Annotated in this window: 112 protein-coding genes (2 of these 112 running past the window's edge); 44 read left to right on the forward strand and 68 right to left on the reverse strand. The window is 72.8% G+C overall.

Going from position 1 to position 112006, the window contains the following annotated elements:
* Positions 1-531, reverse strand: the 5' portion of a protein-coding gene (locus IRY44_RS10935; RefSeq protein WP_194800303.1) for a deoxyribonuclease IV. Its footprint begins 252 nt before the window's first position; 531 of the gene's 783 nt are visible here — the first part of the coding sequence; its start codon is at positions 529-531; its stop codon lies beyond the left edge, outside the window.
* A 631-nt stretch (positions 532-1162) separates the two neighbouring features.
* Between IRY44_RS10935 and rpsF the strand changes: the two genes are divergently transcribed.
* The 4 genes from rpsF to rplI all read left to right on the forward strand — a co-directional run bounded on the left by rpsF (position 1163) and on the right by rplI (position 2805).
* A complete protein-coding gene (rpsF, locus tag IRY44_RS10940) occupies positions 1163-1453 on the forward strand; it encodes a 30S ribosomal protein S6 (protein ID WP_013289357.1) in 291 nt (96 codons plus the stop codon).
* An 82-nt stretch (positions 1454-1535) separates the two neighbouring features.
* A complete protein-coding gene (locus IRY44_RS10945) occupies positions 1536-2063 on the forward strand; it encodes a single-stranded DNA-binding protein (RefSeq protein ID WP_018788497.1) in 528 nt (175 codons plus the stop codon).
* Positions 2064-2104: 41 nt separating this feature from the next.
* The gene (gene rpsR, locus IRY44_RS10950; RefSeq protein WP_013289355.1) at positions 2105-2344 is read left to right on the forward strand and encodes a 30S ribosomal protein S18; all 240 of its coding nucleotides are present in this window, start codon (positions 2105-2107) and stop codon (positions 2342-2344) included.
* Positions 2345-2358: 14 nt separating this feature from the next.
* On the forward strand, positions 2359-2805 hold the full coding sequence (gene rplI / locus IRY44_RS10955) for a 50S ribosomal protein L9 (RefSeq protein WP_135242573.1): 447 nt from the start codon (positions 2359-2361) through the stop codon (positions 2803-2805).
* 66 nt (positions 2806-2871) lie between these two features.
* On the opposite strand, the gene IRY44_RS10960 is transcribed toward rplI, so the two are convergent.
* The gene (locus IRY44_RS10960) at positions 2872-4548 is read right to left on the reverse strand and encodes a hypothetical protein (protein WP_194800304.1); all 1677 of its coding nucleotides are present in this window, start codon (positions 4546-4548) and stop codon (positions 2872-2874) included.
* 397 nt (positions 4549-4945) lie between these two features.
* On the opposite strand from IRY44_RS10960, the gene dnaB reads away from it, so the two are divergent.
* On the forward strand, positions 4946-6349 hold the full coding sequence (gene dnaB, locus IRY44_RS10965; protein WP_194800305.1) for a replicative DNA helicase: 1404 nt from the start codon (positions 4946-4948) through the stop codon (positions 6347-6349).
* A gap of 6 nt (positions 6350-6355) precedes the next feature.
* Here dnaB and IRY44_RS10970 read toward each other — a convergent pair whose 3' ends face one another.
* The 5 genes from IRY44_RS10970 to IRY44_RS10990 all read right to left on the reverse strand — a co-directional run bounded on the left by IRY44_RS10970 (position 6356) and on the right by IRY44_RS10990 (position 12091).
* The gene (locus IRY44_RS10970; RefSeq protein WP_194800306.1) at positions 6356-7036 is read right to left on the reverse strand and encodes a maleylpyruvate isomerase N-terminal domain-containing protein; all 681 of its coding nucleotides are present in this window, start codon (positions 7034-7036) and stop codon (positions 6356-6358) included.
* Positions 7037-7130: 94 nt separating this feature from the next.
* Positions 7131-7526, reverse strand: coding sequence for a zf-TFIIB domain-containing protein (locus IRY44_RS10975; protein ID WP_030499471.1), 396 nt, complete (start codon positions 7524-7526; stop codon positions 7131-7133).
* 23 nt (positions 7527-7549) lie between these two features.
* Positions 7550-8182, reverse strand: a complete 633-nt coding sequence (locus IRY44_RS10980; protein WP_194800307.1) for a phosphoribosyltransferase — start codon at positions 8180-8182, stop codon at positions 7550-7552.
* Complete coding sequence (locus IRY44_RS10985) at positions 8179-9522, reverse strand: glycosyltransferase 87 family protein (RefSeq protein WP_194800308.1); 1344 nt, start codon at positions 9520-9522, stop codon at positions 8179-8181. Before IRY44_RS10985 ends, IRY44_RS10980 begins: the two co-directional genes overlap by 4 nt.
* Positions 9523-9562: 40 nt before the next feature.
* Positions 9563-12091 carry a putative bifunctional diguanylate cyclase/phosphodiesterase gene (locus IRY44_RS10990; protein WP_370584913.1) on the reverse strand — a complete coding sequence of 843 codons (2529 nt, stop codon included), beginning with the start codon at positions 12089-12091 and terminating at the stop codon, positions 9563-9565.
* Between the two features lie 596 nt (positions 12092-12687).
* Between IRY44_RS10990 and IRY44_RS10995 the strand changes: the two genes are divergently transcribed.
* The 5 genes from IRY44_RS10995 to IRY44_RS11015 all read left to right on the forward strand — a co-directional run bounded on the left by IRY44_RS10995 (position 12688) and on the right by IRY44_RS11015 (position 18646).
* Positions 12688-15693: a tetratricopeptide repeat protein gene (locus IRY44_RS10995; RefSeq protein WP_194800309.1), complete on the forward strand. Its 3006-nt coding sequence runs from the start codon at positions 12688-12690 to the stop codon at positions 15691-15693.
* Positions 15694-15929: 236 nt separating this feature from the next.
* Positions 15930-16421 (forward strand): cyclic pyranopterin monophosphate synthase MoaC, encoded by a 492-nt coding sequence (gene moaC / locus IRY44_RS11000; protein ID WP_013289345.1) that lies wholly within the window; start codon positions 15930-15932, stop codon positions 16419-16421.
* On the forward strand, positions 16418-16888 hold the full coding sequence (locus tag IRY44_RS11005) for a molybdenum cofactor biosynthesis protein B (RefSeq protein ID WP_194800310.1): 471 nt from the start codon (positions 16418-16420) through the stop codon (positions 16886-16888). Before moaC ends, IRY44_RS11005 begins: the two co-directional genes overlap by 4 nt.
* A 37-nt stretch (positions 16889-16925) precedes the next feature.
* Positions 16926-18185 (forward strand): molybdopterin molybdotransferase MoeA, encoded by a 1260-nt coding sequence (locus tag IRY44_RS11010; protein ID WP_194800311.1) that lies wholly within the window; start codon positions 16926-16928, stop codon positions 18183-18185.
* A 35-nt stretch (positions 18186-18220) separates the two neighbouring features.
* A complete protein-coding gene (locus tag IRY44_RS11015; RefSeq protein ID WP_194800431.1) occupies positions 18221-18646 on the forward strand; it encodes a molybdenum cofactor biosynthesis protein MoaE in 426 nt (141 codons plus the stop codon).
* A 10-nt stretch (positions 18647-18656) separates the two neighbouring features.
* Here the strand turns inward: IRY44_RS11015 and IRY44_RS11020 are convergent, their stop codons facing one another.
* Both IRY44_RS11020 and IRY44_RS11025 read right to left on the reverse strand, forming a co-directional pair.
* The gene (locus IRY44_RS11020) at positions 18657-20081 is read right to left on the reverse strand and encodes a glycosyltransferase 87 family protein (RefSeq protein WP_194800312.1); all 1425 of its coding nucleotides are present in this window, start codon (positions 20079-20081) and stop codon (positions 18657-18659) included.
* Positions 20082-20288: 207 nt separating this feature from the next.
* On the reverse strand, positions 20289-20834 hold the full coding sequence (locus IRY44_RS11025; RefSeq protein WP_194800313.1) for a DoxX family protein: 546 nt from the start codon (positions 20832-20834) through the stop codon (positions 20289-20291).
* Between the two features lie 135 nt (positions 20835-20969).
* On the opposite strand from IRY44_RS11025, the gene IRY44_RS11030 reads away from it, so the two are divergent.
* A complete protein-coding gene (locus tag IRY44_RS11030) occupies positions 20970-21518 on the forward strand; it encodes a GNAT family N-acetyltransferase (protein WP_194800314.1) in 549 nt (182 codons plus the stop codon).
* 20 nt (positions 21519-21538) lie between these two features.
* Here IRY44_RS11030 and IRY44_RS11035 read toward each other — a convergent pair whose 3' ends face one another.
* Both IRY44_RS11035 and IRY44_RS30675 read right to left on the reverse strand, forming a co-directional pair.
* Entirely contained in the window at positions 21539-22774 is a 1236-nt protein-coding gene (locus IRY44_RS11035; RefSeq protein ID WP_194800315.1) for an ATP-binding protein, read from the reverse strand.
* A gap of 143 nt (positions 22775-22917) precedes the next feature.
* Positions 22918-23769, reverse strand: coding sequence for a flagellar basal body protein FliL (locus IRY44_RS30675; protein ID WP_228531853.1), 852 nt, complete (start codon positions 23767-23769; stop codon positions 22918-22920).
* An 85-nt stretch (positions 23770-23854) separates the two neighbouring features.
* Here IRY44_RS30675 and IRY44_RS11045 point away from each other — a divergent pair, with 85 nt between their 5' ends.
* Together IRY44_RS11045 and IRY44_RS11050 are read left to right on the forward strand one after the other, a co-directional pair.
* Positions 23855-24862: an EamA family transporter gene (locus IRY44_RS11045; protein WP_228531854.1), complete on the forward strand. Its 1008-nt coding sequence runs from the start codon at positions 23855-23857 to the stop codon at positions 24860-24862.
* Positions 24863-24873: 11 nt separating this feature from the next.
* Complete coding sequence (locus IRY44_RS11050; RefSeq protein WP_194800316.1) at positions 24874-25503, forward strand: A24 family peptidase; 630 nt, start codon at positions 24874-24876, stop codon at positions 25501-25503.
* A gap of 30 nt (positions 25504-25533) precedes the next feature.
* Here the strand turns inward: IRY44_RS11050 and IRY44_RS11055 are convergent, their stop codons facing one another.
* From IRY44_RS11055 to IRY44_RS11075, 5 genes are all read right to left on the reverse strand, one after another.
* On the reverse strand, positions 25534-28719 hold the full coding sequence (locus IRY44_RS11055; RefSeq protein WP_194800317.1) for a UvrD-helicase domain-containing protein: 3186 nt from the start codon (positions 28717-28719) through the stop codon (positions 25534-25536).
* A gap of 94 nt (positions 28720-28813) precedes the next feature.
* Positions 28814-30085, reverse strand: a complete 1272-nt coding sequence (locus tag IRY44_RS11060) for a metallophosphoesterase (protein WP_370584914.1) — start codon at positions 30083-30085, stop codon at positions 28814-28816.
* An 11-nt stretch (positions 30086-30096) separates the two neighbouring features.
* Positions 30097-30342 carry a MoaD/ThiS family protein gene (locus IRY44_RS11065; RefSeq protein ID WP_194800319.1) on the reverse strand — a complete coding sequence of 82 codons (246 nt, stop codon included), beginning with the start codon at positions 30340-30342 and terminating at the stop codon, positions 30097-30099.
* A 2-nt stretch (positions 30343-30344) separates the two neighbouring features.
* Positions 30345-31361 carry a GTP 3',8-cyclase MoaA gene (gene moaA, locus IRY44_RS11070; protein WP_194800320.1) on the reverse strand — a complete coding sequence of 339 codons (1017 nt, stop codon included), beginning with the start codon at positions 31359-31361 and terminating at the stop codon, positions 30345-30347.
* A complete protein-coding gene (locus IRY44_RS11075) occupies positions 31358-32272 on the reverse strand; it encodes a fructosamine kinase family protein (protein ID WP_194800321.1) in 915 nt (304 codons plus the stop codon). Before IRY44_RS11075 ends, moaA begins: the two co-directional genes overlap by 4 nt.
* 152 nt (positions 32273-32424) lie before the next feature.
* On the opposite strand from IRY44_RS11075, the gene IRY44_RS11080 reads away from it, so the two are divergent.
* Positions 32425-33588: a DUF4192 domain-containing protein gene (locus IRY44_RS11080; RefSeq protein WP_194800322.1), complete on the forward strand. Its 1164-nt coding sequence runs from the start codon at positions 32425-32427 to the stop codon at positions 33586-33588.
* A 39-nt stretch (positions 33589-33627) separates the two neighbouring features.
* On the opposite strand, the gene fdhD is transcribed toward IRY44_RS11080, so the two are convergent.
* Complete coding sequence (fdhD, locus tag IRY44_RS11085; RefSeq protein ID WP_194800323.1) at positions 33628-34482, reverse strand: formate dehydrogenase accessory sulfurtransferase FdhD; 855 nt, start codon at positions 34480-34482, stop codon at positions 33628-33630.
* Between the two features lie 259 nt (positions 34483-34741).
* On the opposite strand from fdhD, the gene IRY44_RS11090 reads away from it, so the two are divergent.
* The 3 genes from IRY44_RS11090 to IRY44_RS11100 all read left to right on the forward strand — a co-directional run bounded on the left by IRY44_RS11090 (position 34742) and on the right by IRY44_RS11100 (position 36974).
* The gene (locus tag IRY44_RS11090) at positions 34742-35500 is read left to right on the forward strand and encodes a molybdenum cofactor guanylyltransferase (protein WP_194800324.1); all 759 of its coding nucleotides are present in this window, start codon (positions 34742-34744) and stop codon (positions 35498-35500) included.
* Complete coding sequence (locus IRY44_RS11095; protein ID WP_194800325.1) at positions 35497-35754, forward strand: DUF6457 domain-containing protein; 258 nt, start codon at positions 35497-35499, stop codon at positions 35752-35754. Before IRY44_RS11090 ends, IRY44_RS11095 begins: the two co-directional genes overlap by 4 nt.
* 65 nt (positions 35755-35819) lie before the next feature.
* Positions 35820-36974, forward strand: coding sequence for a hypothetical protein (locus IRY44_RS11100; RefSeq protein WP_194800326.1), 1155 nt, complete (start codon positions 35820-35822; stop codon positions 36972-36974).
* Between the two features lie 7 nt (positions 36975-36981).
* On the opposite strand, the gene IRY44_RS11105 is transcribed toward IRY44_RS11100, so the two are convergent.
* Entirely contained in the window at positions 36982-37938 is a 957-nt protein-coding gene (locus IRY44_RS11105; RefSeq protein WP_194800327.1) for a zinc-binding dehydrogenase, read from the reverse strand.
* Positions 37939-37999: 61 nt separating this feature from the next.
* Positions 38000-38458 (reverse strand): Lrp/AsnC family transcriptional regulator, encoded by a 459-nt coding sequence (locus tag IRY44_RS11110; RefSeq protein ID WP_013289323.1) that lies wholly within the window; start codon positions 38456-38458, stop codon positions 38000-38002.
* A gap of 59 nt (positions 38459-38517) precedes the next feature.
* Between IRY44_RS11110 and ddaH the strand changes: the two genes are divergently transcribed.
* Complete coding sequence (gene ddaH / locus IRY44_RS11115) at positions 38518-39351, forward strand: dimethylargininase (protein WP_194800328.1); 834 nt, start codon at positions 38518-38520, stop codon at positions 39349-39351.
* Positions 39352-39429: 78 nt separating this feature from the next.
* Here the strand turns inward: ddaH and IRY44_RS11120 are convergent, their stop codons facing one another.
* Positions 39430-40653: an ABC transporter substrate-binding protein gene (locus IRY44_RS11120; RefSeq protein ID WP_194800329.1), complete on the reverse strand. Its 1224-nt coding sequence runs from the start codon at positions 40651-40653 to the stop codon at positions 39430-39432.
* Positions 40654-40702: 49 nt separating this feature from the next.
* Entirely contained in the window at positions 40703-41530 is an 828-nt protein-coding gene (locus IRY44_RS11125; RefSeq protein ID WP_194800330.1) for a S9 family peptidase, read from the reverse strand.
* A gap of 57 nt (positions 41531-41587) precedes the next feature.
* Between IRY44_RS11125 and IRY44_RS11130 the strand changes: the two genes are divergently transcribed.
* Entirely contained in the window at positions 41588-42178 is a 591-nt protein-coding gene (locus IRY44_RS11130; RefSeq protein WP_135242545.1) for a bacterial proteasome activator family protein, read from the forward strand.
* 36 nt (positions 42179-42214) lie between these two features.
* Here the strand turns inward: IRY44_RS11130 and IRY44_RS11135 are convergent, their stop codons facing one another.
* The 3 genes from IRY44_RS11135 to IRY44_RS11145 form a co-directional block, all read right to left on the reverse strand.
* Positions 42215-43027 carry an HAD family hydrolase gene (locus IRY44_RS11135; protein ID WP_194800331.1) on the reverse strand — a complete coding sequence of 271 codons (813 nt, stop codon included), beginning with the start codon at positions 43025-43027 and terminating at the stop codon, positions 42215-42217.
* Positions 43027-43848 carry an HAD family hydrolase gene (locus IRY44_RS11140; protein WP_194800332.1) on the reverse strand — a complete coding sequence of 274 codons (822 nt, stop codon included), beginning with the start codon at positions 43846-43848 and terminating at the stop codon, positions 43027-43029. Before IRY44_RS11140 ends, IRY44_RS11135 begins: the two co-directional genes overlap by 1 nt.
* Before the next feature lie 167 nt (positions 43849-44015).
* Entirely contained in the window at positions 44016-44705 is a 690-nt protein-coding gene (locus IRY44_RS11145; protein ID WP_228531856.1) for a hypothetical protein, read from the reverse strand.
* A 163-nt stretch (positions 44706-44868) separates the two neighbouring features.
* Between IRY44_RS11145 and IRY44_RS11150 the strand changes: the two genes are divergently transcribed.
* The 3 genes from IRY44_RS11150 to IRY44_RS11160 all read left to right on the forward strand — a co-directional run bounded on the left by IRY44_RS11150 (position 44869) and on the right by IRY44_RS11160 (position 46546).
* Positions 44869-45297: an OsmC family protein gene (locus IRY44_RS11150; protein WP_013289315.1), complete on the forward strand. Its 429-nt coding sequence runs from the start codon at positions 44869-44871 to the stop codon at positions 45295-45297.
* An 89-nt stretch (positions 45298-45386) separates the two neighbouring features.
* Complete coding sequence (locus tag IRY44_RS11155) at positions 45387-45731, forward strand: metallopeptidase family protein (protein ID WP_194800433.1); 345 nt, start codon at positions 45387-45389, stop codon at positions 45729-45731.
* A 95-nt stretch (positions 45732-45826) separates the two neighbouring features.
* On the forward strand, positions 45827-46546 hold the full coding sequence (locus tag IRY44_RS11160) for an AIM24 family protein (RefSeq protein WP_064448083.1): 720 nt from the start codon (positions 45827-45829) through the stop codon (positions 46544-46546).
* Between the two features lie 43 nt (positions 46547-46589).
* Here the strand turns inward: IRY44_RS11160 and pheA are convergent, their stop codons facing one another.
* The 4 genes from pheA to IRY44_RS11180 form a co-directional block, all read right to left on the reverse strand.
* Entirely contained in the window at positions 46590-47546 is a 957-nt protein-coding gene (gene pheA, locus IRY44_RS11165; protein ID WP_194800334.1) for a prephenate dehydratase, read from the reverse strand.
* Positions 47547-47556: 10 nt separating this feature from the next.
* On the reverse strand, positions 47557-48132 hold the full coding sequence (locus tag IRY44_RS11170) for a hypothetical protein (protein ID WP_194800335.1): 576 nt from the start codon (positions 48130-48132) through the stop codon (positions 47557-47559).
* Between the two features lie 49 nt (positions 48133-48181).
* Positions 48182-48631 carry a hypothetical protein gene (locus IRY44_RS11175; RefSeq protein ID WP_194800336.1) on the reverse strand — a complete coding sequence of 150 codons (450 nt, stop codon included), beginning with the start codon at positions 48629-48631 and terminating at the stop codon, positions 48182-48184.
* A 144-nt stretch (positions 48632-48775) separates the two neighbouring features.
* The gene (locus tag IRY44_RS11180; RefSeq protein ID WP_194800337.1) at positions 48776-49513 is read right to left on the reverse strand and encodes a hypothetical protein; all 738 of its coding nucleotides are present in this window, start codon (positions 49511-49513) and stop codon (positions 48776-48778) included.
* 162 nt (positions 49514-49675) lie between these two features.
* Here IRY44_RS11180 and IRY44_RS11185 point away from each other — a divergent pair, with 162 nt between their 5' ends.
* Positions 49676-50890 carry an arginine deiminase gene (locus tag IRY44_RS11185; RefSeq protein ID WP_194800338.1) on the forward strand — a complete coding sequence of 405 codons (1215 nt, stop codon included), beginning with the start codon at positions 49676-49678 and terminating at the stop codon, positions 50888-50890.
* 10 nt (positions 50891-50900) lie between these two features.
* Here IRY44_RS11185 and IRY44_RS11190 read toward each other — a convergent pair whose 3' ends face one another.
* From IRY44_RS11190 to IRY44_RS11245, 12 genes are all read right to left on the reverse strand, one after another.
* On the reverse strand, positions 50901-51785 hold the full coding sequence (locus tag IRY44_RS11190; protein ID WP_194800339.1) for a DUF5926 family protein: 885 nt from the start codon (positions 51783-51785) through the stop codon (positions 50901-50903).
* An 86-nt stretch (positions 51786-51871) separates the two neighbouring features.
* Positions 51872-52288 carry an ATP-binding protein gene (locus tag IRY44_RS11195; protein WP_370584918.1) on the reverse strand — a complete coding sequence of 139 codons (417 nt, stop codon included), beginning with the start codon at positions 52286-52288 and terminating at the stop codon, positions 51872-51874.
* Between the two features lie 64 nt (positions 52289-52352).
* Positions 52353-53807 carry an ATP-binding protein gene (locus IRY44_RS11200; RefSeq protein WP_194800341.1) on the reverse strand — a complete coding sequence of 485 codons (1455 nt, stop codon included), beginning with the start codon at positions 53805-53807 and terminating at the stop codon, positions 52353-52355.
* Between the two features lie 76 nt (positions 53808-53883).
* The gene (locus IRY44_RS11205) at positions 53884-54675 is read right to left on the reverse strand and encodes a glycerophosphodiester phosphodiesterase family protein (RefSeq protein WP_194800342.1); all 792 of its coding nucleotides are present in this window, start codon (positions 54673-54675) and stop codon (positions 53884-53886) included.
* Between the two features lie 15 nt (positions 54676-54690).
* Positions 54691-55026, reverse strand: coding sequence for a rhodanese-like domain-containing protein (locus IRY44_RS11210; RefSeq protein ID WP_013289303.1), 336 nt, complete (start codon positions 55024-55026; stop codon positions 54691-54693).
* A gap of 28 nt (positions 55027-55054) precedes the next feature.
* Complete coding sequence (locus IRY44_RS11215) at positions 55055-55990, reverse strand: LCP family protein (protein WP_194800434.1); 936 nt, start codon at positions 55988-55990, stop codon at positions 55055-55057.
* Between the two features lie 179 nt (positions 55991-56169).
* Positions 56170-57384, reverse strand: coding sequence for an LCP family protein (locus IRY44_RS11220; protein ID WP_194800343.1), 1215 nt, complete (start codon positions 57382-57384; stop codon positions 56170-56172).
* Positions 57385-57587: 203 nt separating this feature from the next.
* On the reverse strand, positions 57588-58835 hold the full coding sequence (locus tag IRY44_RS11225) for an LCP family protein (RefSeq protein ID WP_194800344.1): 1248 nt from the start codon (positions 58833-58835) through the stop codon (positions 57588-57590).
* Positions 58836-58909: 74 nt separating this feature from the next.
* Complete coding sequence (locus tag IRY44_RS11230) at positions 58910-59887, reverse strand: NAD-dependent epimerase/dehydratase family protein (RefSeq protein WP_194800345.1); 978 nt, start codon at positions 59885-59887, stop codon at positions 58910-58912.
* A 67-nt stretch (positions 59888-59954) separates the two neighbouring features.
* Positions 59955-61628 (reverse strand): cation acetate symporter, encoded by a 1674-nt coding sequence (locus tag IRY44_RS11235; protein ID WP_120572582.1) that lies wholly within the window; start codon positions 61626-61628, stop codon positions 59955-59957.
* On the reverse strand, positions 61606-61974 hold the full coding sequence (locus IRY44_RS11240; RefSeq protein WP_194800346.1) for a DUF485 domain-containing protein: 369 nt from the start codon (positions 61972-61974) through the stop codon (positions 61606-61608). The genes IRY44_RS11235 and IRY44_RS11240 overlap by 23 nt, the downstream gene beginning before the upstream one ends.
* A 240-nt stretch (positions 61975-62214) precedes the next feature.
* Positions 62215-62811, reverse strand: coding sequence for a flavin reductase family protein (locus IRY44_RS11245; protein WP_370584915.1), 597 nt, complete (start codon positions 62809-62811; stop codon positions 62215-62217).
* Between IRY44_RS11245 and IRY44_RS11250 the strand changes: the two genes are divergently transcribed.
* On the forward strand, positions 62801-63058 hold the full coding sequence (locus tag IRY44_RS11250) for a hypothetical protein (RefSeq protein ID WP_194800348.1): 258 nt from the start codon (positions 62801-62803) through the stop codon (positions 63056-63058). The two genes, IRY44_RS11245 and IRY44_RS11250, sit on opposite strands and share 11 nt — an antisense overlap.
* A gap of 21 nt (positions 63059-63079) precedes the next feature.
* On the opposite strand, the gene IRY44_RS11255 is transcribed toward IRY44_RS11250, so the two are convergent.
* The 3 genes from IRY44_RS11255 to IRY44_RS11265 are packed head-to-tail and all read right to left on the reverse strand — an operon-like array spanning position 63080 to position 66014.
* Positions 63080-63571 carry an SRPBCC family protein gene (locus IRY44_RS11255; RefSeq protein ID WP_194800349.1) on the reverse strand — a complete coding sequence of 164 codons (492 nt, stop codon included), beginning with the start codon at positions 63569-63571 and terminating at the stop codon, positions 63080-63082.
* Positions 63571-65265, reverse strand: coding sequence for an ABC transporter permease (locus tag IRY44_RS11260; protein WP_194800350.1), 1695 nt, complete (start codon positions 65263-65265; stop codon positions 63571-63573). Before IRY44_RS11260 ends, IRY44_RS11255 begins: the two co-directional genes overlap by 1 nt.
* Entirely contained in the window at positions 65250-66014 is a 765-nt protein-coding gene (locus IRY44_RS11265) for an ABC transporter ATP-binding protein (protein WP_135242523.1), read from the reverse strand. The genes IRY44_RS11260 and IRY44_RS11265 overlap by 16 nt, the downstream gene beginning before the upstream one ends.
* Positions 66015-66165: 151 nt before the next feature.
* On the opposite strand from IRY44_RS11265, the gene IRY44_RS11270 reads away from it, so the two are divergent.
* Both IRY44_RS11270 and IRY44_RS30680 read left to right on the forward strand, forming a co-directional pair.
* Positions 66166-66666, forward strand: a complete 501-nt coding sequence (locus tag IRY44_RS11270) for a SigE family RNA polymerase sigma factor (RefSeq protein WP_194800351.1) — start codon at positions 66166-66168, stop codon at positions 66664-66666.
* Positions 66659-67516, forward strand: coding sequence for a hypothetical protein (locus IRY44_RS30680; protein WP_228531858.1), 858 nt, complete (start codon positions 66659-66661; stop codon positions 67514-67516). Before IRY44_RS11270 ends, IRY44_RS30680 begins: the two co-directional genes overlap by 8 nt.
* Positions 67517-67560: 44 nt before the next feature.
* Here the strand turns inward: IRY44_RS30680 and IRY44_RS11280 are convergent, their stop codons facing one another.
* From IRY44_RS11280 to IRY44_RS11310, 7 genes are all read right to left on the reverse strand, one after another.
* A complete protein-coding gene (locus IRY44_RS11280; protein WP_194800352.1) occupies positions 67561-69201 on the reverse strand; it encodes a cation acetate symporter in 1641 nt (546 codons plus the stop codon).
* On the reverse strand, positions 69201-69551 hold the full coding sequence (locus IRY44_RS11285; RefSeq protein WP_194800436.1) for a DUF485 domain-containing protein: 351 nt from the start codon (positions 69549-69551) through the stop codon (positions 69201-69203). The genes IRY44_RS11280 and IRY44_RS11285 overlap by 1 nt, the downstream gene beginning before the upstream one ends.
* A 262-nt stretch (positions 69552-69813) precedes the next feature.
* Positions 69814-70476 (reverse strand): DUF5701 family protein, encoded by a 663-nt coding sequence (locus IRY44_RS11290; RefSeq protein ID WP_228531859.1) that lies wholly within the window; start codon positions 70474-70476, stop codon positions 69814-69816.
* Between the two features lie 95 nt (positions 70477-70571).
* Positions 70572-71339 (reverse strand): LytTR family DNA-binding domain-containing protein, encoded by a 768-nt coding sequence (locus IRY44_RS11295; RefSeq protein WP_013289288.1) that lies wholly within the window; start codon positions 71337-71339, stop codon positions 70572-70574.
* Positions 71336-72559: a sensor histidine kinase gene (locus tag IRY44_RS11300; protein WP_194800354.1), complete on the reverse strand. Its 1224-nt coding sequence runs from the start codon at positions 72557-72559 to the stop codon at positions 71336-71338. The genes IRY44_RS11295 and IRY44_RS11300 overlap by 4 nt, the downstream gene beginning before the upstream one ends.
* Before the next feature lie 33 nt (positions 72560-72592).
* Complete coding sequence (locus IRY44_RS11305) at positions 72593-74101, reverse strand: sugar transferase (protein ID WP_194800355.1); 1509 nt, start codon at positions 74099-74101, stop codon at positions 72593-72595.
* Positions 74102-74425: 324 nt separating this feature from the next.
* Positions 74426-75286 carry an Fpg/Nei family DNA glycosylase gene (locus IRY44_RS11310; RefSeq protein WP_194800356.1) on the reverse strand — a complete coding sequence of 287 codons (861 nt, stop codon included), beginning with the start codon at positions 75284-75286 and terminating at the stop codon, positions 74426-74428.
* Positions 75287-75366: 80 nt separating this feature from the next.
* Here IRY44_RS11310 and IRY44_RS11315 point away from each other — a divergent pair, with 80 nt between their 5' ends.
* The 3 genes from IRY44_RS11315 to IRY44_RS11325 all read left to right on the forward strand — a co-directional run bounded on the left by IRY44_RS11315 (position 75367) and on the right by IRY44_RS11325 (position 77356).
* The gene (locus IRY44_RS11315; RefSeq protein WP_194800357.1) at positions 75367-76617 is read left to right on the forward strand and encodes a glycosyltransferase family 4 protein; all 1251 of its coding nucleotides are present in this window, start codon (positions 75367-75369) and stop codon (positions 76615-76617) included.
* A gap of 65 nt (positions 76618-76682) precedes the next feature.
* Complete coding sequence (locus IRY44_RS11320) at positions 76683-76967, forward strand: type II toxin-antitoxin system Phd/YefM family antitoxin (protein ID WP_194800358.1); 285 nt, start codon at positions 76683-76685, stop codon at positions 76965-76967.
* Complete coding sequence (locus IRY44_RS11325; RefSeq protein WP_194800359.1) at positions 76964-77356, forward strand: type II toxin-antitoxin system VapC family toxin; 393 nt, start codon at positions 76964-76966, stop codon at positions 77354-77356. Before IRY44_RS11320 ends, IRY44_RS11325 begins: the two co-directional genes overlap by 4 nt.
* Before the next feature lie 12 nt (positions 77357-77368).
* Here IRY44_RS11325 and IRY44_RS11330 read toward each other — a convergent pair whose 3' ends face one another.
* The 4 genes from IRY44_RS11330 to IRY44_RS11345 form a co-directional block, all read right to left on the reverse strand.
* Entirely contained in the window at positions 77369-78091 is a 723-nt protein-coding gene (locus IRY44_RS11330; protein WP_194800360.1) for a CDP-alcohol phosphatidyltransferase family protein, read from the reverse strand.
* Positions 78066-79133 carry an iron-containing alcohol dehydrogenase family protein gene (locus IRY44_RS11335; RefSeq protein WP_194800361.1) on the reverse strand — a complete coding sequence of 356 codons (1068 nt, stop codon included), beginning with the start codon at positions 79131-79133 and terminating at the stop codon, positions 78066-78068. Before IRY44_RS11335 ends, IRY44_RS11330 begins: the two co-directional genes overlap by 26 nt.
* Positions 79121-79852 carry a sugar phosphate nucleotidyltransferase gene (locus IRY44_RS11340; protein ID WP_194800437.1) on the reverse strand — a complete coding sequence of 244 codons (732 nt, stop codon included), beginning with the start codon at positions 79850-79852 and terminating at the stop codon, positions 79121-79123. Before IRY44_RS11340 ends, IRY44_RS11335 begins: the two co-directional genes overlap by 13 nt.
* A 70-nt stretch (positions 79853-79922) precedes the next feature.
* Entirely contained in the window at positions 79923-80378 is a 456-nt protein-coding gene (locus IRY44_RS11345; RefSeq protein WP_281600240.1) for an NUDIX domain-containing protein, read from the reverse strand.
* A gap of 112 nt (positions 80379-80490) precedes the next feature.
* Here IRY44_RS11345 and IRY44_RS11350 point away from each other — a divergent pair, with 112 nt between their 5' ends.
* Positions 80491-80883: a cyclic nucleotide-binding/CBS domain-containing protein gene (locus IRY44_RS11350; RefSeq protein WP_135242510.1), complete on the forward strand. Its 393-nt coding sequence runs from the start codon at positions 80491-80493 to the stop codon at positions 80881-80883.
* A gap of 97 nt (positions 80884-80980) precedes the next feature.
* Here IRY44_RS11350 and IRY44_RS11355 read toward each other — a convergent pair whose 3' ends face one another.
* From IRY44_RS11355 to IRY44_RS11395, 9 genes are all read right to left on the reverse strand, one after another.
* On the reverse strand, positions 80981-84067 hold the full coding sequence (locus tag IRY44_RS11355; protein WP_194800363.1) for a malectin domain-containing carbohydrate-binding protein: 3087 nt from the start codon (positions 84065-84067) through the stop codon (positions 80981-80983).
* A 188-nt stretch (positions 84068-84255) separates the two neighbouring features.
* Positions 84256-85299, reverse strand: a complete 1044-nt coding sequence (locus IRY44_RS11360; RefSeq protein ID WP_194800364.1) for a glycoside hydrolase family 26 protein — start codon at positions 85297-85299, stop codon at positions 84256-84258.
* A 144-nt stretch (positions 85300-85443) separates the two neighbouring features.
* The gene (locus IRY44_RS11365; RefSeq protein WP_194800365.1) at positions 85444-86373 is read right to left on the reverse strand and encodes a sulfotransferase; all 930 of its coding nucleotides are present in this window, start codon (positions 86371-86373) and stop codon (positions 85444-85446) included.
* A gap of 28 nt (positions 86374-86401) precedes the next feature.
* Positions 86402-88015, reverse strand: a complete 1614-nt coding sequence (locus IRY44_RS11370) for an oligosaccharide flippase family protein (protein ID WP_194800366.1) — start codon at positions 88013-88015, stop codon at positions 86402-86404.
* On the reverse strand, positions 87982-88845 hold the full coding sequence (locus IRY44_RS11375; RefSeq protein WP_194800367.1) for a sulfotransferase: 864 nt from the start codon (positions 88843-88845) through the stop codon (positions 87982-87984). The genes IRY44_RS11370 and IRY44_RS11375 overlap by 34 nt, the downstream gene beginning before the upstream one ends.
* A 16-nt stretch (positions 88846-88861) precedes the next feature.
* Complete coding sequence (locus IRY44_RS11380) at positions 88862-90067, reverse strand: hypothetical protein (RefSeq protein WP_194800368.1); 1206 nt, start codon at positions 90065-90067, stop codon at positions 88862-88864.
* On the reverse strand, positions 90067-91551 hold the full coding sequence (locus IRY44_RS11385) for an O-antigen ligase (protein WP_194800369.1): 1485 nt from the start codon (positions 91549-91551) through the stop codon (positions 90067-90069). The genes IRY44_RS11380 and IRY44_RS11385 overlap by 1 nt, the downstream gene beginning before the upstream one ends.
* Entirely contained in the window at positions 91548-92555 is a 1008-nt protein-coding gene (locus tag IRY44_RS11390) for a DUF3048 domain-containing protein (protein ID WP_194800370.1), read from the reverse strand. The genes IRY44_RS11385 and IRY44_RS11390 overlap by 4 nt, the downstream gene beginning before the upstream one ends.
* Entirely contained in the window at positions 92552-94375 is a 1824-nt protein-coding gene (locus IRY44_RS11395; RefSeq protein ID WP_194800371.1) for a Wzz/FepE/Etk N-terminal domain-containing protein, read from the reverse strand. The genes IRY44_RS11390 and IRY44_RS11395 overlap by 4 nt, the downstream gene beginning before the upstream one ends.
* A gap of 499 nt (positions 94376-94874) precedes the next feature.
* On the opposite strand from IRY44_RS11395, the gene IRY44_RS11400 reads away from it, so the two are divergent.
* Genes IRY44_RS11400 through IRY44_RS11415 form a run of 4 tightly spaced genes read left to right on the forward strand, consistent with a single transcriptional unit; the run spans position 94875 to position 97832 of the window.
* Entirely contained in the window at positions 94875-95351 is a 477-nt protein-coding gene (locus tag IRY44_RS11400; protein ID WP_013289269.1) for a polysaccharide biosynthesis protein, read from the forward strand.
* Complete coding sequence (locus tag IRY44_RS11405; RefSeq protein ID WP_194800372.1) at positions 95348-95923, forward strand: glycosyltransferase; 576 nt, start codon at positions 95348-95350, stop codon at positions 95921-95923. The genes IRY44_RS11400 and IRY44_RS11405 overlap by 4 nt, the downstream gene beginning before the upstream one ends.
* Positions 95920-96921 carry a sulfotransferase gene (locus IRY44_RS11410; protein ID WP_194800373.1) on the forward strand — a complete coding sequence of 334 codons (1002 nt, stop codon included), beginning with the start codon at positions 95920-95922 and terminating at the stop codon, positions 96919-96921. Before IRY44_RS11405 ends, IRY44_RS11410 begins: the two co-directional genes overlap by 4 nt.
* A complete protein-coding gene (locus IRY44_RS11415) occupies positions 96918-97832 on the forward strand; it encodes a glycosyltransferase family 2 protein (protein WP_013289266.1) in 915 nt (304 codons plus the stop codon). Before IRY44_RS11410 ends, IRY44_RS11415 begins: the two co-directional genes overlap by 4 nt.
* Positions 97833-97890: 58 nt before the next feature.
* Here the strand turns inward: IRY44_RS11415 and IRY44_RS11420 are convergent, their stop codons facing one another.
* Complete coding sequence (locus IRY44_RS11420) at positions 97891-99447, reverse strand: hypothetical protein (protein WP_194800374.1); 1557 nt, start codon at positions 99445-99447, stop codon at positions 97891-97893.
* Between the two features lie 101 nt (positions 99448-99548).
* Positions 99549-100427 (reverse strand): 3'(2'),5'-bisphosphate nucleotidase CysQ, encoded by an 879-nt coding sequence (locus IRY44_RS11425; protein ID WP_194800375.1) that lies wholly within the window; start codon positions 100425-100427, stop codon positions 99549-99551.
* Positions 100428-100625: 198 nt separating this feature from the next.
* Between IRY44_RS11425 and IRY44_RS11430 the strand changes: the two genes are divergently transcribed.
* Positions 100626-101720: a PLP-dependent aminotransferase family protein gene (locus IRY44_RS11430; protein WP_194800376.1), complete on the forward strand. Its 1095-nt coding sequence runs from the start codon at positions 100626-100628 to the stop codon at positions 101718-101720.
* 344 nt (positions 101721-102064) lie between these two features.
* Complete coding sequence (gene corA, locus IRY44_RS11435; protein ID WP_194800377.1) at positions 102065-103213, forward strand: magnesium/cobalt transporter CorA; 1149 nt, start codon at positions 102065-102067, stop codon at positions 103211-103213.
* Between the two features lie 97 nt (positions 103214-103310).
* On the opposite strand, the gene IRY44_RS11440 is transcribed toward corA, so the two are convergent.
* Positions 103311-104132, reverse strand: a complete 822-nt coding sequence (locus IRY44_RS11440) for a hypothetical protein (RefSeq protein WP_194800378.1) — start codon at positions 104130-104132, stop codon at positions 103311-103313.
* A gap of 84 nt (positions 104133-104216) precedes the next feature.
* Between IRY44_RS11440 and IRY44_RS11445 the strand changes: the two genes are divergently transcribed.
* A complete protein-coding gene (locus IRY44_RS11445; protein ID WP_194800379.1) occupies positions 104217-104747 on the forward strand; it encodes a peptidylprolyl isomerase in 531 nt (176 codons plus the stop codon).
* A 25-nt stretch (positions 104748-104772) separates the two neighbouring features.
* Positions 104773-105714 carry a rhomboid family intramembrane serine protease gene (locus IRY44_RS11450; RefSeq protein ID WP_181726503.1) on the forward strand — a complete coding sequence of 314 codons (942 nt, stop codon included), beginning with the start codon at positions 104773-104775 and terminating at the stop codon, positions 105712-105714.
* A gap of 3 nt (positions 105715-105717) precedes the next feature.
* On the opposite strand, the gene IRY44_RS11455 is transcribed toward IRY44_RS11450, so the two are convergent.
* Positions 105718-106149 (reverse strand): PH domain-containing protein, encoded by a 432-nt coding sequence (locus IRY44_RS11455; RefSeq protein ID WP_194800380.1) that lies wholly within the window; start codon positions 106147-106149, stop codon positions 105718-105720.
* A 99-nt stretch (positions 106150-106248) separates the two neighbouring features.
* On the opposite strand from IRY44_RS11455, the gene IRY44_RS11460 reads away from it, so the two are divergent.
* From IRY44_RS11460 to IRY44_RS11485, 6 genes are all read left to right on the forward strand, one after another.
* The gene (locus tag IRY44_RS11460; RefSeq protein ID WP_194800381.1) at positions 106249-107421 is read left to right on the forward strand and encodes an acetyl-CoA C-acyltransferase; all 1173 of its coding nucleotides are present in this window, start codon (positions 106249-106251) and stop codon (positions 107419-107421) included.
* A gap of 108 nt (positions 107422-107529) precedes the next feature.
* Positions 107530-108042: a hypothetical protein gene (locus tag IRY44_RS11465; RefSeq protein WP_194800382.1), complete on the forward strand. Its 513-nt coding sequence runs from the start codon at positions 107530-107532 to the stop codon at positions 108040-108042.
* 68 nt (positions 108043-108110) lie between these two features.
* Positions 108111-108794: a response regulator transcription factor gene (locus IRY44_RS11470; protein WP_194800383.1), complete on the forward strand. Its 684-nt coding sequence runs from the start codon at positions 108111-108113 to the stop codon at positions 108792-108794.
* Positions 108787-110193, forward strand: coding sequence for a sensor histidine kinase KdpD (locus tag IRY44_RS11475; RefSeq protein ID WP_194800384.1), 1407 nt, complete (start codon positions 108787-108789; stop codon positions 110191-110193). The genes IRY44_RS11470 and IRY44_RS11475 overlap by 8 nt, the downstream gene beginning before the upstream one ends.
* A gap of 57 nt (positions 110194-110250) precedes the next feature.
* Entirely contained in the window at positions 110251-110838 is a 588-nt protein-coding gene (locus tag IRY44_RS11480) for a hypothetical protein (RefSeq protein WP_194800385.1), read from the forward strand.
* 79 nt (positions 110839-110917) lie between these two features.
* Positions 110918-111628, forward strand: a complete 711-nt coding sequence (locus IRY44_RS11485) for a glycosyltransferase family 2 protein (protein WP_135242490.1) — start codon at positions 110918-110920, stop codon at positions 111626-111628.
* Positions 111629-111695: 67 nt separating this feature from the next.
* On the opposite strand, the gene IRY44_RS11490 is transcribed toward IRY44_RS11485, so the two are convergent.
* Positions 111696-112006, reverse strand: the final stretch of a protein-coding gene (locus IRY44_RS11490) for a transketolase family protein (RefSeq protein ID WP_194800438.1). Its footprint extends 565 nt past the window's final position; 311 of the gene's 876 nt are visible here — the last part of the coding sequence; the start codon falls outside the window, past its right edge; it ends in the stop codon at positions 111696-111698.

Below are 112006 nucleotides of genomic sequence, written 5' to 3' on the forward strand. Positions count from 1 at the left end.
CAGTTCCTCGCCGCCCGCGTACGCGTGGCAGGTGTCCAGGCAGAAGCCGACCTCGTGGTCGCCGAGCGCGTCCCAGAGCCGGGCCAGCGAGTCGAGGTGCCGGGCACAGGCGTTGTCACCGCCGGCGGTGTTCTCGATCAGCACCGGCAGCGGGAAGCCGCCCGAGTCCGCCGCGTACGCGAAGGTCTTGCGCCAGTTGTCGAAGCCGACGGCGACGTCGTGGCCCGCGTTGACGTGGCCGCCGTGCACGATCAGGCCCTTGGCCCCGACGTCCGCCGCGGCGGTGGCGTGGGCGAGCAGCAGCTTGCGGCTGGGGATGCGGATCCGGTTGTTGAGCGTGGCCACGTTGATCACGTACGGCGCGTGCACGTAGAGGTCGATGTCGGCGGAGCGCAGGCGTTCGGCGTCCTCGCGCGGCTTCGGGGCCTTCCAGCCCTGCGGGTCGGCCAGGAAGAACTGGACCGCCTCGGCCTGCCGGGCGGCCGCCTCGGCCAGCGGGTCGGTCGGGTCGACGTGGGCTCCGATTCGCATGCAGGGCAGCCTACGTCGCGCCTGCGACGGCCGGCGCGCTCGCGGGAGGCACCCGGCGGGTCGGACGCGTCACCACCCGGCCCGGCGGTCGTTGTGCGAGGTGGGATCGATGGTCGACGCTCCGCCCGCACGTGGTCCACAGCACGGACGGGCGAGGGTGGACCCCCGGCAACGGGACGCCCCGCCGTGCGGCCCGGCACGACGGGGCGGGATCCGCTCGTCATCCAGGCACGGGAACCGGCAGTCGGACCAATTCCTCCATTTACCCCAAGCGGTGACGATAGCCATTGTATGGTCAGACCAGGTGACAACACGATAAAGCTCCGCGGGGCGTCTTCGATCCAACCTCATCGGTGTGGTCGTTCCTCCCCAGGTCCCACCCAAGGAATGCGGACGGGACGCCCCGCGGTCCCGTGGACAGGGGTCCACCCGCCGGTTCGCCCGGGGGTGGGCCCCTGTCGCCGCACCGGCACCGGGACCACCGGCCCGTCCATGATCGTCCGGACCGGCTATCCTGGTCCGGTTGTCCGTGTGTCCGGCCGGGTTCCCCCGGTATCGGCGCGGGCAACGACGCACGACCTCCTGCCACGGAAGGACCGTGGCCGCTTAGCCCACAGGAGGTGAGCACGTCTTGCGTCATTACGAAGTCATGGTGATCCTCGACCCCAGCCTCGAGGAGCGCACCGTCGCCCCGTCGCTCGACACGTACCTGAACGTGATCCGGACCGCGGGTGGCTCGGTGGAGAAGACCGACGTGTGGGGCCGCCGGCGCCTCGCGTACGAGATCAACAAGAAGGCCGAGGGCATCTACGCCGTCATCGACCTCCAGGCGACGCCGGAGGCCGTTGGCGAGCTGGACCGTCAGCTCCGACTCAACGAGTCGGTGCTGCGCACCAAGGTCATCCGCCCGGAGATGCGCTGAGCATCTAGACCCGGCACGTCCGGATCACAAGCCTCATCCACGCTGTCGTACGGCTCTGAGAGCCTGTACGACACAAAGATGAGTGCGCGAGGAGATGGTCATGGCAGGAGACACCACCATCACGGTCATCGGCAACCTGACCGATGACCCCGAGTTGCGATTCACCCCCTCCGGCGCGGCGGTCGCCAAGTTCCGGGTCGCTTCGACGCCCCGTTTCATGGACAAGGCCTCCGGCGAGTGGAAGGACGGCGAGCCGCTGTTCCTCTCGTGCACGGTCTGGCGCCAGGCCGCCGAGAACGTCGCCGAGTCGCTGCAGCGCGGCGCTCGCGTGATCGTGTCCGGCCGACTGCGCCAGCGGTCGTACGAGACCCGCGAGGGTGAGAAGCGCACCGTCATCGAGCTGGAGGTCGACGAGATCGGCCCGTCGCTGCGCTACGCCACGGCGAAGGTGCAGAAGATGTCCCGCTCCGGTGGCGGTGGCGGCGGCTTCGGTGGTGGTGGCGGCCAGGGCGGCGGCGGAGGCAACTTCGACGACCCCTGGGCCTCTGCTGCCCCCGCCCCCTCCCGCGGTGGTTCGGGCGGCAACTTCGACGAGGAGCCTCCGTTCTAATGGCGCCGAGCGCCCGCGATCGCAAACCAGGAGCACGAGCAATGGCTAAGGCTGCGGCCCTTCGCAAGCCGAAGAAGAAGGTGAACCCGCTCGACAAGGACGGGATCACCTACATCGATTACAAGGACACCGCGCTGCTGCGCAAGTTCATCTCCGACCGCGGCAAGATCCGCGCTCGGCGGGTGACCGGCGTCACCTCGCAGCAGCAGCGGCAGATCGCCCGCGCGGTCAAGAACGCCCGCGAGATGGCGCTCCTGCCGTACACGGCCACGACCCGCTGAGAGGAGGCACGGACATGAAGATCATCCTGACTCAGGAGGTGTCCGGCCTCGGCTCTCCGGGCGACATCGTCGAGGTCAAGGACGGCTACGGCCGTAACTACCTGCTGCCGCAGGGCTTCGCGATCGCCTGGACCAAGGGCGCGGAGAAGCAGGTCACGGTCATCAAGCGGGCCCGCTCGGCCCGCGAGATCCGCGACCTCGGCCACGCCACCGAGGTCAAGACCCAGGTCGAGGGTCTCAAGGTCAACCTGAAGGCCCGCGCCGGCGACGGCGGGCGGCTCTTCGGCTCGGTCACCCCGGCCGAGATCGTCGACGCCGTCAAGGCCGCCGGCGGCCCGACCCTGGACCGCCGCCGGCTGGAGCTGCCCGGCCACATCAAGGCGCTCGGCTCCTACCCGGTCAGCATCCGGCTGCACCCCGAGGTGACCGCCAAGTTCGACCTGAACGTGGTCAAGGGCTGACACCCGACGCACGACGCGAAAGGCCCGCACCGGCTGCCGGTGCGGGCCTTTCCGCATCCCCGCCGGTCAGCCGAGCGGATTGCCCGTCACCGCGCTGATCACCACCGTGGACAGGCCACCACCCACCACAGCGGCCGCCAGCGCCACAGTCGCCGACCGCCACGTCGTACCGACCTGCCGCAGCAGCACCGCCACCACCAGACTGCTCACCATCGCCAACCCGAACCGCGGCGCCGCCGACACCAACGACTCCAGGGCGTGCGCACGCGGCGAGTCACAACCCCCACCGGTGATGTCCGTGACGCACCCCGCCGGGGGCTGACCACTGAGGAACAGCAGACCGAGCACGAGCAGCACCGCCGGCACCAGATAACAGGCCACCGTGTAGACCAGCGGCCGCAACGGACCACCCGGATCCGGGTCCAGCAGGTCGTCCTCCAGCCGACGACCCCACGAACCGCCACCGATCGAGTCCACCCCACGCCGCAACGTCGACGGCGCCGGCTCCACCGGGCGACGGCGAGGCACGACACGCGGACGCGGCGCCGAGTACGCCACCGCCGGCGAACGCGGAGCCGTCGACGGCGTCTCCATCCACCGCGGATCGTCACCCGAGAGCCGGGTACCCGACCAGAACGCCTCGGCCCGCGCCGGCGACGCCCAGCCCTCCCGCACCGGCGGCGCAGAACGATCCCACGGATCCGCCCCCGTATACCGGTCGTCCGTGTCCCGCACCGGCTCCAGGAAACCGGTGTCGGTGAACCGGTCCCACTCACCCGTGTGCTCCGTACGGTCCCACCCGCTCTCCGCCCGCTCCCAGCGGCTCGCGGGTACCGGCCGGTCCCAGGCGTGCACCCCCGACGCGTCCCACGGGTCGACAGCGGGCGGATCCACCGGCTCACGCTCAGCACCCCGCCGACGCTGCCACGGATCCGCCGCCGGTTGCGGCCGCGCCGACTCCGGCGCCGCCCGTGACCAGGTCGGCTCCGAATCGGTCGCCCGCCCCCAGGCAGGCTCCGAATCGGTGACGCTCGACGGCGACCGGCCCGCGTCCGACGCCGCCGGCCACTCGGCCTCCGTCGCCGAGCGCGACCACGCGCCGTCCGAGGCCGCCGGACGCGACCAGGTGGAGTCCGACGCCGCCGGCGGCGGCCAGGAGGAACCCGGCGCCGACCGACGCCGCCGACCCGCCGGCCGTCCACCGTCCGGCCCGGCCGGCTCCTCGCCCGAACCCGCCGACTCCGGCAGCCCTGACCAGATCACCTGCGGCCGGCGCGTCGCCGCCCGGCGCGGACGGCTTCGAGGCGCCGCACCCGACACCGGCTCGTCGTCCTCGTCCGCCCGCCGGTTACCCACGTACCCCCGCTCCTGCGGGGCGTCCATCGTCCACTCGGCGGTGTGGTCCGACAACGGACCCGCGCCGATCGCGCGCAGATCCCGCCGGCCGGCCTCCGCCCGCCGACCACCACCGGAGGACGGCGTCTCCACCTCCTCGTCGTCGGGCGCGGCATGCCGGCCACCGCCGTCCGCCCGGCTCACCCCGGACTCCAGCGCCCACCGCGGAAGGTACGTCTCCACCGGCTCGTCCTGGCCGCGCTCGATCGCCCGCCGCCGGCTTGCCGTGCGGTGGCCCTCCGGCGCGTACGAGTCGACCCGGCGCGACCCGGCGGGCTCATCCCAGGAACCGCTCGGTCGTCGCTCGCGCGGGCTGTCCTCCCCGCTTCCCCAGTCCCGGTGTCTCACGGCCGGAGCGTGACCTCTCTCAACCCGAAAGTAAACCCGCTGTCCCAGGTGTCGCCGTTCGCAGCGATAGTACGGGACGAACGACGACAAAGCTTGGCCGGAAATCTTCCGTCCACAGGGTGGGGATAGGAAAAGCCCAGGTCAGAGGCGATAAGCCCGGAATTCCCCATCACTTTTCCACACCCCTGTGCACACCCTGCGCACATGCCTGTCCCCAGGCGTCCACAGGTTGTCCCGAGGCTCATCCACCGGCCTTGTTGAGCGGCTGACCTCGGGTTCCGTATCGTGGTCCACCGACCGCCGGGCGATGACCCCCGATCGACCGGAGGGTCGGCGGAGAGTTGTCATACCCCGGCGATAGAGCTGGACTCGATCCGACGCAGCGAGGGGGGAACCCGTGTCGGTCACCGACGAGACGCGTGCGGAACGGACCGGGGGACAATCGCCCGAGCCGCCGCCACGCGAATCTGCGTTCGAGAAGACACCACCCCAGGACGTCGCCGCCGAGCAGTGCGTACTCGGCGGCATGCTGCTGTCCAAGGACGCCATCGCGGACGTCGTGGAGATCCTGAAGACGAACGACTTCTACCGCCCGGTCCACGCCACCATCTTCGACGCGATCCTGGACATCTACGGTCGCGGCGAACCCGCCGACCCGATCACCGTGGCGGCCGCGCTCGCCGACTCCGGCGACCTCGCCCGGATCGGCGGCGCCCCCTACCTGCACACGCTGATCGCCAGCGTGCCCACCGCCGCGAACGCCGCCTACTACGCCCGCATCGTCGGCGAACGAGCAGTGCTCCGCCGGCTGGTCGAGGCCGGCACCCGGATCGTGCAGCTCGGCTACGGCACCGGCCCGAGCGGCAGCCGCGACGTCGACGACATCGTCGACCTCGCCCAGCAGGCCGTCTACGAGATCACCGAGAAGCGCGTCAGCGAAGACTTCGCCGTCCTGGCCGACATGCTCCAGCCGACGCTCGACGAGATCGAGGCGGTCGGCGCCCAGGGCGGGGTGATGACGGGTGTGCCGACCGGGTTCACCGACCTCGACCGCCTGCTCAACGGCCTGCACGCCGGCCAACTCATCATCGTGGCCGGCAGGCCTGGCTTGGGCAAATCGACCGCATCTATGGACTTTGCCCGAAATGCGGCGATTCGAGCCAATCAAGCGTCGGCGATCTTCTCGCTGGAAATGAGCAAGGTCGAGATCGTCATGCGACTCCTCTCGGCCGAGGCGCGTGTTCCGCTGCACGTCCTGCGGAGCGGGCAGCTCTCCGACGACGACTGGACCAAGCTGGCCCGCTGCATGGGTGAGATCAGCGAGGCGCCGCTCTTCGTCGACGACACGCCGAGCATGAACCTGATGGAGATCCGGGCGAAGGCGCGGCGGCTCAAGCAGAAGCACGACCTGAAGCTGATCGTCGTCGACTACCTCCAGCTGATGACCTCGCCGAAGCGCACCGAGAGCCGGCAGCAGGAGGTCGCGGACCTGTCGCGTGGCCTGAAGCTGCTGGCCAAGGAGGTCGAGTGCCCGGTGATCGCGGTGAGCCAGCTGAACCGTGGCCCCGAGCAGCGCACCGACAAACGACCGCAATTGTCCGACTTGCGTGAATCTGGCTCGATTGAGCAGGATGCAGACGTTGTCATCCTTTTGCACCGCGATGACTACTACGACAAGGAGTCGCCGCGAGCGGGCGAAGCGGACTTTATTGTTGCAAAGCACAGAAATGGTCCTACCGACACGGTCACGGTAGCGGCCCAGCTGCACCTGTCGCGCTTCGTGGACATGGCGATCGTCTGAGCGGCGTCAGCCGAGCAGCGGGAACCAGCCGGCGGCCTCGCCCAGCTCCAGCCGGTCCCGGTCGGTGAGCGGCACCCGCCCGGCGGCCTTCAACAGGTAGTCGTGGTCGTCCCAGCCGACCGGCCGTACCGCGTCGTCGCTGAGCAGGCCGTCCATCGTGGTCACCGCGACCCGCGTCGGGTCCGTCGCCGGCCGCGGCGCGTCCGGCAGGTCCACCACCAGGTCCAGGTGATGGATGACCGCCTCGGTGGTCAGGGTGGCGAGCAGATGGGGTACGCGCAGCACGTGACCCTGCGTGGTCACGTGCCCGTCGGGGTCGGCTGCGGTGGCCGCGCGGACGGCGGCGGGCGCGGTGTCGGCCCAGAGGCGGACCACGCCGGTGGGCCGGTCGAAGGCGGCGGCGGAGCGGCGTGCCCACCAGGCATGCCCGCCGGCCGCGTCGTCGTCGCCGGGAGTGAACGCGCGCCAGTAGCTGACGTCGTCCACGTCGGCCGGTCCGGGTGCGGGGCTGGCCAGGGCGACGAGTGCGCGCTGGGCGTCGCAGAGGACGTGGAAGAGCAGGTCGGCGACGAGCCAGCCGCGGCAGCGGGTGGGCCGTTGCAGGCCGGCGTCGTCGAGCGGGGTGACCACTGCGGTGATGCCGTCGTACGCCTGGGCCAGCGCCTCGTGCTGCCGGATCGGGCTCATGCCGAGCAGCCTGCCACGGTGTGGCGGGCACGGCACGCCGACGAGCGCGCCGGGTCGATGCGGTGCACCGGCCCGGCGTGCGCGTGATCGGCGGTCAGTCGAACAGTTCGCCGAGGAAGCCGTGCTTCTTCTTGCGCCGGTAGTGGCCGTGGTAGCCGTAGTGCTGCTGCTGACCGTGGCCGTACGCGGGCTGCGCGTAGCCGTGGCCGGGCGGCGGCGGAGGAGGGGGCGGGGGGACGGCGCCGTAGCCGGGCTGGTGCGGCGCGGCGGCGGGCGGGGGCGGCGGGGGCGGTGGGTAGCCGGCTCCGGAGGGCGCGGCCTGCCGGGCGCCGCCGTGCTGCTGGTTCCAGTTGGCCTCGGCATCGAACAGCTTTTCCAGCTCGCCGCGGTCGAGGAAGATGCCCCGGCATTCGCCGCACTGGTCGATGACTACTCCGCTGCGCTCGTACTGGCGCATTTCTCCGCGGCACTTGGGACAGGTCATCTGCATGACAACGACGGTACCGGGTGTTTTCACGCAGTGGCGGTCAGCGCCTGCGTGACCTCGTCGTCGGAGACCTCGTGGAAGTCCTCGTAGTACGCGCCGACGGCGGCGAAGTCGTGTGGGAGTTGGCAGCTCACGACCGTGTCGGCCTCGGCGGCGAGCATGTCGTACGCCTGCTCGGAGCCGACCGGGACGGCGACGAGGACGCGGGCGGCGCCGAGGTGGCGGGCGACCTGGGCGGCGGCGCGGGCGGTGGCGCCGGTGGCGAGCCCGTCGTCGACGATGACGGCGGTGCGGCCGGTGAGGTCGAGCGGTGGGCGGCCGCCGCGGTAGCGCTGTTCGCGGCGTTCCAGTTCGGCCTGTTCGCGGCGGCGGACCTGGGCCCTGTCGTTCTCGCTGATCCGGCCGGCGACCATCTCGTTGAGGACCTGGACGCCGCCGGGGCCGAGTGCGCCGTACGCGACCTCGGGTGCCCAGGGCACGCCGAGCTTGCGGACGACGAGAACGTCCAGTGGTGCGCCGAGCCGGTCGGCGACCACCCGGGCGACGGGTACGCCGCCACGGACCAGGCCGAGGACGATGACGTCGGGGCGGCCGGCGAGGTCGGTGAGTCGCTCGGCGAGTTCACGTCCCGCTTCGGCCCGGTCGCGGTAGGTGGTCATTCCTCAGGTGTACGCCTTCCGGCCGGGTCGCGCGGGGCGGTTGCCGGGAATGTCGCCCTGTCGTCCGGTCGGGTGAGTGCCAGTGCGGGGGCGAGGACGAGCAGGGCGGCCGGGTAGAGCAGGTACCCGAAGCGGGTGGAGGGCATCAGCAGGATCGCGGCGAGCAGCCCGTACCCGCAGATGAGGGCCGTGGCGGCGGCGGTGCGGGGCGGGCGGCGCAGCAGCCGGACGGCGATGGCCAGTCCGGCGGCGACGAGCAGCGCGGCGGCGACGGCGCGGCCGGCCGGGAGTGCCTCGGCGATGAGGTGCCCCGGGAACGGTGACTGGGCGGGGCTGGTGACGAGGCCGTGGCCGAGCGGGAACCGCAGCACGTTCTCGACGAGGGCGTCGCGGTCGACGAGGAGTACCGGGATCAGGGCGAGGACGGGGAGGCCGATGGCGCCGAGGGCGGTGCGGAGCGCGGCCCGGCGGGTGGCGGCCCAGACGATCAGCACGACGGCGACCGGCCAGGCGAAGAGCTTCAGGGCGCCGGCGGCGCCGACTGCGAGGCCGGCCCGGCCGGGTCGGCCGGCGGCGGCGAGTGCGAGGGCGAGGAGGCAGAGCGCGAGTACGGGGAGGTCGTCGCCGCCGGTGGCGAGGGTGAGCGCGCAGACGGGCAGGACAGTGGCAGCCTGGACGGCGCGCAGGACGGCGGCGTCGCGGCGGGGCGCGGCCGGGCCGCCGCCGGTGCGCAGCGTGGCGACGAGGGCGACGACTGTGAGTGCGGTGACCACGGCGAACCAGACGCGCGAGTCGGTCCACCAGGCGTCCACGGCGGCGCGGGGCAGCCCGAACAGTGCCATGCCGGGCTGGTAGGGGGTGTAGCCGAGGAGCTGTTCGCCGGGGGGCAGGGCGGCGATGGCGTCGGGTCCGAGGTAGGGGGTGCCGTGTTCGGCGAGGCGGGCGCCGGCGTGTTCAACGACGATCACCTCCTCCTGGGCGCGGTCGGTGCGTCCGCCGGCGCGTTCGACGCTCTGCGTGACGATCGGCAGGAGCGCGGTGGCGGCCCAGGTGAGGCCGGCGACGGTCCAGCGTGCGGGCAGGCCGGCCAGGGGCGTGCCGGGGTCGCGGCCTCGGGCGAGCAGTTGGGTGGTCGCGGCGAGCGTGGCGAGGGCGTACCCGATGGTGGCGACGGCGCCCCAGGCGCGGTGCGGCGGCAGCGTGGAGGTGGCGGCGGTGATCGCGGCGAAGACGGTGGCGGCGGCGTAGAGGCCCAGGTCGAGGGCGAGGCCGCCGGCGGCGGTGTCGAGTGCCGACCAGCGGCGGGAGACGTGGGTTGCCGGGTCGGCGTGGGCGGTCACGCGGGCCAGTGTGGCAGACCGGCGGGGTGCCCCGGCCGGGTCAGGGTTGCCGGGCGTCGCTGGCGGCGGGGGGTGCCGGGCGGGTGCGGCCGGTGCGGCGGCCGGGGAGGCGGATGACGGCGCCGGTGTCGTGCAGTGCGGGTGCGAGCGCGCCGGTCCGGCCGCCGTGGCCGCGTTGGAGGGCGGCGAGGAGGGCGGCGGCGGGCAGTGGCCGGGCGAACAGGTGGCCCTGCCCGGCGGCGCAGCCGAGTTCCCAGAGCGCGCGGCGTTGCGGTTCGCTCTCCACGCCTTCGGCGACGACGGTGAGGTCGAGGCTGCGGCCGAGGTCGAGGGTGGAGCGGATGACGGCGGCGGCTTCGGGCGCGGTCTCCATGACGCCGACGAAGCTGCGGTCGATCTTCAGTTCGTGTACGGGGATGCGGGAGAGCAGGGAGAGCGACGAGTATCCGGTGCCGAAGTCGTCGAGCGCGAGCCGGACGCCGGAGTCCCGCAGCCGGCTGAGGACGCGGTCGACGACGTCGAGCTGGCTGAGGGTGAGCGTCTCGGTCAGTTCCAGGACGAGCCGGTCCGGCGGTAGGTCGTGGGCGCGGAGCCGGGCCAGTACGGCGCCGGGGAAGCGGGCGTCGAGCAGGCTGCGCGGGGACACGTTCACCGAGACGGGCAGGTCGAAGCCGGCGTCGCGCCAGGAACCGGCGGCGATGAGGGCCTGGTCGAGGATCGCCTCGGCGAACGCGGGGAGGAGCCCGGATCGTTCGACGGCTTCGAGGAAGCGCAGCGGGTCGATGAGCCCGTGGGTGGGGTGGTGCCAGCGGGCGAGTGCCTCGGCGCCGATCACCTCGCCGCTGCCGAGGTCGACGATGGGCTGGAAGTTGACGGTGAACTCGTGGTCGGCGACGGCTCGGGGCAGTTCGCCGCCGAGGGTGAGCCGGCTCAGGTCGGCGGTGTCGCGGGCCGGCGCGTAGGTGGCGACGCGTTGGCCGGCGCGTTTGGCCTGGTACATGGCCACGTCGGCGCGGCGCAGCAGTTCGGCCATGCCGCCGGTGGCGGGGGCGACGGCGATGCCGCCGCTGGCTTCCACGCTGATCCGCATGCCGTCTAGGTCGAGCGGGTCGTGCAGCGCCGCGAGCAGGGCCTCGGCGCGGTGGGCGGCGACGGCGGGGGCGGGCAGGCCGCGCAGGAGTACGGCGAACTCGTCGCCGCCGAGGCGGGCGACCAGGTCGTCGGGGCGCGCGGCACCGCGGAGGCGTTCGGCGACCTGGATCAGCACCTGGTCGCCGGCGCCGTGTCCGAGGGTGTCGTTGACTTCCTTGAAGTGGTTGAGGTCGATCAGCACCAGGGCGGTGACGCCGTCGGCGTGCCGGCTGGTGAGCTGGGCGCTGCCCTCGTCGAGCAGGTGCCGCCGGTTGGACAGGCCGGTGAGGGCGTCGTGGGTGGCGGCGTAGGCGTGGTCCTCGGCGATGCGGGCGAGTTCGGCGTACGCCTGGGCGTTGCGGACCGCGGTGCAGAGGGCGGAGGCGAAGGTACGCAGGGTGTACTGCTCGCGTTCGGAGAGCTCGACCGGGCCGGCGAACCGCAGCCGCAGCACGCCGACGTCGTCGGTGCGGTCGTGGCCCTCCAGCACGACCGGCATGATCTGACCGTCGACGGCGCTGGGCCGGGGGGCTGTTCCGTCGTAGGCGATGTCCGTGCCGTTGCCCCGGATGGTGCGTCCGCCGTCGCGCAGTTCGATCTCGACCTCGTCGGCGGAGAAGAGTTCGCTGGCCTCGGTGACCGCTGTGGTGAGCACCTGGTCGAGGTCGACCACGTTGAGGGCGTCGGTGGCGCGGGCCAGGCGCTGCCATGCCTGCTGCTCGGTGCGGGTGCGGATCCGGCTGGAGTAGGCCAGGTGCAGGCTGAGCACCAGCGCGGGTACGGCGGGCAACAGGCGGGGGTCGACCCGCAGGATGAGTACGGTGCTGGCGGCCACCAGGAAGCGCAGGCCGAATCCGGCGATCCGCAGGTCGAGGTCGTCGCGGAACTGCTGGAGGATCGGCGTGCGGGAGGCGAGCGCGATGACCGGGATCGCGAGGACGTCGTCGAGGACTGCGGCCACCAGGTAGACGAACCCCAGCAGCAGGACGATGCCGAGTGGCTCCCGAGGGGGCCAGGCGCTTCCCAGCAACAGGGTGGCGACAGTGGCTCCGCCGGCCACCAGGGTGTGCTTCGCGATGGCGAATGCCACCTTGATGGGTGCCAGGCGGGTGACTGATCCGCACGCCACGCCGATCCCGGTGGCCAGGACGACCCACGAGGGTGGAGCGACGGCGAGGCCGATGACGATCGCGGTCTCGACCCAGGCGAAGTAGAAGGTGGTGGAGCGGATCCGCAGACGGGTCTTGATGACGGTGGCCAGCGTCACCGTGACGACGAGTGCGATGACGGTGACGAAGTCACGTGCGGAGTCGGGGGGTTGCGTACGGGCGGAGTGGATCGCGGTGAGGGCGACGATCGTCGCCCCCGCGACCAACGTGTAGATGATCCCGCGCAGGTGCGGGCCGACAGCCGTCCGGCTTTCCGTGGTTCGGCTCAACCCGCGTCACCCGCCGCTCACCGTCGGTATGCGATGAGCGGCAGCCTACCGCTTCACCCGGGTCCGGGAAACTCATCCCCATTCGGTGCTGCGCATTGTGCTGCCCTCCTCAAATATCGCTCCGGGGCGGAATGGTCACGGACCGAAGTCGTTACTTCGATCCGCTGCCGCGCATTGCCGCCGGCTGCCGTGTGCCTTCTCGGTGCGTTCCCGCGCCTTGCTGACTGAGGGCAGATTAGGGGATATTCGAGTGAGTCTGAAAGAATTAATGTCGGTATGCGCAATATAAGTAACTATTGCAGCTTAAATGACGTTCTGTCCATGACCTGCTCGCAGAGCGAAGCCAGGCTGTCTCCTTTGGGTACCCGCGCCGTCGCTGAATGCATCGAATAGCGCGGGACCGCTCAGTCCGTCAGTAGCGTCGCGTCGGCGGCGAAACATTACAACCGTGCTTCGGGCCACTTCGGCAGCCGTGTCGGACGAGTGCGCCGACCGTCCGTCCGCCCGGCGTCTGAGCCGGGGCGACGCCTTTGTGACGAATCGATTACGCTGTCGCTGAAGGTGGGCAGGTTGCCGGCCGGGGCTGGAACAGCGGCGTGGAAATCCGGGTACTCGGGGGTCTGGCGGTACGGCTCGGCGACGTGGACCTTCCGCTTGGAACCCCCAAGCAGCAGTTGGTGTTCGCGCTACTCGCCGTACGGGCCAACCAGTTGGTCACGCTGCACCATCTGGTGGACGAGCTGTGGCCGGACGCGCCGCCTCGGTCGGCTGTCGCGAACGTCCGGACCTACGCCGCCAATCTGCGTCGGAGCCTCGACCCGGGTGTGGGCGACGCGCCGAGGATCGTCCGGGAGTCCGGCGGTTACCGACTCCTCGTCGATGCAAGTCTGATCGATCTTCATCGATTGAGCTCCCACTTGCGCCGTGCCCGGGATCTGATGCGCGACGGGGAGGCCGCGCAGGCGGCCCCCGTGCTCGTCGAGGTGGTCGACGCGTCGGCCCCGCTGCTCGCCGGCTTGGCGCTGGGGCCGGCGCTCGCCGTTCAGCGCGAGGCCGTGAGTGAGGAACACCAGGCGGCGCTGGAACTGTTGGCCGAGGCGTATCTCAGCCTCGGGCGCCCCGAATCAGCGGTGTCGTTACTGCGTGACCACGTCTCGCATCAGCCGCTGCGCGAGCGGGCGCAGTGTCTCCTGATGCGCGCGCTCATCCAGGCGGGTGACCCGGGAGGCGCCCTCGCCGTCCACCGCGCCACTCGCGAGGCGTTGTCCGACCAGCTCGGCGTGCCACCGAGCGCGGAGATGGAGCGACTTCGTATGGTCGCGGCCCGGGCCCGACGCCGGATTCCGGAATCGGCGCACGAGGTGGAAGCGATCCGGAGTGCTGCGCATAAGCGCAATTGGTTGCCCCGGACAGTGATGGATTTCGTCGGCCGGGAGGAAATGGTCGATCGATTGTTGCGCGAAGTGCTCGAGGCGCCCGGCTCCGGCCCGACGATTCGCGTGATCGACGGCATGGCGGGCTGCGGCAAGACCACTCTCGCCCTGCACGTGGCCGCCCGGTCGACCGAGCGCTTCCCGGACGGGCAACTCTTCATCGACCTTCGGGGACACAGCGTGCGAACGCGGATGCGGCCTGCGGCGGCCTTGGACACGCTGCTTCGCCAACTGGGTGTGCCGACCGGCCGGATACCGCTGGAACTGCCCGACCGGCAGGAGATGTGGCGGCGCGAACTGGCCGCGCGTTCGGTGCTGGTGGTGCTCGACAACGCCGCCGACAGCCGGCAGGTCGAGCCGCTGCTACCCGTCTCCGGATCGGCAGTCGTCCTCGTCACCAGCCGGCGGCGCCTGCTGGCACTCACCGAGCGACCGCCGGTGTCCCTCGCCGTCCTCACCGAGGCCGAGGCGCTCGAACTGCTCGCCACCCTCATCGGGAGCGGCCGGGTGGCGGCCGAGCCGAAGGCCGCGCGACAACTTGTCGACATCTGCGGCTGCCTCCCGCTCGCCGTCAGACTGGCCGGCACCCGGCTGGCACATCGGCCCGACTGGCGGATCTCCGACCTCGTCGACAGGCTGAGCCACAGGTCGATCTTCCTCCCCGGTCTCCGTGCCGAGGCGCGAAGCGTGATGGAGGCGTTCGCCGAGTCGTACGAGCCGCTCGACGAGGCGTGCCGGAAAGCCTTCCGATCCTTCGGGCTGGCGGCCGGGAACCACCTCGACACCGCCATGGTCGCCGCCCTCACCGACCTGCCCCTGCGGGACGCGGCGGACGTCCTCGACGAACTGGTGGACCGCCACCTCGTGCAGGAGACCTCGGCCGGCCGGTACCGCCTGCACGACCTGATGAGGCGTTACGCCGCCGAACTGGCCCGGCAGGAGGACGAGCCGACGACCGGACGACCGGCGATCCGGAAGCTGCTGGATCACGTGTTGCACTCGGTGGTGCGGGCGTCCGCGTCGATCGAGGACGGCCGGGTGCTCGCGCAGCACCTGCGGCTCGGAGAACCGCTTCGACCGGATCTGCTCGCCGGACGCGTCGACCGCGACCTGGACTGGCTGGAGGAACAGCGGTCGAACCTGGACGCCTTCGTCCGTCAGGCGGCTGACCAGGGCCATGAACCGATGGCATGGCGCCTGGCTCGCGCCGGTTGGCGGTTCTTCTACATCCGCGGTTACTTCGACGACATATCGGCCACGCACGCGGTGGGTCTCGCCGCCGCCCAGCGGTGCGGGGACCGGCACGCCGTGGCCCTCATGCACAACTATCTCGCCTCGGCGTGCGTACGCACCGGCGCCTACCAGGACGCCTCGGCACACCTGCACGAGGTCGTGTCGATCCTCACCGGGCTCGGTGACGAATCGGGCGCGCAGCGGGCACGGTTCAACCTCGGCGCCGTGCACTGGCTGACCGGGCGACTCCACCAGTCGCTCGAAGCCAATCGCATGACGTTGCGCAGCTACGCGCTGGACACCCTTCCGGTCCTGCCGAACCTCGGCCTCACCTTGCGCCACCTCGGTCGTTACGCCGAGTCGATGGCGGTTCATCGGCTGCACCTCTTCGCCGCCCGGATCAAGCAGGATCCGTTCCACATGTCGAACGCACTGGGGCATCTCGGTGGCCTCAGATACCGCCTGGGACAGAACGCCGCGGCGGAGCGCCTGCTCCGAGCCTCGCTCGCGCTCCGGGATCGCACCGGCAATGGCTTCGGCCGTGCCGAGACGCTCAGCGACCTCGCCGGCACCTACCGGCAACTCGGCCGCTACGACGACGCGCTGCGGCATCACGAAGCCGTCATCGAGGCCGCCGCCGCGTCCGGCGAGCGGGACGTCCAGGCTCGGGCACGAAACGAGCTGGCCGTCACCCTGGGAGCCACGGGGCGAGCCGCCGAGGCGGTGGCCGTCTTCGAGGAGGCACTCGCCATCGCCACTCGGATCGGCCATCCCTACGAGCAGGCCCGCGCCCTCGACGGCCTGGCCGGACACCTGGCGGAGAAGCAGCCGGCGCAGGCACGACGGTACCGGCAGCGCGCGTTGGCGATCTTCGAGCGGATGGGTGCGCCCGAGCGCCACGACCTGCGCCGACAGCTCGCCGAGACCCCTGCCTGAACCGGCTTATCGATTTCTTATCGCGGCGTTCGTTAGCGTCCCGGGGCATCGGCCACGGGGAGGGTTCACCGCCAGAGCGGACCCGGCCGAACGAGGCCCCCACCGTCAGTTCCCCCCAGCGAATCGGCGGTGGGCAGGTGAGGGAGGAGCGTCGTGCACCGGCACCCGACACGACGTTCCTCCCCGCCGCCGGCCGGAGCACCCACGCCGTCGTACCCGGCGGATAGGGTCGGGCCGTGACCGAACCCGCGCAGCTCACCCACGTCGACCCGGCCGGTGCGGCCCGGATGGTCGACGTCTCCGCCAAGCCGGTCTCGGGCCGGCTCGCGGTCGCCGCCGGCCGCCTCCGCACCACCGCCGAGGTGGTGGAGTTGCTGCGCCGCGACGGCCTGCCCAAGGGCGACGCGCTCGCCGTCGGCCGGCTCGCCGGCATCATGGGCGCCAAGCGCACCCCCGACCTGATCCCGCTCTGCCACCCGATCGCGCTGCACGGCGTCACAGTCGACCTCGACCTCACCGCCGACACGGTGGAGATCACCGCAACCGCGAAGACGGCCGACCGCACGGGCGTCGAGATGGAGGCGCTGACCGCGGTGGCGGTCGCCGGGCTGGCGCTTGTCGACATGGTGAAGGCGGTCGACCCGGCCGCGTCGGTGGACGCCGTCCGGGTGCTCCGCAAGGAGGGCGGCAAGACCGGCGAGTGGGTCCGGCCGGAGGACCGGCCGTGATCCGGGCCCGGGTGATCGTGGCCTCGAACCGGGCCGCCGCCGGGGTCTACGAGGACACCAGCGGCCCGCTGCTCGTGACCGGGCTGCGGGAGCTGGGGTGCGAGGTCGACGCGCCGGTGGTGGTGCCGGACGGCGAACCGGTCGGCGACGCCCTGCGCGCGGCCCGCGCCGACGGCGTCGACGTGGTGCTGACCAGCGGCGGCACCGGCATCACCCCGACCGACCGCACACCCGACGTGACCCGCACGCTGCTCGACTACGAGATCCCCGGCATCGCCGAGGCGATCCGCGCGCACAGCCGCGACACGGTGCCGACGGCGGCGCTGTCCCGGGGCCTGGCCGGGGTGGCCGGCCGGACGCTCGTGGTCAACCTGCCCGGTTCACGCGGCGGCGCCCGGGACGGTCTGGCGGTGCTCGGGCCGATCCTGCGGCACGCCGTCGACCAGCTTCGCGGCGGCGACCACTGAACCCGCGAGGCACGTGCCCCGGCGTTAGGCTCGCCGGATGAGCACGGAAACCGAAGCCGCCGCGGTCGAGGCGGGTACGCCACCACCGGCCGGGTGGGAGGAGGCCCGCTCCCGGGTGTACGCGGTGGGCCTGTCCGCCGCGCTCCCCGCGGTCGCCCGGCCGCTGGCCGAGGCCGACGGGCACACCCTGGCCGAGCCGCTGACCACGCGTACCGACCTGCCGGCGTTCCCCACCTCCAGCGTGGACGGCTGGGCGGTGCGCGGCGCGGGGCCGTGGCGCGTCGCCGGCCGGGTGCTCGCCGGGCAGACCGCACCCCCGTTGGAGACCGACGGCAGCACGGTGGAGATCGCCACCGGCGCGATGGTTCCCGAGGGCACGACGGCGATCCTGCGGATCGAGGAGTCGACGCGTACGGCGGACGGCCTGGTGGCCGGCACGCCCCGCCCGGCGCCGGAGTGGCGGGAGCCGGGCGAGGAGGCGTACCTCGGGGAGGAACTGCTGCCCGCCGGCACGCCGGTGGACCCGGCGGTGATCGGCCTGGCCGCCTCCTGCGGGCACGACACGCTGCGGGTTCGCCGCCCACCCCGGGCCGCGCTGCTGGTCTTCGGCGACGAACTGCTCACCTCGGGTCCGCCCGGCGCGGGCCGGGTCCGCGACGCGCTCGGCCCGTCGGTGCCGGCCTGGCTGCGCCGCTACGGCTGCCAGGTGCGTGCCGCCGACGTGGTCGGCCCGGTCGCCGACACGCTGCCCGCGCACGTGGCGGCGCTGCGGGGCGCGCTCGCCAACGCCGACCTGGTCTGCACGACCGGCGGCACCATGCACGGCCCGGTCGACCACCTGCACCCGACGCTGGAGGCGCTCGGCGCCGACTACGTGGTGAACACCGTGGCGGTGCGTCCGGGCTTCCCGATGCTGCTGGCCAGGCTGGTGGACGGCGACGGGCGGGTGCGGTTCGTGGCCGGTCTGCCCGGCAATCCGCAGTCGGCAGTGGTGGCGCTGGTGTCGCTCGTCGCGCCCCTGCTCGCCGGTCTCACCGGCCGGCAGATGCCGGTGCTCCCGCACGTGACGCTGGCCGAGCCGATTCCCGGGCGCGGCGACTACACCCATCTGGCGCTGGCCCGCTGGGACCGCGTCGCCGGCACCGCGTACCCGGTGCGGCACGTCGGCTCGGCGATGCTGCGCGGGCTGGCCGGCGCGGACGGGTTCGCGGTGATCCGGCCCGGCACCAGCGGCGCGGCCGGCGACCGGGTGCCGCTCGTGCCGCTGCCGCTGACCCCCGGGGAGCGGTTCGGGTGAGCGCGACGAACGAGCCGACGGGAGACGTCGTGACAGTGGAAGCAGGCGTGGTGCTCGGCGCGGTGACCGACCGGCCGCTCGACCTGGCCGAACACGAGGCGGCGGTCGCCGACCGCCGGGCCGGTGCGGTGGTGTCCTTCCAGGGCGTGGTCCGCGACCACGACCACGGGCGGGCGGTCACCCGGCTGGAGTACGAGGGCCATCCCACCGCCGAGGCGGTGCTGCGCGAAGTGGCGGCCGAGATAGCGGCCGACCCGCAGGTGTACGCGGTGGCGGTGTCGCACCGGATCGGCCCGCTGGAGATCGGGGACGTGGCGCTGGTGGCGGCGGTCAGCACGGCGCATCGCGCGGCCGCGTTCGCCGCCTGCGCCCGGCTGGTCGACGAGGTGAAGTCACGGCTGCCGATCTGGAAGCGGCAGGTCTTCGACGACGGCACCGAGGAGTGGGTGAACTGCCCCTGAACCGGCCGGCTCAGCGCCGGCCGGCGAGCGCGGCGGTGCGGCCCAGCCGCTCGTGGTAGAACGCCGGCTCGGCGCCGGGACGCCACGGCAGCGCCGCGACGAGCACGATCAGCGCGATGGCCAGGGAGTTCTCCATCAGCGCGCCGAACAGGCCGTCCTGGTAGTGGGACACCTCGGGGAGCTGGTGCTCGTACGGCCAGATCGGTGAGATCAGGAACAGCAGGTAGAGCCCGAGCGCGCCGACGCCGTGGCGCAGGCCGGTCAACGTCGGGTACCAGATCGGTGGGCGCAGTGCCGGCACGCCGTTTGCCGAGGGGCCGCCGGTGCCGCGCAGGGGCAGGCCGCGGCTGGCTTCGCGGCGGCGTACCGCGGCGTCGGCCAGCACGATGATCGACGGGATGACCCAGATCAGGTGGTGCGACCAGGAGATCGGGCTGATCACGTTGGCGGTGAGCCCGACCAGCGTGAACGCGGTCAGCTCGTCGCCGTCGGCGCGGGCGCTCATCGCCCGGGACAGGCCCAGCGCCAGGATCAGCACCGAGAACGCCAGCCAGAGCAGGCCGGGCGTCTCGATCGAGTCGTAGAGCCGCGCCAGCAGACCGGCGAGGGACTGGTTGGCGGTCATGTCCGCCGCGCCGACCCGCTCGGTCTGCCAGAGCACGCCGGTGAAGTACGCGCGGGACTCCTCACCGAGCACGCCGAACGTCGCGATGGTCACGCCGATCGTGGTGCCCACAGCGGTGAGCGCGGCCCGCCACTGCCGGGTGAGCATCAGGTAGGCCACGAACAGCGCCGGGGTGAGCTTGACCGCTGTGGCGAGCCCGATGCCGACACCGGCCCAGGCGCCGCTGTAGACGAACCGGGCCAGCGGCGAGTCGGCCGTCTCGTAGTGGGTGCCCCGCTTGGCCCGCCAGCGCAGGCCCACCATGTCCGCCATGATCAGCGCGAACAGCAGCAGGTTGACCTGCCCGTAGCCGAGCGTCTCCCGGGACGGCTCGATGGCGACGGCGAGCGGGGTGGCGATGCCGACGGCGAACCAGAGCGGCCAGCCGAGGCGGTCCACGATGGGGCGTAGCAGCGCGGCGAGGACGACGGCGAGCGCGCCGATGCTGGCGAGCGCGTTGACGAAACCGGCGCCGTCCACCGGCAGCCACGTCATCGGCAGCATGACCAGGGCGGCGAACGGCGGGTAGGTGAAGCCCAGCGTGGTCGACGGTGCGACGAAGTCGTACAGCTCGTTGCCGCCGGCCCACCACAGCACCGCGCCGTGGTAGATCTTCATGTCGAAGAAGTTGTATGGCCGTCCGAAAGCGCCGATGGCGAGCCACGCGGCGTACGAGACGACGGCGACGACGCCGAGGCGCACCACGATCCGGCGGTCGACGCGGGAGGTCGGGGCGAGGCGGTTGGTCCGTCTACCGACTGTCGTCGGCATGGCGTGGCCACCCCCGTACCAAGGTCGTCGTACCCGTCCAGGTCCAGCACGGAGCCTAGAACGGCGCCTCACGTTGCTGCCTCCCGCGTTACGCGACCGTGTCCGATCCCACACGTGTTTGCGACATTTCCACCGCGTTAACGGGTCTCGGACGGTTCAGGTGATTGATGGCCTTGCGGGGGGTGGTGGGTCGTACGAAATGCCTGGTCAGCCGGGCATGCGGCGGGCGGTGGCTGCGGAGCGTACGGCGATCTTCGCCTCGCGACGAGCGGTGCGGACCGCGCGTTTGACCGACCGGCGTGAGTGGTCGATGCGGTGGCCGGCGCGCCAGCGCAGGCCCGGCTTGCCCTCGGTGTCGGCGGCGGCGAGGAGGAGGCCACCGAGCAGGCCGAGGTTCTTCAGGAAGTGGACCTGGTTGTTGTTGCGCGCGGCCGGGTCGTCGTTGTTCCAGAAGGCGTGCCCGGCGGCGGTGGTCGGGATCAGGGAGCCGGCGAGCACCAGCGCGGCCGGGCGGGTGAACCGGCCGGTGGCGAGCATCAGGCCGCCGACGAGTTGGGTGGCGGCGTTGGCGCGGATCAGCGAGACCGTGTCGGTGGGGATTCGGGGGTGCACGTTCCGGATCAGCGGGGCGACCTTCCCGGTGACCGGTTCCGCGGCCTGCACCAGGCGTTCCGGGTTGCGCAGGTTGCGGGCGCCGCTGACCACGAAGATGCCGCTCAACATGACTCGGGCGAGGGAGCGCACGGGCTTCATGGCTCAGTCTTACCCCGTCGGGGGCGTCGTCATCCCCGCAACACACGAAAGGTATCGGCCGACGTGGACGTCCGAACGGTATCGATTTCAGCGACCGTCGCGGATGGACCGGTCGCGTTCGGTAAGGTCGCGCGGGTGACGACGCTGCGACTGCGCCCGGAGGGCCCCGCCGACGAGGCGCCGGTGGCCCGGGTGCTGGCCGCCGCCTTCGCCCGCCCCGACGTGGCCACCCCACCGGAGGTCGGTCTGGTCGAGGAGTTGCGGCACAGCCCGGCGTGGATTCCGGAGCTGGCCGTGGTCGCCGAGTACGGCGGCGAGGTGGTGGCGTACGCGCTGCTCACACGCGTCGGTGTACGCACCGACGACGGTCGTACGTGGCCGGCGCTCGCCCTGGGTCCGGTGGCGGTGGCGCGGCACCGGCAGCGGCTGGGGCACGGCACGGCGGCGGTGCAGGCGGCGCTGGACGCCGCGACGGAGCTGGGCGAGCGGCTGGTTGTGGTGCTGGGCGACCCGGCCTACTACCGGCGGTTCGGGTTCGGCCCGGCGGACCGGCTGGGGCTGACCAGCCCCTGGTCCGGGCTGGGGGAGCCGTGGCAGGCGCTGGTACTGCCGCCGTCGGCGAGCGGCGAGCCGTCACCGCCGGCCGGCGAGGTGGTCTTCCCGCCACCGTGGTCGCGGGTCTGAGGCCGTTTCAAGAGCAGCGGTCAGGCGGGCTGGGTACGCAGGTAGCGGCCGAAGTGCGGCACGGTGAACGCCACCGTCCCCCGCTCGCCGGAGTAGATCAGCCCCTTCTTGATCAGCGCGTCACGCGCCGGGGAGAGGCTGGCCGGCTTGCGGCCGAGCGCGCGGGCGATCTCGGCGGTCGGCACCGCCGCGTCCATGTCGTCCCGGCCGCCCTCCTCACCGTCCACCAGCGCCAGCGTCGCCATCGCGCGCATGTACTCGCGTTCGGCAGGGGTGGCCCGTTCGAACCGGGAGCCGAAGAACCCCACCGCCAGTTCGGCCTCCGCCTCGGGCGCGGCCACCCGGACGTCCGCCGCGGTGATCGGTGAGCGGGGCGCGTGGTCCCAGGTGGCCTTCCCGTACGCCTGGACGAAGTAGGGATAGCCACCCGACTTCTCGTAGAGCAGGTCGAGCGCCTTCTGCTCGTACTCGACCTGCTCCCGCTCGGCCGGCGCGCAGAGCGCCTGGTCGGCGGCGATCCGGTCGAGCCGGTCGATGCGCTGGTAGCGGTAGAGCCGCTCGGAGTACGACTTGGCGGCGCTGAGCACGGCCGGCAGGTGCGGCAGACCCGCGCCCACGACGATGAGCGGCGCGCCGAGCTGGGACAGCTCGTGGCAGGCGGCGCAGAGCGCGGAGACGTCCTCGGCGCCGACGTCCTGCATCTCGTCGATGAAGATCGCGATGCCGGTGCCGACGTCGGTGGCGACCGCCGCCGCGTCGCTGAGCAGCTCGACAAGGTCGATCTCGATGTCGCCGGAGTCGGCGCGTCCGCTGCTCGCCGGTACGTCGATGCCGGGCTGCCAGCGGTCGCGCAGCTTGGGCGCCGCGCCGCCCCGACCGGTGGGCGCGGAGCGTTGCGCGAAGGCCTTGAGGACGCCGAGGAACGCGTCGATCCGGTCCGGGGCGCGGTGCCGGGGCGCGAGTTCGCGGACCGCCATGTGCAGCGCGGCGGCGATCGGGCGGCGCAGTGACTGGTCCGGCCGGGCCTCGATCTTGCCGGTGCCCCAGAGGTGGTTGATCGCCTCGGAACGCAGCGTGTTGAGCAGGACCGTCTTGCCGACTCCCCGCAGGCCGGTGAGCATCAGGCTGCGTTCGGGGCGACCACGGGCGATCCGTTCCAGCACCACGTCGAAGACGTCCAGTTCCCGCCCCCGCCCGGCGAGTTCGGGCGGGCGCTGCCCGGCGCCCGGTGCGTACGGGTTGCGGACCGGATCCACGAATCGCACAGTATCGGGTTCTCTAGCGACCAGGCTAGATGCGCGTAGAGGCGGCTACCGCGTGTCGGCCTCGATACAAAACTAGGGCTGTCTAGCGTGGATGCTAGACAGCCCTAGTTTTGGTTACCGACAGGCGGACAGGGTCAGCGGCGCTTCAGGCAGAGCACGAAGTCGAGCGTGTCCAGCTCGCTGTCGAAGAAGTACCAGTCGGTGTAACCGGCCACCTTCCCGCACTTGGCCTCCGCGTCCTTCTTGCCGCTCGTCGCGCCGTCGATGCGGCGCAGCACCTCGTACGTCTTCGGGGCGCAGTCGGCGATCACCAGCTTCGGCTGGCCGCCGCCACCCTCGTTGGCGACGCACTGGCCCGCCTTGACGAAACGCGGATCGGTCGACGAGGCCGGAGCCGCCGTCGTAGGCGTCGTGTCGGCCGGCTCGCTCGGCGGCGCGGCCTCGCCGGTCGGATCCGCGGCCGGTCCAGTGGCGGCCGTGGTGCCGCCGGTCGGCGTCTGCTCGTCCCGGCCCAGCATCCAGTACGCCCCGGCGCCGCCCAGCAGCAGCACGGCCAGCACGATCACCACCACAAGCAGCGGGCCCTTCCCGCGCTTCGGCGGCGGCGTCGGCTCGGCGTACGGCGGCTGACCACCCCCGTACTGCGGCCCGGCATAGAGGTCACCCGGGTGACCCTGCTGCGGGGACCAGGCCGGGCCCGGCTCGAAGCGCTGCGTCGGCGGCCCGTACTGATCGGCCGGCGGGCCGTACCGGTCGGCGGGCCCGTACTGCTGGGTGGGCGGCCCGTACTGGTCGGGCGGGCCGTACTGGTCGGCGGGCGGCCCGTACGGCTGCGCGCCCGGCGGGCCGTACCGCGGATCCGGCTGCGGGGCGTAACGCGGGTCGCCCTGCGGAGCGTAGCGGGGGTCGGGCTGCGGGGCGTAGCCGTCGTCGGGCCGTCCCCAGGGGTCGGGAGAGCCGCCGCCCGGTGGACCGAAGTTCGACATGAACGCCTCCTGCGTACGCCAGTGCTGAGAGGCCGGCCACCAACTGGGGACGCCGACGCCGTGGCCACCGTAGCGTGGACAGACGATGAGCTCACGCCCCACGAGTGCGACGAACGTCGTCGATTCCGCGACGCCGCCGGCCCGCACCGCGCTGATCTGGACCGCCCTCGTGCTGGTCTACCTGCTGTGGGGCTCGACGTACCTGGGCATCCGGGTGGCCGTCGAGTCCCTGCCGCCACTGATCTCCGCGGCGATGCGGTTCGCCGGCGCGGCCGTGGTGCTCGCCGTCGTGCTGCGCCTGCGGCGGGGACCCGGCGCGCTGCGGGTGCCCGCGCGTCGCGTCGGCTCCGCCGCGCTGATCGGCGTGCTGCTGCTCGCCGGCGGCAACGGTCTGGTGGTGCTCGCCGAGTCCGGCCCGCCCGGGACCGCCGTACCGTCCGGTGTGGCGGCGCTGCTCGTCGCCACCGTGCCGCTGCTCGTGGTGCTGCTGCGGACGACGGGCGGGGACCGGCCGCGACCCTGGACGTTCCTCGGGGTGGCGCTCGGCTTCGCCGGTCTGGTCCTGCTCGTGCTGCCCCGCGACGGGGTCGACGGCGTGCCGGTGGCGGGCGCGCTGACTGTGGTCGCCGCGGCGACGAGCTGGTCGGTCGGCTCGTACCTGTCCGGGAAGATCCTGATGCCCGCGGACCCGTTCGTGGCCACCGTCTACGAGATGGTCGCCGGCGCGGCGGTGCTCGCGCTCGTCGGCGTGGCCCGGGGTGAGCTGCGCGGCTTCTCCTTCGCGGAGGTGACCGGCCGGTCCTGGGCGGCGATGGCCTACCTGATGGTGGCCGGATCCCTCGTCGCCTTCACCGCGTACGTCTGGCTGCTCGCCCACGCGCCGATCTCCCTGGTCTCCACCTACGCGTACGTGAACCCGGTGGTCGCGGTGGCACTCGGCGCGTTGTTCGTCGCCGAACCGATCACCTCGCAGGTGCTGATGGGCGGCGCGGTCATCGTGGTCGGCGTCGCGGTGGTGGTGAGCACCGAGCGTCCCCGCCGGTCCCCGCCACCAGCCGTCGACGGGACGGCCGGGGAGCCCGCCGGGCGGTAGCGTCCCCGCCCGTGTCGGCGCTGCTGGTGACGGGGATCGCCCTGCTCGGCGCACCAGCCGGGTGGGTGGCGGTGCCGGCCGGCCGGTCGCTCGTCGCGGTTCCCCCTGGCGGCGCTCCGCGCCGGAGCACGCTCGCCCTGGTCGGTGTCGTGGTGTTCGGCGGGCTCGCCGCCACCAGGGGCACCGACCCGGCACTGCCCGCGCTGCTGCTGGTCGCCGCCGCCGGGCTGGTCCTCACGGTCACCGACCTGACCGCGCTGCGGCTGCCCGATCCGCTCGTCGGCGTGGTCGCGCTCGGCGGCGGGCTCGGCCTCACCGCGGCCGCGACGGCGACCGGCGAACCGCGCCGCCTGGCCGTCGCGGTGGCCGGGGCCGCGCTCTCCTTCATCGGGTACGCGCTGCTGGCGCTGCTGCCTCGCGCCCGGCTCGGCTTCGGCGACGTGAAGCTCGCCGCCGCGCTCGGGCTGCCGCTGGGCTGGCTCGGCTGGCCGGCGCTGCGGCTCGGGCTGCTCCTGCCGCACGTGCTCGCCGGAGTCGCGGTGCTGGTCCTGCTCGCCGCCGGCCGGGTACGCCGGGACACGCCGGTGCCGTTCGGCCCGGCGCTGCTCGGCGGCGCGTGGCTCGCCGCCGTCCTCAACTGACCTGCGCGGTCGGCCGCGCGCCACGGGCGGTCAGATCAGCCGGAGCTGGTGGTCCTTCGGGCGGCGGGGCTCGGTTGCGTCCAGGCGCTCGAACAACGCCGGGTCAATTACATCGAGGAACGGCGACGGGCGGGTGTCGCGTTCCGCGCCGTGCCGGGCGCGGCGGCCCGCGTGGCTGACGTAGAGCCGGTCCTGCGCCCGGGTCAGCCCGACGAAGAACAGCCGCCGCTCCTCGGCCACCGCGTCGTCGTCCGGCTCGGAGCCGGGCCAGCGCAGCGGCAGCAGGCCGTCCTCGGCGCCGACCAGGAACACCACCGGGAACTCCAGGCCCTTCGCGGCGTGCAGCGTGAGCAGCGTGACCGCCTCGGCGCGCGGGTCCAGCGCGTCCACCTCCGCGCCGGTGGCGAGCTGGTTGAGGAACAGCTCCAGGTCGTCGCCGCAGCGCCGGGCCAGCGGGGTGAGCAGGTCCACCGCGGTGCGGACGTCCTCGGGGCGTACCGCGCCGGAACCGTCGAGCGTGGGCACCGCGAAGCGCTCGGCCAGGATCTGCCCGGCCTGGCGTACCCGGGCGGCGAGCGAGCCGTCAAGACCGGCGTGGCGCAGTTCGCGGGCGATCGCCGGCACGCCGGGACGGTCGCGCAGCCGGTCGTGCGAGCGCTTCTGCACCGGGATGTTCGCCCGGGCCAGCGCGTCCACGATCGGTGCGGCCTGAGCGTCGGTGCGGTACAGCACCGCGATGTCGGAGAAGGACAGCGAGGTGGCCCGCCCGTCGATCCGCCCCGAGTCCAGCGAGCGGTGGGACAGGCCGCCGACCAGCTCGTCCACGGTACGGGCCACGAAGTCGGCCTCGTCGTGGGCGGAACTCGCCGCGTACCGGCCGACCAGCGGCGCCTCCGGGTCGAGGCGGGCCGGGTCGAGGCGCCGGCCGCGCACCAGCGACGACGGCGCGATGGCCTGCACGGCGGCGGCCAGGATCGGCGCCGAGGAACGGTAGTTGCGGTTCAGGCGGACCAGCCGGGCGTCGGTGAAGTCCTGCGAGAAGCGCAGGAAGTAGCCCACGTCCGCACCCCGGAACGAGTAGATCGCCTGGTCCGGGTCGCCGATCGCGCACAGGTTGCCGTCCGGCGGGCTGAGCAGCCGCAGCAGGTCGTACTGCACCGCGTCGACGTCCTGGTACTCGTCGACGAAGATCCACTTCCACCGCTCGCGGTACTCCCGCACCAGCTTCCGGTCCCCCTTGAGCAGGGCCACCGGCAGCGTCAGCAGCTCGTCCAGGTCGACCAGGTCCCGCTTGCGCAGCAGTGCCACGTACCGCTCGTCGTCGTCACCGGCCTCGGCGCGCGCCGCCGCCCGGTCCGCGTCGTCGGCGATCCGGAAGTCCGCCGGCAGCCCGGCCGCCGCCGCGTTCTCCCGCAGCACGGTCAGGCCGAGCGAGTGGAACGTGCCGACTGTGACGTCCTCGGCGACCGGGCCGAGCAGCCCGTCCAGCCGGTGCCGCAGTTCCTCGGCCGCCCGCCGGGTGAACGTGATCGCCAGGCACTGGTCGGGGAAGACGTTCAGCTCCGCGCAGAGGTACGCGATCCGATGGGTGAGCGTCCGCGTCTTGCCGGTGCCCGGACCGGCCACGATGAGCAGCGGACCACCCGGCGCCGACGCGGCCACCCGCTGCATCGCGTCCAGCCGGTCCAGCAGGCCGGTGCCGACCTCCTCCATCCCGGCGAGCATCGGCTCGAACGGCTCGTGCGGGGACGGCGGCGGCGCGATCGGGGGCGCGGGCGGCGGCGTGCGCTTCGGCTCGGGCCGGGCCGCCGCCGGGCGCTTGGCCTTCGGCTTCGGCGCCGGCTCCGCCGGCCGCCGCTGCGCGGGCACCGGTACGTCGAACAGCGTCTCCTGCCCCGCGCGGGCACCCGAGGCGCCCAGCTCCGCCGGGTCGAACAGCGTAATCACGCCGTACTCGCCGTCGTAGCCCGGCACCCGGCGCACGTCGCCGCGGCGCAGCCGGCCGATGCCCTCCGCGAGCAGCTCGCCGCCGACCCGGCCGATCTCCTCGATCGGGGTACGCGTGAGGATCTCCAGCTCCGGGCCGAGCGCGGCGATCAGCTCGTTGAGCTTGCCCTCGACCTTCTTCGACCGCGCGCCGACCCGGTTCAGCTCACCCAGGATCTCGGCCAGCGGCACCAGATGCGTCACCTCGCGCGCGTGCGCCGGACGGTGCCCCACCGGCCGGTCCGCCAGCTCCTCGACCCGGCTGAGTACGCCCACTGTCAGCGGCTTGCCGCACTCCGGGCAGCGCCCACCCGCCTCGCGGGTCCGCTCCGGCGACCAGTTCACGCCGCACAGGCGGTGCCCGTCGGCGTGGTACTTGCCCTCCTCCGGGAAGAACTCCACGGTGCCCGCAAGACCGTCGCCGGTCCGCAGCGCCTCGCGGATCGCGAAGTAGTCGCGGGCGGCGGTCAGGACCGTCGCCTCCCGGGCCAGCGCGGGCGGCGAGTGCGCGTCCGAGTTCGACACCAGCTGGTAGCGGTCCAGGCTGCCGACCCGCCAGTTCATCTCCGGGTCGGACGACAGACCGGTCTCCACCGCGAAGATGTGTTCGGCCAGGTCGGCGTAGCAGTCGGCGATCGCGTCGAAGCCGGACTTCGAGCCGAGCGCGGAGAACCAGGGCGTCCAGATGTGCGCCGGCACCAGGTAGCCGTCCGGGCTCGCCTCCAGCGTGATCTCCAGCAGGTCGCGGGAGTCAAGCCCGAGGATCGGCCGGCCGTCCGAGCCGAGGTTGCCGATCCGGCCCAGCGCGGTGTTGAACCGGGCCACCGCGTCCAGGTCCGGCAGGTAGATCAGGTGGTGCACCTTGCGGGTGCGGTCGTCACGCTTGTAGATCGTGGAGATCTCCACGCTCAGCATGTACCGGACCGGGTCGGCCTCCGCCTCGCTTGCGAGCCGGGGCGGCAGCCGCCGGGCGACGTCCCGCTCCGCCTCGGGCGAGAGCCGGTACAGGCCCGGCTCGGCCGGGTGCAGCGTCTCCCGCAGGTGGTCGTACCAGGCGGGATGGGTGAAGTCGCCGGTGCCGAGCACGCCGATGCCCTTGCGCCGGGCCCACCAGGCCAGGTTCGGCAGGGTCAGGTCGCGGCTGCACGCGCGGGAGTACTTCGAGTGGATGTGCAGATCCGCGACGTACGGCGGGAGGCCACCGGGGGGTGCGGCGCTGAACGGAGGCACGCCGCATCCTGTCACGTCCGGTCCCCCGCCCGCCCGTCGCCACGCGTACGGGTGACCTGAGCAATGCGGTGCTGGACTCGGCGGCCCATGCACGCTATTGAGCGCGCAGCTCGACGAGCGTCACCTGGGGAGGCGCGCCCACCCGCACCGGCGGGCCCCAGAAGCCGGCGCCGTTCGTGACGTAGACCTTCGTGCCGTCGACCTCGCCGAGACCGGAGACAACCGGCTGTTCGAGCTTCACCGCCAGGTTGAACGGCACCATCTGGCCGCCGTGCGTGTGCCCGGAGAGTTGCAGGTCGACGCCGAACTTCGCCGCCTCCTGCGCGGCCACCGGCTGGTGCGCCAGCAGCACCACCGGGCGGCTCGGGTCGCGGTCGCCGAGGGCGGCGGCGTAGTCGGCGGGCGCGGCCACCCCGGTGCCGGCGGCGCTCACGTCGTTCACCCCGGCCAGGTCCAGCACACCGCCCCGGGCCTGGATCTCCTGCCGCTCGTTCTGAAGCACCCGCAGGCCGAGCCGGTCCACCTCGCGGACCCACTCCTCGACGCCCGAGTAGTACTCGTGGTTGCCGGTGACGAAGAAGCTGCCGTACCGGGACTGCAGGTCGCGCAGCGGTTCGGCGGCCTCGCCCAGCTCGGCCACCGTGCCGTCGACCAGGTCGCCGACCACCGCGACCAGGTCGGCGTCCATCCGGTTGATCATCGCGACGATCCGCTCGGTGTGCGCTCTGCCGCGCAGCGGCCCGAGGTGGATGTCCGAGACGGTGGCGATACGCAGGCCGTCCATGCTCCGGGGCAGCTTGGCCAGCGGGATCTGCACCCGGTCGAGCCGCGGCGGGCCCATCGCGGTGCGTACGCCGTACCCGGTGACGCCGGCGGCGGTGAGCCCGGCGAAGATCGCCGCCCCACGGGCGAGCAGCAACCGCCGGGAGGGGTCGTGGTCCGGCGCGGGGGTGCCGGCCGGGGGCACGTCGGCGTTGTCGACCGGCGGCGTCGTCGCACCCTCCGCCGTCGCCGCGCCCACGAGTGCGGGCTCGGGCTCCGGGCCGGCGGCGACCGCCGCGCGGGCCCGGCGGCGCAGCACGAGCCGGACGACAGCGGTCGGCACCTCCAGCACCAGCAGCAGCACCAGCAGGTAGAACATGAGCGCGACCCAGAGGTAGCCCGGCCAGGCCAGCCAGTACCAGCCGCTGCGGGTGCCCGCCATCGTCACCGGTACGAGCACCGCCAGCGCCGCGATCGCCACGCCACCGGCCCGGCGCCACCGCCCGGGACACGTGGTGTCCCGGACCAGCCGCTGCCACAGGTAGAAGTGGATCAGGCCGATCACGAGCACGACGAAGCCCAGGAATGTCGCCATGGCCAGCACGTGTGCCCCCCTCAGCCGCCCGCGAAGGGCGGCAGCACGTCCACCGTCACCCCGGCCGGCAACAGTGCCCGTCGATCATGACAGGCCACGCCGTCGACCAGGAAACTCGCCGCCTTCAGCACCACCGCGAGGCGTTCGCCGTGCCGGGCGGCCAGTTCATCGAGGAGTTCGTCCAGGGACACGCCCGCGGATGCGGTCTCCTCGGGTCGTCCGGCGGCCGCGCGGGCGCCGGCGAAGTAGCGGACTGTGAGCTCCACCCTCAGCCTCCGATCGCCGACATCGAGCGCGCGGGCTGGAGGAACGTCGGGTCGTCGATGCCGTGCCCGGCCCGCTTGGCCCACATCGCGGACCGCCAGCGCCGGGCCAGCTCCTCGTCGTCCGCGCCGGCGCGCAACGCGCCGCGCAGGTCCGACTCCTCGGTGGCGAACAGGCAGTTGCGCACCTGGCCGTCGGCGGTGAGCCGGGTGCGGTCGCAGTCGCCGCAGAACGGCCGGGTCACACTGGCGATGACCCCGACCCGGGCCGGCCCGCCGTCCACCAGCCACGTCTCGGCCGGTGCCGCGCCCCGCTCGGACGGGTCCGGCGTCAGCGCGAACGCGGCGTGCAGGGAGGCCAGGATCTCGTCGGCGGTGACCATCGTCGATCGGTCCCAGCCGTGCTGCGCGTCGAGCGGCATCTGTTCGATGAACCGCAGCTCGTAGCCGTGCGCGAGCGCGAACCGGAGCAGCGCGGGCGCCTCGTCGTCGTTCGTGCCCCGCATCAGCACCGAGTTGATCTTCACGGGGGTCAGCCCGGCTTCCGCCGCGCCGGCCAGGCCGGCGAGCACGTCGCCGAGCCGGTCGCGGCGGGTCAGCGCGGTGAACCGGTCCCGGTCGAGGGTGTCGAGCGAGACGTTGACGCGGTCCAGCCCGGCCGCGCGCAGCGCGGACGCCATGCGGGCCAGGCCGATGCCGTTCGTGGTCAGCGAGATGCGCGGCCGGGGCGTGAGCGCGGCGACCGCCGCCACGATGCCGGGCAGGCCGGGCCGGATGAGCGGCTCACCGCCGGTGAAGCGCACCTCGGTGATGCCGAGCCGGGTCACCGCGACACCCACCAGCCGGACGATCTCGTCGTCGCTGAGCAGTTGCGGACCGGACAGCCAGGGCAGGCCCTCGGCCGGCATGCAGTAGGTGCAGCGCAGGTTGCACTTGTCGGTGAGGGAGACCCGAAGGTCCCGGGCGACACGGCCGTACCGGTCGGCGAGAACGCCGTCGGTCGTCGTCCGGGGGGTGCTCATCGGTCGACCGTAGCGCGGTCGAGCCCGCGGAGGGCGGCACGAGCGGTGGAACCCACGGCGTCCGCGTACGCCGCGCCGAAGATCGCGGCGTGCACGAGCAGCAGATGCAACTGGTGCAGCGGCACCCGCTCCCGCCACCCGTCGGCGAGCGGCCACGCCTCCCGGTAGGCCGCCATGATCCGGTCCAGGTGCGGCGGGCCGCCGAACAGCGCGAGCTGCGCCAGGTCGGTCTCGCGGTGGCCGCCGTGCGCGGCCGGGTCGACCAGCCACACCCGGTCGTCGGCGCCCCAGAGCAGATTGCCCGGCCAGAGATCGCCGTGCAGCCGGGCCGGCGGCTCGTCACCACCGAACTCACCGATCCGGTCGACGACCTGCTCGACGAGCGCCACCCCGGCGCTGTGCAGCGCGCCACGGTCGACCGACAGGCGCAGGTAGGGCAGGAGTCGGCGCCGGGCGAACCAGTCCGGCCAGGGACCGGGGTCGGGCGTGTTGTCCTGCGGCAGCGAACCGATGAACCCCGGCCAGTCCGCACCGAACGCGGGCGCGCCGGCGCGGTGCAGCCCGGCCAGGTCGCGGCCGAACGCCTCCGCGGCCTCCGGCGTCGGCTCGCCGGGCTCCACCCAGTCGAGCGCCAGCAGGTCGGGCAACACGACGAACACATCCGGTACGGGCACCGAGCCGGCCTCGCGCAGCCAGCGCAGCCCGGCCGCCTCGGCGGCGAAGAAGCCCTCCGGCAGCGGACGCGCGGCCCGTTCCGGCCACGTCTTGGCGAACACCGAGTGCCCGTCGTCCAGCGTGAGCCGGGAGGCGGCGCAGATGTCACCACCGGAGACCGGCGTCTCCCGGATCCGCTGGTGGGTCAGGAAGGTCGGCAGGTGCTCCGGGTGTGCCCGCAGGTACGCCAGGTCCATGTGCGCAAGGTAGCCGGTACCCCGGACATCCGTGTGCCGAGCGACGCCGCCGATCGCCACTGAGCTGGACAGATACGCTCCGTATCTGTGGACGGACGGCGTGTCGTCCACAGGGGCGGACGCGGTGGCACTGCACCGCCCACGCTCCCGGCATGAACTCCACCGAGCCAGCGCGCCTCTCCGTCCGCTCGCCGGCCGACATGGTCGCGGCCGTGCCCTACCTGCTCGGCTTCCACCCCGCCGACAGCGTCGTGGTGGTCGCGGTACGCGGCCGCCGCGTCGTCTTCGCCGCCCGAGGCGACCTGCCCGCACCGGGCGCCGACCCCGGCCCGGCGGCCCGGCACCTGGCGCAGGTGGTGGCCCGGCAGGACGCCGACGCCGCCACAGTCGTCGGCTACGGTCCGGCCGCCCGGGTGACGGGGATCGTGGACGCGATCGGTGACGCGCTGACCGCCACCGGGCTGGTGGTCCTCGACGCGCTGCGGGTCACCCACGGGCGCTGGTGGTCGTACCTGTGCGCCGAGCCGTCCTGCTGCCCGCCCGAGGGCACCCCGTACGACCCGGCCGCCAGCGAGGTCAGCGCGGCTGCCGTGTTCGCCGGTCAGGTCGCGCTGCCCGACCGGGCCGCGCTCGCGGCACAGGTGTCCCCGCTCGACGGGCCGGTCCGGCTCGCCATGCGCCGGGCCACCGCTCGGGCCCGTCTCCGCCTGGCCGCGCTCACCGGATCCCCGTCCGCATCATCGGCCGGAAGCCAGGTGAGCGGCGTACCGGCCGACGGCTCCGGGTCGGGCGGACAGTCGCCGGTCCCGGCCGACGGCCCCGGATCGGACGGGGAACTGCCGGTTCCGGCGGACGGTCCGGCATCGGGTGCGGCGCCGCGTGCGGTGCGGGCGGCGGGCACGGCAGCCGTGCGAGCCGCCTTTCGCCGCCAGCGGCGCGGCGAGCGGCTGGACGACGACGAGGTCGCCTGGCTGTCAGTGCTCCTCGTCCACGTCGCGGTACGCGATCACGCCTGGTCGCGCACCGACGGCCGGGACGAGGACATCAGCCTCTGGACGGACGTGTTGCGACGCGCCGAGCCGGACCTGATCGCCGCGCCGGGCTGCCTGCTCGCGTTCGCCGCGTGGCGCTCGGGGCACGGGGCACTGGCCGCTGTCGCCCTGGAACGGGTTTTGTCCGCCCACCCCGGCTACTCGCTCGCGGTGCTGCTCGACGAGGCGCTCCGGCGCGGAGTCGCCCCGTCCGCGCTGGACGGCCGGGGCGGTTCGAACGACGGCGCGGTGCTGCGGCGCCGCCGACGCCGGCCACGCGGATGAGCGCCCGCCGGGCCGGCCACGTCCGCGATCCCGGTGCCGTCAGCCGGCGACGCGCGCCGCCCCGGTGTAGACGTTCATGGTCGGTCCGCGCAGGAAGCCCACAAGCGTCATTCCGGCCTCCTCGGCCAGTTCGACCGCGAGCGTGCTCGGCGCGGACACCGCCGCGAGTAGCGGCACGCCCGCCATCCACGCCTTCTGGGTGAGTTCGAAGCTGGCCCGTCCGGAGACCAGCAGCACGTGCCCGGCCAGCGGCAGCCGCCCTTCCCGGGTGGCCCAGCCGAGCACCTTGTCCACCGCGTTGTGCCGCCCGACGTCCTCGCGCAGCACGACGAGTTCCCCGGCGGGGGTGAAGAGGCCTGCGGCGTGCAGGCCGCCGGTGCGGTCGAAGGCACGCTGCGCGGCACGCAGCCGGTCCGGCAGCCCGGCCAGCAGGTCGGCGGTGACCACCAGCGGGTCGTCCTGCACCGCGAACTGCGAGCGGGTGCGTACCGAGTCGATGCTCGCCTTGCCGCACACGCCGCACGAGCTGGTGGTGTAGAAGTTGCGCGACGGGTCGGTGACGGGCTCCGGAACGCCGGGCGAGAGCACCACGTCGACCACGTTGTACGTGTTCGGGGTCTCCGCCCCGGCGCAGAGCTGCGCGGTGTGCACGTCCTCCGCCGACCGGATCAGCCCTTCGGTGAGCAGGAAGCCGATGGCCAGGTCCAGGTCGTCGCCGGGGGTACGCATCGTCACCGCCAGCGGCCGGCGTCGACCCGGGCCGGCCGCGCCGACGCGGATCTCCAGCGGCTCCTCCACGGCCAGGGTGTCCTGCCGCCGGATCCGTCCTCGGCCGTCCCCGGCCGCGTCGAGGTCGATCCGCAGCACACCACGCCGATCAGTCGCCCGTCCCATGCCGCCATCCTCCCCGGCCACCCCGCCGCCCGCACCTCGCCCCAGGTCTTCCCACCCCCCACCCACCCCGGCCCCCGGCCGCCCCAGGGCCGGCCGGGGCCCGATGATCGACACCAGTTCGGCGAAGTGGCGGTATCGGAGGGCCCTGGATGCCACCACTTCGGCGGAAAGCAGTCGATCAACGTCGGAAAACCGCCGACAACGCCGGGCAGAGGTCCGAGCCGGGATGCGGCGACGTGGCTGTGGCTACTGTGAGGCGGTGACGGGGTACGCAGCGATCCTGCTCGCCGGTGGCGCGGCCCGGCGGATGGGCGGGGTGGACAAGCCGGCCCGGGCAGTAGGCGGCCGGCCGATGCTGCACCGGGTGCTGGATGCGGTGGCCGACGCGGACCAGCGGATCGTGGTCGGCTCGTCCGGCCCGCTGCCCAGGGGAGTCCGGACGGCCCGGGAAGAGCCGCCCGGGGGCGGTCCGGTGGCCGCCACGGCAGCCGGGTTGGCGTTGCTCGACCCCGGTACGACGACAGTCGCGGTGCTCGCCGCCGACCTGCCGCTGCTCACCACCGCGGCGGTGGCCGAGCTGCGACGCGCGCTCGCCGCCGCTCACTCCCGCGACGATCCACCGCCCGCGCTCGCCGCCCGTCACTCCCGCGACTACCCGCCGCCCGCGCTCGGCGCCGCAGCCGCCGGGCCGGAAGACGCACCTGCAGCCGCCGGGCCGGAAGACGTAGCCGCCGCCCGGCGGGAGGCGCTGGACGGCCGGTCCGCCGCGCTCGCCTGCTACGTGGACGGGGACGGCCGGCGCCAGCACCTCTGCGCCCTCTGGCGGGTACCGGCCCTGCGATCCGCCCTAGACCGGCTCGCCGCGACGCGGGACGGCTCGCTCGACGGGGCGCCGGTACGCGGGCTGCTGGCCGACCTCGCCGTACGCGAGGTGTCCTGGTCCGGCTCGGGGCCGCCGCCCTGGTTCGACTGCGACACTGACGAGGACGTACGCCGGGCGGAGGAGTGGACGAGATGACGGTGCTGGACGACTGGGTCACGGCGGTCTGCGCCGAGCTGGACCTGGACCCGGCGGGGGTGCCCGTGCCGACGGTGCTCGACGTGGCCCGGGACGTGGCCCACCAGGTGGTCCGGCCGGGCGCGCCGGTCACCGTGTACCTGCTCGGGCTGGCGGTGGGGCGCGGCGCGGACCCGGCCGCGGCGGCCGAGCGGCTCAGTGCGCTGGCCGGTTCCTGGCCAGTGGACCTGGGTGGTTCCACGCCTGAGGATTAGCGCCTCGCGCGGGATTCGGTCCCCTTCGCGCCTGGGTAGGGTGGCGGGAACGGACGGAGGCGATCATGACGGCGGACCACCCCTCGGAGCCGGTCGACGAGCCTGCCGGCGGCGCGCCGGAGCACCACGCCGCCGGCGCGACGCCGGCGCATCAAGCAACCGGCGGTACGCCGGAGCACCACGAGTCGATCCTGCTCGACGAGCCGACCACAGCCGATCTGCGGGCCAAGGTCACCGAGGCGTGGCGGGAGTTCGCCCGGGCGCTCGCCGACCGGCTGCGCGGCCTGCCCACCGGTGGGCACCTGGAGGTCACGCTCGACCCGACGGCCTCGGGCACCGGCGACGCCGTCTACTCGGTGAGCGTGGACGCCGGCGAGGAGGGGCGGCTCTCGGCTCGCGCGGTCGGAAACGCCACGCTGCCGCAGGGCTACCGGCTGGACCGGGCGGCGGTGGCCGACATGGTGGCGCTCGGCTGGTCGCCGCCGGGCGTGGTGCCGGGTTCCGGCGAGCAGTTCGGGCTGGACTGCGGCACCGACGAGGCGACCCGGCTGGCCGCGGTGCTGTCCCGCACACTGCGTGACGTCTACGGTGCCCCGCACCCGGCCTTCCTCGTCTACCTGGTGCACGACGCAGAGGGCGAGGCGCTGCCGGTGGAGCCGCTCGGTACCGCGCGCAGCGAGTTCGGCCCGGACCGCGACGTCGAGGCCGACCTGGACGAGGCGCTGGCCGCGGCAGCGGCCGCACAGTCCGGCGAGAACGACGTGCTGGCCCTGGAGGAGCGGGTCCGCACCGTCGTGTCGACGATGCTGAAGTCCGCGTCCGACCAGCTCCAGATCGACTCCGACGGTGACATCAACATCCGGGCCGGCTCGGCCATGGTCTTCGTGCGGGTGCGGGACAATCCGCCGCTCGTGGACGTCTTCTCGCCGGTGCTGACCGAGGTCGAGCCGACCGAGCGCCTCTACGTGAAGCTCTCCGAGCTGACCAACCGGATGCCGATCGGCCGGCTCTACTGCGCCGACGACACGGTGTGGGCCTCGATCCCGGTGTTCGGCCGCAACTTCCAGCCCACCCACCTGATGCTCGCGGTGCAGGTGATGACCGGTCTCGCCGACGAACTGGACGACCGTCTGCACGGCGAGTTCGGCGGCAAGCGCTTCTTCGGTGAGGGCGACAAGCCGGCCCGGGCCGAGGAGCACCGCACCGGCATGTACCTCTGAGCGCTGCTCACCGTACGTCGAGCAGGGTCTTGCCCAGGGTTTCCCGGGCCTCGATCGCGGCGTGCGCGGCGGCGGCCCGGTCCAGCGGGAAGCGCTGCCCGATCAGCGGCCGCAGCCGCCCGGCCGCGCCCTCGGCGAGTGCCGCCTCGGTGAGGGCGCGCACCTCGTCCGGGCCGGGCCGAGGGCTCAGCAGCGTCACTCCGTGTGCGGCTGCCGACTCGGCCGGGATGTCGGCCCAGGTGCCGCCGGCCAGCCCGAAGCTGAGCATCCGTCCGCCGGGGTCCAGCAGGCCGAACGCCTCCCGGGCGAGCGGCCCGCCGACGCCGTCGAACACCACGTCGACGGCGCCCACGGCGTCCCGGACCCGGTCGGTCCAGCCCGCCTGCCGGTAGTCGACCGCCACGTCGAGGCCGGCGGCGCGGAGCAGGCCCACCTTTCGGTTGCCGCCGGCAGCGGCCACCACCGTCGCGCCGGCGGCCGCCGCGAGCTGCGTGAGCAGCGATCCGACGCCGCCGGCCGCCGCCTCGACCAGGACCCGGTCGCCCGGCCGCAGCCCGGCCGCCCGGGCCAGCATCAGGGCGGTCCGGCCGTCGGCCATCAGCGCCACCGCCGCGTCCAGCGGCAACCCCGGGGGTACGGGGACAGGCGCGCCCCGGTCGACGACGACGCGCTCGGCGTACCCGCCGGTGCCGCCGGTGGCGGTGACCACGACGCGGCCGGCGAGCGCCGGGTCGACGTCCGGTCCCAGCGCGGTGATCGTGCCGCCGACGCCGTTACCGGGAATCACCGGCAGTTCGGTGCCGAACGGCCCGAAGCCGCTGGCCCGGAACATCGTCTCGACGAACGTGATGTTCGCGTGTGCCACGTCGACGAGGACCTGGCCCGGTCCGGGTGCCGGGTCGGGTGCCGTCCCGGGCACGAGCACCTCCGGTCCGCCGAACTCCCGCAGCCACACCGCACGCATACCGCCCCCTCGCGTCTCGCCGGTCACGGGTGTCAGTGCACGACATGAAGCGGGGTTGAGGTCAAGGCGTGGACGGGCCGACGCCGGGGGACTCGACCAGCCGGGAGAGCACGATGGTGCTGCGGGACGAGGTGACGAACGATTCGGCGCGCAGCCGTTCCAGTGCCTCCTCCAGGTGGGAGATGTCCGCGGCGCGCAGGTGCACGAGCGCGTCCGCCTCGCCGGAGACGGTGTACGCGCCGACCACCTCGGGGTGGCGGCGGGCGGCGGCGCCGATCTGCGCCGGTGTGGTCCGGCCGGCGCAGAACAGCTCGACGAACGCCTCGGTGGTCCAGCCGACGGCGGCCGGGTCGACGACGGCGGTGAATCCCCGGATCACCCCGGCGGATCGGAGGCGGTCGACGCGTCGCTTGACGGCGGGGGCGGAGAGTGACACCCGGCTGCCGATGTCCGCATACGAGGCGCGAGCATCCGCGACGAGTAACGCAATGATTCGCTGGTCGACCGCGTCTATCTGCAACGTTCCGCTCCCGGGAAGCAATGCTTGTGGCTGTTACCAAAGTTGTACCGTACCTACTCTTGGTGACCGTGAACCAGCAGCGAGTCTCGCGAAAGCGGACATATCTCATGTGCTCGCCCGAGCACTTCACGGTCGAGTACGCGATCAACCCGTGGATGGACGTGACCACGCCGGTCGACGCCGACCTGGCGGTCAAGCAGTGGGACCGGCTGCGCGAGACGCTCGTCGGGCTGGGCCACGAGGTGAACCTGCTGACGCCCGCGGCGGGCCTGCCGGACATGGTCTACGCCGCGAACGGCGCGTTCGTGGTCGACGGCACGGTCTACGGCGCCCGGTTCAAGCACGAGCAGCGCTCCGCCGAGGCCGCCGCGCACCGCGCGTTCTACGAGCAGCAGGGCTGGCGGTTCATCGCGCCGAGCGAGACGAACGAGGGTGAGGGCGACTTCGCGTACCTGCCGGAGGCGCACGGCGGCCTGATCCTCGCCGGGTACGGCTTCCGGACCGAGCCGGCCGCGCACGCCGAGGCCCAGGAGGCGCTCGGGCGGCCGGTGGTCTCGCTGCACCTGGTCGACCCGCGCTTCTACCACCTGGACGTGGCGCTGGCCTCGATCGACGACGAGAACGTCGTCTACTACCCGGGCGCCTTCTCCGCCGCCAGCCAGAAGGTGCTGGCCCAGCTCTTCCCGGACGCGATCGTCGCGGACGACGAGGACGCGCTGGCGTTCGGCCTGAACCTGGTCAGCGACGGGCTCAACGTGGTGCTGAACAACGAGGCGACCCGGCTCGCCGGCAAGCTGAAGGCGGCCGGCTACCACCCGGTCCCGGTGGAGCTGGCCGAGCTGAAGAAGGGCGGTGGCAGCGTGAAGTGCTGCATCGCCGAGCTGCGGCACTGAGCCACGCTCGACGCCACGCCTCGGCGCGAAGGGCGGCCTCCCGGTGGGAGACCGCCCTTGCGCGCGTACGGGGGCCGGTCAGCCCAGCGTCGCCAGCTCGTTGATCACGACGTTGGAGAGCAGCCGGCCGTCGGTCTGCACCCGGCGCAGGTACCACTTCTGCTGCGGGGTACGGGTCTGGTTGAACTGCCAGGTGCCGCGCGGGCTGTCCACCTGGCCGACCTTGCCCAGCGCCAGGTTGACCTGCTGCGGCGAGGGGTTCCCCCCGGCCAGCCGGATCGCCTTGTCCAGTACCAGCGCGGCGTCGTAGGAGGCCATCGCGTACGTGGTGGGCGCCGAGTTGAACGTCTTCCGGTACGCCGAGGCGAAGATCCGGTTCGCGGTGTTGTTGAGGTCGGCCGAGTAGTTCAGCGCGGTCTCGATCCCGTACGTCTGGATGAGCTTGCGCTCGCGGCCCTTCTCGCCGTCGTCGAGCTGGTCGAGCGCGGTGCCCTCGGTGAGGAACCCGGGGGCGTAGATCGGACCCCGGTAGCCCTGGGCGTAGAGCTGCTTGACGAACTGCACGGCCTGCGCGCCGGAGTAGTGGCAGAACACCGCGTCCGGCTTGCGTTCGAGCGCCTTGCGGATCGGCCCCGAGTAGAGCGTCCGGGACGGGTTGGGGTCGTCCTCGGTGAAGATCGGGTCCTCGGTGAGCCGGCGACCCCGCTCGTACGCGCGCCGCAGCCCTTCGATGACGTCCTGGCTGCCCGGGCCGCGGGTGCCGAAGATGGCGATCCGGCTGGAGGCGTCCAGCTTCTGGCGCAGGTACTCGCCGAGCGCCTCGCCGGGCTCGGTCAGCACGTACGAGGTACGCCAGATGTAGACGACGCCCTGGAGCGTCGACGGGGAGGCGTTGGAGCCCAGCAGGGGCACCCGGGCCTCCTCGACCGCGTCCTTGATACCGGTCATCACGGTGGGGCTGACCACGCCGGTGAGCGCGAGCACGCCCTCTTTGAGCAGCCGGTCGACGGCGGCCTTTCCGGTGGCGGCGGTGTCGCCCTCCTCGGCGGTCACGAGCGTGACCGGGTGGCCGGCGATCTGCTGGCCGCGCATGCTGAGGAAGAGCTGGAAGCCGTTGGTGATCTCGTCACCGATGGCCTTGTTCGCTCCACTGCCGGGCACGATCAGCCCGACTTTGATCGGGCTGCCGGATCCGGCCTGGTCCCCGGACTCGTCGTCCCCGGAGCCACAACCCGCCGCCAGTCCGGTGGTACCCAGCGCGGCCAGCAGTTGCAGCGCCCGCCTGCGGTTCATCTGTGCCACCGAATTTCCTTCCCGACGGGGTGGCCATGGTGCACACCCCTTCGGCGTTCTACCTGGTCGACGACGCTGCGTCAATGCCTTGAAGATCATCGTGAAGCGACCGCAACGCCGCCACCACCTGCGGCCACGCGGTGGAGCCCGGTGCGATCAGCCCGAAATGCTCGCATTCGGGCAGCTCAATGAGCGTGGCGGAGCCTCCGGCAGCGTGATCTGCGGCCACCCAGGACCGGCTGATCGCGATCGGAACCTGGATATCTTGATCACCGTGAATGACTACTGTGCGTGTTCGGATGGGTACCAATGCGGATGGATCGGCTGCCGCGTACCGGTCCGGCACGTCGTCCGGGCCGCCGCCGAGAAGCGCGGTCACCGCACCCTCGTCCAGGTCCAGCCGGTACGCCTGCGCGAGGTCGGCCACCGGCGCCAGCGCGAGCACCCCGCCGACCGTCTCCGGGGCGTGCGCGGCCACGTACAGGGACAGGTGCCCGCCCGCGGAGTGACCGACCAGGATCGGCGGTACGGGCGCCACCCGGCCGGGCAGCGCGGCGGCGGCTAGTGCCGGCAGCGCGGCGATCCCGGCGCGGACGTCGGTGAGCGTGTGCGGCCAGCCACCGCCCGGCCGGCCGGTCCGCCGGTACTCGATCTGCGCGACCGGGTGGCCGAGCGCGGCCAGCGCCGCCGCCATCGGGCCGGTGTGGGCCCGGTCGTACTCCGCCCGCCAGAAACCGCCGTGCACCACGACCACGAGCGGCCGCGGCGGCCCGTCGCCGGCCGGCAGCCGCAGTTCGGCGCACTGGTCCGGGTGGTCGCCGTAGGAGACGGTGGCATCCGGGGGCGGGGACGGGCGGGTCAGCACCTCGCGTGGGTCGGAGAGCATGCGGCGACCGTAGCGTCCCCCGGACCGGCCGCGTGCACATGGTCGGCGTGGGTAAAGATGGGTGCCATGACCGAAGCGCACTCCGCCGGACACGACGACGAACAGGGCAACGATGGCATCCCGGGCACCGTGGTGGTGGTCGGGCCGGACGGCCGCCCGGTCGGCACGGTGCAGACCGACGAGGGCAAGGGCGAGGACCCGACCCGTCTGGTCGAGCAGCCGGCCAAGGTGATGCGGATCGGCAGCATGATCAAGCAGCTGCTGGAGGAGGTGAAGGCGGCGCCGCTCGACGACGCGAGCCGGCACCGGATGCGGGAGATCCACGAGCGCTCGATCGTCGAGCTGAAGGAGGGCCTCGCCCCCGAACTGCGCGAGGAGCTGGAGCGGATCTCGCTGCCGTTCACCGAGCAGCAGGCGCCGAGCGAGGGTGAGCTGCGGATCGCGCACGCCCAGCTGGTGGGCTGGCTGGAGGGGCTGTTCCACGGCATCCAGGCCGCACTGGTGGCCCAGCAGATGGCCGCCCGCGTCCAGCTCGAGCAGATGCGTTCCGGCCGCCAGGCGCTGCCCAGCGGCCCGGGCGGCGTGATGCCGGGCATGCCGGGGATGCCCGGCGCCGGCGAGGGCCACGCGCCCGGCCAGTACCTGTGACCCGTCGGCCGGGGCGCCGCACGGTGCCCCGGCCGCTCAGTCCAGCTCGAAGACCTTCTCCAGGTACGCGGCCACGCCGTCCTCGGTGTTCGGCCCGGTGACCTCGTCGGCGATCTCCCGTACCGCCGGGTGGGCGTTGGCGACGGCCACCGCCCGTCCGGCCCAGGCCAGCATCGGCACGTCGTTGGGCATGTCGCCGAAGGCCACCACGTCCCGCTCGTCGACGCCGAGCCGCTCCGCGTACCAGGCCAGGCCGGCCGCCTTGGTCACGCCGGCGGCCGAGATCTCGATCAGCCCGCTGTACGACGAGTGGGTCGCCTCGGCCAGCCCCTCCAGCGCGCCCGCCACCACCTGGACGAACACGTCCGGGTCCTGCTCCCCGGCCCGGGCCAGCAGCTTCACCGCGGGCGCGGCCAGCAGCTCCTCCGGCGACTCGACGGCCCGGATCGCGTCGAGGTCGGCGTCCCAGCGCAGCGGGTAGTGCGCCTCGTGCCGCATCTGCCGGCTGTCCACGATCTCCACCGCGAAGCTCACCCCGGGCACCTCGGCGCGCAGCCGCCGGGCCACCTCCGCCAGCAGTTCCGGGGCGAGCGGGTCGGCCCGCAGCACCTGGTCGGTGGCCGGGTCGTACACCACCGCGCCGTTGGCGCAGATCGCCGGCAACGGCTCGGCGAGCTGCTCGTACACCATCTGGAGCCAGCGGATCGGACGGCCGGTGACCAGAACCACCGGCGTGCCGGCGGCGGCGATGCGGGCCAGCACCGCGGCGGTACGCGGGCTGAGCGTCCGGTCGTCGCGCAGCAGCGTGCCGTCGATGTCGGAGGCGACGAGCCGAGGTGGATCTTCCATCACCGGGAGAGTAGCCGGTCCAGGTAGACCGCGACGCCGTCGTCGTCGTTGCGCAAGGTGATCTCGTCCGCCGCGGCGCGTACCTCCGGGTGGGCGTTCGCCACCGCCACCCGGGCCCATCCCGCCCAGCCGAACATCGGCAGGTCGTTCGGCTGGTCGCCGAAGACCAGCACGTCGGCCGGGTCCACGCCGAGCCGTTCGGCGATGACGCTGAGCCCGCTGGCCTTGTCGGTACGCGGCGGGCAGATCTCGATGAAGCCGAGCCCGGCCTGGGTGAGCGTCGCCACGTCCGGCGGCACGATCGTCCGCGCCGCGGCCAGCAGCTCGTCCACGTGGTGGTCGGCGGTACGGGCGAACGCCTTGATCACGTCGCAGGAGAGGCACTCGACCCGGCTGCGGGCCTCGAACCGGTCCGGGTAGGGCCAGCTCGGGTGGTAGTCGCCCCAGAGCGGCGCGTCGTGTTCGTCCGACGCCTCCACCATGACCGTCAGCGGGCCGACGGCCGCCTCCAGGTCGGTGAGGATCCGGGCCAGCACCTCGCCGGGCAGCCGCTCGTCCCGCAGCACCAGGGGCCCGTCCGGGTCGCTCTGGTCCACCACCCGGCCGCCGCCGGCCATCACCAGGAAGTCGGCGGCCCGGATGTCGTTACGGGTGAGCTCGGTGAGGCGCGGTCCACGGCCGGTCGCGCCGACCACCGGGATCCCGGCGGACCGCACCCGGTCCAGCACCCGATGGGTGTACGCGGAGACGGTCTCGTCGCTGCGGACGAGCGTGCCGTCCAGGTCGGTGGCGATCAGCTTGGGCAGTCCCGGGCGGGTCATGGTTCCTCCTTCGCCCGCCGCCGTCACGCCGGCCGACCAGGTCCTCGGTGCCGCGACCATGGGACGGCGGGCAGCAACCGTATCTCGCGGAACGGGCGGCAACCACGGCTTTCCGGCGAATCGGCGGCGAAGCTCCGGTGGCCGCCGGACGCGCTGCCGGAGCTGGTTCAGTACGCCCGTTCGGGGCCTGCGAACGGCACCGTGGGCTGCACCGTCAGGTCCGCCGGGCCCGGCGGCACGTCGTCCTCGTCCGCCCGGCGGCGGCGCTCGGGCCGGTCCTCGTCCGGCTCCCCGTCGGTGGGCGTCCCGCCGGCTGCCCGGCCGGCCAGATGCAGCGCGGCCGCCAGCAGTGCGACGGCGACGAACGCGCTGACCAGGCCGCGTCCGTGCTCGACCTGAAGGCTCTGCTCGCTGACGAAGAACAGGATGCGCCGGGCCAACTGTTCGAGGGAGGCGGCGGTCGCGACCAGCACTCCGAGCACGGCCGCCGCGAGACCCAGCCCGGCCAGCCGGGCATGCTGCCGCACCGCCGGGGCACCGCGCAGCGCCAGCCCCACCGCCACCGACAGCCCGAGCAGGCCCACCAGGTACGCCGTACCGAGCCCGCCGATCTCGGAGATGCCGCTGGTCAGCCGGGCCGGTGCGTCCTCGCCCCGGGTCTCGGCCGGCACCGTGATCGCCAGCCACTCGCCGATCAGCGAGGCGAGCGCGGCTACCGCGCCGAGCCCGGTGAGCACGGGCGGCAGGCGGCGGTCCCGGCCCAGCGCGGCGAGCGAGCGCGCGGCCCGGCCGGACGACTCCGGCTCGGTGTCGCCCCACTCGACGATCGTGGTGTCGTCGGACCTGGTGTCCTGCATGGGGATTCGCTTGTCCTGCCGGGGAACGGGGAGATCCTGCGACATGGCCACCCTTCCCGTACGCGGGCCTGCGTCGAATCATGGCACAGCCCGCTCCCGCCGGCCCGGATCGCGACCCCGGGGTCCGGTGCGGGGCGGCTCGCTTTCGGTTAGCGTCGGTGCCATGCCTATCCGTACCGCATCCGCTCGCTGGCAGGGCAACCTCACCGAGGGGTCCGGCACCGTCCGCACCGGCAAGGGCGGCCTGTCCGGCAACTACTCCTTCAAGTCGCGCTTCGAGGAGGGCGAGGGCACCAACCCCGAGGAGCTGATCGGCGCCGCGCACGCCGGTTGCTTCTCGATGGCCCTCTCCAAGCAGCTCGCCGACGCCGGCGCCCAGGAGACCGCGGTGGAGACCACCGCCAAGGTGCACTTCGACAAGACCGACGCCGGCATGACAGTGACCCGCATCGACCTGGAGACCGTGGGCCAGGTTCCCGGCATCGACCAGGCCGAGTTCACCAAGCTCGCCGAGGCGGCCAAGGAGAACTGCCCGATCTCCCGGCTGCTGTCGCCGGGCGCGCAGATCACGCTGAACGCCCGTCTGGCCTGACATCGCGTACGGCACGGCGGGGGTGTCCTGCGGGACGCCCTCGCCGTGCGGTGTGCCCGATCCGGAGGGAGTGACCGGGCCGCGTGGCCGTGGAGATGAGCCGGGACCGGTTCGAGGAACTGGTCGGCGAGGCGCTCGACGAGGTGCCCGAGGAACTGCTCGGGTTGATGAGCAACGTGGTCATCCTGGTGGAGGACGACCCGCCGCCGGGTGAGGACCTGCTCGGCCTGTACGAGGGGCACGCGCTCACCTCTCGCGGCTGGGACTACTCCGGTGTGCTGCCCGACCGCATCCTGATCTACCGCAACCCGATCCTGGCGATCTGCGACACCGACGACGACGTCGTCGACGAGGTCGCGATCACAGTGGTGCACGAGATCGCCCACCACTTCGGCATCGACGACGATCGTCTGCACGCCCTGGGCTGGGGCTGACCGGCCTCCGGCGCGTCCCCGCCCGGCTGATTCCGGCGGTTGCGCCGGTCCCCTAACCTGCGGGTCAGGCAGATCCTGATGCAGGAGGAAAACCCATGCGCAGCGCGCTGTTCTCCGCGGAGAACCTTGAGAAGGAGTCCCAGCAGCCGGGCATGCGGTTGCAGAACTCCAAGATGCTGAAGATCGAGCTGAACGGCGAGGCGATGGCCCGGGTCGGGTCGATGGTCGCCTACCAGGGGCAGGTGCAGTTCCAGGCGCTCGGCTCCGGCGGCATCGGCAAGTTCATCAAGCAGCGGCTCACCGGTGAGGGCGTGCCGCTGATGAAGGTCTCCGGGCGCGGCGACGTCTTCCTCGCCGACTTCGCCAAGGACGTGCACGTCATCGACCTGGAGCCGGGCGACGCGCTGTCCATCAACGGCTCCAGCGTGCTGGCGTTCGACTCGACGCTCCAGTACGACATCAAGATGGTCGGCGGTGCCGGTTTCGCGTCCTCGTCCGGCCTGTTCAACTGCGTCTTCACCGGCCACGGCCGGATCGCCATCACCACAAAGGGCACCCCGGTGGTGCTGAACGTGGACGCCCCGACGTACGTGGACCCGCAGGCGGCAGTGTGCTGGTCGGCGAACCTCCAGACCGGCTACCACCGCGCGGAGCAGCTCGGCCTGGGCACGCTGCTCGGCCGCAGCACCGGTGAGGCGTTCACGATGAGCTTCGCCGGTCAGGGCTTCGTCGTGGTCCAGCCCTCGGAGGAGCCTCCGGTGGCCGGCAGCGGCTCCCAGCAGCAGGGCGGCGTGCTCGGCGGCCTGTTGCAGTGACCGTCCGGTGCCCGGGGCGTCCGCCGAGGTCGCCCCGGGCCGGTCAGCTCAGCTCACCGGACCGCAGCCGGGCCACCCAGGCCGCCGCGTCGGCGTAGTCGGCGTCGGTGAGCCCCGGCGGCACCGGCGTCTGCTGGTCGCCCGCCGCCGTGCTCCAGCGGTGCCGGGGGTACGACCCCAGGAACCGCACGTCGGCGCAGACCCGGCGCAGCCCCTGCAACGCCTCGCCGAGGCGTACGTCGGCGACGTGCCCGGCGCAGTCAAGGAAGAACACGTAGCGGCCGAGCGCCTCGCCGGTCGGGCGGGACTCGATCCGGGTCATGTTCACGCCGCGTACGGCCAGCTCCATCAGCACCGCCAGCAGCGCGCCCACCCGGTCGTGTGCGAGGCACACCGCGAGCGAGGTCAGGTCGTCTCCGGTGGGCGGCGGGGGCGGCCCGGGGCGGGACACCAGCGCGAACCGGGTCACCGCGTCGGGGTGGTCGGCGATCTTGTCGGCCAGCACCGCCAGGCGGTGCCGGCTCGCGCCGATCGGGGCGCAGATGGCGGCGTCGTACTCGCCGCTCGCCGCCCCGGCCGCGGCGGCGCCGTTGGAGAGCACGTCGACCACTGTGGCGTCCGGCAGATGTTCCCGCAGCCAGCCCCGGCACTGGGTGGACGCCTGCGGGTGGGCCGCGACGGAACGGACGCCGGACAGCGTGGTGCCGGCGCGGGCGGCCAGCACGAACTCCACCGGGAGGACCACCTCGCGGGTGATCACCAGCGGGTCGCCCTCGACCAGCTCGTCGAGCGTCACCCCGACCGCGCCGCCGATGGAGTTCTCCAGTGGCACCAGCGCCGCGTCCGCCTCTCCGGCGCGTACCGCGTCGAGCGCCTCACCGACGCTGCGGGCCGGTGTGCGGTCCCCGCGCTCGGCGGCGGGCACCGTACGCAGGGCCTGCTCGGCGAAGGTGCCCTCGGGGCCCAGGTAGACGAAGCGGGTCGGCGGTGTTCCCGGCATGTCGACCAGCCTACGCACCCGGCGTGCCGTCGCAGGCCAGGGTACGGATGCCGACCGGCGCCAGGGTCCGCACCTCGACGCCGCACACGTCCGTGCCGGCGGTGACCAGCTGCGGCGTGCCGGTCTCGCCGCGCGTGACCACCTGCAACTCCTCGTGCCCGGTGACCGTCAGCACGGTGTACTGCCAGCCCTCGGCGCAGAGCGGACCGGTCGCCACGGTGACCCGGACGTCGCGGGGCAGGACGCCGGCGGATCCGCGCAGCAGCGCGACGATCCGGTCGCCGGACGGCCGTCCCCGGCAGGGCGCCGCCGACACCGGCACGGCCGGCGAGAGCGTCGGTGCCGGCGGTGGCACGGGTGCGGCCGAGTTCGCGCTCGGCGTGGGCGTGGCGGACACCGACGGGACCGGGAGTGGCGTGGCGGCGGCGGACGGCGCGCGCAGCTCGGGCGGGGCGCCGCAGGCGGTGAGGGCGAGCAGCGTCAGCAGCGCCAGCGGGCGGTGGCGGCGCCGGGGGTGTGGGGTGCGGGGCACGGGGGCGTCCTCGGGGCATCGAGGGGTGTCGTCGTGTGGTGGGGCCGAGGCCATCGTAGGAGCAGGACCGGCCGGCGTGAAGCGCGCCGGGTCTGGTCGCGGATCAGACGGCGGAGAGGAAGGTGAGCGAGCCGGCCACCGTGCCGTCGGTCAGCACCGGCGTGGAGATGGCGTCGACGGTCCGGCCGGCGTCGGAGCCGGGCCCCTGCACCCGCAGCAGGCCGCGGGCGAGCCGCCCGGAGTGCAGCGCCAGCAACGGCGGGATCTTGTCGGTCTCCTGCTCGGTCAGCTCGCTCGGGCTCGCCGTGAAGTCGACGAGGCGCAGGCCGCCCTCCAGCAGCGGCAGGCCGATCACGTCCTCCGGGGCGCCCAGGCAGAGCAGGTCGCAGCCGGACGAGGAGATCGCCACGACAGTGGTGCCGGCGTCGATCAGCAGGCACGGTTCGGCGGCCCGGGAGACCATGCCGGACCAGTGCCCGAAGTTGTCGGACTCCTGCTCGGTGGATGCCGCGGGCGCGAACACTTCCGAGAGTGAGAGTTCGACGTGGGCCACCGCGCCTCCTATGTACACCGACGGTCTGTCCACGCTAGCCGGTCGGTGCGGCGGAAGCATCGGCTGCCGGGCGGCCGGCGACGGCGCGGACCGACGGAACCAGTCGGGGGCGGTGCCGTGGGCCGCGTGGCGTCGCCGGAGACGTTACCGGCGGGCGGCCCGCTTGTCAGCGGCCGTTCGGCCCTCGTCATACCACCGGTAGTCGGCGGTTGGACGGTACGTGCCGTTGAACCACGTGGCCGGCGCCTGCGCGACGCGGGAGAGCTTCTCGGCGGTGGCCGGACTGATCCGGTTCCCACCGGCCACGAGCAGGCGGTCCAGCTCGCGGTGGGTGGCCATGAGGCAGTCCTTCGGCAGGCCGTAGACGCTGATCACCCCGGAGCCGACGAACGTCAGCACCGGCGTCACCGGGATCGGCAGGCCGACCGCGTCGGAGAGGGCCTTGCTGGCGCGCTTGGCGTCCCGGCGGGCCTCCTGCACGTACGGCGGGCGCTTGCCGTTGATCTGGACCACGTCGCCGGCCACCAGCACGCGGGCCCGGCCGTGGTCGGCGATGGTGACCGCGAACAGACCGCTCGGGCCGATGGCCAGGAACCCGGCCCGGTCGTCGCGGCCGCGGTCGAGCAGCATGTCGGCCGGGTCCGTCCGGGGCCACTCGATGACGTGCCAGGCGGGACCGAGGTGGTCGAGTTGGCCGAGGGCGCGAGCCCCTGCCGCTTCCAACCGGCGGGCCCCCCGCTCTGCCCGGCGACGCCGGGCCCACTCCAATGGAGTCGGTCGGGCCGGCTCGAGCACCGAGGTGGGCTCGACCCGGGAGTGCGGCACCGTGCGGGGCGGCAGTGCCCTGCTCGGTACAGCCTGACGAGCGGGAAAGACAGTCATCGCGACCTCCGGCAAAAGGTCTCTCGAAGTTATGTCTCCACTACCCTACGTTGCGCCCCCGGGGGCTCGGCAAGTTGGACCGCCGGAGTGAGTGCGGATGAATGCCATATTCATTCACACTTCTTTTCCGGATGGTGCGTAAGCCTGCCCTAGGCTGCGGGGGTGACCCACTATGTGGACAGCGAAGTCGCCCGGCTCGGGACGGTGCTGCTGCACCGCCCGGGGCCGGAACTGGCCCGCCTCACCCCACGCAACAACGACAGCCTCCTGTTCGACGCTATCCCGTGGGTGGGACGCGCGCAGGAGGAGCACGACGCGTTCGCGGCGGCGTTGCGGTCGCGCGGGGTCGAGGTGCTCTACCTGGCCGACCTGCTGGCCGAGACGCTCGCCGTGCCCGACGCCCGGGCCGAACTGACCGAGCAGGTGCTGCGGTCCCGCCGGCTCGGCCACACCCTGCGGCGCCGCGTCGCCGACCATCTGGCGTTCCTCGATCCGGCCGGGCTGGCCGACGTGCTCACCGCCGGGCTCGCCCACGAGGAACTGCGGCTCGGCGCCGACCGCCCCGGCGGTCTGGTCTGGACGCTCATGGACCGGCACGACTTCGTCATCGACCCGCTGCCCAACCTGCTGTTCACCCGCGACTCGTCGGTCTGGATCGGCGACCGGGTCGGCGTGACGAGCCTGGCCATGCCGGCCCGGCGGCGGGAGACCACGCTCACCGACGCGATCTACCGCTACCACCCGCGCTTCGTCGGCACCGAGTTCGTCTACCACCCCCGGATGGAGCACCTGGAGGGCGGCGACGTGCTGCTGCTCGCGCCGGGGGTGCTCGCCGTCGGCGTCGGTGAACGCACCACCCCGGCCGGCGCGGAACGGCTGGCCCGGCAGGTGTTCGCGGCCGGCCTGGCGCACACCATCCTGGTGGTGCCGATCGCGCAGGAACGCGCCACCATGCACCTGGACACCATCTGCACGATGGTCGACGTGGACGCCGTGCTGATGTACCCCAACGTCGCCCACGAGCTGTCCGCGTACACGGTCATCGCCGGCGCGGACGGCGACGACCTGCGGGTCGACGGCCCGGCGCCGTTCCTGCGGGCCGCCGCCGACGCGATGGACCTGGACCAGCTCCGGGTGATCGACACCGGTCTGGACCCGGTCACCGCCGAACGCGAGCAGTGGGACGACGGCAACAACACGCTCGCGCTCGCGCCCCGGCTGTGCGTCGGCTACGAGCGCAACGTGGAGACCAACGCGCAACTGGAACGCGCCGGCATCGAGGTGATCGCCATCGCCGGGTCCGAACTGGGCTCCGGGCGGGGCGGCCCGCGCTGCATGTCCTGCCCGCTGGTGCGGGAGAAGGGCGGGGCCGCCTGACCCGGAGACGTCAGCGCAGCGTCAGCTGGCGGCCGAGCAGACCCTGGCGGGCCCGGCGGCCGGCCGCGTCGAGCGGCTCCCGCTCCGCGACCGCCTCGGCGTAGCGCTTGGCGAACTCCGCCACCGGCGCCTCCCACTCGGCGGCCGGGGTGTCCTCCGGCAGGTCCCAGACCGGCGCGAGGCGCCCGTGCGCCCGGAACATGCCCGCGAACTTCGTGTCGTCACCGAGCGTCAGCGCGCCCGCCGCGGCGAGCCGGGACAGCGCGTCGAGCGCGGTGTCCTCGTCCTCCGGCAGGACCAGGCGCACGTGGGCCTTCTCCGGCACCTGGCACCAGTACGCGGCCGGCGCGGCGGCCAGCTTGACGGTCGGGTAGATGGCCGAGTTGGCCCGCTCCAGGGACGCCTGGACGTTCGGGTCGTCGGCGGCGCCCGGGTCGAGCCAGAAGTCGAAACCGTCGTGCATGGTGATCTCCAGCGGGCCGTCCACCAGGATGTCCTGGAGGCGGGGGCCCGGCCCGGGCAGCGGCGGCACGCTCACCTGGCCGCCCGGCTCGGTGCGCAGCGCGGAGATCAGCGCGTCGGCCAGGTCGCGGGAGACGTCGCCGGACTGCTGGTGCCGCTGCAGGCCGATGAAGACGCGCCCGTCCGGCTTGGTCATCGCCGGTGCGGCCATCGGCAGCACTGTCGCCAGCGTGACCGGCCGGTCGCCGTACTCCTCGATCAGTTCCGGGGTCAGCCGCAGCGGCGCGGACGCCGCCGGGACCAACTCGCGCAGGGCGATCCACTCCGGCTCGTCCGCCAGGCCCTCGAACGGCCGGGGCACGAAGACGTCGCGCACCTTCTCCCGCTTCGGGGTGGCCTCGCCGGCCCGCTGGTTCTTCCGACGCTTGCTCATGCGCCCGCTCCGCTCCGCTCGGTCATGGCGAGACAGCCTAGATGCCGGGTCTCGGCGGCGGGGGCCGGACCCGTCCGCCGCGTCGGTCAGCCGGCGGCGACCAGGTCGGTCCGCTGCGCCGGGACCGGGTCGAACCGCGCCCACACGCTCTGGCCCAGGCCGTCGCGCTCCACGCCCCAGCCGCTGGCGAGCCCGGCGACGATGTGCAGCCCGCGGCCGTCGGCCGCGTCCGGCGAGGCGGTACGCATGCACGGGCCGGCACCGGAACCGCCGTCGGTGACCCGCAGCTCGACGCTCGGCCCCTGCTCGGTCGGGCGCAGCCGCCAGGCGACCCGCACCACCCCGCCGGGCAGGGAGTCGGCGTGCCGGACCGCGTTGCCGACCAGCTCGGCGAGAACCGCGACCAGGTCGGCCACCAGGACCGGGGGTACGACACCGGTCAGCTCGTCGGCGAGCCGATGCCGGGCCAGGCGCGCGCCGGTGGCGTCGTGGGGCACCACCACGCACCACGACCGTTCGGCCGGACCAGTCGACACGTCGTTCCTTCCCCGCCCGTGAGCGCCCCGGTCAACCCCGGGGCAGCCGCACCTCTGCGACCGTACCGCCACCGGCTCTGGGCCGGAGGGATACCCATCCATTCTGCTGTTCAACGATCTGGCGGACGAGATAGAGACCGAGCCCGGCACCGGGATACCGGCGGCGGTCGCCGGACTCCCCCTGCCAGAACCGGTCGAAGGCCCGCTCCACGTGTTCCGGCCGGATGCCGATGCCCCGGTCGGCGACCCGGAACGAGACGGTCCGCTCGTTGGCCTCGGCGGTGATCTCGATCGGTGTGTCCGGCAGCGAGTACTTCCCGGCGTTCGTACCCAGTTCGGTGAGGACCGTGGCGAGGCTGTGCCGGTCGCCGAGCGCCTTGGGCAGGTCGGCGGGCAGATCGAGCACGACCCGGTGCCGGACGTCCGCCGGCAGGTCCACCACCGCCGCGCGCAGCGCGTCGACCAGGTCGAACGGCGCGGCCGGCTCGCCACCGGGACGGTTCTCGGTGGCGGTGGTCAGCAGCCGGTCCACCAGGCGGGCCAGTTCGTTGGCGCGCTGGCCGATGATCCGGGCGGCCTGCCTGCGGTCGCCGTCGCTCAGCGAGTCCCAGTGGTCGGTGAGCGTGTCCGCGTACCCCTTGATGACGGTGACCGGGGTCCGCAGTTCGTGGCTGGTCACCGCGACGAACAGGTCCCGGTCGTGGTCGCGCCGCTGCTGGTCGGTGGTGTCGCGGAAGCTGACCACGCGCAGCGCGTTCGGGCCGGGCAGTTCGCCGGACGTGATTCGCAGCCAGCGGCCGTCCGGGAGCCGGTGGTCGAGCACCTGACCGGGCGGCGGCAGCGGGAACGGCAGCGGCCGGCTCAGCGCCTCGTCCGCCGGCCGCCCGGTCACCTCGACCGCGGCCGGGTTCCAGAGCCGGACCCGGCCGTCCCGGTCCACCACCGCGAGGCCGTCGGCGAGCGCCGCCACGACCGGGCCGTCCCCGTGTACGGGCAGGCCGGTCTGGTCGCCGTACATGTGGGCGATGCAGGCGGCGATGTAGCCGATGACGGCGCGTTGCGAGGGTTGCAGCGGTTCGCCCAGCGGGTAGAGCGCGTGCAGGCTGCCGATGGTGAGCCCGCCGATCTCGGCGCGCGCCACGATCATCCGGCAGAGGCCCCGGCCGGCGACCTCGTCGGCGAGCGCACCGGGGATCGCGTCGACCCGGACCTCCCGTACCGGCGGGCCGGCGAGCAGGCAGACGGTGGCCGGGTCGGTGGCGGGCAGCGGGCGGCCGAGGACGAACTCGGCGCTGCCGGTCGCGGCGACGACCCGTCCGCCGGCCGGGGTGAACTCCACGAAGACCAGGCCGGCCGCGCCGACCGCGGGTTCGACCTCGCGGAGCAGGCGGGTGAGGACGGCGAGGCCGGACTCGCCCGAGTTGATCATGTTGATCACTGCGGTGTGGCCGGCGATGAGGGCGGGGTAGTCGGTTCGCTCCGGCATGTCCCGAGTGTGCCGCGCCGTCCGCGTCCGGGACACCCCCGGCCGGTCGACCGTCTCCGGTACCGATCGACGGGGCTCACCGGCCCAACCGGGCCAGCGCGTGGGCCGGCCGGTCGGTGATCACCCCGTCCACGCCCGCTTCCAGCACGAGTTCCAGGTCCTCCGGCTCGTTGACGGTCCAGACGTACACCGAGTTGCCGGCGGCGCGCAGTGAGGGGACCAGGCGGGGGCGGGCCCGGACCAGGTCCACGCCGGGGCCGGCGATCCGGGCGCCGAACGGCAGCCGGCCCAGCGGCAGCAGGCGCGGCAGCACCTCCAGCAGCAGCACGGTGGGCAGCGCCGGTGCGAGTTCCCGGACCCGGCGTACGGCGAGCGGCGAGAACGACATCACCGTCACCTGGACCGGATGGTCCGGCCGTGGTTCGGCCAGCCCGTACCGGCGCAGCATCTCGACCAGGCGGCGCTCGACCTCGCCCCGGTAGCGGGACGGGTGCTTGGTCTCGATCAGCAGCCGGACCGGCCGCCCGGCGGCCAGCACCGCGTCGAGCAGCCGCTCGAGCGTGAGCAGCCGGGTGTGCGACTCGTCGAGCGGCACGTCGTCCTCGGCGAGCGTCGCGGCCCGGTGCCAGGAACCGAAGTCAAGCGACTCCAGCTCGGCGAGAGTCCGCGCGCTGACCAGACCGTGGCCGTTGCTGGTGCGGTCCAGCCGGCGGTCGTGCACGCAGACCAGGTGCCCGTCGCGGGTCAGCCGGACGTCGCACTCCAGCCCGTCCGCGCCCTCGTCCAGGGCGCGCAGATAGGCGGCGAGAGTGTGCTCCGGCAGGTCGTACGAGGCGCCGCGATGGGCGAAGACCAGGGGGACGGTCATGGCCGTGTCACCGGCTCAGGCGACCCGGCCCGGCTGCCCGTCGTCGGTGACCACCGGACGGCCCGCGGCGGCCCAGTCGCCCATCCCGCCGTCGACGTTGCGGACCTGGTCCCAGCCGTTGCGCATGAGGTAGCCGACCACCTGGGCGGACCGGCCGCCGGAACGGCAGATCACCGCCACGTCGCGGTCCTGCGGGATCTCGGCGATCCGGGCGGGCAACTCGGTCATCGGCAGGTGGTGGGCGGCCGGCGCGTGGCCGGCGGCCCACTCGTCGTCCTCGCGGACGTCGAGCAGGTAGACGTCGTCGGGCACGGCCGACGCGGGCACGCTGGGTAGTGAGGCTCCGAACACGGTAACCAAGCCTAGTCGCCCGTGGCGCTCACAGCCGGTTGACCCAGCGCGGGTTGGCGCCGGCCCACTCCGGCACGCGCGTGTCGCGCAGCGCGCCGAACAGCCCGGCGCCGCCGTCGTCCAGCACCACGTACGAGACGCCGTCGATGGTCTGCGGGTAGGAGGGCACCTGAACCCCGCGCACGGCGTCCGCGGGCAGGCCGCGCAACGCGAACAACAGCTCGTCCAGGGGTACGCCGTTGGTGTCCACGGTCAGCGCCCCGCCGGCGGCGCGCAGCACCCGGTCCAGCTTGACCGGGTCGCTGCGCAGCCGCGTCTCGCCCGCCCGGTCGAGCACCGCCCGCAGCATCTGCTGCTGGTGCCGCTGCCTGTCGAAGTCGCCACCGGGCAGGTCGTAGCGCTGCCGCACGTAGTCGAGCGTCCGCGCGCCGTCCATCTGCTGGCAGCCGGCCTCGAACTGGTACCGGGTGTGGATCGAGCGGACCGGCGTGTCCACACACATCCGGATGCCGCCGAGCTGGTCGATCACCTCCTTGAAGCCGGAGAAGTCGACGAGTGCCGCGCCGTCGAAGCGGATCCCGGTGAGCCGGTTCAGGGTGGTGCTGAGCAGGCGTGCGCCGCCCTCACCGCCGCCGCCGTGCTCGTACGCGGCGTTGACCTTGTCCTGGCCGCCGGGGAAGCCCGGTGCCGGGGGGAGCGCCACCAGCAGGTCGCGCGGCACGGAGATCAGGTACGCCTGCCGCATCCCGGCCGGCACGTGCACGATCAGGATGCTGTCGGAGCGCTGGTCCTCCGGGTTCGCGCCGGGCCGGTGGTCCGAGCCGATCAGCAGGTAGTTGAGTGCGCCGTCCAAGTCCGTCCGCTTCTTGCGGGCGGCCGGGTCGAGCAGTTGTTCCTTGGCGACGGTGCGGTCGTAGCGCGAGGTGAGCCAGTGCAGCCCGGCGACGCCGAGCGTGGCGAGCAGGACCAGGACGAGGCCGGTGCCGAGCAGGAACCGGGCCCAGCGGGCGGGTCCACCCCGCCCGCGTCGGTTCCGTGCTGGCCTGGACGTGACGATCCCCCCGTAGCCGCGACATGAGACCCGCTCACGTCAGGCTACGGGGGGATCGGCTGACCGGTATCGCTTTCGCGCAGGTCAGCGGGTCATTTCCGGGTGGAGAGGACGTCCGGGTTGTTCACCACGAAGTCGGCCAGCTTGTCGTTCTTGACCGCCTGGAACATGTCCATCGTCGTCTCGTTGAACGTCTCCCGGCCGTTGTCGTTGCCGGCGAAGGTGCCACCGTTGGTCCGCAGGGTGACCAGGTCGTTCCCGTTGAGGTTCTTGAGCGTGAAGATGAAGTCGGCGATCGGCACGCCGCCGGTGTCCAGGACGAACGCCTTGCCCGCGGCCTTCATCAGCGAGTTCAGCTTCAGCGGGTTGGTCAGCATGCCGCCCTCGGTGGCCTTCTTGGCCATCGCCTTGATCAGCTGCTGCTGGTTCTGCTGCCTGTCGTAGTCGCTGTTCGGCAGGCCGTAGCGCTGGCGGGAGTAGTCGAGCGCCTCCCAGCCCTCCATCTCCCGGCAGCCCTTCTTGTGCACCACTGCCTTGTACGGCTTGCCGGTCTTCTTCGCGTCGGCGTTCCACATCGGCTTGCCGTCGACGTACGACATGTGGTGCGACTTGACCTCGTGGCTCACGCAGATCCGCACCGAGCCGAGCGCGTCGATCACGCTCTTGAAGCCGCCGAAGTTGATGATCGCGGCGCCGTCGAAGCCGATCCCGGTCATCGACTTGATCGTCTTGGCCATCAGCTGAGCGCCGCCCTCCCAGCCGCCGCCGTTCTGGGCGCCGTGGAAGAAGGCCGCGTTGATCTTGTCGGTGCCGCCCCTGTAGCCGCTCTTCTCGAACGCCGGGATACGCGCCTCGGTGTCCCGGGGGATCGAGATCAGGTACGCCTGGTCGTGGCTGGCCGGGATGTGCAGGATGATGATCGTGTCCGACCGTACGTCATCGGCGGCCCAGCGCTCGCGGGCGTCCACACCGAGCAGCAGCATGTCGATCGGGCCTTCGAGGCTGTTACCGCCCTCGGCCTCGCTCTTGCCCGCTCCGCCGAGCAGGTTGCGCTGGGCGATGTTGTCGGTGGCCTGGCCGATCACCGCCTTGCTGCCGACGATCGCGACGCCACTGGTCACCATCAGCACGGCGCCGAGCACCAGCGTGAGCTTCGCCCAGAGCGGGTCCTTGCGCTTGGTGCGCTTCTTCTTGCCACCGCCGGGACCGCGACCGCCGGAACCGGGCTGTGTGGGGATGACCGGAGGGACCCGCCCGGATGATCCGGGTGCCGGTGACTGCGGGCGACGGCTGGTCTGGACCGACATGCGTGCTCCAGCTCGGTGATCGGGGGCGGGACCACTTTACGTATCTGTTCCCGTATTCGCGACCTCGTAGGCTCGCAATTCCCGTCAATACCGGCCTACATCCTCGGGTTGTGGCCGAACGGGCAGGGGTAAGGAGCCGGTCGGCGGTTGGCCTCCGTGGTGGCGAGGCTCTAGCGCTCGTTGCCGGTCATGTCGTGCCGACGTCAGCCGCCCGCGTTGTCGCCCGAACCCTTCTTGTTGGCCTGCATCCACTCGGCCATCCGGTCCGCGGCGATCGCCTTGTACATCGCCAGCGCCTTCTCCCGGTCGGAGACCACCACCGACTGGCCGTCGATGGTCTGGCCGCCCAGGTGCGGGCTGGTGACGAAGGTCAGGTTCTCGCCCCGCAGGCTGCGGAACTGCACTGCCATGTCGGTCAACGAGAATCCCTGGTCGACCGTGACGGCGGCGGTCACCGCCTTGAGGAAGTCGTTCAGCTTCTTCGGGTTGGTGAGCGTCCCGGTGCTGGCCGCCTTGTCCATCAGCGCCTTCAGGAACTCCTGCTGGTGCCGCATCCGGGCGAAGTCGCCGTCCGGGAACTGCTTGCGCTGCCGGACCCAGTCCAGCGCCTCGGCGCCGTTCATGTGGTTCACGCCCTTGGTGAACGTCCGGTACGGCTTGTGGATCGAGGTGATGGTCCGCTCCACCTTGAGGTCGACCCCGCCCAGGGCGTCGGTGACCTCCTTGAAACCGCCGAAGTCGATGGCCATGACGTGGTCGATCCGTACGTCGGTGAAGCACTCCACGGTCTTCACCGCGAGCGGCAGGCCGCCGAACGCGAACGCCGCGTTGATCTTGTTGCGCGAGCCCGAGTCGCAGGACGCGCCGGCGCTCTCCGGGATCGGCACGTACAGGTCACGCGGCACCGAGACCAGGTAGGCGCTCTTGTGGTCGGCCGGGATGTGCATGACGATCACGGTGTCCGCGCGCCACTTGCCGGAACCGTCGACAGGGGCGTCCGGATCCCGCGAGTCGCTGCCCACGAGCAGGATGTTGAACGCGCCCTCGACCTGCTTGGCCGGCCGGCCGCCGGTGATCCCGGCGAACGGGTCGGTGCGCGCCAGGTCGTCGTCCAGATTGCGGGCGTAGAACCACGCGCCGAGGCCGCCGAGCAGCGCCAGCACCAGCACCGCGACACCCGCCACCAGGCCGATGCGCCCCCAGCGCGGCCGGGGGCCACGCCGCCCGGACCCGCCTGGACCGTCACCGCCCGGACCACCGGGCCCGGCCGGTCCGGCCGGGCCGCCGGGACCGCCCGAGCGGGGCGCCTCGTCGTGTGCGGGGTACCACCTGGTGTCGGAGGGCCGGGCGCGCCCGGTGGCGGCCCGGCCGGAGCCGGGAACCGAGGCGCGGCCCGCGCCTCGGCTGAGGTGTCGGGGGATCGGGGCGCCGGCAGACGAGGTCGCTGACATGTAACCGAGGGTAGGTCGGCCGGGCCACCGACGCCCTCGTACGCGCGCCGATGTCAGCCGCGTCCCCGGCGGGTTCAGTACCCGAGACGCCCGCGGAAGTACTCGATCGTGCGTCGGAGGCCGTCTTCGGGCGTGACGCTCGGCTCGTATCCCAGCAGTTCGCGGGCGAGGGTCAGGTCCGGGCGGCGCATCTCCGGGTCATCGGAGGCACGAGTGATGTAGCTCACCTCGGATGTGCTTCCGGTGAGTGACACGATCGTCTCGGCCAGTTGCCGCATCGACATCTCGTGCTCGGTGCCGCAGTTGATCGGCCCGGTCTGGGTCGAGTCGAGCAGCAGCAGGATGCCGCGCACCAGGTCGTCGACGTAGCAGATCGAGCGGGTCTGGTCGCCGGTGCCGTGCACGGTGATCGGCTCGCCGCGCAGCGCCTGGGAGATGAACGTCGGGATGGCGCGGCCGTCGTCCGGGCGCATCCGCGGGCCGTACGTGTTGAAGATCCGCACGATCGCGGTGTCGGTGCCCCGGCTGCGGTGGTACGCCATGGTGGCCGCCTCGGAGAAGCGCTTCGCCTCGTCGTAGACGCTCCGGATGCCGATCGGGTTGACGTTGCCCCAGTACGTCTCGCGCTGCGGGTGCTCCTTGGGGTCGCCGTACGCCTCGGAGGTGGAGGCCATCAGGAACCGCGCGCCGTCGTCGGTGGCCCGCTCCAGCAGCGCCAGCGTGGCCACCGAGCCGACCCGGAGGATCTCCACCGGCAGCTTCTCGAAGTCGGTGGGGCTGGCCGGGGACGCCATGTGCAGGATCGCGTCGAACCGCTCGGCCATCGCCGGGTGCTGCGGCAGGCCGTCGGAGATGTCCGCCTCGACGAGCGTGAAGGTCGGCTGGTCCAGCAGGTGGGCCACGTTGTCCTTGGACCCGGTCACGAAGTTGTCCAGCACCACGACGGTGCAGCCGCGCTCGACGAGCCGGTCGACGAGGTGGGACGGGACGAAACCGGCGCCGCCGGTGACGAGGATGCGGTGTCCGGTACCGAAGCGGGGAGCGACCTTCATGGCGGTCAGCCTATACACGCGAGGCGGGGCCCCCGCGTAAGGCAGGGGCCCCGCTCGACCGTGGTGCTCAGTGGGCGCCGGCTCCGGTGAGCGAGCGCACCTCCAGCTCCGCGTACTTCTCCTCGTCGCTCTCCTTGGACAGGATCGTGCCGAGCCAGCCGCACAGGAAGCCGAACGGGATCGAGATGATGCCCGGGTTCGACAGCGGGAACCACTGCCAGTCGTGGTCGGGGAACATCGCCGTCGGCGCGCCGGAGACGACCGGCGAGAAGAAGACGAGCACCACGGCGGCGAGCAGGCCGCCGTAGATGGCCCAGACCGCGCCCGAGGTGTTGAACCGCTTCCAGAACAGGCTGTAGAGGATTGCCGGCAGGTTGCCCGACGCGGCCACCGCGAACGCCAGTGCGACCAGGAACGCCACGTTCAGGTTCTGCGCGTAGATCGACAGGACGATCGACACCGCGCCGATCACCAGCGCGGAGATCCGGGCGACGTTCACCTCCTGCCGCTCCGACGCCTGCCCGTTCTTCATCACGTTGGCGTAGAAGTCGTGCGCCAGGCTGGACGACGACGCCAGGGTGAGTCCGGCGACCACCGCGAGGATCGTGGCGAACGCGACCGCCGCGATGATCGCCAGCAGTGTGGCGCCGCCCAGGTTCCCGCCGAGGAAGTCCACACCCAGTGCCTCGGCGAGCTGTGGCGCCGCCGTGTTGCCCGCCTTGTCCTGCTCGGTGATCGCCTGCCCGCCGACGATCGCCGCCGCGCCGAAGCCCAGCGCCAGGGTGAGCAGGTAGAACGTGCCGATGATGCCGATCGCCCAGAGCACGCTCTTACGGGCCGCCCGTGCGGTCGGCACGGTGTAGAAGCGGATCAGGATGTGCGGCAGGCCGGCCGTGCCGAGGACCAGTGCGATGCCCAGCGAGAGCAGGTCCATCTTGCTGTAGAAGGTCTTCAGTGCGTCGCCGGGTGTCTCCACGCCGTAGCGCAGCCCGGGTTCGAGGAACGCCGCTCCCTTGCCCGAGGCGCTGGCCGCGTCGCCGAGCAGCGAGGACAGGTTGAACTTGTACTTGGCGAGCACCAGCAGCGTCATCGCCAGCGCGCCGCCCATCAGCAGGAACGCCTTGACGATCTGGACGTACGTGGTGCCCTTCATGCCGCCGACGGTCACGTAGATGATCATCAGGGCGCCGACCATGATGATGGTGGCGACCTTCGCGGTGTCGGCGTCCATGCCGAGGAACGTGGTGCCCGGCTTGATGCCGAGCAGCAGGGCGACGAGCGCGCCGGCGCCGACCATCTGGGCCAGCAGGTAGAAGATCGACACCGTGATGGTGGAGACCGCCGCCGCGGTCCGGACCGGCCGCTGCCGCATCCGGAACGCCAGGACGTCCGCCATCGTGTACCGGCCGGAGTTGCGCAGCAGTTCGGCCACGAGCAGCAGCGCCACCAGCCAGGCGACCAGGAAGCCGATCGAGTAGAGGAAGCCGTCGTAGCCGTAGAGCGCGATGATGCCGGCGATACCCAGGAAGGACGCCGCCGACATGTAGTCGCCGCCGATCGCCATGCCGTTCTGGAAGCCGGAGAAGGACCGGCCGCCGGCGTAGAAGTCGGTGGCGGTCTTGGTCTGCCGGCTGGCCCAGACGGTGATCGCCAGCGTGATCGCCACGAAGACCAGGAACAGCGTGATGGTGAGGTTCCGGGCGGTGGTGCTGCCCGCCTCAGCCGCGAGGACCGTGTTCATGGGTCACCTCCCCCATCTCGTCGCGGAGCCGGTCGGCGACCGGATCGATCCGGCGGCTGGCGAACCGCGAGTAGAACCAGGCGATGAGGAACGTGGAGACGAACTGGAGCAGGCCGAAGACCAGGGCGACGTTGATGTTGCCGATCAGCTTCGTGCCCATGAATCCCCGCGCGTACGCGGAGAGGATGACGTAGAGCGCGTACCACAGGAAGAACGCGACGGTCATCGGGAAGACGAAGCCGCGCAGCGTGCGCCGCAACCCGGCGAACTCGTCCGACCGCTGGACGGCGAGGTACCGTTCCGCCGCCGACTCGGCGGGTGCGGACGCGGGTGTGTCCGTGGACATCTGTGGATCACCACCTTCGCAAGGCGTGGGGGGAGTTTCGCGCACGGTAGAGAGCGCGCTCCCGGCCCGGGAAGGCTCCGCCGAGGGCCGGTCGACGCTTGCGCCGAACGGCACCCCCACTGCGCCCAGTGACCCACGTCACTCCGCTAACCGGTCACCCCCACCCCGTCGATCATGAGGTTGACGGCGACAAATCGAACGCGGAACGCGGCCAACCTCATGATCGACGGAGCGGAGGGGTCAGCCGGGGAGGTCGCGGTAGCGGCCCCGGTAGTGCAGCAGCGGGGGTGTGTCACGGGGCAGGTCCACCGATTCGATCGTCGCCTCCACCAGCAGGGCCCAGCCGTACTCGCGGGCGGTGTCCAGGCGGCAGCCCGCCCACCCGCCGGCGTCCGCGGGCACCGGCCCGTACGGCGTCTCGGTCCAGGCGTCCAGCGCGAACAGGCCACCGGGCGACGGGAACAGTCCGGCGAAACGGTCGGCGAGCTGCCGGTGCTGCGGGCCCAGCGGGGCCACCGCGAACCGTCCCGCCTCCTCGATCGCCGCCCACAGGTCCGACTCCGCGTCGACCAGACCGAGCAGCCGGTCCGGCTCGCCCTCGGCGACTAGCGTGGAGGAGACGGTCAGCCCGGCCGGGCCGGGCGCGGTCCAGAGCGTCACCGGGGCGGCCAGCCGGCCGCGCAGCCGGCGTACCGGCGAGCGTTGCGCGGTCGGTGCCGCGAACGGGTCGGTGGAGTGGATCTGCGCGCCCGGCTCTGGATTCACGTGAAACATTGTGCCGCCCGCCGCCGGGCGAGGTTCGACGGAACGCCCTACCCTGCCGGGCATGAATCTCATCCCCCCTCAGCAGCTCGCCCAGGAACGGGTGGTCGCCGCCGACGCCGTCCTCGGCGGCCAGGTCGACCTGCGCGCCTATCCGCACCGGCACCTGCTGCTCCGGGCGAACAACACCTGGGGTCGCCGGGCGTTCCAGCCGCTGATGGAAGCGGTCGAGCACCTGTCCAACTACGGCTGGGAGCTGGTCACCATGACCAGCGTCGGCGACGGCCACCACGTCTACGCGGCGATGCGCCGCACCGCCTGACGGCGGGCCGAGACGCGCGGATCAATCGTCGGCGAGCAACCGGCGGGCGGCGGCCAGCACCTCCGGGTCGGCGCAGCCGTCCGCGTACCCGGCGATCCGGCGCCGGATGTCGCGCCCGAGCAACCACTCCCCGATCCGCTCGGCGACCGGGCGCAGGAACGCCGGGCGGCAGCGGAAGTTGTACCGCCACGTCGCGACAGTGGTGCCGGGATCGGGGCCGGGCGCGAACCGCCAGCCGCCGCCGAACCGTTCGAAGAACCACGGTCCGCGCACCATCTTCATGCCGACGTTCGTCGGCGGCGACCAGGAGACGTACTCGCTGACCATGACCAGGCCGTGCCGGGAGCGGGTGTACGTGCGCACGCCCCGGCCGGGCCGCGTCGCACCGTCGACGAAGTGCTGTTCCCGGACGAACGGGTCCCAGCGGTACCGCACCGGGGCGGTGGTCTGGGAGACGGCGAACGCCAGCTCCGGGGGAACGGGGACGGTGGTGACCGCCTCGACGACCGGCATCAGCGCCTCGGGGTGACGTTGGCGAGCAGCTCCGGCTGCCGGTGGTCGAGCGTGTCCCCGGCCATGTACGCGCCGAGCAGTGCCGCGCCCCCGCCGTACGCCAGGCCGAGCGGCAGCGCCAGCCAGAGCCACACGTCGCCGAGCAGCGCGGCGGCCACCACGAACGGCACCGCCACCACCGCCGAGCCGATCATGGAGACCAGCGTGAGCAGACCCTTGGTGAAGCCCGCGCCGCTGTTCAGGGCGAACGGGTTGCTCGACTCGGGCAGCGAGTACGCGCCGAGCACGGAGACGAATGCGTTGATCGCCAGCCCGCAGCCGTACGCCGCGAACAACGCGCCACCCATCACGCCGAGCCATTCGGGCCGGCCGAGGACGATCGCCAGCGCCACCGCGATCACCACGAGCATCGGCACCACGTAGATCGAGAACGCGGCCATCCGCGCCCGCAGCTCCACCCGCCCCGGCACACCGGCGACCACGTTCGCCGCGTACGAGCTGCCGTCGAAGCCGAACTGGTTGGCGAGCGTCAACGACGCGAGCGCCCCCACGAAGATCATGGTGAGGCTGACCATCGCCGGTGAGGAATCGGCTGTGGCCTGGTCGAACGCGGCGCCGCCCTCGGACAGGAACGCGGGGCCGCCCAGGTTGACCATCAGCGGCACGAACACGCCGACCACGGCGATGGTGATCAGGTTGGCCCGGCGGCGGGCGTCCCGCCACCAGTAGCGGCACTCCCGGGCGACGATCGCGCCGAACCGGTCCCGCCGGGCCCAGCCCACCGCGCGGGGGAAGAGCTGCGCGACCGCGCCGCCGGCCACAGCGCGCGGCGTCCGCGCGGGGCCGCTGCTCGCCGCGCCCACCATCGCCGTCTCCAGCGACCGGGACCACCAGAACAGGAGTACGCCGAGCGTCGCGAGCGCGATCAGCAGCTTCACCACCGCCGCGCCGGCCCGGCCCTGGGCCACGTCCAGACCAGCGGTCCACGGTGCGCCGAACGGCGTCCAGCCGACCACCCCTGCCACTCCGTCCAGCCGGTCCCAGTCGGTCTGCCGTACCGCGGCGAGCACCAGCAACTGCAACGGCCCGAGCAGCGCGGCCAGCACCGCGAGCAGCACGGCGGCCAGGTCGCGGACCCGGCGGGAGCGCAGCATCGTCGCGAACGCACTGGTCAGCGCCCGGGCACCGGCCAGGCAGACGAGCAGCCCGACGACCACGCCGAGCACGCCGACCAGTGCGGCCGCCCACCCACCGAGCGCGCCGGCGGTGACCACCAGCCCGGCCGCCGTGATCGCCGTCGCCAGCGCCGGCACGCTCACCAGCGCGGCGGCGAGCAGGCCGGTGACCAGGGTGCGGCGGGACAGCGGCAGCAGCGCGAACCGGGCCGGGTCGAGCGTCTCGTCCACGCCGAAGAAGACGAGCGGCAGGAGCAGCCAGCCGAGCGTGAGCAGGCCACCGCCGAAGGCGGCGATCATCAACGCGTACCGGGACTCACCGGCCAGGCCCGGAGCGGCCAGCAGGAAGAACCCGACGGCGGCGAACCAGAGCCCGAACAGCAGGCCGAGGACGAACAACGCGACCCGCCACGTCTGGCCCCGGAAGTTGTTGCCGAGCACCCGCAGCTTGAGCCGGACGAAGTGCCAGGGCGACACCCGCCGGGCCGGGCGCTCGGGCACGGTCACCGGGACAGCCACGACAGCTCCTCGCCGGTGGCGGTCCGGCCGCCGACCACCTCCACGAAGACGTCCTCCAGCGACCGGTCGCCGCGCACCTCGGTGAGCGTGCCCACCCGCTTGATCCGGCCCTCGGCCAGGATCGCCACGTGGGAGCAGAGCCGCTCGACCACCTCCATCACGTGGCTGGAGAAGATCACCGTCCCGCCGCCGCCGACGTACCGGTGCAGGATGTCGCGGATCAGCGCCGCCGAGACCGGGTCGACCGCCTCGAACGGCTCGTCCAGCACCAGCAGGCGCGGACCGTGCAGCAGCGCGCAGGCCAGCCCGATCTTCTTCTTCATGCCGGCCGAGTAGTCGACCACGAGCGTGCGGCCGGCGTCGGAGAGCGCCAGCACGTCGAGCAGCTCCGCCGCCCGCTGGTCGACCACCGCCGGGTCCATGCCGCGCAGCAGACCGTGGTACGCCAGCAGCTCCGCCCCGCTCAGCCGGTCGAAGAGGCGTACGCCGTCCGGCATCACGCCGAGCAGGCTCTTGGCGCGTACCGGGTCGGCCCAGACGTCGTACCCGAGGACCCGCGCCTCACCGGCGTCGGGCCGCAGCAGGCCGACGGCCATGGAGAGGGTCGTGGTCTTGCCCGCGCCGTTCGGGCCGAGCAGGCCGTAGAACGAGCCGGTCGGCACCGCGAGGTCGACGCCCGCCACCGCGACCTTGGTGTCGAAGCGCTTGGCCAGACCACGAAGGGACAGTGCCGGGTGCTGATCGGTCATGGTCCGACCGTATCGGGCTCCGGCCAGCGGCCGCTCGGGCGGCAGGATGATCTCGCATCATCCCTGAGAGGTACGAGTCGCATTGCCGACGGCCTGCAACCGGCGACCCGGGCGGTGGGTGTCAGTCCCAGGGACGGCAGCGGGGAGAGACATGGATCCGGACAGTGCGTTCGAGGAGTTCTACCGGAGCAGCAGACAACGCGTGGTGACGGTGCTGTACGCGCTCGGCGGTGACCGGGCCGAGGCGCAGGACGCCGCCCAGGAGGCGTACGCGCGGGCCTGGCAACGCTGGTCGCAGGTCAGCGAGTACGACGACCCGGAGGCATGGGTCCGTACCGTGGGCCACCGCCTGCTGGTCAACCGGTGGCGCAAGGTGCGCAACAGCGTCGTCGCCTACCGGCGGCACGGTCCACCACCGCCGGTGCGGCCACCCTCGGAGAACACCGTGGCGCTGGTCGCCGCACTGCGGCAGCTCTCCGCGGACCAGCGGCAGGCAGTGGTCCTCTATCACCTGGCCGACCTCTCGGTCGCGGAGATCGCCGCGCAGACCGGCGTACCCAGCGGGACGGTCAAGGCTCGCCTCTCCCGGGGTCGCAAGGCCCTCGCCGCCCTGCTCGACACGACCCTGCCGGAGGAGATCCGCAATGCCTGATCCGATCTTCTCGGACCTGTACCGGGACACCGATGACCTCGTCTGGGCACCCACCGAGCAGGTGCGGCGTCGAGGTCGGCAGCGGACGCGGCGTACCCAGATCGCCGCCGGCCTGGCCACGGTGGTCGCGGTGGGTGTCGTCGCGTCGGGTGTGGCGCTGGCCCGTCCGGACGTCGCGCCGCCACCCGTGCCCCCGGCGACCGTCGAGCCCACCACGCCGACTCCCACGCCCACGCCGAGTTCCACGCCGTCGGCCGAACCGTCCGCGAGCGGGGCGGCGACACCGAGTCGCACCACCGGGCGGCCCGCAGGCAGCACCGGCGGCGGGTCGACCAGTCGCGCGCCGAGCCGGACGATTCCGGCGGCGGCGATGCTCCAGCTCGCCGACCTCCCGTCGGGCTTCACGATCGACACGGAAGGGGTGGAGGGTGACTGGTCCCTGGAGTCCGTGACCCTCTTCTGCAGGAACGAGTCGCCGACGCTGGCCGACGGGCAGATCGCCACCCGGTCGGTGACGTTCGACTCGCCCACCGACTGGCTGACCCAGCGGGTGACCCGGCACTCGGGCACCTCCGCCACCACGGTGATGAAGAATCTCCGCAAGTTTGTCACGGGCTGCGAGATGGAGCAGCCGGACGACTCGCTGTCGATCATGGCCGAGTCGCTCGGTGGCGACGACGGGGTGCTGGTGGGCAGCGACATCGGGGGGAAGCCCGGCCGCTGGCTCTTCGTCCGGCAGGGCGATCTGGTGGCGCAGCTACGCCTCGACTCCCAGACCACGCCCACCGAGGCACGTCGGCTGGCCCGGGCGGTGGCGAACCGGCTGTGCGCCGGCACGGACACCTGCTGACGGGTGCTCGGGTGTGCGGCGGGGCCGAGCGGGCGGGCCCCGCCTCACAGGCGCAGCGACTCCGGGGTGTGCAGACGGAGCATGGTGGCGCGGACGTCGCGGGGCAGCCGCCGCCGGCTCGCCATCGACACGACCACCATGACGGTGAACGCCAGCGGCACCGTCCACGCCGCCGGCTGGGTGGTCAGCGTCGCCGGCCAGCCGGTCAACGGCGGGCCCAGCACGGTGAGCAGGACCGCACCGACCGCCGCGCCGCCGCCGACCAGCACCCCGGCGGCGGCGCCCAGGTCGGTCAGGCCGCGCCACCAGATGCCGAGCACCAGCAGCGGGCAGAAACTGGACGCGGCCACCGCGAACGCCAGCCCCACCACCTGCGACACGTCCAGCCCGGAGACGTTCAGGGAGAGCACCGCCGGCACCCCACCGGCGATCACCGTGGCGAGCCGGAACCCGCGTACCGAGCCGCGGCCCAGCACGTCCGTCGAGATCACCCCGGCGACGCTGGTGAGCAGGCCGGACGAGGTGGACAGGAACGCCGCGAACGCGCCGGCCGCGACCAGCGCGGCGAGCAGCCGACCGGTCGTGCCGTCGCCGAGCGCCGCACCGGGCAGCAGCACCACCACCGCGTCGGTCTGGCCGCTCACCAGCAGTTGCGGGGTGTAGATGCGGCCAAGCACGCCGTAGACCGTCGGCAGCAGATAGAAGACGCCGACCAGCGCCAGCACCACGAGCGTGGTCCGGCGGGCGGCGGCGCCGTCGGGGTTGGTGTAGAAGCGGACCAGCACGTGCGGCAGGCCCATCGTGCCGAGGAACGTGGCCAGGATCAGGGAGTACGTGGCGAACAGTCCCCTGTCGTCCTCGCCCGCGGTGTCCGGCAGCAGCCATTCGGTGACGCCGGTCGCCGCGCCGGACACCTCCGGCACCGGGTCACCGGCGGCGAACTCGAGGCGGTCGCCGGGGCGTACCTCCCGGATGTCACCGTCGGGCAGGGTGAGCGTCGCGCGGTGCTCGACCACGACTGTGGTCGCGGTCCGGAACGTCGGCCCGTCGGGTGGGGTCACCGCGGGGCGGGCGTCGGCCTGCCACTGCAATGCCAGGAAGACCGCGGGTACGGCGAGCGCGGTGAGCTTCAGCCAGTACTGGAACGCCTGCACGAACGTGATCGCCCGCATGCCGCCCAGCGCCACGTTCGCCGTCACCACAACGGCGACCAGCAGCGCCCCGAGCGGATACGGCGAGCCGGTGAGCGTGGCCAGCGTCAGCCCGGCGCCCTGCAACTGCGGCACCAGGTAGAGCCAGCCGATGAAGATCACGAAGACGGTGGCGAGCGTGCGCAGCCGGCGGGAACCGAGCCGCACCTCGCAGAAGTCGGGCAGCGTGAACGCGCCGGAGCGGCGCAGCGGCGCGGCCACGAACAGCAGCAGCGCGAGGTATCCGGCCGCGAAGCCGACCGGGTACCAGAGCACGTCCACGCCGTACTTGAGGATCAGCCCGGCAACGCCGAGGAAGCTCGCCGCCGACAGGTACTCCCCGCCGATCGCGGCGGCGTTCCAGGTCGGGCTGACCGCCCGGGACGCGACCAGGAAGTCCGAGGTGGTGCGGGCCAGCCGCAGCCCGTAGAAGCCGATGCCGACGGTGACCAGGGTGACGGCGACGATCGCCGGGACCACGTAGCCGTTTGACATCAGCGTTCCGGCCGTCGAATCAGGTCGACGAAGTCCTGCTCGTTTCGTTCGGCCAGGCGCACGTACGCCCAGCCGACCACGATCAGGAACGGGAAGGACACGACGCCGAGCAGCAGCCACGGCAGGTTGACCCCGAGCACGGTGACCCGGCCTACGGTGGGTGCGATGGCGAACAGCCACGGCAGGCCGCCGAGCGCGACCAGCACCAGCAGGCTGAGCCGCAGCGCGAGGGAGAGCTGGGCGCGCATCAGCCCCTGCACCAGCGTCTCACCGACCGGAGTCTGCTGGGTCAGCTCGGAGCGGGTGCGGTCGGCCGGATTGCCGACCCGGGAGACCTCGGCCAGCACGATCCGGGTCCGCTTCGGCGCGGCGGCCGGCGCCGGCGCGCTTCCCGGCTCGGCGGTAGGTGGGGACGCGCGCGGACCGGGAACCGGGGCGGCCTCGGTGGGCCGCCCCGTCAGATGCTGTTCCTCGGCTCCGGTCACCTCCGGCAGTCTCGCCCGCTCAGCGGGAATGTCAAGAGCACGGTTCCGAGCCCTGTGCACAACCTGTGGATAACGCTTCACTGTTGTGGATAACCCGGTGGATGACGCGGAGACGTTGTGGACGGCCTCAGCCCAGGGCCACCCGTACCGGGTTGGCGGTCGCCGAGCCGAGCCAGGTGTGCGGGTTGCCGAACCAGCACCAGCCGAGCTTCGGCGCGCCCTGGCTGATCCACAGCGCGGGCACCCGGCGGTCGCCGCAGCGCGACCCCACGAGCGAGAAGCACCTGTTGCTCGCCAGTGCCTGCGGGTGCAGCGTGACGAACGCCAGCCCTTCGTCGATGGTGATCGGCAGCCGGTCCTTCGCGGTCATGTCCTCCAGCGCTGCCGACGGCGGCACGTTGCGGTACTCCTCGCCCCGGTCCACGTCGAACAGCAGGTACGCGGGCCCGGCGGGCACCTCCAACTCCTTGATCGGGTGGAAGGTGGGCAGGTCGTCGGCGGGGAAGTTGCGGTCGAGGACGCCGGTCTTGCGCTTGCCGGCCAGCGTGGTGAGCGCGATGCGCTCCGGCACCGGCACCAGTTCCCGCGTGGTCACCAGCAGGAACGGCACCCGCGCGTCGGTGGGCCCGGCCAGGCCGGCGGCACCGGTGACCGCCGCGTCCCGCAGCGGGGTGAGCAGCGTCCGGAACTCCTCCTCGGTCTGCCCGGCCAGTGCCGGGTAGCCGAGCTGCACGAGGCGGTCGAGTTGGCTGTCGAATTCGGTAGCGGCGTCGAAGCGGTCGTCGGACATGCGGTCCCCCACCCTGTCGTACGGTCTGCCGTACATTGTACGCCAGCGCGCGGCAGCGACAAGCCGACGACCGCGCGCCGACGGCGGCCCGGCCCTCAGCGACTCCAGTCCTGCTTCGCGGCACGCACCAGCTTGTCCTTCAGCTCCCGGGTGTGCCGGCGGCTCACCGGCAGCTCCGATCCGTCGATCACCACCACGTAACCGGAGTTGACCAGCCGCAGCTCGGCGATGAGCCGCAACTGCACCAGATACGAGCGGTGAATCCGGACGAAACCGGCGTCGGCCCAGCGCTCGGCCAGCGTCGCCAGCGAGACCCGGACCAGGTGCGACCCCTCCGCCGTGTGCAGCCGCGCGTAGTCGCCCTGCGCCTCCACCCACCGCACCGCCGAGCGGGGCAGCATCCGGGTGGTGCCGGCCAGCTCGATCGGGATGGTCGGATCCTCCTCCGCCCGGGCCAGCGCGGCCGGATGCGACGGCACCACCCGGGAGCCGATCACCCGGCGCAGCGACTCGGCCAGCCGCTCGGCGCGTACCGGCTTTCGCACGTAGTCGGTGGCGCCCAGGTCGAACGCGTCCACCGCGCCGTCGTCGTACGCGGTGACGAACACGATCGCCGGCGGCCGGGCGAACCGGCGCAGGACGCGGGCCAGCTCCATGCCGTCCAGCCCCGGCATCCGGATGTCGAGGAACACCACGTCCACGTCGTCGTCGCGCAGCACCCGCAGCGCCTCGGTCGCGTCCCCGGCCGTGTGCAGCCGGGCCACCCGGGGATCGGCGCGCAGGTGGTACGCCAGCTCGTCGAGTGCGGGCGGCTCGTCGTCCACCGCCAGCACCCGGAGGAATCCGGTGCCGGTGACTGTCACGACGACGCCCGGACGCCGGGGTGGAACTTCGGTACGCGCATGCTGACCTTCGTACCCGAACCCAGGCCGGTCTCCACGACCAGGCCGAACCCGTCCCCGAAGACCGACCGGAGCCGTTCGTCGACGTTCGAGAGGCCGACGTGCTGCCCCGGGTCGTCGGCCGGGTCGCCGGTCGCGCCCGACACCTCGGCGATGCCGGCGGTAAGCGTCGTCGGATCCATCCCCACCCCGTCGTCCTCCACCGTGATGTGACACTCCGCGCCCGCGTCCCGGGCCTCGATGCTCACCATGCCGGTGCCCGGCTTGCGGGACAACCCGTGGCGGACCGCGTTCTCCACGAGCGGCTGGAGGCAGAGGAAAGGCAACGTCACCGGAAGCACCTCCGGCGCGATCTGGAGGCGAACCTGGAGCCGCTCGCCGAAACGCGCCCGCTCGATGGTCAGGTAGCGGTCGATCGAGCGCAGCTCCTCGGCGAGCGTGGTGAACTCGCCGTGCGCCCGGAACGAGTAACGGGTGAACTCGGCGAACTCCAGGATCAGTTCCCGCGCCCGCTCCGGGTCGGTGCGCACGAACGAGCCGATCGCGGTCAGCGCGTTGTAGATGAAGTGCGGGCTGATCTGGGCGCGCAACGCGCGTACCTCGGCCCGCGCCAGCCGCTCCCGCGACGACTCCAGCTCGGCCAGCGCGAGCTGGTCACCGGCCCAGTGCGCGGTCTCCAGCGTCGCCTGCACCAGACCCGGGGCCGGGCGCTCGTCGGCCACCGCCACCAGCGCCCCGACCACCCGCCCGTCCGCGCGCAGCGGCGCCACCACCGCGCCGCGTACCGGACAGTCGACCAGGTCGCAGCGCAGCTCCGACTCGCCCAGCACGGTCGAGCGCCCGCCCTCGGCCGCCCGCCGGGCCGCCGCGACCAGCTGGTCACCGTGGTGCGCGCCCTGCCCGTCGATCGCGAGCAACGCGTCCCGGTCCGTCAGCGCCAGCCCGGCCGCGCCGACGAGGGCCCGCAGATGGCGTACGGCCTTCGCCGCGTCCGCCTCGGTCAGGCCGGCGCGCAGCGGCTCGGCGGCGAGCCCCGCGGTGTGCAGCACCTCGTACGTGGCCCGCTGCGTGGCGGTGGCGATGCCCCGCCGGCCGCGCAGCCGCAGCACCGCCCAGAGCGCCGCGGCCAACGCGGTGACCAGCGAGACGACGGCGAAGACGGCGGAGAGGTTGCCACCCACGCAGCGATCCTGCCGGGTGCCGGCCCGGTAGCGCTAGTACGCGCCCTTGCGGGCCAGCACCACGCCCACGGTCCGCCACAGGATGCTCAGGTCGTACGCCAGCGACCAGTTGTCGACGTAGTAGAGGTCGAGCCGGACCGCCTCGTCCCAGGACAGGTCGGAACGGCCGGAGACCTGCCACAGACCGGTCATGCCCGGCCGGACCAGCAGCCGGCGGCGGACGTCGCCCAGGAAGTCGCCGTCGTCGGCGGGCAGCGGGCGCGGGCCGACGAGCGACATCTCGCCCCAGAGCACGTTGATCAGCTGGGGCAGTTCGTCCAGCGACGTGGCGCGCAGGAAGCGGCCCACCGGGAAGACCCGGGGGTCCTGCTTCATCTTGAACAGCATGCCGTCGGTCTCGTTGCGGTCGACCAGGCCGGCCAGCCGCTCCTCGGCGTCGACGTACATGGTCCGGAACTTCCAGACCCGGAACGTCCGCCCCTCGTGCCCCACCCGGGGCTGGCGGAAGAAGACCGGCCCGGGGTCGGAGATCCGGATGGCCACGGCGACGGCGAGGAAGAGCGGGACCAGCAGCAGCAGGCCCAGTCCGGCGGCGACCCGGTCCATCAGGTTCTTGGCCAGCAGCGCCGGCCCGGACAGGGTCGGCTCCTCGACGTGCAGCAGCGGCAGGCCCTCGATCGGGCGGATGTGCACCCGGGGACCGGCGATGTCGGTGAGCTGGGGCGCGACCACCAGGTCGACGCCGGAGCCCTCCAGCTGCCAGGCCAGCCGGCGCAGCTCACCCGGCTCGGCGCTGGCCGAGCCGCAGACCGCGATGGTGTCGCCGCCGACCTCACGTACCAGGGCCAGGACGTCCCGGCCCGCGTACACCGGCACCGGGGTCTCCAGGCCGCGCGCGGCGGCGTACCCGTCGGTGAGGTGGATGGCCACCGGCACCAGGCCGACGGACGGGTTCCGGGTGACCGTGGTGTAGACCTCCAGGCACTCCGGAAGCGTGCCGACCAGCACCATCCGGTGCCCGGCGTGGCCGGCGCGGCGGCGCAGCGCGTGCAGGCAGGCCCGGGCGATCATGCGGCCGAGCACGATCAGCAACATCGCGCCGAGCAGCGCGAAGCCGACCGTCCACCGGGACAGGGAGTAGGTCTTCGTGGCGAAGGCGATGAACGAGACCGCCGCCGCGACCGCGACGCCGGCCCGGATCACCCGCTTGAACTCGTCCGGGCCGAGGCCCAGGTAGCGCCGGTCGTAGGCCCGGTTACCCCAGAGAAAGAGCAGCCAGCCGAGCGGCAGGAGCACAAACGCCACGGTGTAGAACCACGCTTCGGGCGCGTCCCGGAAGCCGGAGGCGGCCTGCTCGAAGATCTGTACGGCCAGGAAGCTGGCCAGGGCCGCCGCACCGAAGTCGAGCAGCAGCAGGAGGGCGATGTAGGGCCGGTGCCACCGGGACACCCGCCGGCGGGCGCGGGCCCACGCCGACCGCGGTACGCCGTTGTGTGACGGCGGAGTCGGCGGCTGGATCTCAAAGCTGTCGACGTGCCGCACGCTCTTGCTCCGGCCTCTGTCGGTTACCGGGCGCTGGAGGCTTGTCGTCACCTCAACCCATGTCCTCCCGCATGACCCGCGTCCTCACTCGGCGTGAGGGCCCGGGTCGCTCACCGTCCCAGTCTCCCACGCGGGCCCGGCCCGGACCGGCCCCCGCGAGGAAGCCGTTCCGCTGGTGCTCGGTGAGATCTGGCCGGCTCCGAATCAGTTGTGAAGCCGGGGACCGAGCCACTATACCGATGGATGACGGCTCGGGTAGAGGGGCGGACCGGACCTTCGGCGATCGCCGGTCGATTCCGCTCGGTAACCGGCTAATCCGGTTACTCACCGTACGAGCCGGGACAACCTTCGGTCAGCCAGCGGCTTGCCGCCGGTCTGACAGGTGGGGCAGTACTGGAGGCTCGAATCGGCGAACGAGACCTCCCGCACGGTGTCGCCGCAGACCGGACACGGCAGCCCTTTGCGGGCGTGCACCTTCAGGCCCGAGCGCTTCTCGCCCTTCAGCTCCGCGGCCCGTTGCCCCATGGACCGGCGTACCGCGTCGCCGAGCACCGTCCGCGTGGCCGCGTGCAGACCGGCGAGCTGGTCGTCGGTGAGCCGGTCGGTGATCGCGAACGGCGAGAGCCGCGCCGCGTGCAGGATCTCGTCGGAGTACGCGTTCCCGACGCCGGCCAGCACCGACTGGTCGGTCAGCACGCCCTTCACCTGGCCCCGGCGGCTGCGCAGCCGCTCGGCGAAGGTCGGCAGGTCCGCCTCCAGCGCGTCCGGCCCGAGCTTCGCCACGCCCGGCACCGTCGCCGGATCGGTGACCAGGTAGGCGGCCAGCTTCTTCTGGGTGCCGGCCTCGGTCAGGTCGAAGCCGGAGCCGTCGTCGAGGCGTAACCGCACCGCGATCGGGCCCTTGCCGGGCCGCAGCGGAGTCGCCGACGGGAACGCCTCCCGGTAGTGCAGCCAGCCCGCCCGGGCCAGGTGGACCACCAGGTGCAGGCCCTCGTCGAACCGGACGTCCAGGAACTTGCCGTACCGGCCGGCGCCGGTCACGGCGCGGCCGGCGACCGCGCTCGGCGGCGGGTCGTACGTCTTGAGCGCGCTGATCGCGGCGACCTCGAACCGCTCGACGCGGCGGCCCACCGCACGCTCGCGCAGGTAACCGGCGAGCGCTTCCACCTCCGGTAGTTCGGGCATCGTCCAACGGTAGCCTTCTTTCCCGTGAGCGCGAGGAATGAGCTTGCGAGTCCCGCAGTCGCGAACGAAAGGCGAGCTCTGTGAGAATCGTGGTGGCGCACAACCGGTATCGGGAAGCCCAGCCCTCCGGCGAGAACACCATCGTCGACGCGGAGATCGCCCAGCTCACCGCCGCCGGTGTGGAGGTGCTGCCGTTCCTGCGCAGCTCCGACGAGATTCCGTCGATGTCCAAGCCGGCCAAGGCGCTGCTGCCGATCTCGCCGATCTGGGCGCCGAAGGCCCAGCACGACCTCGACCGCCTGCTGACCGAGCATCGGCCGGACGCGTTGCACCTGCACAACCCGTACCCTCTGCTCTCGCCCTGGGTGGTGCGGACCGCGCACAGGCGCGGGGTGCCGGTGGTGCAGACGGTGCACAACTACCGGCAGGTCTGTTCCTCGGGCCTGTACTTCCGCGACGGCGTGATCTGCCAGGACTGCCGGGGCCGGGCGCTGGGTGTGCCGGCGATCGTGCACCGCTGCTACCGCAACTCCCGGGCGCAGAGCGCGCTGATGGCCACCACGCTCGCCGTGCACCGCCCGACCTGGAAGTCGGTGGACCGGTACATCGCGCTCACCACGGCGGTCGCTGATCATCTGCGCGACTACGGCATCCCGGACGCTCGGATCGTGGTCAAGCCGAACGCGGTGCCCGACCCGGGCACCCCGGCGCCGGCCGGGAACGGTTTCCTCTTCATGGGGCGGCTCAGCCCGGAGAAGGGCCTGGACCTGCTGCTCTCGGCGTGGCGGCGGCACCCGGTGGGCGCGCTCGGCCCGCTGCGCATCGCCGGTGACGGCGAGCTGCGTCCGCTCGCCGAGGCGGCCGCCGCCGAACGGCCCGACGTGCACTACCTGGGCCAGCTCGACCGCTCCGGGGTACGCGCGGTGCTGGCCGACAGCTCCGTGGTGCTGGCCACCTCCACCTGGCACGACGTGCTGCCCACGGTGATCATCGAGGCGCTGGCGTCCGGGCGGCCGGTGCTCGGCACCGCACTCGGCGGCATCCCGTACCTGGTGGGCGCGGACGGCCCGCGCGAGCCCGCCGGCACCGGCCCGGCCGAGGTGGCCACCGCGGCGCCGGGCGACGGGCGGGTCGCGTTGCCGGCCGGGGTGCAGCGCGGCGAAGCCGGCTGGGTGGTGGCGCCGGAGGTGGACGCGCTGGCCGCAGCGTTGCCGCTGGCCGCCGCCGAGGCGGGAATGCTCGCCGGTCCGGCCCGGTCCCGCTACGAGCGCACCTTCCACCCCGACGTGATCACCAAGCGCCTGATCGACATCTACGCCTCGCTCACCTGAGCGTCGGTCGGTGCGGCCGGCTTGTAGGTACAATCGCGCTGTTGTCGGCACAAGGGAGGTGCGTGGTGAGCACCGTGTCCGTGCGCGAGTTCTCCTACAACCCCAGCGCGATGTTCGCCCGGGTGGAACAGGGCGAGACGATCGAGGTCACGCGGCACGGCAGCGTGATCGCCGTGCTGCTGCCGGGTTCGGGGACGCTGGGCAGGTACGCGTCCCTGGTGGCGAAAGGGGTGATCCGCCTCAAGGCGACCACCACGAGCGACATCGACCGGCTGGCCCGCTACGACGTGCCGCCCGACGTGTCGCCCCTCGAGCTGCTGTTGGCCGACCGCGAGGACGACGAGCGGTGATCTATCTGGACTCGTCCGCCCTGATCACTCTGATCGCCGGCCGTACCTACGTGACGGAACTTCAGGAGTTCCTGGCGAGCCGGGCGGGCATGCCGATGGGAACCAGCTCAGTCGGATTCGTCGAGACGGTACGCACCCTCGACCGGATCGGCGACTACCCGGACGCCATGCAGATGCTGGTACGGAACTTCACCGAGATCCTGGTGACCGAGGAGGTCCGTGATTCGGCGGCTGCCCTGCCCGCCGGCATCCGGACGCTGGACGCGCTACACGTGGCGAGTGCCCAGGCCCTCGGAGATGCGCTCGACACGCTGGTCACATACGACAAGCGGATGTCGGACGTCGCAGTCTCGGTGGGCTTACCGGTCGCGGCTCCCGGCACCGACTAGGTCTCCCGCACCTCAGCGCAGGGAGGCGCGGGCGGAGAAGGCGATGCTCGCCAGCAGGAAGCCGCCGTTGACGACGGTGAACGCCACCATCACCCAGAACGCCAGCGCGGGCGCGAAGGCCAGCACCAGACCGGCCACGAAGATCACCGCGCCGTAGTCGCGGACCAGCTTCACGAGGCGTACCGGGAACGAGGTCGAGGTGACCATGCTGGCCGCGTTCGGCCCCGACTGCATCACCGAGGTCACCAGGTTGACCATCCAGGTGCCCGCGAACACCGCCACCAGCCACACCGGCGTGGACGGGCGCTGCGCCACGGCTGTCGCGCCGATGGCAGCCACCAGCGCGATCTGGGCGGCCACGTCGCAGAGTACGTCGATCCGGGCACCGGCCGCGCTGCCCTGACCGGTCACCCGGGCGAGCTGCCCGTCGGCGCAGTCCAGCGCGTACGCGATCTGCCACGCGACCAGCGCGAACAGCCCCACTGTCCAGGCCGGTACGGTGCCGGCGGCCACGTCGTCGGCGAGCGCCACCACGGTGACCGAGGCGGCCAGCCCCAGCACCAGGTTGGTCAGCGTCAACGCGGTCGGGCGCAACCCCAGGCGCTGGGCGGCAAGCGCGAAGGCCGCCCCGATCCACTGGCTGATCGACTCGCTGAACAGGCCGCCTCCCCGGTTGACCCGGTGGAAGTCGGCGACGGTGGGGCGGGGCTCAGCCAATGTGGTCGCGGAGGGCACCGGCGTAGTCTGCCAGCCGCTCCCGCGTCTCGGTAGACGACATCGTGAGGTGTTCGAGGATGGTGTAGCGGTCCGGCCGGGTGGCCGGCGCGAACTGCACCGCCTCGACGAACTGGTCGTCGGTCAGCTCGACCTCGGCGGGCAGCCGGGGCAGCCCGTGCCGGGTCAGGCAGGCCGCCATCTCGGCGAACCGGCGCTCGTCGCCGCGCAGGTACGTGCAGAACAGCGCACCGAGCCCGGCCAGTTCGCCGTGCGAGGCGGTGCCGGGGAAGAGCGCGTCGATCGCGTGCATGATCTCGTGGCAGCCGCCGCTGCACGGCCGGCTGGTGCCCTCGATCGCCATCGCCAGGCCACTGGAGATCAGCGCCTCGGCCAGGACGGTCACGAACGCGTCGTCGCTCATGTCGCCCGGGTGGTTCAGCACCGCCTCCGCGCCGGCCCGGGCCAGCGAGGCGGCCAGCCCGTCGACGCGCTCGCCGCGTACCTGGCGGGCGAGATCCCAGTCCGCCAGGGCGCTGATGTTGCTCACCACGTCGCCGATGCCGGCCCGGTTGTGCCGTTCCGGCCCGGCCTCCACGGAGTCCAGATCCACGATCACCGCGATCGGGATGTGCACGCCGTAGGAGCCCTTCAGGCCCTCGGTGATCAGGCTCGCCACCGGGGAGGCGATGCCGTCGTTCGCCAGCGCGGTCGCCACCGAGACCATCGGCAGACCGCGCCGGGTCGCGGCGTACTTGGCCACGTCGATCGTCTTGCCGCCGCCGATGCCGACCACCGCGTCGTACGACCGGGTGCGCAGCTTCGCCCCCAGGTCGTCGGCGGCGTCGAGCGTGCCCCCGGCGACCGTGAACACGTCGGCCGAGCGCAGCGACGGCCGGATCAGCTCGGCGATCCGCTCGCCCTGCCCCGGCCCGACCACCACGGCGACGTCGCCGCCGGCGGAGATCCGCCCGTCGGAGAGGATCGCCGCCAGGTCGGCCACCGCGCCCCGCCGCACGTCGATGTGCAGCGGGGTGAGGACGCTGCGGGCTAGTAGCGGCACGCGATCTCCCGGGCCCGGGCCAGATCGGCGTGGTTGTCGACCTCGACCCAGGAGACGTCACCGATCGGGGCCGCCCGCACCTCGCCGCCGCGCTCGGCGAACTCCTGGTAGCCGTCCTCGTAGTAGAGGTTCGGGTCGCGCCGCCAGGTCGCCTCCAGCGCGTCCGCGAGAGGCACCGCCACCTGCGGCTCGATCAGCGTCGCGCCGATGTACTCGCCGTTCGCCTCGCCCGGGTCCATCAGCTTGGTGATGCGGGTGAGCTGGCCGGCGGCGTCGAAGGTGGTCTTCATCTCCTCCTCGGCCAGCGGCTTGAGCGTGTCCACGGCGAGCAGGATGCTTGGGCCGCGCTCGGCCAGCAGCGTCTTCTCCACGCTCACCGGGTGCACGGTGTCGCCGTTTACGAGCAGCACACCACGGGAGAAGTGCTCCCGCGCCAGCCAGAGCGAGTACGCGTTGTTCCACTCCTCGGCCTTGTCGTTGTGGACCAGCGTGATCGTGACGCCGTACTTCTCCTCCAGGGCGGCCTGGCGCTGCCGCACCGCGTCGGCCGCGTAGCCGACCACGATCACGACCTCGTTCAGCCCCACCTCGGCGAGGTTGCGCAGCGCGATGTCGAGGATGGTGGTCTCCCCGTCGACCGGCACCAGGGCCTTGGGCAGGGTGTCGGTGTACGGCCGCAGCCGGCGCCCCGCTCCCGCGGCGAGCACCATCCCGATCATGCCGACACGCTCCTCTTCTCGACCCGATTCCACCCGGCGAGGATATCGCCGGGCGCGGAGCGGCAGTGGTTCAGCCCGTCAGACCGATCGAGCGCAGCGCGGCGAAGCCGTCCTCAGCGATCCGCCGGATCAGCCCGTCGTTGACGTCCCGGTGCTCGTCGAGCAGCGCGATCTCCGACTCCGCCAGCCAGCGGAACTCGGTGTGCTTGCCGACCTCCAGCCGGGGCCGGCTGAGGTCGCCGTCCACCCGGATCAGGAAGTCGGTCTCCACCCGGGTCAGCCCGTCGTCGGCGGTGTAGCGGTATTCCCCGACCAGGCCGAGCACGTGCGACACGGCCCAGCCGGTCTCCTCGGTGACCTCCCGGCGCAGCGCGTCGTCGATCTCCTCGCCCGGTTCGAGGTGGCCGCCGACGATGTCCCAGCAGTTCGGGAAGAGGCGTCGGTCGGGGGATCGGCGTTGGATGAAGATGCGGCCGTCGTCGTCGACGATCAGCGCGCCGGCGCAGCGGAGGGGCTCGGTGGGCACCCTCCGACAGTAGCCATCCGGGCCGTCTCCGGCGATGCCCGTTCTTGTCCCGGTACGCATCGATGGCCCACCATGTCCGTACTCAGTCGCCGTCCCACAGGGGTGATGTGTGATGCAGGTACGGGAAGCGATGTCCAGCGAGGTACTGGTGGTCGGGCCGGAGCACACGCTCCGGCAGGCGGCCCGGATGATGTCGGCCCGCGGTGTCGGGTCGGCGGTCGTGATCGACCCGGACTCCGAGGGAGTGGGGATCATGACCGAACGCGATGTGCTGAAGGCGATCGGCGCCGGGCTCGACCCGGATGTCGAGCGCACCGGGGCGCACCTGACCTGGGACGTCGTCTACGCCGGCCCGGACTGGACGATCGAGGAGGCAGCCGCGGCGATGGCCCGCGGCGGGTTCCGTCACCTGGTCGTGCTCGACGGCCGGGAGGTGGCGGGAGTGATCTCGGTACGGGACCTGATGCGGGTCTGGGCGGGTGAGCACGCGCCGACCCGCACCTGATGTGGTCCGGCGCGAGCGGCGCCGGAGAAAGGGCGATGGCCCGGCCGATATCGGCCGGGCCATCGTCGTATCTGTTCCGTTTCGGTCGTGCCCGCCGTCAGGGGCCGACGAAGACCGAGGTGCCGCGCCAGTCCACGTCGTCCACGCTCGGACCGCTGCGCACCGTGGCGGAGCCGGTCGGCACGCCGTCGGACCACGCCATCGTGGACAGGTTGCCGGTGCTCCGGGAGACGACGTAGAGCGTGTCGCCGTCCAGGAACAGGCCGCCCGCGTCGGCGAAGGCGGTGGTGCCGGTGACCGTGTTGCGCTCGGCGCCGACGGTGCCGGTGTCCGGCGTGAAGCCGCGCCAGAACAGCGTGCTCTGACCGGCCAGCGAGTAGTAGATCCGGCCGCTGGAGTAGAACATCGCGGTCACGTTCGGCAGCTCCGCGGAGAAGTTGCCGGTCATGCCGGCGTAGGTGGAGCCCTCCGGCGCGGAGCCGGTGACGACCAGGTCCCACTTGGCGTCGTGGTACGGGTCCAGCTTCTTCGGGGTGCCGAACTCACTGCCGTCGAACGAGCGCTTGTAGAGGTCGCCGCCGACGCCGTAGAACAGGTCACCGCCGACCCAGAACGCGCCCTTGATGTTCGACCAGCCGGTGTTGTCGCCGTTCGGCACCGACATCGCGTTGCCGACCGAGGTCGCGCCGTCGTACGTCCGCTTGGTGATGCTGTCGACGGTGGTGGCCGGCGGCACCGGGGGCAGCTTGACGATCTCGATGCCCTGCACCAGCGGGTTCTCCAGGACGCGACCGAAGTCGATGTCGATGTTGCCGTCACTGGTGATCGGGAACGCCCGCATGGTGCCCCGGTTGGTGGCGCCGATCGCGGCGATCGGGTCGAAGTTGCTCAGCTTGACCACACCGTCGATCGACACGTTGAACTTGCGCTTGCCGGCGGTGGCGGTGCCGGACCAGCGGTTCGCCAGGTAGAGACGCACCTGCACCGGCGTGCCGGCCGGGACCGGGAAGTCCCACTGCATGTCCGGCGCGGGCGACTCGTCCCACCGCTCCGCGTTGAACAGCTCCACCGGCGTACCCGACGGCACCGTCCCGTCGAGCGTGGCGTTGGTGGTGTAGCTGGTCACCTGGTTGCCGGCGTTGTGGTACGTGCTCGGCGCGGCGACGGTGTCGGCGGCCCAGGCCGGTCCGCTCGGCGCGGCCAGCTGGTCGCCGCCCGCGTTGACCCGGTAGAGCACGTCGGAGGCGTCCGGCGTGGGCGCGGTCTTCACGATCTCGATGCCGTGCAGCAGCGGGTTCTGCAGCACCCGGCCGAAGTCGATGTCGACGACGCCGTCGCTGACCACCGAGATGGACTGCATGGTGCCGCGGTCGGTTCCGCCCGCGGCGACGACCGGGTCGAAGTCGTTCAGCTTGAGGACGCCGTCGATGCTGACGTCGAACTTGCGGGCACCCGGCTTGCTCGTGCCGGACCAGCGGTTGGCCATGTAGATCCGGACGTCGACCCGGGTGCCTGCGGCGACCGGGATGTCCCACTGCATGTCCGGCGCGGTCGCCTCGTCCCACCGCTCGGTGTTGAACAGCGTGGCCGGCGTGCTCGCCGGCACGGTGGGGTCGAACGTCGCGTTCGTGGTGTAGCTGGTGACCTGGTTGCCCGTGTTGTGGTACGGGCTGGGCTCGGTGGCGCTGTCGGCGGCCCAGTCCGGTCCGCCGTCGGTCGCCGGGATGGCCGGACCGCCGGCGTTGACCCGGTAGAGCACCTCGGTCTGCGCCGCGCGGCCGGCCTGGTAGACGTTGCCCGGCAGACCCTTGGTGCTGGTCGAGTGCGGGGTGCTGCCCCCGTCCAGCGGGAAGAAGGCGATCCGCTTGCGCTGGTAGTCGAAGTTGCCGATGTACTCCTGGTCGCTGCCGAGCCAGAGGCCCTCCTGGGTCACCAGCATCTCGGTGACGCCGTAGCCGCGCGGGTGGCGGCCCGGGTTCCAGGACAGCGGCAGGCCGCTCACCGGGTCGAGCGCGGCGATGCTGGCCCGCGGCACCGCGCCCGGTCCGGCCTTGTCGCGGGCGAGCGGGTTGTTCGACCAGCGGAAGTGGCCGCCGACGTAGATGGCCTTCTCGCTGATGCCGACCGAGAGGAAGGTGTCGCCACCGCTGAAGTTCGTCCAGGTCGGCTTCTGGCCGGCGCCGGTGGCGGAGGTCTCCCAGCGGGCGGCGGAGTCGCAGAGCGTGCCCGGGTACGACGCGCCGGTGGTGACCACCACGAAGTACTTGCTGTCCGGGGAGAACTGGACGTCGCGCACCCACGAGTCGAACGCGGTGTACTTGCAGGCCGCGGAGTAGCCGTCGGTGTTCCAGTCGGCGACGGTCGCGGAGCTCTCACCGAGGTTGATCCGCACGATCTGGTCGTGCACGACGCCGTCGGCCTTCTTGAAGTTGCCGATCACCACGAGGTGCTTGCCGTCGGGGGAGACGGAGAGCTTCTCCACGCCGACACCGGCCGAGGCGCCGTTGTTGGTCGGGGTCCAGTTGTGGTTCTCGGTCAGCGCCACGGTGAGGTATTCGTCCACCGCGCCGGTGGTCGGGTTCAGCGAGGCCAGCCCGTTGCGGTTGATCGTCGCGGTCGCCGTGGTGAAGATGCCGCCGACCAGCAGGTGACCGTCGACGAGCGCGATGTCGTTCACCGTGCCGTTGAACGCCGGGCCCTTGAACCCCTCGACGGGGGTGCCGTCGGCGACGTTCAGCAGCACCAGCTTGCGGAAGTTCTTGTCGCCGACCTTGTTGAACTTGCCGGCGACGTACACCGTGCCGGGGGTCGGTCCGGCGATGATCGCGGTGACGTCGTTGTCCAGCACCGGCGCGAACGCGTTGTCGATCTTGCCGGTCGCCTTGTCGAAGGCGAGCAGTCCGCGGCGGTCGACCGGGGTGGGTGAGGAGCCCCGGTTCTGCGCGTTTGTGAACGAGCCGCCGACGATCACCTTGCTGCCGGCGTCGTGGATGGCCACGACGTTGCCGTCGTTGATGTTCGGCGTCTTGTCCGAGGGCACCTCGCCGACCAACGTGCTGTGGTCGGGCGCGGGCGCCGCCGCCGGTGCGGCCAGCGCCGGCACCGGTGTGAACAAGGTGGCGATGCCGAGCACGGCAGCGCCGAATGCGGACACCGAGCGGTGTCTCAGGATCGAGGAAGCCACAGGCTACTCCGGGGGGAAACGTCGGAGGCGCTGCGATCGTGGTCGGTGCCGACATGAGGCGGGGCGTCACTCGACCGACCGCAGACGTGAGAGCAATACCTTCTCGCATTCGGCCGTCGCCCGTCCACCCGGGTTCGGCCTTTTTGGCCGAGGAAAGGGCCCGGGTCACACGAAAAGACGAGCGACTATCAGTCCCCGGACACGGAGGGTGTTCCTGAGGAAACGCTCAGGTCGGGCATCGGTGGCTGGAAGTACGGATCGGTCGCCATCTCCCGGAAGACCTGCTCGCTCTCCGGGTCGTTGCCGAACGTGCTGTCGTAGATGGGCTTCTCCGTCTGCCGGGCCGCGAAGTAGACCGCCGCCTTGATCTGCGGGTGCTTCTTCAGGTACGGCCCGACCTCGCGCATCCATTCGGCCCGCTGGCCCGGCCGCCCCTCCTGGGTCAGGCCGTACTCGCCGATGATGACCGGTCGCGGGTGCTTCTTGGCGAACGCCATGAAGTGGTCCATCCGGTTGGAGAAGCTGTTCCACTCCGGACTGGGATAGACGTCCGCGCAGAGCCAGTCGACCTGGTCGTCGCCCGGGTAGTAGGCGGCGGCCCGGCGCTGCGGCTCGGCGAACCCGTCCGCGTGCGGGCACCACACCCAGCCCGCGTTGGTGACGCCCATCTCGGCGAAGATGCCGCGGACGTGCTTCCAGGCGGCGACGTAGTCCTCCGGCGAGTGCATGCTCGCGGCCAGGTTCGGCCGGTCCATCTCCCACCGGTAGCGCAGCAGCACCGGAACGCCGAACTCCTTGACGTCCTTCGCGCGTTCCCGGATCAGCGCGTCGTAGACGCCGCTGACTGTGGACCGGGTGTCGGTGCCCTGCCACGAGATCATCTGGAGCTTGCCCCGGGACTGGAACAACTTCTCGGTGGCGCTCGGGAACGGCTCGTTCCACTCGTGGAACATGTGCGCGATGGTGAGATTGCCGCCGGCCGCCTGGTTGAACGCGTCGAACGCCGCGGCCCGCCCGCTGGCGTTGTGGTACTGCGGCTTGACCCAGGTGCCGAGCCAGGCCCCCTTCTCCGGCGGCTCCGGCCCCCATCCGGTGGTGCGGACCGGAGCGGTCCGCGGTGTCACAGTCGGCGGGGGCGGCACCGCCGTCGCCGTCTCGTCGGATCGCTCCGAGCCGATGTCACAGGCCGCCACGGCCGGGGCCAGGAAGGCCAGGCCCAACACGGCAGCCATCGTCAGTCGTAACCGTCGTACCACCGCAACCTCTCCCCAGGACGGTCGCCGGCCACGGTATGGGGGCCCTGACGGATCCGCGTGGGCGGAGAGGCACGCCGGGCCGGGCGGGCGACCCCTGGCACTCTACCTGTGACGCGGCGCTCAGGCGGGGTAGCCGAGTCGCGTCAGCAGCGGCCCGGCCTGAGTCATCACGTCGGCCAGATCCTTTTCGGTCAGTCGCTGCCGCCAGCGGCCCACCGAACCCGGCCGCGCCTTGGCGAAGCGGGCGTGCAGCGCCTCCCGTCCGGCCGGGTCACCGACCTCCAGGAAGTCGGCCACGACCTCGGCCGCCTCGGCCGGGCGGGTGACGACGTCCTCGTACCGCAGGTGCCGCACCCGCTCGGCGGGCAGCTCGGCGAGCTGGGTCAGCGCGCTGCTGGTGAACCGCCGCCACATCCAGGCCGACCGGCCCAGGTCGGAGACCTGCGTGAACTCCTCGCGCCGCTCCGGCTCCACCCAGAACCGGGGCGCGGCGCCCCACGGCGTACCGCCCCGGCCGCTGCGGCCGGTACCGGTGGACGCGGCGTTCAGCCAGGGCTGCTCGGCGTGCGACACCGCTACGTCCCGCCCGTCCCGGTAGACGTGCAGGAAGACCGCGTCCGGGAAGACCTCGGTCAGGAACGGCACGATGAAGCAGTTCTCCGGGTCCTTCTCGGCGAACCGCAGCCCGCCGTGCCCGGACGCGGCGAGCAGCGCGCCGTAGTAGCCGCGGAAGTAGCGGGCCGCGCGCTGCGGCGTCCAGCTTCCCTCGTAGACACAGCGGGCGACGGCCTTCGTCAGGCGCGGCTCGAAGTGGTACGACACGTCCGGCAGCGCGCCGACGCAACTGCCGAGGAACGTGGTGCCGGAGCGCGGGGCGCCCAGGATGAAGATCGGACGCTCCACCTTCAGGGTGAGCCGGCGGCCGCCCCCCTCCACCGGCCGTTCCAGCTCGCGGCGTTCCTTGCGGTCCGCCAGCAGACCGACCGCGGCGAGCTTCGCGGCCTTCACGGTGGACAGGCCGGAGTGCGGGGCGGGGGAGTCGCTTGTCATCGAAGGTCCCATCGGTGCGCAGGATCGGTCAGGACTGGGCGGCCGGGTCCGCCCCGGCCCGGTTACGGCCACGGCGCAGGGACCGCAGCGCGTCGAGGTTCAGGGTGCGCCGCCAGCGCCAGACCCCCGCCGCGTACGCGACCAGCCCGGCGACCGTCACCAGTGCGAGCACGAGCGAACCGGCACCGAGCAGCGTCGCCACGCCGAGCGGCAGGCCCAGCGTCACGACGGCGAGCGCCATCGCGGCCCGGGTACCGGCGCCGAACGGGTGCAGCCGCATCGACCACCAGAGCTGGGTCAGCGGCACCAGGTTGGTGACCAGGATGGAGACGGTCCAGGCCAGGGCCGCGCCGAGGATGCCGTAACGCGGGATGAGCACCACGTTGCCGACCACGTTGAGGACGGTGCCGGTCATCGCGTTGTAGAACGTCCACGCGGTGCGCCCGGCCATGTTGAGCACCATGTCGACCATGCCGCACCCGGTGGCCAGCAGCATGGTCAGCGCCAGCAGCACCACGACCCGGCGGCCGTCGCCGTACCCGGATCCGAACAGCGCCAGCATCGGCGTGGCGAACGCCGCGAAGATCAGGTACGCGGGCCAGGAGAGGATCACGAGCCAGCCGGTGGCGACCTGGTAGAGCTGACCTGCCTCGGCCCGGTCGTTACGGGCGAACGCGGCGGCCAGCCGGTGCTGCACCGAGCTGGACAGCGCGACGCTGGAGAGCTGACCCAGCGCCAGGAACCGGGTCGCGGCCGTGTAGATCGCCGCGTCGGCCGGGCCGCGCAACGCGCTGAGCAGCACGATGTCGAGCCGCTGCACCACGATCGCGGCCAGGCTGCTGACCGCACGGGGCCCGGTGAAGCGCCAGAACGGTCCGGCCAGCTCACGCGCCGGCACCGGCCGGGTCACCTGCCGCCCGGCCCGGCCGACCAGCCGGCTCAGCCAGAACAGCGCGACCACCGCGGCGATCAGGTACGGCACCACCCAGGCCAGCGGCAGCGCGACGGTGGCGGACAGCCCGAGCCAGGCGGCCACCGCGACGGCCAGGAACTGCACCAGCGTGCGGCCGAGCCGCTCCACGGTCAGCAGCGGGCGCATCTGGCCGAAGCCGCGGCAGGCGGCGAGCGCGTAGTCGTTGAGCGCGGCCAGCGGCACGAACGCCAGCAGGATGCGCAGCGCGGTCACCGCCTCCGGCCCGGCCTCCGGCATGGTGGCCCGGGCCAGGGCCGGCGCGGCCAGCCAGCCGGCCAGCCCGAGCAGCGTGCCGACCACGAGCACCGGCAGCAACCCGACCAGGATGGTGCCCCGGATCTGGTCGCGCCGGTCGAGGGTGCGCTGGCGGCTGACGAAGTAGACGGTGCCGACGTCGGTGCCGAGCCGCGCCGCCGACGCGGCGATCATGAACGCGCTGGTGGCGGCGAAGAACATGCCCGCCTCGCGGACCGACCAGCCGCGGGCGATGACGATGTTCAGGCCGAAGCCGGCAACCGCGGCAAGCCCGACCCCGACCAGGTTGGCGAAGCCCTGCCGGGCCGCGCCGCCCAGCCCCGCGCCCGGCCCGGGGGGTGGTGCGGTGAGCGTCGGGGTGCCGCCGGCGTCCGCCCGCGTCACCGCCGCCACGACGGCACGCGTCCCCACCACGTCGCCAGCCGCTCGTCGTACGGCGCGAAGTGGTCCTCCAGCCGGGTCCGCAGCTCCGCCGACATGGGCGAACGGGACCGGGAGTTGTGCTTGCCGAACGCGATGTCCGCCCAGCGGGGCAGCCCGAGGAAGTCGCACACCGCGTCGAAGGAGGGACGCGGGTCGGCGAAGAAGTCGTCGCTGTCGATGACGTGCACGCGGTCCCGGCCGACCAGCGCCTCCAGGCGCTCCAGCTGCTCGATGTAGCGGCCCCGGGCCAGGTACGCGTTGTGCTGGAGGTGCTCGCTGGCGTACGACGCGGAGCTGATCATCCGCTCCCGCTCGCCCGCCGTACGGGACTCCTCCAGCGCGAGCGCCCGCTCGAAGTCCGCCTCGGTCTCGTAACCCCGGGCCAGCTCGTGCGAGTGCGCGGAGTAGGCGCGCTCCACCGGGTCACGCAGCAGCACCAGCAGCTTCACCGAGGGCAGGTCCCGGGCGATGCGCTGCCCGGCCAGCGGGTGGAACATGTAGTACGGGCTGGACTCGCCGGTGATCCCGCGTACCCCGATCTGTGCCTTCACCGCCTCGGCCTTGCCGGTGGTGGGGAAGTGCCCGAGGTACCAGCTCATCCCCCGGTGGTAGTCCATGTCGAAGTAGTGCACGCCCTTGTGGTACGCGGGCGGCAGCACACCGGGATGCTGCGACAGCGTCTTGAACAGCGAGGTGGTGCCGCAGCGCTGCGCCCCCACGATCAGGAATCCCGGCACCATCCGCGAACCGGCGGTCAGCCGGCCGACCGTCCGGCTCACCGACTTCACCGCGCGGAGCGCCTGCTCCTTGGCCAGCGTCACGTCCCCACTCCTCAACTCAGCCGGCCCGGCGGGCCAGGTGTTCCTCGACGGCGGGCAGCAGCCAGGTGTCGACGTGCCCCAGTCGCGCACCCGCCTCCGCCTGCCGGTCCCGCAGGTAGCGCGCCGCCAGCTCCACCAGGTAGAGCACGGCGACCAGATCGGCGCCCCCACCGGTCTGGTCGAACGGCGCCAGGGTGGCCCCGGCGCCGGCGATCAGTGCGCGGGCTGCCTCGACCGGTTCCACCCCGTCGTGGCTCATCGCGCCCTGCACCGCCAGGTGCAGCGCGTCGTACCCGGCCGGCACGTCCGCCTCGAACCGTTCCCAGTCCCAGACCAGCACCCGGCCGTCGGCCAGCACCGCGCTGTTGCCGCCGTTCCAGTCCCCGTGCCAGGCGCCGAAGGCCACCACCGGGTCGGCGTCCGCGACAGACTTCAGCGCCGCGCGCAGCCGCCCGGCCTCCGGCCGGGGCCCGAGCGCGTCCACCGCGGCGGTGAGCCGGGCCGCGTGCCCGCTTGCCGCCCACGACTGCCGGCGTACGCCGAGACAGCCCGCGACCGCCACCATCGCGTCGCGTTCGGCCGCCTCCGCGGCGGCCGGAGCGGCCCGGGGCAGCCGCACCGGCAGCGCCTCCTGCACCAGCAGCGCGTGGCCGTGCCAGTCGCCGTGGTGGCGTACCCCGGCCAGCACCACCGGGCCGAGCGGCACCTCGGCGAGGCGGCGCAGCGCGTCCGCCTCGGCGTGCACCAGCGCGCGGGTCAGCGGGTCGACGCCGAGCTTGGCGTACCCGAGGGCCCGTCCGTCCGGGGCGAGCAGTTGCAGCACCGGCTTGCGGTTCGCCCGGGCCGGCCCGATGTGCAGGCTCACCAGCGCCGGCTCGCCGAGCACCTCGGTCAGGTACGCGTCCAGCCCGCCGCCGTCGACCACCAGCCGGTCGCGGAACACCAGTGGGCCCAGCCCGAGCCGGAACGCGGTGGACAGCCCTTGCCGGACCAGCTTGGCCTTGCGGCCGACCGCCTCGGTGGAGTGCCGGACCGCGCTCGCCGCCGCCCGGCCCGAGCCGGTCGGCACGAGCAGCCGGGGGCGGGACGCCGAGGGCACCACCACCCAGCCGGCGCCGCCGCGGCGCAGGCTGGGCTCGGCCGGCGCGGGCCAGATCAGCCCGGCCAGTTCACCGAGGTACGCGGCACGGCCGTCGCCGTCCGGGGGTACGCGGAACACCATCAGCTGTCACCGGTCTTTTCCAGTCGGGCCCGTAGCCCGGCGATCGTGCCCTGGGGTGGCGCCGGCGCGAGCGACCGGCGTATCCGGTCGTTGCGGGCCAGCAGGGCGACAGTGATCAGGGCGTAGGCGAGTGTCGCTTCCATCGCACCGTAGGTGAACTGGAAGAAGAGCATGAGGATGAGCACCAGCGTGCCGGCGATGCCGACCGCGCTGTGGTCGCGGCGGTAGCGCCAGATGCAGTAGATGAAGAAGGCGTTGTAGCAGATCGCCCCGACCCAGCCCTGCCCGACGAGCAGCGCCCAGACCTGGCCGTTGCTGCCGAGTTCCCGGTTGCCGCACTGCTTGCAGTCCTCGGACTTGCCGATGGCGATGGACCGGTTGCTGCCGATCAGCGCCCGGTTGCCGCCGTACCCGAGGATCGGCGAATGGTTTGCCGCGGTGACCGCGCCCTGGGACAGCGTGGTCCGGATGTCGTCGCTGTGGCCGTTCTGGAGGCGTTCGTCGAAGGTGCGGCCGAGCGGTGTGGCGACGATCAGCACCCCGATCAGCCCGACCGCCAGGGCGAGCCCGCCGAGCACCACCATCCGGCCGCGCAGCGCGAGCCGCAGCGCGACGTACGCGGCGGCGATGCCGAGACCGATCCAGAGGCCCCGGTTCAGCGAGTAGACGATCGGGAAGATCGCCGCCAGGGCGATCGCCACGCCCGCGGTACGGCGCATCGGCTTGCCCAGCACGACCCAGCCGACGATCAGCCAGACCAGCAGGATGGCGGTGTTCTGGCCCCACGAGTTCGTGTAGGTGAACGGCGCGGACGGGCGGGGCGAGCTGGCCTCCCCCTCGATCACCTGCTGCACCTGGGCGAACTTGATCTCCATGAGCGAGGTGACGTACGGGTGGCCGGCGATCGACTGGGGCAGGACGAAACGCAGCGGCGCGACGAACGTGAGGTTCGGGTACAGCGAGCCGATCCAGCCGCCCAGCACCACGACCACGCCCATGAACCCGAACAGGCGGACCATCCGGCGCTGGGACAGCTCCCGCTCCCGCAGGTTGTAGACGTAGAGCATGGTCACCGTCATGGCGACGTAGTTGGCGAGCCGGATGCCCCAGCCGATGTACTTGCCGCTGCCGCCCGGGGGCAGCGTGTTCGGCGCGGTGAGGTCGAGGGTGAGCACGGACAGGAACACCCAGAGCAGCAGGACCATCCAGATCCCGAAGCCGGGCGGCACCCGGATCGGGCCCCGCTTGCGCATCTGCACCACCATCGGCACCGCGAAGATGACGAAGACGAAGCTCGACACGCCGAGCACCCACCACAGCGGGTACAGCAGGAAGACCGAGATCAGCGGCCATGCCGTCGGCAGCCGCCACGACCAGCTCTCCGGCCGTACCGTCACCGTCCGCAGGCGGTTCCCGTCCGGAGGCGACACCGCCCCGACCGGAACCGTCCCGCGCGCGGTGCGGGGCGGGGTGGCGGTGCTCATTTCACGGTGACCTTGGCGGTGGTCGGCGCGTAGATCACCCACGCGTTGCCGGGCCGGGGGTGCAGGAGGTCGCCGCCGGTGTCGGCGAGCGTGCAGACCATGCTCAGGCCGGGCTTGCGCCACCGGCCCTTCGCGCTGTTCGGCCCGGACACCGCGACCACGGCACCCTCACCGAAGACGTTCGCCGACGGCAGTGAGCGGGCCGACGGCTTACGCACCTCCAGCGTGCGGTACTCCATCGTCAGCACGATGACGGAGGCGGCGGTCACGGTGACCTTGCCGACCTTGCCGACCCAGACGGACTTGGCCTGGTCGTACCGCCAGACCATCGGCGGGCCGCCGGAGACGGTGACGGTGAGTTCGGTGGCCGGTGCGAGGTCGCGGACGGCGAGCGCGTCGCCCTCGCCGGCGTGGTCGATCGGCGGGGTGGGCGGCTGGCCGCCCTTCGGGGCGGCCTTGAGCAGCGCGGCGGTCGACGTGTAGTCGCCGGAGAAGACCTTGCTGTCGTCGTCGGGCGTCACGCCGTCGAGGTCGGAGTTCTCGAACTGGGTGAGGAAGCCGGTGGGGCCGCCGTCGTAGCCGACGAACGGGCGCAGCACGGCGAGCGACCGGATGTCGACCGGCCGGATCTCGGTGACCGGGCCGATCTTGGTGGCGTCCTTGGAGTGGAACACGGCGGTCAGGTGCAGCGTGTCGGACTCGGCGAACTCGGCGTAGACCAGGTCGGCGGCGTCCAGGCCGGCCGGGGTGGTCGCGGGGCTCACCCGCAGCGGCACGGCGACCGCCTGGCGGGTGGCAGCGGCCGGGGTGCTCACCGGCGCGCCGGTGAGCGGGCCGGTGGGCAGGGTCGGCGAGGCACTGGCCGCAGAAGGCGAGGCGGTGACGTCGCCGGGGTCCACCACCTGGACCTTGCCCGGCTTGGGCTCGGGCTCGCTGCACCCGGTACCGACGCCGAGGACGACGGCGGGGGCGATGGCGGCGCGGAGCATCTGCCGGCGGTTCACCCCAGGTCCTCGCCGGAGTCGAGGGCGTAGCTGCGGCCGTCGCCGTCACCCCGGGAGCGGTACGTGCCGCCGGTGCCGTTGAGCGGCACCGGCTTGCCCGGCATGCCCTGGTTGCCGGGGCTCGGCGGCGGGGTGGCCTTGCCCGGTGCCGGCTTCGCCGGGGCGGGGCGGGACGACTGCATGCGCGGCAGCACCATCGTCGACTCGGCGGACGGGCCGGGGCTCGGCCGGGGCTTGGGCCGGTTGGCCGGTGCCACCGGGGTGCTCGGCGTGCCCGAACCGCCCGAGGACGCCGGCCGGGCGGCGCCGGCCGGCTGGGCGGCCAGGCGCGGGGCCAGCACGGCACCGATCACCGGTGCGTTCACCTGCTCGAACTGCTGCAGGGCGGCGGTGATCTCGCCGCTGCGGGTCTTGCCCGCCTCGGCCACCATGATCACGGCGTCGACGTACCGGCCCAGGGCCTGGGCCTCCACGGCGAAGGTGGGCTGCGCGGTCTCGATGATCACGTGGTCGAAGCGCGCGGACAGCTCGTGCAGGATCTCCAGCAGACCGGCGACCGGCAGCTCGACCTCCGCGTCCAGGTCGCCCGGCACCAGCACCCGGAGCTGGCCCAGCCCCGGGACCGGCGCGAGCGCCTTGAGCGGGGGTACGTCGCGGCGCAGCACGGACGCCAGGTTGTGCCGGCCCTCGGCCACGCCGGTGATGGCGCCCACCGTCGAGTCGGGCTTGGTGGTGATCAGCGCGACCTGCTGGCCGGTACGGGCGTACGCGGCGGCGAGGTTGGCGGCGACGAACCCGGCGGCGGAGCCGGCCGAGGCGTCGCAGAGCAGCAGCTGGCGGCCGCGTCCGCCCTGTGCCGGCTCGGGCACGGCGGACAGCAGCACGTTCCGCAGCCGGCCCAGCTCGCGGGAGACCCGGTGGGTGGCCGGCAGGACGGCCAGCGACGGCGTCCGCGACGGCAGCTCCACGAGCAGCGGCAGGCCGACCCGGTCGGAGATGTCACGACCGCGCCGGATCCGGGTGTCGAGCCGGTCCAGCACCAGCGCCAGCACGATGCCGAGCAGCAGGCCCGCGCCCATGCCGCTGGCGAGGTTGAGCGTGCGGTTCGGCGAGCTGGGCGAGTCGGGCAGCCGGGCGTCGGAGATGATCTCGCCCGGGTCGGAGCCGGCCGACACCAGCGGGCTGAGACGGTTGTTCAGGCCGGTGATCTGGTTGGTCAGGACGCTCCGCTCGGCCTCGGCCCGCTCCCGCTCGGGCGAGTTCGACGGCGCCGCCGCGATCCGCCCGGCGACCGCGCTGAGCTGCTTGTTCAGTTCGGCGATCTGCTGCTTGAGCGCGTTCGTCTCGTTCTCCAGCGTCTTCTGCGCGGTGGCCTTGCGCAGGTCCAGGTACGCCTGGGCGAACGCGTGCGAGCCCGACTGGGCGCCCTCGGGGCTGTTCGTCTCGTAGACCACCTGGAGGATCTGGCTGTTCGGCGGCACCTTGACGGTCACCGACTTGACGAGCTGGTCGGCCCCGGTGTCGACCTTCATCAGCGCCTTGGCCCGCTCGGCCACGACCAGGGAACGGACCACCTGGGCCTCGGTGTCGAGGTTGACCTTGGTGTTGGGGTTGCTCTCCGCGCCCGAGCCGAGCGGGCGCACCAGCAGCGACGTGGTCGAGGTGTAGCGCGCCTCCTGGATCTGGTTCAGCACGAGCCCACCGCCCAGCCCGAGGACCGCGGCGAGCAGCAGGATCCACCAGCGGCGGCGCAGCCAGCCCAGGTAGGCCATCAGGGCAAGACCGTCGGCGTCGCTCTCGGCCAAATGGGGTGAGGGCATCAGAGTCTGTCGCTCCCTTTCGACCGAGCCGGGCAGTCCACGGCACAGCTGGACCTGACCGTGGCCTTGAGTGTCCCCGATCCGAACGACGAGGGAAAGTCTGCTCACGTTCCGGTAAGCCTGCCCGGGTGTGGGCAGCCCGCGTAGAAATGGCCGATCGGCGCTGACCATTCGGCGGGTTTCCCGGTGTCGGGCCCGACCTGTCCCCGGATAAGCCGGCGTCGCCGACGGCTCTCGTGCGGAGCGGTGACGGAATCCTGACACATCTCACTTTCTTCCGGTGGCCCGCCCCGGCGGCGCGGGGCGAACCGGGCTGACCTGGACGGTGACCGGCGGGTGGGCATCCCAGCGACGGGAATCGAGAGGTGAGCCGACCGGCGCGCCAGGATCCGTCCAATGGCCCCTTCAGTTGCCCAGGGGCGCGCCAGTAGGTTGTCAGGACGCGTCCGAGGGGCTTTCACAAAATCCGGACGCGTCATCCGCGTACGGGAGGAACTCTGTGGTGAGCGGGTCAACCGAGGACTCGGGGCAGGTCCTGCTGGTGGGTTCCAGTGGCGGGCACCTGGCCCAGCTCCTGGCCCTGGAACCGTGGTACCGGGATCGGCGCCGCGCATGGGTAACGTTCGACACCCCCGACGCGCGCTCGCTGCTCGCCGGTGAGGACGTGGTCTGGGCGCACCACCCCACCACACGCAACGTCAAGAACCTGGTACGCAACGCGTTCCTCGCGCTTAAGGTGATCCGCCGGCGTCAGGTCGACGCGGTGGTCACCACCGGCGCCGGGGTCGCCCTGCCGTTCGTGGTGGCGGCCCGGATGCGCAAGATCCCGACGGTCTACATCGAGGTGTACGACCGGATCGACAGCGCGACGCTCACCGCCCGGCTCTGCCGTCCCTTCCTCTCCGCGATGCTCGTGCAGTGGGACGAGCAGCGCCGGATGTACCCGGAGGCGACCGTCGTGGGGAACCTCCTGTGATCCCCCGGCAGCGGGACCGGCGCTCCGCGGCGCCGTACGTGCTTGTCGTCGTCGGCACCGACGTGCACCGCTTCGACCGGCTGGTCGGCTGGCTGGAGCGCTGGCACGCGTCGCGGCCCGAGGTCCGGCTGGTCCTCCAGTACGGCCACAGCCGCACCCCGGCGTTGCCCGAGGCCACCCCGTTCCTCGGCCACGAGGAACTCCAGCGGGCGATGGCGGAGTCGACGCTCGTGGTCAGCCACGGCGGCCCGGCCACCATCACCGAGGCGCGGCGCAACGGCCACCTGCCGATCGTGGTGCCCCGCGACCCGTCGCACGACGAGCACGTCGACAACCACCAGCAGCTGTTCTCCCGCCGTCTCGGCGCGGCCGGCATGGTGCGGCTGTGCGAGTCCGAGGCCGAGTTGCTCGCCGCGCTGGACGAGGGCCTGGCCGACCCGAACCGGTTCGTGCTGGCCGCCGACCCGAACCGCCCGGACCCGCGCGCCGAGGCGGTCGCCCGGGTCGGCGCGGTGATCGACGAGCTGGTGGCCCGCCGGGTACGGCGACGAGCCGTCGGGCGTCGCGGATGAGCGCCCCGGATCCGGCGCCGCCGCGGGTCCTCTTCGTCGGCGGCCTCGGGCGCAGCGGCTCCACGTTGCTGGAGCTGCTGCTGGCGCAGAGCGCCGACGTGTGCGCCGTCGGCGAGGTGGTGCACCTGTGGGAGCGGGCACTCGGCGCCGACGAGCGGTGCGGCTGCGGCGAGCGGTTCACCGCCTGCCCGTTCTGGCGCCAGGTCGGCGACCAGGCGTTCGGCGGCTGGGCCGCTGTCGACCGGGACGACGTGCTGGCACTGAAGGACCGCGTCGACCGGACCCGGCACATCCCCCGGCTCGCGAAGGACGCGCTCCCGCCGGAGCAGCTGGCCGACGTGCGCCGCTACGCCGACCTGTACACCCGGATCTACCGGGCCGCGCTGTCGGCGACCGGCGCCCGGGTGGTGGTGGACTCCAGCAAGCACGCCTCGCTCGCCTTCGCGCTGCGCTGGGCCGAAGGGCTCGACCTGCGGGTGCTGCACCTGGTCCGGGACAGCCGGGCGGTGGCGTACTCGTGGGGCAAGCAGGTGCGCCGCCCCGAGGTGGTCGACGGTGAGGACTACATGCCGACCTTCTCGCCGTTCGAGGTGAGCAAACTGTGGACCGCGCAGAACGCCGCGTTCCACCTGCTCGCGTCCCGGGCGAAGGTGCTGCGGCTGCGCTACGAGGACTTCACCGCCGACCCGGCCGGCACCGTACGCCGGGTGCGGGACTTCGCCGGCCTGCCGGACGACCCGGCGGCGCTGCGCATCCTGGCCGGGGCCGACGACACCGGCGCGGCGCCCGAGCCGGCCGCGCCGTTCCGGGCGCACAGCGTCGCCGGCAACCCGCTGCGGTTCAGCGGCGGGCCGTTGACGGTGCGCCGGGACGAGGCGTGGCGGGACCGCCTGCCGCGCCGCAGCCGTGCCGTGGTCAGCCTGGCCACGCTTCCCCTGCGGGTCCGCTACGGCTATCTGGGCCAGCGGGGATCCGACGAGTCCGTGGAGAGAGCATGAGTGGGCCGAGCATCTCGGTCGTCGTACCGACGCGGGACCGTCCGGAGCTGCTGCGTGCGGCGCTCGACGCGATCCTCAGCCAGGCCCACCCGGGCCTGATCGAGGCGATCGTCGTCTACGACCAGTCCGAGCCGGACCGGTCGCTGGAGACCGACCGGGGTGACCGGCGGATCCGGGTGATCACGAATACTCGTACCGCAGGGCTGGCCGGCGCGCGCAACACCGGCATCGAGGCGGCCACCGGCGACTGGGTGGCGTTCTGCGACGACGACGACGAATGGCTGCCCGGCAAGCTGGCCGCCCAGTTCGGAGCGCTCGACGCGCACCCGGACGGCGCGCTGGTGAGCTGCGGCATCCGGGTCAGCTACGACGACCGTACGGTGGACCGTTCGCTGGACCGGGCCCGGATCTCGCTGGAGGCGCTGCTGCGCGACCGGCTCACCGAGCTGCACCCGTCCACGTTCCTGATCCGCCGCGCCGCGCTGCTCGACGCGATCGGCCTGGTGGACGAGCAGATCCCGGGCAGCTACGCCGAGGACTACGAGTTCCTGCTCCGCGCCGCCCGGTACGCCCCGCTGGTGAACGTGGAGAGCCCGTACGTGCTGGTCCGCTGGCACAAGCGGTCCTACTTCGCGCAGCGCTGGGAGACCATCTCGACCGCGTTGCAGTGGCTGCTGCGCCGCTACCCGGAGTTCGCCACCGTGCCGCACGGCGAGGCGCGGGTGGCCGGGCAGATCGCCTTCGCGCAGGCCGCGATGGGCAACCGGCGCGACGCGGTCCGCTGGGCCCGGCGCACGCTGGCCCGCAACCCGAAGGAGCCGCGCGCCTACCTGGCGCTGGCGGTGGCGAGCCGGGCCGTGCAGGCCGACCGGGTGCTGCGCACGCTGCACAAGCGCGGCCGGGGCATCTGAGCCGTACGCGAGACGGGCGGGCGACCTCGGTCGCCCGCCCGTTCTCGTTCCGCTGCGATCAGGCCGTGCAGAAGGACTTCCACGCCTGGATGCTCGGCTGGTCGAGCAGCCGGAAGTCGCCCTGGCTGACCGTCTGGTTGTAGTACGCCACGAACTCCGGCCGCTGGCCGTTGAGGAAGCCGGTCATCGACCGGATCCAGGCCGCCCGTCCGGTGCCCGCGTCACCGGGCACCAGGTCACTGCCGGTCTCGGCGACGCCCCACGGCTTACCGAGCGCCTTCGACTTGCTGATCATGGGGCCGTAGATCTCCTGCGGCGAGGCGTACCGCTTCCACTTCTTGCCCCAGTTGTAGCAGTCCCAGCCGAGCGCCTCGATCACGTCGCCGCCGGGGTAGAACGCGTCGAAGCTGCGGCCGGACTTCGGGTCGAGCGTCCAGCACATCAGGATCAGCGTGTTGATCAGCTTCGGGTTGCCGGTCCGGTCGGCCAGGCCGGCGATCCGCTTCCACGCCGTCCGGTACGCCGTCGTGCTGAACGCGCCGCGCTCGACGTCGTCCTCCGGCTCGTGGAAGTACGACCAGTAGACGTTGTGCTCGCGCGGGATCGAGGAGAACCAGGAGGTCAGGCGGGAGTCGAACTTGCCGGTGTTCACCTCCTGCGGCGACGCCTTGAACGACACCACGACGGTCCGGTCCACCACGTCGGCACGGCTGCCGGACCAGGCCGGCGGCAGGCCGGGGAAGAAGATCCGGGCCATCCGCAGCTTGCCGAAGGTCCGGTCGGACCGGGCCAGCGCCTGACCGAACGTCTCCCCGCTCTGCACACCGATCGAGGCGCCGGGCAGCGTCAGTCGCGTACCGCTGAAGGCCGGCCCGGCGGCGGCGGAGGGCGACGGGCGCGTCGAGGGCTTGCCCCCGAGACCCTGGTCGGCGGTCGGGGACGCGCCCGGGGTGGCGGGCGCGCCCGGGCCCATCGAGGTGGCCGGCCCGACCGAGCCGGGCGTCCCGCCGGCCTGCCGTTCCGCAGCGTCGGGTCGCAGCGTGGCCACCGCGACCCCGCTGCCGGCCACGGCCAGGACCAGTGCCGCCGCGAGGGCGACCCGCCAGCGACGACGGGAGCCGCCGGACGACGGCACGGGGGCCGGGGCGAGCGGCGGCGCGGGCGGGTCGCCCGGACCGCCGGTGGCCGGTCCGTGCGGAGCGTCCACCGGGGGCGGTCCGGTCAGCGTGGCGGTCGCCGTGGTGCTCGCCCCCCAGCCCGCCTCACCCGCCGGACCGGCCTGAGTGGCCCAGGCGTCGTCGTGCGGCTCACCCGGGGGCCAGGCGTCACCGCCGTGGCCCGCCGGCCCGTGCTGCGGCGCCCAGCCGTTCGTCGTGCCGGCAGCGGCGTCCCAGCCGGCCGGGTCGTGCCCGGGCCCGTCGTGGTGACCGGCGTCGGGCCGGTCGCGCTCGGGCCAGGGCAGGTCACCGCCCAGCCGGGCCGGTGGTGGCGGTGGCGCGCTCTCGGCCTCCGGCCAGGGCAGCGACGGGCCGCCCACCTGGCGTGGAATGTCCTGACCCGGCCACAGGCCGGTCGGCTGCCCGAAGGCATTGTGCGGCTCTCGGTCGGCCGGCATGACCCTCCCTGGCTGTCGGCGGCCCGTGGTCGGGGCTCAGATCGCCACGCATACCTGCCCGACGATAACCCTCATCCACCTGGCCGTACGTACCGTGACACTCAGCCGAACGCCTCACCCTGGTCACCGGTGACGGTCGAAGCGGGCATCTCGACCCCGGTCCGGGCGATCGCGTCGAGCAACTGGTCGGCCAGTTCGGGCCGGCAGACCAGCAGATCGGGCAGCCTCGGGTCGGCCCGGTTGTAGCGCAGCGGCGAACCGTCGATCCGGGACGCGTGCATGCCCGCGCCCAGCGCCACGGCGACCGGTGCGGCACTGTCCCACTCGTACTGACCGCCCGCGTGGACGTACGCGTCGACCTCGCCGGTCACCACCGCGCAGACCTTCACACCGGCCGAGCCCATCGGCACGGCGGTGGCGCCGAGCATCTCGACCAGCTCGCCCACGAACGCCGGCGGGCGGCTGCGGCTCACCGCGATCCGGATCGGCCCGTCGGACGCCTTCGGCTGCGGGCAGGTGGTGCCGAGCACGAGCGGCGCACCGTCCACCGTGGTCCGGGCCGGCATGCCGACCGCGCCGGCGACCAGGGCGCCGTCCGGGGCGGCGGAGCGCTGCCAGAGCGCCACGTGCACCGCCCAGTCGTCGCGTCCCTCCTCGGAGAACTCGCGCGTGCCGTCCAGCGGGTCGATGATCCAGACCCGGTCCGCCTCGTGCCGGGGCGCGCACTCGCCGTCCGCCCACGCGCGGCGCGAGTCGGCCTCCTCCTCGGAGAGCACCGCGTCGGCCGGCCGCAGCCGGGCCAGCGCCGCCGTCATCAGCTCGTGCGACGCGCGGTCGCCGGCGTCCTTGAGCGCCTTCGGGTCGGCGAAGCCCTGCCGGTCCCGCAGCGCGGTGAGCGCCTTGCCGGCCTCGGTCGCCAGCCACTGCGCGAACCGCTGGTCGTCGAGCCGTCCCGCCTCGTCCTCGGTCACGAGCCTCATCCCTTGTTCTCCCGGGTCTGCCGCGACCCGTCATCCTTCGGCGTCCGGTCGGACCGGCGCCAGCGTCCGTCGGATCGTAGACAGTCGCGAGGCGGTCTCGGATCCCCCGGACGCACCGGTGACCTGGCCGGCCGCCCGCATGTTGAACTTCGCGTGTATCGCGGTCGGACCCGCCGGGCCAGGCCCTAGGCTCTGCGCATGACCGCCGAGCAGCTGATCTCGTTCGCCCGTGGCGCGCCTTCGCTGGACATCGTCGATGTCGAAGGGCTCAAGGCCGCCGCCGTCCGCGCCTTCGACGCCGACCCCGCCGGGGTCACCGCGTACGGCACCTCCGTCGGCTACCCGCCCCTGCGGAAGTGGATCGCCGAGAAGCACGGTGTCGAGGCCGACCAGGTGCTGATCACCAACGGTTCGTTGCAGGCCGACGCGTTCCTCTTCGACCACCTGGTCCGCCGTGGCGACGCGGTGGTGGTCGAGCGCCCGACGTACGACCGCACGCTGCTCAACCTCAAGCAGATGGGCGGCGAGGTGCACGGCGTGACGATCCAGCCGGACGGTCTGGACACCGCCGAGCTGCGCAAGCTGCTGGAGTCCGGGGTACGGCCGCGGCTGGCCCACGTGATCCCCAACTACCAGAACCCGGCCGGCGTGACGCTCTCCCTGGAGAAGCGCCGTGAGCTGCTGGACCTGGCCGCCGAGTACGAGTTCACGATCTTCGAGGACGACCCGTACGCGGACATCCGGTTCCGGGGCGAGCCGCTGCCCTCGATGCTGTCGATGGACACCCGGGGCGTGGTGGTGCACGCCTCCAGCTTCACCAAGACGGTCTGCCCGGGCGTCCGGGTCGGCTACCTGGTCGGCCCGGCCGAGCTGATCGCGGCGATCGCCAAGCGGGCCACCAACCTCTACATCTCGCCCGGCATGGTGGCGCAGGCGATCGTGCACCAGTTCTGCGTCTCGGGCGCGATCGACGAGTCGATCCGGACGGTCCGTTCGGCGCTCGGCGAGCGGTCGGCGGTGCTGGCCGAGTCGTTGCGCCGGCACATCCCGGAGGCCCGGTTCGTGGAGCCGGACGGCGGCTACTTCCTCTGGGTGGAACTGCCCGAGGACGTCGACGTCGACCGGCTCGCCCCGGCGGCCGCCGAACGCGGCGTGGCGGTGGTGAAGGGCAGCGACTTCATGGTCGACGGCGGCCGGCACGCGCTGCGCCTGGCGTACTCGGCGGTGACGGCGGACCGGATCGACGAGGGTGTGCGGCGTCTCGCCGAGGCGATGGCCGCCGTTCGCGGCTGATTTTCTGTCGGGTTTCTGACAAAAAGGCCCCGCTGGCCGGTTCGGCACTCCCGCCGGACCGGCCGGCACCCCCACAATGCTGCGAGTGCCGCTCACCTTCTGCCGGTGACCAGCCCGCACGCCGGACGACCGGCCGGGCCGGCGGCACGCCCAGCATCACTCCCGCCCCCAAGGGGTGCCGGGTGGGCCGTGTCGCCCCTCACCCCCCTGACGCGGCCCGGCCCGCCCGGCGCCGCCGCGTGACGCCCGTCGCAACCACCAGTCCCCCGCACCCGCGGCCGCGCTGCGCTTCCCGCCGGTCGGCGTAACCTGCAAGCCGCAGCTTCAGGGGAAGGGGGCGAGAGATGACGGACCGGGTGGCACGCGACCGAACCGCCGGCACCGACGGCAGCCGGGCCCTGCGCCCCCGCGCCTGGTCGGCCCCGGTACGCGCGATGTCCCGCATCCTCAACGCGGACGGCTCCCCGCGTACGCCCCGGCCGGCCGGCCCGGAACGCAGCGGCATCGTCGACTGCGGGCTGTACGTCGACGGCGAGCGCCGCCCCGGCCGCCCCGGGTACGCCGAGGCCCTGGCCGCCGCCCGGCAGGAACGCGACGGCTTCGTCTGGCTCGGCCTGCACGAGCCGGACCTGACCGAGATGACCGAGATCGCCGCCACCTTCGGCCTGCACGAGCTGGCGGTGGAGGACGCGGTCAAGGCCCAGCAGCGCCCGAAGCTGGAACACTTCGGCGAGATCGTCTTCCTGGTGCTGCGTACCGCCCGCTACTGCGAGCACGCCGAGCTGACCGAGAACTCCGAGGTGGTGGAGACCGGCCAGGTGATGCTCTTCATCGGGCCGCACTTCGTGATCAGCGTGCGGCACGGCGACGCCTGCCGGCTGGCGCCGGTGCGCGCCGACCTGGAGGCGAAGCGGGACCTGCTGCGGCACGGCCCGTGGGCGGTCGCGTACGCGATCACCGACCGCGTGGTGGACCTCTACCTGGAGGTGGCCGACCGGCTGGAGGACGACCTCGACGTGCTGGAGGCGGACGTCTTCGACAGGCAGAGCAGCGGCCGGATCCAGCGGATCTACCAGATGAAGCGGGAGCTGGTCGAGTTCAAGCGGGCGGTGGTGCCGTTGCAGCGCCCGCTGATCACGCTCACCTCGCAGGTCAACCGTGCGGTGCCGCAGGAGGTACGGCGTTACTTCCGCGACGTGCAGGACCACCTCAGCCGCACCGTCGAGCAGGTGAACTCCTACGACGACCTGCTCAACTCGATCCTCCAGGCCCGGCTGGCCCAGGTCACCGTCGACCAGAACAACGACATGCGCAAGATCGCCGCGTGGGCCGCGATCGGTGCGGTGTGGACGGCGATCGCCGGCATCTACGGCATGAACTTCGACAACATGCCCGAGCTGAAATGGACGTACGGCTATCCGGGCGTCTGGGCACTGATGCTCGTGGCGTCCTTCACGCTCTACCGTCTGTTCCGCCGCAACGGCTGGCTGTAACCGCAGCGTCACGGCGGGCCGCCGCGCCGCCCGTACACGCGGAAGCGCCGGCCACGCGGGATGTCCCGCGTGCCGGCGCTGATCCGACGGTACGAGGTCAGCGGCGGCCGCCGGCCTTCGCGGCGTTCTTGCCGGCCTGGACGGCCTTGGTGATGTCGTCGGCCGGGCGGCCGGAGACGTCCCGGGCGCCCTCGGCGACGGAGGGGACCTGGTCGGTCGGGTGGATCACCGGCTGGCTGCCGGAGGTGGCGGTCGATGCGCTGCTGCCCTTGGCCACCGCCGAGGAGCCGGCGCCGGTCGGGCCGGCCTGCGTCACCTTCGCGCTCGCGTCCGGGGTCTCCACCACGATCGTGTCCACGTCCTCCCGCATCGGCTCCAGCTTGTCCCGACCGCTCGCGCCGAGCGTGCCGGTCGGGTCGTACTCGGCCCACTCCTGCTGCTCGCGGCGGCGGCGCATGGCCATCGCACCGGCCAGGCCGGCGACGGTGCCGGCCACCAGCAGGCCCGCGGTCATGCCCCGCGACCTGCGCTGCTTCTTCTTTCCGGCCTTCATGTTCTTCGCCTTCTTGGTCATCGCGGCCTGCTTCTTGGCCATCACCTTGCGGCCGTCCGACGCCTTGCCGGCGGCCTCGACCCGGGCGTTGCGCACGGCCAGCAGAACCGGCGCGAGCGCCGCGGCGGTCGACGCGAACCCGCTGGACGCGCGGTCCCGGACCAGGACCGCGGTCGGCGCGACGGCGACCCGGGCTGCCTGGACCCGCGGGCCGACAGTGGCGCCGGCACCCTTCGCCGCGTGCGTGGCGGCCTGCCTCAGGTGACCGATGCCCTGGTTCAACTCGACCTTCGCGAGCTGGCCCTGGGTCTTTCGCCGCCCGATTCCAAACACGGTCCCACCTCCTGGGAGTTGTTCCTTCGTCATCCTCCACCTTCGAATGCCTCCGCATGGCCAGATCGGGCACATGGGAGGATCCGCAAGGAACTGAACTACGAGTGAGGAGTACCCGTGGCCGAGGCTGTCTACGCCACCTTGCACACCAACGCCGGCCCGATCCGGCTGGAGCTCTTCCCGAACCACGCGCCGAAGACCGTCCGCAACTTCGTGGAGCTGGCCGAGGGCACCCGGGAGTACATCGACCCGCGTACCGGTCAGCCGGGCAGCGGGCCGTACTACGACGGCACCGTCTCGCACCGCGTGATCAGCGGTTTCATGATTCAGATGGGCGACCCGACCGGCACCGGCCGCGGTGGTCCGGGCTACAAGTTCGCCGACGAGTTCCACCCCGAGCTGCGCTTCGACCGGCCGTACCTGCTGGCGATGGCGAACGCCGGGCCGGGCACCAACGGCTCGCAGTTCTTCATCACGGTGTCGCCCACGCCACACCTGAACAACCGGCACACCATCTTCGGCCAGGTGGCCGACGAGCAGTCCGCGAAGGTGGTCGACTCGATCGCCAACACCCCGACCGGCCCGAGCGACCGGCCGCTGCAGGACGTGGTGATCGAGCGGGTCGAGATCGAGCACAAGCAGTCCTGAGCGGCACGCGGGTACCTTTGCTCGCATGACTGAGCGCTCCGGCCAGCCAGGCGACGCCACCGGGGGTCCGGTGCCGACCACTCCGGTCTGCTACCGGCACCCCGGCCGGGAGACGTACATCCGGTGCACCCGGTGCGACCGGCCGATCTGCACCGAGTGCATGCGCGACGCGTCCGTCGGCCACCAGTGCCCGGAGTGCGTCGCCGAGGGCCGCCGCAGCGTGCGGCCGGCGCGTACCGCCTTCGGTGGCGGTGCCGCCGGCCGCCAGGGCAACGTCACGAAGGCGCTGATCGCGCTGAACGTGGTGATGATGCTGCTGTCCATCCTCTCGGCCCGCAGCGGGACCGCGGTGGCCGGCGGTGGCCTGGGCGGCCTGATGGGCAACGGGACGCCGCTCACCGAGTGGGGTGCGGTGCTCGGCCTGGCGCGCTTCCCTGACGGGCACGTCGGCGGGGTGGCCGACGGCGAGTGGTACCGGCTGGTCACCGCCATGTTCCTGCACTACGGCGTGCTGCACCTGCTGCTGAACATGTGGGCGCTCTGGGTGCTCGGCCGGACGCTGGAGGCGGTGCTCGGGCCGCTGCGTTTCCTGGCGCTCTACCTGCTCGCCGGGCTCGGCGGCAACGTCGCCGCGTACGTCTTCACCGAGCCGAACCGGTTCACGGCCGGCGCCTCGACCGCCGTGTTCGGCCTGTTCGCCGCCGTCTTCGTGATCATGCGGCGGCTCGGCCGGGACACCTCGGCGATCGTGCCGATCCTGGTGATCAACCTGATCTTCACGTTCACCGTGCCGAGCATCTCGGTGGCCGGGCACCTCGGCGGTCTGGTGGCCGGCGCGCTGGTGGCGCTGGTCCTGGCGTACGCGCCACGGTCACGGCGCACCGTGTTCCAGGTGGCGGGCTGCGCGATCGTGCTGGTCGCACTGATCGGCCTGACGCTCGTCCGCACCGCCGCCCTGCTCGGCTGAGCCTCAGCGCGCGGGGCGGGCCTCGTCCAGCGCCGCGGCCACCTCGTCCAGCGGGGCGTCCAGGTCGCGGCGGCCGAACAGGTGCAGCGACTCTCCGGCGTCGATCTCCAGCGTCTCGGCGGTGATCCCGCGCCGGCTGCGCCGGTCCAGACGGATCGCCTCCACGGCGTCCCACGGCAGCCGGCGCCGCCCGGCGAACCCCCGCAGCACGGTGAGCCCGTCCCTGTCGACGGCGAGGCGGACCGGGGCGACCACGTCGCGCAGCGCCCAGGCGAGCAGACCGGCGGCGGCCAGGCCGGCGAGCGCCGGCCGGACGGGGTCACCGCCGGCGAAGACCAGCCCCAGGGCCACGAGCGCGAGCGCGCCCACCGCCTTGAGCACCGGCACCTCGCGCGGTACCCGCCACTGCCTGATCGGCGGCGACTGTGGATCCATCCGCTCAGCATGCCAGCCGCACCTGCCGCACACCGGGGGAGGACGACCGGTCGGATCAGCACGTAGGATCGGGGCAAGCGAGGTTACCGGGGAGTAGACATGAGTGACGCGGTCATCGTCGGCGCGGTACGGACCCCGGTCGGGCGGCGCAAGGGCAGCCTCGCCGGAGTGCACCCGGTCGACCTCTCGGCGCACGTGCTGCGCGCGCTCGCCGAGCGCACCGGCATCGACCCGGGCCAGGTCGACGACGTCGTGTGGGGCTGCGTGTCGCAGGTCGGCGAGCAGTCCTGGAACGTGGCCCGCAACGCGGTGCTCGCGGCCGGCTGGCCGGAGTCGGTCCCCGGCACCACGCTCGACCGCCAGTGCGGGTCCAGCCAGCAGGCGCTGCACTTCGCCGCCGCGACGGTCCTCTCCGGCCAGGCCGACCTGGTCGTCGCCGGTGGCGTCGAGTCGATGACCCGGGTGCCGATGGGTTCCAGCGTCGCCGGTGGCATGCCGTTCAGCGCGGCGATCCTGGAGCGCTACCGCGGCGTCGAGGGCGTCGCGGAGGATTCGCCACTGCCGTTCAACCAGGGCGTCGGGGCCGAGCTGATCGCGCAGCGGTGGCGCTTCTCGCGTACCCAGCTCGACGAGTTCGCGCTGGCCAGCCACGAGAAGGCGGCCGCCGCGCAGGACGCGGGCGCGTTCGAGGCCGAACTCGCCCCGGTGGCGCTCGCCGACGGCGGCAAGTTCTCCGCCGACGAGGGCATCCGCCGCGACACCTCGCTGGCCAAGCTGGGCGAGCTGGCCACCCCGTTCCGCGCCGACGGCGTGGTCACCGCCGGGTCCGCGTCGCAGATCTCCGACGGCGCCGCCGCGCTCGCGGTCACCACCGCCGAGTGGGCCAGCCGGCACGGCCTGCGCCCGCTGGCCCGGGTGCACACCGCCGTGGTCGCCGCCGACGACCCGGTCACCATGCTCACCGCGCCGATCCCGGCCACCGCGAAGGCGCTGCGCCGCGCGGGGCTGGGCATCGAGGAGATCGGGGTGTACGAGGTGAACGAGGCGTTCGCCCCGGTGCCGCTGGCGTGGCTGGCCGAGACCGAGGCGGACCCGGAGCGGCTCAACCCCCGGGGCGGGGCGATCGCGCTCGGTCACCCGCTCGGCGGGTCCGGCGCGCGGATCATGACCACGATGCTCCAGCACATGCGGGACAACGGCATCCGCTACGGCCTGCAGGCCATGTGCGAGGGCGGCGGCATGGCCAACGCCACGATCGTCGAGCTGCTCTGATCCGACGGGCCGCCGGTGTCGCACCGCGGGTGCGACTTGCACGTGTGGAAGTTCCAGAAATCGGGCGTGACCCATATCACCCCTGGTCATCGGCTCGTTGGACCGGGCATGGACGTGTTCTCGCGAACGTTCCTCCCGGCCGCCGCCGAGACCGGCCTGGCGACCCAGACCGTCACCCGGCACATGCCGGTGTTCCGCCGGTGCGTCGGCTCCGGCGACGCGACCATCCTGGTCACCCGGTGCAGCCGCCCGGACGACCCGGTGGGCGGCGACTACCTGATGCTCCTCACCCACCGGCGGCTGGTGGTCACCCGGCAGACCCGGGTGCTGCACCGGCTGCGCCTGCACCTCAACACCGAACTGCGCGAGCTGAGCAACGTGACGTGGAGCCCCGACGCCCGCGCGCACAGCGTGGAGCTGGCGGCCACCGCGATCGACGGGGTGCGCGAGCGCTTCGTCCTGCGTACCCACCACCCGAAGCAGGTGTGGCAGCTCGACGCGCTGCTCAATCACGCCTTCCGCACCCGCCTGCGTACGCCGGCCGAGCGGGTGGTGGCGACCATCGGTGAGCCGGCGGCGGGCGCCCGCCCGACGGTGCTGCGGCCCGCCCCGGCCCGCTGACCTTCTCCTTACCTGATCCGAACATTTCCTGACCGGCCCGCCGGTCGCCGGTCGGTCATCATGAGCCGGTGACCACCGCCGCCCCGCCCGGGCTCGTCCTCGTGGTGGAGGACGAGCCGGCCATCGCCGACCTGGTCCGGCTCTACCTGACCCGGGACGGGTTCGGCGTACACCTGGAACGTGACGGCGAGGCCGGGCTGGCCGCCGCGCGGCGCCTGCGCCCGGTGGCCTGCGTGCTCGACATCGCGTTGCCCGGCCTGGCCGGCACCGAGATCTGCCGCCGGCTGCGCGCGGCCGGCGACTGGACGCCGGTCATCTTCCTCACCGCCCGCGACGACGAGGTGGACCGTGTCGTCGGGCTGGAACTGGGCGCCGACGACTACGTCACCAAGCCGTTCAGCCCGCGCGAACTGCTCGCCCGGCTGCGGGCGGTGCTGCGCCGCACCGCGGGCGTGCCCGCCGAGCAGCCCCGCACGCTCGGCGCCGTCACGCTCGACCCGGCCCGCCGCACGGTGACCGCCGCCGGTACGCCGGTGCAGCTCACCTCCACCGAGTTCGACCTGCTGGCCCACCTGATGGCGCGGCCCGGCCGGGTGTTCACCAGGGAGGAGCTGCTGGCGGGCGTGTGGGGGTACGCGGCGCACGCCGGCACCCGGACCGTCGACGTGCACGTGGCGCAGGTGCGGGCCAAGCTCGGCCCGGACAGCGTGATCCGCACCCACCGGGGCGTCGGGTACGCCGCCGATGCCTGACCAGCCGACCCGACCGATGCCGCGCCGACCCGGGCGGACGCTCACCGCCCGCGCCGTGCTCGCCACCTGCGCGGTGGCGCTGGTGTCGGTGCTCGTCACCGCGCTCGTCGCGGTGCCCCTCGCGGTACGCGGCGCGGAACGCCGGGACCAGGAGGCGCTCGCCGCCCAGGCCCGGCTCGCCGCCGACGTGCTCCGGGTACGGCCGGCACGCCAGCGCGACGGCGCCGGGGACCGGCTCATCCGGCAACTACGCCAGCAGCAGATCGAGGTGTACGTGATCCGGGACGGCCGGGCCGACCGGCCGGGCCTGCCCCGACCGCTCGTGACGCGGGTCGCCGGCGGCGAGAACGTCTCCGGCCGGCGGCTCGTCGACGGGGAACGCCGGCTGGTCGAGGCGCGGGCGCTGCCCGGCGGGGACGGTGTGGTGCTGACCCGGGCCCGCAGCGCCGCGCCCTGGCGGCAGGTGCTGCGGGGACTCTGGTTGCCGCTGCTCGCCGGGCTCGCCGCCGGGGCCGCCGCCGGACTGCTGCTCGCCCGCCGGCTGGCCCGGCCGATCCGTACCGCGGCCACCGCCGCCGCGCGGCTGCGTGCCGGGGACCGGGCGGTCCGCGTACCGGTCGAGCCGCCCGACGAGGTGGCCGACCTGGCGTACGCGCTGAACGGCCTCGCCGCCGCGCTCGCCACGAGCGAGGGGCGGCAGCGCGAGTTCCTGCTCTCCGTCTCGCACGAGTTGCGGACCCCGCTCACCGCCATCCGCGGCTACGCCGAGGCGCTGGCCGACGGCGTGATCGAGGCCGACGCGGTGCCGGCGACCGGCCGGACCGTGCTCGCCGAGGCCGAACACCTGGACCGGCTGGTCCGCGACCTGCTGGCGCTGGCCCGGCTGGAGGCGGTCGACTTCCCCCTGGAACCGGTGCCGGTCGACCTGGCCGGGCTCGCCGCCGACGCGGAGCGCGCCTGGTCCGGCCGGTACGCGGCGCTCGGGGTGCCGTTCCGGCTGGAGACGCCGGGTGTGCCGGTGCCGGCGTACACCGATCCGGGCCGGATCCGGCAGGTGGTAGACGGGCTGCTGGAGAACGCGCTGCGGGTCGTACCGCCGGGGGCGCCGGTGGTGCTCGCGGTCCGCGCCGACGGCCCGGCGGGCGGCGGGGTGCTGGAGGTCCGGGACGGCGGGCCCGGCTTCACCGACGACGACCTGCGGGTGGCGTTCGAGCGCGGTGCGCTGCACGAGCGGTACCGGGGCGTGCGCAAGGTGGGCAGCGGACTCGGCCTGGCGCTCGCCGCCGGGCTGGTCCGCCGGCTCGGCGGGGACATCGCCGCCGGGCACGCCCCGGAGGGCGGGGCCGCGTTCACCGTCCGGGTGCCGCCGGATCCTTACGCGGCTCGAACATCGGCTTGACCGTCTCCTCGCATCGGTGCGGAACGCTCGGGTCGTCACCGCGAGAGAGGACCACTGATGGCACGTCAGCGAATCGTCACCGGCGCCACCGCACTGCTCGCCGCGGCCGCGCTCGGGCTCGCCGGGTGCGGCGCGGCCCGGCCCGGCGCGGCACCGGACGACGCGGTCGAGGTGAGCGCGGCCCTGGGTACGGAGGGTGAGGCGCTCGCCGCGCTCGGCGTCGACGCCGGAGAACTGGACGTGGATCCGCTGGCCGCGCCGGCGCCCTCCGGCAGCCCGAAGGCCGGGCCGGGCGGCGAGGGCGAGCGGGCGAAGCAGGGACACCAGCGGCACCGGGCGCGGGTGCTGCTGCGGCGCAACACGCTGCACGGCGAGGCGGTGGTGCGGACCAGGGACGGCGGCACGAAGACCGTCACGGTCCAGCGCGGCGAGGTGACGGCGATCGACGACAGGTCGATGACCGTCAAGTCCACCGACGGCTTCACAGTGACGTGGACGTTCGGCGAGAAGCTGCGGGTGGTCGAGCGCCGGACCACGATCCGATCGAGCGACATCAAGATCGGTACGACGGTCGGGGTGGCCGGCGCCAAGGAGGGCGACCGGAGCGTGGCCCGGCTCGTGGTCGTACCACTTCGCCAGGAATAGGGTGCCCGGGCTGTCGTGACCTGAGCAATGTGCCAGGCTACGCTATGCCCCGACCTGCCATCGCCTCCGTGGAGATTCCGTGAAGCTCTCGATCCTCATGCCGGTCTACAACGAGGAAGAACGTATCGCGGATGCCCTCAAGCAGGCATTGGCGGTGGACTACCCCTGCGAGATCGAGCTCGTCGTCGTGGACGACGGCAGCCGGGACGGCACCGGCGAGGTTCTCGGCCGCGTGGACGACGCCCGCCTGCGGGTGATCACCCATCAGCGCAACGCCGGCAAGGGCGCGGCCATCAAGACCGCCGTCGACAGCGCCGAGGGTGAGTACATGGTCATCCTCGACGCCGACCTGGAGTACGACCCGCAGGACATCCCGCGCCTGCTGGAGCCGGTGCTCGACGGCCGGGCGACCGTCGTCTACGGCAATCGGACCTTCGGCAGCCACAGCTCGTACAGCTTCTGGTACGTGATGGGCAACAAGGGCGTCACGCTCGCCGCGAACGTGCTCTACAACTCCTACATCGGCGACCTGGAGACCTGCTTCAAGCTGATGCCGCTGGAGCTGTACCGCTCGCTGCAGGTCCGCTCCCGCGGCTTCGGCATGGAGGCGGAGGTCACCGGCAAGCTGCTGCGCCGCCGCATCCGCCCGTACGAGGTGCCGATCAGCTACCGCGCCCGGGGCCGCGAGGAGGGCAAGAAGATCACCTGGAAGGACGGCGTCGAGGCGATCTGGATCCTGGCCCGCGAGCGCGCCCGCCGCCGCCCGGCCGGTCCCGCCGCCGCGCACTGAGCCGTCGACGGAACTCCGCGAGCCCGGCACGAGCCGAGGTCGCGGGGTTCCGTCGTGTCCGGACCGCTCAGTCGAGGAACGCGTCGACGGAGCGGCGCAGCCCGGCGGCGTCCAGGCCGTGCCAGCGTTCGTGGTCCTCGGCGCTGCCGTAGCGGCGCAGGTCCTTACGGCCCACGCCGAGCGCCAGCAGCCGGTGCGGCCGGTCGGCGAGCGCCTCCGCCACCACCCGCGTCGAGGTGCCCGCCAGGTACGGCTCGACCACTATCACCTCGGTCGCGGCGAGCGCCCGCAGCCCGGCGGTGTCGAACGGCCGGGGCCGGTGGGTGTACGCCACGGTGACCGGGCGGTCGGCCGTCGCAGCCACCGCCGCTTCGAGCA

The sequence above is a fragment of the Micromonospora sp. ANENR4 genome, from assembly GCF_015354395.1.
Taxonomy (GTDB): domain Bacteria; phylum Actinomycetota; class Actinomycetes; order Mycobacteriales; family Micromonosporaceae; genus Micromonospora; species Micromonospora aurantiaca.

What these genes read in the sequence shown, in the direction of transcription:
- IRY44_RS11125 (WP_194800330.1), bottom strand. Translation starts at nt 41,530, where the DNA reads ATGCTCTCCGACCCACGCGAGGTGCTGACCCGCCCGTCCCCGCCCCCG.
- IRY44_RS11025 (WP_194800313.1), bottom strand. Translation starts at nt 20,834, where the DNA reads ATGAAGCCCGTGCGCTCCCTCGCCCGAGTCATGTTGAGCGGCATCTTC.
- IRY44_RS11455 (WP_194800380.1), bottom strand. Translation starts at nt 106,149, where the DNA reads ATGGATCCACAGTCGCCGCCGATCAGGCAGTGGCGGGTACCGCGCGAG.
- IRY44_RS11135 (WP_194800331.1), bottom strand. Translation starts at nt 43,027, where the DNA reads ATGGAAGATCCACCTCGGCTCGTCGCCTCCGACATCGACGGCACGCTG.
- IRY44_RS11420 (WP_194800374.1), bottom strand. Translation starts at nt 99,447, where the DNA reads ATGCCGGCCGACCGAGAGCCGCACAATGCCTTCGGGCAGCCGACCGGC.
- IRY44_RS11140 (WP_194800332.1), bottom strand. Translation starts at nt 43,848, where the DNA reads ATGACCCGCCCGGGACTGCCCAAGCTGATCGCCACCGACCTGGACGGC.
- IRY44_RS11145 (WP_228531856.1), bottom strand. Translation starts at nt 44,705, where the DNA reads ATGCAGGACACCAGGTCCGACGACACCACGATCGTCGAGTGGGGCGAC.
- IRY44_RS30680 (WP_228531858.1), top strand. Translation starts at nt 66,659, where the DNA reads ATGCCTGATCCGATCTTCTCGGACCTGTACCGGGACACCGATGACCTC.
- IRY44_RS30675 (WP_228531853.1), bottom strand. Translation starts at nt 23,769, where the DNA reads ATGTCGAACTTCGGTCCACCGGGCGGCGGCTCTCCCGACCCCTGGGGA.
- IRY44_RS11205 (WP_194800342.1), bottom strand. Translation starts at nt 54,675, where the DNA reads ATGACCGTCCCCCTGGTCTTCGCCCATCGCGGCGCCTCGTACGACCTG.
- IRY44_RS11385 (WP_194800369.1), bottom strand. Translation starts at nt 91,551, where the DNA reads ATGAGCACCGCCACCCCGCCCCGCACCGCGCGCGGGACGGTTCCGGTC.
- IRY44_RS11480 (WP_194800385.1), top strand. Translation starts at nt 110,251, where the DNA reads ATGGCACGTCAGCGAATCGTCACCGGCGCCACCGCACTGCTCGCCGCG.
- IRY44_RS11410 (WP_194800373.1), top strand. Translation starts at nt 95,920, where the DNA reads ATGAGCGCCCCGGATCCGGCGCCGCCGCGGGTCCTCTTCGTCGGCGGC.
- IRY44_RS11180 (WP_194800337.1), bottom strand. Translation starts at nt 49,513, where the DNA reads ATGACTGTCTTTCCCGCTCGTCAGGCTGTACCGAGCAGGGCACTGCCG.
- IRY44_RS11230 (WP_194800345.1), bottom strand. Translation starts at nt 59,887, where the DNA reads ATGAAGGTCGCTCCCCGCTTCGGTACCGGACACCGCATCCTCGTCACC.
- IRY44_RS11045 (WP_228531854.1), top strand. Translation starts at nt 23,855, where the DNA reads ATGAGCTCACGCCCCACGAGTGCGACGAACGTCGTCGATTCCGCGACG.
- IRY44_RS11240 (WP_194800346.1), bottom strand. Translation starts at nt 61,974, where the DNA reads ATGTCCACGGACACACCCGCGTCCGCACCCGCCGAGTCGGCGGCGGAA.
- IRY44_RS11170 (WP_194800335.1), bottom strand. Translation starts at nt 48,132, where the DNA reads ATGGCCTCGGCCCCACCACACGACGACACCCCTCGATGCCCCGAGGAC.
- IRY44_RS11465 (WP_194800382.1), top strand. Translation starts at nt 107,530, where the DNA reads ATGGACGTGTTCTCGCGAACGTTCCTCCCGGCCGCCGCCGAGACCGGC.
- IRY44_RS11235 (WP_120572582.1), bottom strand. Translation starts at nt 61,628, where the DNA reads ATGAACACGGTCCTCGCGGCTGAGGCGGGCAGCACCACCGCCCGGAAC.
- moaA (WP_194800320.1), bottom strand. Translation starts at nt 31,361, where the DNA reads ATGAGCACCCCCCGGACGACGACCGACGGCGTTCTCGCCGACCGGTAC.
- IRY44_RS11360 (WP_194800364.1), bottom strand. Translation starts at nt 85,299, where the DNA reads ATGGCTGCCGTGTTGGGCCTGGCCTTCCTGGCCCCGGCCGTGGCGGCC.
- IRY44_RS11460 (WP_194800381.1), top strand. Translation starts at nt 106,249, where the DNA reads ATGAGTGACGCGGTCATCGTCGGCGCGGTACGGACCCCGGTCGGGCGG.
- IRY44_RS11245 (WP_370584915.1), bottom strand. Translation starts at nt 62,811, where the DNA reads ATGAGATTCATGCCCGGCAGGGTAGGGCGTTCCGTCGAACCTCGCCCG.
- IRY44_RS10980 (WP_194800307.1), bottom strand. Translation starts at nt 8,182, where the DNA reads ATGACCACCTACCGCGACCGGGCCGAAGCGGGACGTGAACTCGCCGAG.
- IRY44_RS11270 (WP_194800351.1), top strand. Translation starts at nt 66,166, where the DNA reads ATGGATCCGGACAGTGCGTTCGAGGAGTTCTACCGGAGCAGCAGACAA.
- IRY44_RS11450 (WP_181726503.1), top strand. Translation starts at nt 104,773, where the DNA reads ATGACTGAGCGCTCCGGCCAGCCAGGCGACGCCACCGGGGGTCCGGTG.
- corA (WP_194800377.1), top strand. Translation starts at nt 102,065, where the DNA reads ATGACGGACCGGGTGGCACGCGACCGAACCGCCGGCACCGACGGCAGC.
- IRY44_RS10975 (WP_030499471.1), bottom strand. Translation starts at nt 7,526, where the DNA reads ATGCAGATGACCTGTCCCAAGTGCCGCGGAGAAATGCGCCAGTACGAG.
- IRY44_RS11075 (WP_194800321.1), bottom strand. Translation starts at nt 32,272, where the DNA reads ATGGACCTGGCGTACCTGCGGGCACACCCGGAGCACCTGCCGACCTTC.
- IRY44_RS11080 (WP_194800322.1), top strand. Translation starts at nt 32,425, where the DNA reads ATGAACTCCACCGAGCCAGCGCGCCTCTCCGTCCGCTCGCCGGCCGAC.
- IRY44_RS11130 (WP_135242545.1), top strand. Translation starts at nt 41,588, where the DNA reads ATGGGTGCCATGACCGAAGCGCACTCCGCCGGACACGACGACGAACAG.
- IRY44_RS11010 (WP_194800311.1), top strand. Translation starts at nt 16,926, where the DNA reads ATGAGCACGGAAACCGAAGCCGCCGCGGTCGAGGCGGGTACGCCACCA.
- IRY44_RS11150 (WP_013289315.1), top strand. Translation starts at nt 44,869, where the DNA reads ATGCCTATCCGTACCGCATCCGCTCGCTGGCAGGGCAACCTCACCGAG.
- IRY44_RS11475 (WP_194800384.1), top strand. Translation starts at nt 108,787, where the DNA reads ATGCCTGACCAGCCGACCCGACCGATGCCGCGCCGACCCGGGCGGACG.
- IRY44_RS11020 (WP_194800312.1), bottom strand. Translation starts at nt 20,081, where the DNA reads ATGCCGACGACAGTCGGTAGACGGACCAACCGCCTCGCCCCGACCTCC.
- IRY44_RS11380 (WP_194800368.1), bottom strand. Translation starts at nt 90,067, where the DNA reads ATGGTGTTCCGCGTACCCCCGGACGGCGACGGCCGTGCCGCGTACCTC.
- IRY44_RS11255 (WP_194800349.1), bottom strand. Translation starts at nt 63,571, where the DNA reads ATGCCGGTCGTCGAGGCGGTCACCACCGTCCCCGTTCCCCCGGAGCTG.
- IRY44_RS11415 (WP_013289266.1), top strand. Translation starts at nt 96,918, where the DNA reads ATGAGTGGGCCGAGCATCTCGGTCGTCGTACCGACGCGGGACCGTCCG.
- rplI (WP_135242573.1), top strand. Translation starts at nt 2,359, where the DNA reads ATGAAGATCATCCTGACTCAGGAGGTGTCCGGCCTCGGCTCTCCGGGC.
- IRY44_RS11100 (WP_194800326.1), top strand. Translation starts at nt 35,820, where the DNA reads ATGACGGCGGACCACCCCTCGGAGCCGGTCGACGAGCCTGCCGGCGGC.
- IRY44_RS11200 (WP_194800341.1), bottom strand. Translation starts at nt 53,807, where the DNA reads ATGCCGGAGCGAACCGACTACCCCGCCCTCATCGCCGGCCACACCGCA.
- IRY44_RS11290 (WP_228531859.1), bottom strand. Translation starts at nt 70,476, where the DNA reads ATGTCCGACGACCGCTTCGACGCCGCTACCGAATTCGACAGCCAACTC.
- IRY44_RS11105 (WP_194800327.1), bottom strand. Translation starts at nt 37,938, where the DNA reads ATGCGTGCGGTGTGGCTGCGGGAGTTCGGCGGACCGGAGGTGCTCGTG.
- IRY44_RS11220 (WP_194800343.1), bottom strand. Translation starts at nt 57,384, where the DNA reads ATGTCGGTCCAGACCAGCCGTCGCCCGCAGTCACCGGCACCCGGATCA.
- IRY44_RS11250 (WP_194800348.1), top strand. Translation starts at nt 62,801, where the DNA reads ATGAATCTCATCCCCCCTCAGCAGCTCGCCCAGGAACGGGTGGTCGCC.
- IRY44_RS11190 (WP_194800339.1), bottom strand. Translation starts at nt 51,785, where the DNA reads ATGAGCAAGCGTCGGAAGAACCAGCGGGCCGGCGAGGCCACCCCGAAG.
- IRY44_RS11265 (WP_135242523.1), bottom strand. Translation starts at nt 66,014, where the DNA reads ATGACCGATCAGCACCCGGCACTGTCCCTTCGTGGTCTGGCCAAGCGC.
- IRY44_RS11425 (WP_194800375.1), bottom strand. Translation starts at nt 100,427, where the DNA reads ATGAGGCTCGTGACCGAGGACGAGGCGGGACGGCTCGACGACCAGCGG.
- IRY44_RS10970 (WP_194800306.1), bottom strand. Translation starts at nt 7,036, where the DNA reads ATGAGCCCGATCCGGCAGCACGAGGCGCTGGCCCAGGCGTACGACGGC.
- fdhD (WP_194800323.1), bottom strand. Translation starts at nt 34,482, where the DNA reads ATGGGACGGGCGACTGATCGGCGTGGTGTGCTGCGGATCGACCTCGAC.
- pheA (WP_194800334.1), bottom strand. Translation starts at nt 47,546, where the DNA reads ATGCCGGGAACACCGCCGACCCGCTTCGTCTACCTGGGCCCCGAGGGC.
- IRY44_RS11340 (WP_194800437.1), bottom strand. Translation starts at nt 79,852, where the DNA reads ATGATCGGGATGGTGCTCGCCGCGGGAGCGGGGCGCCGGCTGCGGCCG.
- IRY44_RS11365 (WP_194800365.1), bottom strand. Translation starts at nt 86,373, where the DNA reads ATGACAAGCGACTCCCCCGCCCCGCACTCCGGCCTGTCCACCGTGAAG.
- IRY44_RS11095 (WP_194800325.1), top strand. Translation starts at nt 35,497, where the DNA reads ATGACGGTGCTGGACGACTGGGTCACGGCGGTCTGCGCCGAGCTGGAC.
- IRY44_RS11395 (WP_194800371.1), bottom strand. Translation starts at nt 94,375, where the DNA reads ATGCCCTCACCCCATTTGGCCGAGAGCGACGCCGACGGTCTTGCCCTG.
- IRY44_RS11310 (WP_194800356.1), bottom strand. Translation starts at nt 75,286, where the DNA reads ATGCCCGAACTACCGGAGGTGGAAGCGCTCGCCGGTTACCTGCGCGAG.
- IRY44_RS11225 (WP_194800344.1), bottom strand. Translation starts at nt 58,835, where the DNA reads ATGTCAGCGACCTCGTCTGCCGGCGCCCCGATCCCCCGACACCTCAGC.
- IRY44_RS11350 (WP_135242510.1), top strand. Translation starts at nt 80,491, where the DNA reads ATGCAGGTACGGGAAGCGATGTCCAGCGAGGTACTGGTGGTCGGGCCG.
- IRY44_RS11280 (WP_194800352.1), bottom strand. Translation starts at nt 69,201, where the DNA reads ATGTCAAACGGCTACGTGGTCCCGGCGATCGTCGCCGTCACCCTGGTC.
- IRY44_RS11430 (WP_194800376.1), top strand. Translation starts at nt 100,626, where the DNA reads ATGACCGCCGAGCAGCTGATCTCGTTCGCCCGTGGCGCGCCTTCGCTG.
- rpsR (WP_013289355.1), top strand. Translation starts at nt 2,105, where the DNA reads ATGGCTAAGGCTGCGGCCCTTCGCAAGCCGAAGAAGAAGGTGAACCCG.
- IRY44_RS11160 (WP_064448083.1), top strand. Translation starts at nt 45,827, where the DNA reads ATGCGCAGCGCGCTGTTCTCCGCGGAGAACCTTGAGAAGGAGTCCCAG.
- IRY44_RS11440 (WP_194800378.1), bottom strand. Translation starts at nt 104,132, where the DNA reads ATGACGAAGGAACAACTCCCAGGAGGTGGGACCGTGTTTGGAATCGGG.